The 115,343-nt window shown below is 34.2% G+C and carries 95 protein-coding genes, 1 tRNA gene and 3 pseudogenes (1 of these 99 cut by a window edge); 42 read left to right on the top strand and 57 right to left on the bottom strand.

The window, feature by feature from the left end:
• Positions 1–285: 285 nt before the first annotated feature.
• From WBP_RS02280 to WBP_RS02295, 4 genes are all read right to left on the bottom strand, one after another.
• Positions 286–609 carry a GTA baseplate fiber-binding domain-containing protein gene (locus WBP_RS02280; protein ID WP_246166092.1) on the bottom strand — a complete coding sequence of 108 codons (324 nt, stop codon included), beginning with the start codon at positions 607–609 and terminating at the stop codon, positions 286–288.
• A 226-nt stretch (positions 610–835) separates the two neighbouring features.
• A complete protein-coding gene (gene lipA / locus WBP_RS02285; RefSeq protein WP_011256502.1) occupies positions 836–1,699 on the bottom strand; it encodes a lipoyl synthase in 864 nt (287 codons plus the stop codon).
• Entirely contained in the window at positions 1,692–2,006 is a 315-nt protein-coding gene (rpmB, locus tag WBP_RS02290; RefSeq protein ID WP_011256501.1) for a 50S ribosomal protein L28, read from the bottom strand. The genes lipA and rpmB overlap by 8 nt, the downstream gene beginning before the upstream one ends.
• Positions 2,007–2,043: 37 nt before the next feature.
• Positions 2,044–2,385, bottom strand: a complete 342-nt coding sequence (locus WBP_RS02295; protein WP_167895931.1) for a DUF721 domain-containing protein — start codon at positions 2,383–2,385, stop codon at positions 2,044–2,046.
• A gap of 445 nt (positions 2,386–2,830) precedes the next feature.
• On the opposite strand from WBP_RS02295, the gene WBP_RS05635 reads away from it, so the two are divergent.
• From WBP_RS05635 to argS, 3 genes are all read left to right on the top strand, one after another.
• On the top strand, positions 2,831–3,112 hold the full coding sequence (locus WBP_RS05635) for an FtsW/RodA/SpoVE family cell cycle protein (protein WP_246166093.1): 282 nt from the start codon (positions 2,831–2,833) through the stop codon (positions 3,110–3,112).
• 121 nt (positions 3,113–3,233) lie between these two features.
• Positions 3,234–4,940, top strand: coding sequence for an ABC transporter ATP-binding protein (locus WBP_RS02305; RefSeq protein WP_167895932.1), 1,707 nt, complete (start codon positions 3,234–3,236; stop codon positions 4,938–4,940).
• Positions 4,941–7,010: 2,070 nt separating this feature from the next.
• Positions 7,011–8,708 carry an arginine--tRNA ligase gene (argS, locus tag WBP_RS02310; RefSeq protein WP_167895933.1) on the top strand — a complete coding sequence of 566 codons (1,698 nt, stop codon included), beginning with the start codon at positions 7,011–7,013 and terminating at the stop codon, positions 8,706–8,708.
• Positions 8,709–8,746: 38 nt separating this feature from the next.
• On the opposite strand, the pseudogene WBP_RS06205 reads toward argS, so the two are convergent.
• Positions 8,747–9,931 (bottom strand): annotated as a pseudogene (locus tag WBP_RS06205) (Na+/H+ antiporter NhaC family protein).
• 287 nt (positions 9,932–10,218) lie between these two features.
• On the opposite strand from WBP_RS06205, the gene WBP_RS02320 reads away from it, so the two are divergent.
• Entirely contained in the window at positions 10,219–11,388 is a 1,170-nt protein-coding gene (locus tag WBP_RS02320; protein WP_167895934.1) for an RluA family pseudouridine synthase, read from the top strand.
• A 459-nt stretch (positions 11,389–11,847) separates the two neighbouring features.
• Here WBP_RS02320 and pdhA read toward each other — a convergent pair whose 3' ends face one another.
• Entirely contained in the window at positions 11,848–12,837 is a 990-nt protein-coding gene (gene pdhA / locus WBP_RS02325) for a pyruvate dehydrogenase (acetyl-transferring) E1 component subunit alpha (RefSeq protein ID WP_167895935.1), read from the bottom strand.
• A 66-nt stretch (positions 12,838–12,903) separates the two neighbouring features.
• Here pdhA and hemJ point away from each other — a divergent pair, with 66 nt between their 5' ends.
• A complete protein-coding gene (gene hemJ / locus WBP_RS02330; protein WP_167895936.1) occupies positions 12,904–13,332 on the top strand; it encodes a protoporphyrinogen oxidase HemJ in 429 nt (142 codons plus the stop codon).
• Between the two features lie 47 nt (positions 13,333–13,379).
• Positions 13,380–16,016 carry a pyruvate, phosphate dikinase gene (ppdK, locus tag WBP_RS02335; protein WP_167896309.1) on the top strand — a complete coding sequence of 879 codons (2,637 nt, stop codon included), beginning with the start codon at positions 13,380–13,382 and terminating at the stop codon, positions 16,014–16,016.
• Positions 16,017–17,886: 1,870 nt separating this feature from the next.
• On the opposite strand, the gene WBP_RS02345 is transcribed toward ppdK, so the two are convergent.
• The gene (locus WBP_RS02345; protein ID WP_167895937.1) at positions 17,887–18,198 is read right to left on the bottom strand and encodes a hypothetical protein; all 312 of its coding nucleotides are present in this window, start codon (positions 18,196–18,198) and stop codon (positions 17,887–17,889) included.
• Between the two features lie 1,067 nt (positions 18,199–19,265).
• Entirely contained in the window at positions 19,266–19,400 is a 135-nt protein-coding gene (locus tag WBP_RS06025) for a hypothetical protein (protein ID WP_256366208.1), read from the bottom strand.
• A 540-nt stretch (positions 19,401–19,940) separates the two neighbouring features.
• On the opposite strand from WBP_RS06025, the gene glpX reads away from it, so the two are divergent.
• Positions 19,941–20,870 (top strand): class II fructose-bisphosphatase, encoded by a 930-nt coding sequence (gene glpX / locus WBP_RS02350; protein ID WP_179958985.1) that lies wholly within the window; start codon positions 19,941–19,943, stop codon positions 20,868–20,870.
• A 295-nt stretch (positions 20,871–21,165) separates the two neighbouring features.
• Positions 21,166–21,294 carry a hypothetical protein gene (locus tag WBP_RS06030; RefSeq protein WP_255418248.1) on the top strand — a complete coding sequence of 43 codons (129 nt, stop codon included), beginning with the start codon at positions 21,166–21,168 and terminating at the stop codon, positions 21,292–21,294.
• Between the two features lie 574 nt (positions 21,295–21,868).
• Here WBP_RS06030 and ychF read toward each other — a convergent pair.
• The gene (gene ychF, locus WBP_RS02355; RefSeq protein WP_167896311.1) at positions 21,869–22,963 is read right to left on the bottom strand and encodes a redox-regulated ATPase YchF; all 1,095 of its coding nucleotides are present in this window, start codon (positions 22,961–22,963) and stop codon (positions 21,869–21,871) included.
• Positions 22,964–24,193: 1,230 nt separating this feature from the next.
• Here ychF and WBP_RS02360 point away from each other — a divergent pair.
• Entirely contained in the window at positions 24,194–25,369 is a 1,176-nt protein-coding gene (locus WBP_RS02360) for a CCA tRNA nucleotidyltransferase (RefSeq protein WP_167896312.1), read from the top strand.
• Between the two features lie 22 nt (positions 25,370–25,391).
• On the opposite strand, the gene WBP_RS02365 is transcribed toward WBP_RS02360, so the two are convergent.
• The 6 genes from WBP_RS02365 to WBP_RS05655 all read right to left on the bottom strand — a co-directional run bounded on the left by WBP_RS02365 (position 25,392) and on the right by WBP_RS05655 (position 28,361).
• Entirely contained in the window at positions 25,392–25,610 is a 219-nt protein-coding gene (locus WBP_RS02365; RefSeq protein ID WP_167895938.1) for a hypothetical protein, read from the bottom strand.
• A 187-nt stretch (positions 25,611–25,797) separates the two neighbouring features.
• On the bottom strand, positions 25,798–26,130 hold the full coding sequence (locus tag WBP_RS02370) for a hypothetical protein (protein ID WP_167895939.1): 333 nt from the start codon (positions 26,128–26,130) through the stop codon (positions 25,798–25,800).
• Complete coding sequence (locus WBP_RS02375) at positions 26,120–26,317, bottom strand: hypothetical protein (RefSeq protein WP_167895940.1); 198 nt, start codon at positions 26,315–26,317, stop codon at positions 26,120–26,122. The genes WBP_RS02370 and WBP_RS02375 overlap by 11 nt, the downstream gene beginning before the upstream one ends.
• A 12-nt stretch (positions 26,318–26,329) precedes the next feature.
• The gene (locus WBP_RS02380; RefSeq protein WP_167895941.1) at positions 26,330–26,701 is read right to left on the bottom strand and encodes a hypothetical protein; all 372 of its coding nucleotides are present in this window, start codon (positions 26,699–26,701) and stop codon (positions 26,330–26,332) included.
• A 734-nt stretch (positions 26,702–27,435) separates the two neighbouring features.
• Positions 27,436–27,666 carry a hypothetical protein gene (locus WBP_RS02385; RefSeq protein WP_011256367.1) on the bottom strand — a complete coding sequence of 77 codons (231 nt, stop codon included), beginning with the start codon at positions 27,664–27,666 and terminating at the stop codon, positions 27,436–27,438.
• A gap of 500 nt (positions 27,667–28,166) precedes the next feature.
• Complete coding sequence (locus WBP_RS05655; RefSeq protein ID WP_246166103.1) at positions 28,167–28,361, bottom strand: HK97 family phage prohead protease; 195 nt, start codon at positions 28,359–28,361, stop codon at positions 28,167–28,169.
• 1,260 nt (positions 28,362–29,621) lie between these two features.
• On the opposite strand from WBP_RS05655, the gene WBP_RS02395 reads away from it, so the two are divergent.
• Positions 29,622–30,893: an MFS transporter gene (locus WBP_RS02395; protein WP_011256368.1), complete on the top strand. Its 1,272-nt coding sequence runs from the start codon at positions 29,622–29,624 to the stop codon at positions 30,891–30,893.
• 117 nt (positions 30,894–31,010) lie between these two features.
• Positions 31,011–31,872: pseudogene (locus WBP_RS02400) on the top strand (Rpn family recombination-promoting nuclease/putative transposase).
• A gap of 49 nt (positions 31,873–31,921) precedes the next feature.
• On the opposite strand, the gene WBP_RS02405 reads toward WBP_RS02400, so the two are convergent.
• The 3 genes from WBP_RS02405 to secG are packed head-to-tail and all read right to left on the bottom strand — an operon-like array spanning position 31,922 to position 34,320.
• On the bottom strand, positions 31,922–32,353 hold the full coding sequence (locus tag WBP_RS02405; RefSeq protein ID WP_011256369.1) for a nucleoside deaminase: 432 nt from the start codon (positions 32,351–32,353) through the stop codon (positions 31,922–31,924).
• A 27-nt stretch (positions 32,354–32,380) separates the two neighbouring features.
• Complete coding sequence (locus WBP_RS02410) at positions 32,381–34,000, bottom strand: CTP synthase (protein WP_167895942.1); 1,620 nt, start codon at positions 33,998–34,000, stop codon at positions 32,381–32,383.
• Positions 34,000–34,320: a preprotein translocase subunit SecG gene (secG, locus tag WBP_RS02415; protein WP_167895943.1), complete on the bottom strand. Its 321-nt coding sequence runs from the start codon at positions 34,318–34,320 to the stop codon at positions 34,000–34,002. Before secG ends, WBP_RS02410 begins: the two co-directional genes overlap by 1 nt.
• A gap of 439 nt (positions 34,321–34,759) precedes the next feature.
• Between secG and WBP_RS05660 the strand changes: the two genes are divergently transcribed.
• The gene (locus WBP_RS05660) at positions 34,760–34,957 is read left to right on the top strand and encodes a JAB domain-containing protein (RefSeq protein ID WP_246166112.1); all 198 of its coding nucleotides are present in this window, start codon (positions 34,760–34,762) and stop codon (positions 34,955–34,957) included.
• 1,473 nt (positions 34,958–36,430) lie between these two features.
• Here WBP_RS05660 and WBP_RS02425 read toward each other — a convergent pair.
• Positions 36,431–39,790: a UvrD-helicase domain-containing protein gene (locus WBP_RS02425; protein ID WP_167895944.1), complete on the bottom strand. Its 3,360-nt coding sequence runs from the start codon at positions 39,788–39,790 to the stop codon at positions 36,431–36,433.
• A gap of 80 nt (positions 39,791–39,870) precedes the next feature.
• Between WBP_RS02425 and WBP_RS02430 the strand changes: the two genes are divergently transcribed.
• From WBP_RS02430 to pstB, 8 genes are all read left to right on the top strand, one after another.
• A complete protein-coding gene (locus tag WBP_RS02430; RefSeq protein ID WP_011256374.1) occupies positions 39,871–40,737 on the top strand; it encodes a 4-(cytidine 5'-diphospho)-2-C-methyl-D-erythritol kinase in 867 nt (288 codons plus the stop codon).
• 3 nt (positions 40,738–40,740) lie between these two features.
• Entirely contained in the window at positions 40,741–41,106 is a 366-nt protein-coding gene (locus WBP_RS02435) for an Mth938-like domain-containing protein (protein ID WP_011256375.1), read from the top strand.
• 1 nt (position 41,107) lies between these two features.
• On the top strand, positions 41,108–41,917 hold the full coding sequence (locus WBP_RS02440) for a metal ABC transporter permease (RefSeq protein WP_011256376.1): 810 nt from the start codon (positions 41,108–41,110) through the stop codon (positions 41,915–41,917).
• A 131-nt stretch (positions 41,918–42,048) separates the two neighbouring features.
• Positions 42,049–42,258, top strand: coding sequence for a hypothetical protein (locus WBP_RS02445; RefSeq protein ID WP_167895945.1), 210 nt, complete (start codon positions 42,049–42,051; stop codon positions 42,256–42,258).
• A gap of 5 nt (positions 42,259–42,263) precedes the next feature.
• Positions 42,264–43,274: a DNA polymerase III subunit delta gene (holA, locus tag WBP_RS02450; protein ID WP_167895946.1), complete on the top strand. Its 1,011-nt coding sequence runs from the start codon at positions 42,264–42,266 to the stop codon at positions 43,272–43,274.
• Positions 43,275–43,569: 295 nt separating this feature from the next.
• Positions 43,570–43,791, top strand: coding sequence for a hypothetical protein (locus WBP_RS05665; protein ID WP_225416056.1), 222 nt, complete (start codon positions 43,570–43,572; stop codon positions 43,789–43,791).
• A gap of 863 nt (positions 43,792–44,654) precedes the next feature.
• Positions 44,655–45,449 (top strand): 4-hydroxy-tetrahydrodipicolinate reductase, encoded by a 795-nt coding sequence (gene dapB / locus WBP_RS02460; RefSeq protein WP_167895947.1) that lies wholly within the window; start codon positions 44,655–44,657, stop codon positions 45,447–45,449.
• Complete coding sequence (pstB, locus tag WBP_RS02465; RefSeq protein WP_167895948.1) at positions 45,446–46,204, top strand: phosphate ABC transporter ATP-binding protein PstB; 759 nt, start codon at positions 45,446–45,448, stop codon at positions 46,202–46,204. The genes dapB and pstB overlap by 4 nt, the downstream gene beginning before the upstream one ends.
• Before the next feature lie 530 nt (positions 46,205–46,734).
• On the opposite strand, the gene dxr is transcribed toward pstB, so the two are convergent.
• Complete coding sequence (gene dxr, locus WBP_RS02470; protein ID WP_167895949.1) at positions 46,735–47,904, bottom strand: 1-deoxy-D-xylulose-5-phosphate reductoisomerase; 1,170 nt, start codon at positions 47,902–47,904, stop codon at positions 46,735–46,737.
• Between the two features lie 98 nt (positions 47,905–48,002).
• Positions 48,003–48,500, bottom strand: a complete 498-nt coding sequence (locus WBP_RS02475) for a hypothetical protein (RefSeq protein WP_167895950.1) — start codon at positions 48,498–48,500, stop codon at positions 48,003–48,005.
• A gap of 405 nt (positions 48,501–48,905) precedes the next feature.
• On the opposite strand from WBP_RS02475, the gene clpB reads away from it, so the two are divergent.
• From clpB to WBP_RS02505, 6 genes are all read left to right on the top strand, one after another.
• Positions 48,906–51,467, top strand: a complete 2,562-nt coding sequence (gene clpB / locus WBP_RS02480) for an ATP-dependent chaperone ClpB (protein ID WP_167895951.1) — start codon at positions 48,906–48,908, stop codon at positions 51,465–51,467.
• Positions 51,468–51,493: 26 nt separating this feature from the next.
• Positions 51,494–56,227 (top strand): NAD-glutamate dehydrogenase, encoded by a 4,734-nt coding sequence (locus tag WBP_RS02485; protein WP_167895952.1) that lies wholly within the window; start codon positions 51,494–51,496, stop codon positions 56,225–56,227.
• A gap of 5 nt (positions 56,228–56,232) precedes the next feature.
• Positions 56,233–56,541 (top strand): Sec-independent protein translocase subunit TatB, encoded by a 309-nt coding sequence (gene tatB / locus WBP_RS02490; RefSeq protein WP_167895953.1) that lies wholly within the window; start codon positions 56,233–56,235, stop codon positions 56,539–56,541.
• Complete coding sequence (locus WBP_RS02495) at positions 56,501–57,877, top strand: PleD family two-component system response regulator (RefSeq protein ID WP_167895954.1); 1,377 nt, start codon at positions 56,501–56,503, stop codon at positions 57,875–57,877. Before tatB ends, WBP_RS02495 begins: the two co-directional genes overlap by 41 nt.
• Before the next feature lie 687 nt (positions 57,878–58,564).
• Complete coding sequence (locus WBP_RS02500; RefSeq protein WP_167895955.1) at positions 58,565–59,887, top strand: ankyrin repeat domain-containing protein; 1,323 nt, start codon at positions 58,565–58,567, stop codon at positions 59,885–59,887.
• A 264-nt stretch (positions 59,888–60,151) separates the two neighbouring features.
• Positions 60,152–60,343 carry a hypothetical protein gene (locus WBP_RS02505; RefSeq protein WP_167895956.1) on the top strand — a complete coding sequence of 64 codons (192 nt, stop codon included), beginning with the start codon at positions 60,152–60,154 and terminating at the stop codon, positions 60,341–60,343.
• A gap of 418 nt (positions 60,344–60,761) precedes the next feature.
• Here the strand turns inward: WBP_RS02505 and tatC are convergent, their stop codons facing one another.
• Both tatC and gap read right to left on the bottom strand, forming a co-directional pair.
• Positions 60,762–61,529, bottom strand: a complete 768-nt coding sequence (tatC, locus tag WBP_RS02510; protein ID WP_011256496.1) for a twin-arginine translocase subunit TatC — start codon at positions 61,527–61,529, stop codon at positions 60,762–60,764.
• Entirely contained in the window at positions 61,526–62,512 is a 987-nt protein-coding gene (gene gap, locus WBP_RS02515; protein WP_167895957.1) for a type I glyceraldehyde-3-phosphate dehydrogenase, read from the bottom strand. The genes tatC and gap overlap by 4 nt, the downstream gene beginning before the upstream one ends.
• 373 nt (positions 62,513–62,885) lie before the next feature.
• Here gap and WBP_RS05670 point away from each other — a divergent pair.
• Positions 62,886–63,135 (top strand): annotated as a pseudogene (locus tag WBP_RS05670) (hypothetical protein); the annotation flags it as partial.
• Positions 63,136–63,282: 147 nt separating this feature from the next.
• On the opposite strand, the gene WBP_RS02520 reads toward WBP_RS05670, so the two are convergent.
• Together WBP_RS02520 and WBP_RS02525 are read right to left on the bottom strand one after the other, a co-directional pair.
• The gene (locus WBP_RS02520) at positions 63,283–63,525 is read right to left on the bottom strand and encodes a hypothetical protein (protein ID WP_167895958.1); all 243 of its coding nucleotides are present in this window, start codon (positions 63,523–63,525) and stop codon (positions 63,283–63,285) included.
• Between the two features lie 72 nt (positions 63,526–63,597).
• Complete coding sequence (locus WBP_RS02525; protein ID WP_167895959.1) at positions 63,598–65,049, bottom strand: replicative DNA helicase; 1,452 nt, start codon at positions 65,047–65,049, stop codon at positions 63,598–63,600.
• A gap of 111 nt (positions 65,050–65,160) precedes the next feature.
• Here WBP_RS02525 and WBP_RS02530 point away from each other — a divergent pair.
• Both WBP_RS02530 and WBP_RS02535 read left to right on the top strand, forming a co-directional pair.
• A tRNA-Leu gene (locus tag WBP_RS02530) sits at positions 65,161–65,243 on the top strand.
• A 22-nt stretch (positions 65,244–65,265) separates the two neighbouring features.
• On the top strand, positions 65,266–65,889 hold the full coding sequence (locus WBP_RS02535) for an RDD family protein (RefSeq protein WP_167895960.1): 624 nt from the start codon (positions 65,266–65,268) through the stop codon (positions 65,887–65,889).
• A gap of 1,008 nt (positions 65,890–66,897) precedes the next feature.
• On the opposite strand, the gene WBP_RS05675 is transcribed toward WBP_RS02535, so the two are convergent.
• Entirely contained in the window at positions 66,898–67,005 is a 108-nt protein-coding gene (locus tag WBP_RS05675; protein ID WP_246166106.1) for an FtsW/RodA/SpoVE family cell cycle protein, read from the bottom strand.
• Positions 67,006–67,272: 267 nt separating this feature from the next.
• Positions 67,273–67,971, bottom strand: a complete 699-nt coding sequence (gene ubiE, locus WBP_RS02550) for a bifunctional demethylmenaquinone methyltransferase/2-methoxy-6-polyprenyl-1,4-benzoquinol methylase UbiE (protein WP_167895961.1) — start codon at positions 67,969–67,971, stop codon at positions 67,273–67,275.
• A 675-nt stretch (positions 67,972–68,646) separates the two neighbouring features.
• On the opposite strand from ubiE, the gene WBP_RS02555 reads away from it, so the two are divergent.
• Positions 68,647–69,813, top strand: coding sequence for a Bcr/CflA family efflux MFS transporter (locus WBP_RS02555; RefSeq protein WP_246166108.1), 1,167 nt, complete (start codon positions 68,647–68,649; stop codon positions 69,811–69,813).
• Positions 69,814–70,142: 329 nt separating this feature from the next.
• Here WBP_RS02555 and WBP_RS02560 read toward each other — a convergent pair whose 3' ends face one another.
• From WBP_RS02560 to WBP_RS02580, 7 genes are all read right to left on the bottom strand, one after another.
• Positions 70,143–70,331, bottom strand: a complete 189-nt coding sequence (locus WBP_RS02560; RefSeq protein WP_167895963.1) for a hypothetical protein — start codon at positions 70,329–70,331, stop codon at positions 70,143–70,145.
• Positions 70,332–70,676: 345 nt separating this feature from the next.
• The gene (locus WBP_RS06370; RefSeq protein ID WP_246165898.1) at positions 70,677–70,844 is read right to left on the bottom strand and encodes a hypothetical protein; all 168 of its coding nucleotides are present in this window, start codon (positions 70,842–70,844) and stop codon (positions 70,677–70,679) included.
• A gap of 255 nt (positions 70,845–71,099) precedes the next feature.
• Positions 71,100–71,282, bottom strand: a complete 183-nt coding sequence (locus WBP_RS06375) for a hypothetical protein (RefSeq protein WP_041571399.1) — start codon at positions 71,280–71,282, stop codon at positions 71,100–71,102.
• 1,360 nt (positions 71,283–72,642) lie between these two features.
• The gene (locus WBP_RS02570) at positions 72,643–72,975 is read right to left on the bottom strand and encodes a hypothetical protein (RefSeq protein ID WP_167895964.1); all 333 of its coding nucleotides are present in this window, start codon (positions 72,973–72,975) and stop codon (positions 72,643–72,645) included.
• 405 nt (positions 72,976–73,380) lie between these two features.
• Positions 73,381–73,506, bottom strand: a complete 126-nt coding sequence (locus tag WBP_RS06035; RefSeq protein WP_255324096.1) for a hypothetical protein — start codon at positions 73,504–73,506, stop codon at positions 73,381–73,383.
• A gap of 54 nt (positions 73,507–73,560) precedes the next feature.
• Complete coding sequence (locus tag WBP_RS02575; RefSeq protein WP_167895965.1) at positions 73,561–73,875, bottom strand: hypothetical protein; 315 nt, start codon at positions 73,873–73,875, stop codon at positions 73,561–73,563.
• A gap of 432 nt (positions 73,876–74,307) precedes the next feature.
• Positions 74,308–75,696 (bottom strand): alanine:cation symporter family protein, encoded by a 1,389-nt coding sequence (locus tag WBP_RS02580; RefSeq protein WP_167895966.1) that lies wholly within the window; start codon positions 75,694–75,696, stop codon positions 74,308–74,310.
• A 1,541-nt stretch (positions 75,697–77,237) separates the two neighbouring features.
• On the opposite strand from WBP_RS02580, the gene WBP_RS02585 reads away from it, so the two are divergent.
• Positions 77,238–77,411, top strand: a complete 174-nt coding sequence (locus WBP_RS02585) for a hypothetical protein (RefSeq protein ID WP_167895967.1) — start codon at positions 77,238–77,240, stop codon at positions 77,409–77,411.
• A gap of 33 nt (positions 77,412–77,444) precedes the next feature.
• Here WBP_RS02585 and metG read toward each other — a convergent pair whose 3' ends face one another.
• Positions 77,445–79,067, bottom strand: a complete 1,623-nt coding sequence (metG, locus tag WBP_RS02590; RefSeq protein WP_167895968.1) for a methionine--tRNA ligase — start codon at positions 79,065–79,067, stop codon at positions 77,445–77,447.
• 184 nt (positions 79,068–79,251) lie between these two features.
• Between metG and WBP_RS02595 the strand changes: the two genes are divergently transcribed.
• On the top strand, positions 79,252–79,512 hold the full coding sequence (locus tag WBP_RS02595; protein WP_246166113.1) for a hypothetical protein: 261 nt from the start codon (positions 79,252–79,254) through the stop codon (positions 79,510–79,512).
• A 95-nt stretch (positions 79,513–79,607) separates the two neighbouring features.
• Here WBP_RS02595 and ubiG read toward each other — a convergent pair whose 3' ends face one another.
• Positions 79,608–80,753, bottom strand: coding sequence for a bifunctional 2-polyprenyl-6-hydroxyphenol methylase/3-demethylubiquinol 3-O-methyltransferase UbiG (ubiG, locus tag WBP_RS02600; protein WP_167895969.1), 1,146 nt, complete (start codon positions 80,751–80,753; stop codon positions 79,608–79,610).
• 178 nt (positions 80,754–80,931) lie between these two features.
• On the opposite strand from ubiG, the gene dnaG reads away from it, so the two are divergent.
• Both dnaG and WBP_RS02610 read left to right on the top strand, forming a co-directional pair.
• Entirely contained in the window at positions 80,932–82,692 is a 1,761-nt protein-coding gene (gene dnaG / locus WBP_RS02605) for a DNA primase (RefSeq protein WP_167895970.1), read from the top strand.
• 597 nt (positions 82,693–83,289) lie between these two features.
• Positions 83,290–86,025 carry a Trk family cation transporter gene (locus WBP_RS02610; RefSeq protein WP_167895971.1) on the top strand — a complete coding sequence of 912 codons (2,736 nt, stop codon included), beginning with the start codon at positions 83,290–83,292 and terminating at the stop codon, positions 86,023–86,025.
• Here WBP_RS02610 and WBP_RS02615 read toward each other — a convergent pair.
• The 5 genes from WBP_RS02615 to yidC all read right to left on the bottom strand — a co-directional run bounded on the left by WBP_RS02615 (position 86,017) and on the right by yidC (position 89,593).
• On the bottom strand, positions 86,017–86,613 hold the full coding sequence (locus tag WBP_RS02615; protein WP_011256393.1) for a Maf family nucleotide pyrophosphatase: 597 nt from the start codon (positions 86,611–86,613) through the stop codon (positions 86,017–86,019). The two genes, WBP_RS02610 and WBP_RS02615, sit on opposite strands and share 9 nt — an antisense overlap.
• Positions 86,591–86,854 (bottom strand): translation initiation factor IF-1, encoded by a 264-nt coding sequence (gene infA / locus WBP_RS02620; RefSeq protein ID WP_011256392.1) that lies wholly within the window; start codon positions 86,852–86,854, stop codon positions 86,591–86,593. The genes WBP_RS02615 and infA overlap by 23 nt, the downstream gene beginning before the upstream one ends.
• A 132-nt stretch (positions 86,855–86,986) precedes the next feature.
• Positions 86,987–87,469 carry a transcription antitermination factor NusB gene (nusB, locus tag WBP_RS02625; RefSeq protein ID WP_011256391.1) on the bottom strand — a complete coding sequence of 161 codons (483 nt, stop codon included), beginning with the start codon at positions 87,467–87,469 and terminating at the stop codon, positions 86,987–86,989.
• Entirely contained in the window at positions 87,469–87,897 is a 429-nt protein-coding gene (locus WBP_RS02630) for a 6,7-dimethyl-8-ribityllumazine synthase (protein ID WP_011256390.1), read from the bottom strand. The genes nusB and WBP_RS02630 overlap by 1 nt, the downstream gene beginning before the upstream one ends.
• On the bottom strand, positions 87,875–89,593 hold the full coding sequence (yidC, locus tag WBP_RS02635) for a membrane protein insertase YidC (protein ID WP_167895972.1): 1,719 nt from the start codon (positions 89,591–89,593) through the stop codon (positions 87,875–87,877). Before yidC ends, WBP_RS02630 begins: the two co-directional genes overlap by 23 nt.
• 274 nt (positions 89,594–89,867) lie before the next feature.
• On the opposite strand from yidC, the gene WBP_RS02640 reads away from it, so the two are divergent.
• The gene (locus WBP_RS02640) at positions 89,868–90,380 is read left to right on the top strand and encodes a TIGR02281 family clan AA aspartic protease (protein WP_041571541.1); all 513 of its coding nucleotides are present in this window, start codon (positions 89,868–89,870) and stop codon (positions 90,378–90,380) included.
• On the opposite strand, the gene secF is transcribed toward WBP_RS02640, so the two are convergent.
• The 3 genes from secF to prfB all read right to left on the bottom strand — a co-directional run bounded on the left by secF (position 90,357) and on the right by prfB (position 93,654).
• Complete coding sequence (gene secF / locus WBP_RS02645; RefSeq protein ID WP_167895973.1) at positions 90,357–91,238, bottom strand: protein translocase subunit SecF; 882 nt, start codon at positions 91,236–91,238, stop codon at positions 90,357–90,359. The genes WBP_RS02640 and secF overlap by 24 nt on opposite strands.
• A 106-nt stretch (positions 91,239–91,344) precedes the next feature.
• A complete protein-coding gene (locus WBP_RS02650; RefSeq protein WP_167895974.1) occupies positions 91,345–91,626 on the bottom strand; it encodes a hypothetical protein in 282 nt (93 codons plus the stop codon).
• Positions 91,627–92,549: 923 nt separating this feature from the next.
• A protein-coding gene (gene prfB / locus WBP_RS02655) for a peptide chain release factor 2 (protein ID WP_167895975.1) occupies positions 92,550–93,654 on the bottom strand; the annotation gives its coding sequence in 2 pieces (ribosomal slippage) (positions 92,550–93,578 and positions 93,580–93,654; 1,104 coding nt in all).
• 154 nt (positions 93,655–93,808) lie between these two features.
• On the opposite strand from prfB, the gene mgtE reads away from it, so the two are divergent.
• From mgtE to dcd, 4 genes are all read left to right on the top strand, one after another.
• Positions 93,809–95,179 carry a magnesium transporter gene (mgtE, locus tag WBP_RS02660; RefSeq protein WP_011256493.1) on the top strand — a complete coding sequence of 457 codons (1,371 nt, stop codon included), beginning with the start codon at positions 93,809–93,811 and terminating at the stop codon, positions 95,177–95,179.
• A 174-nt stretch (positions 95,180–95,353) separates the two neighbouring features.
• Positions 95,354–96,370, top strand: coding sequence for a substrate-binding domain-containing protein (locus WBP_RS02665; protein ID WP_011256492.1), 1,017 nt, complete (start codon positions 95,354–95,356; stop codon positions 96,368–96,370).
• Between the two features lie 1,027 nt (positions 96,371–97,397).
• Positions 97,398–97,745, top strand: a complete 348-nt coding sequence (locus WBP_RS05690; protein ID WP_246165842.1) for a potassium transporter TrkG — start codon at positions 97,398–97,400, stop codon at positions 97,743–97,745.
• Between the two features lie 342 nt (positions 97,746–98,087).
• Positions 98,088–98,645 carry a dCTP deaminase gene (gene dcd, locus WBP_RS02675; protein ID WP_167895976.1) on the top strand — a complete coding sequence of 186 codons (558 nt, stop codon included), beginning with the start codon at positions 98,088–98,090 and terminating at the stop codon, positions 98,643–98,645.
• Positions 98,646–98,651: 6 nt separating this feature from the next.
• On the opposite strand, the gene WBP_RS02680 is transcribed toward dcd, so the two are convergent.
• From WBP_RS02680 to WBP_RS02690, 3 genes are all read right to left on the bottom strand, one after another.
• Complete coding sequence (locus WBP_RS02680; protein ID WP_011256490.1) at positions 98,652–99,680, bottom strand: hypothetical protein; 1,029 nt, start codon at positions 99,678–99,680, stop codon at positions 98,652–98,654.
• Positions 99,681–99,909: 229 nt separating this feature from the next.
• Positions 99,910–99,987, bottom strand: a complete 78-nt coding sequence (locus WBP_RS06220) for a hypothetical protein (protein WP_225416160.1) — start codon at positions 99,985–99,987, stop codon at positions 99,910–99,912.
• Positions 99,988–100,343: 356 nt separating this feature from the next.
• Positions 100,344–101,450: a D-alanyl-D-alanine carboxypeptidase family protein gene (locus WBP_RS02690; RefSeq protein WP_167896314.1), complete on the bottom strand. Its 1,107-nt coding sequence runs from the start codon at positions 101,448–101,450 to the stop codon at positions 100,344–100,346.
• A gap of 126 nt (positions 101,451–101,576) precedes the next feature.
• Here WBP_RS02690 and WBP_RS02695 point away from each other — a divergent pair, with 126 nt between their 5' ends.
• Positions 101,577–102,107 (top strand): gamma carbonic anhydrase family protein, encoded by a 531-nt coding sequence (locus tag WBP_RS02695; RefSeq protein WP_167895977.1) that lies wholly within the window; start codon positions 101,577–101,579, stop codon positions 102,105–102,107.
• A gap of 28 nt (positions 102,108–102,135) precedes the next feature.
• Positions 102,136–102,858: a DNA repair protein RecO gene (gene recO, locus WBP_RS02700; protein WP_167895978.1), complete on the top strand. Its 723-nt coding sequence runs from the start codon at positions 102,136–102,138 to the stop codon at positions 102,856–102,858.
• A 558-nt stretch (positions 102,859–103,416) separates the two neighbouring features.
• Here recO and WBP_RS02705 read toward each other — a convergent pair.
• The 3 genes from WBP_RS02705 to WBP_RS02715 all read right to left on the bottom strand — a co-directional run bounded on the left by WBP_RS02705 (position 103,417) and on the right by WBP_RS02715 (position 105,999).
• A complete protein-coding gene (locus WBP_RS02705; protein WP_246165849.1) occupies positions 103,417–103,584 on the bottom strand; it encodes an ankyrin repeat domain-containing protein in 168 nt (55 codons plus the stop codon).
• A gap of 6 nt (positions 103,585–103,590) precedes the next feature.
• On the bottom strand, positions 103,591–103,920 hold the full coding sequence (locus tag WBP_RS02710) for an ankyrin repeat domain-containing protein (RefSeq protein WP_167895980.1): 330 nt from the start codon (positions 103,918–103,920) through the stop codon (positions 103,591–103,593).
• A 93-nt stretch (positions 103,921–104,013) separates the two neighbouring features.
• Positions 104,014–105,999 carry a heme lyase CcmF/NrfE family subunit gene (locus WBP_RS02715; protein WP_167895981.1) on the bottom strand — a complete coding sequence of 662 codons (1,986 nt, stop codon included), beginning with the start codon at positions 105,997–105,999 and terminating at the stop codon, positions 104,014–104,016.
• 1,218 nt (positions 106,000–107,217) lie between these two features.
• On the opposite strand from WBP_RS02715, the gene prmC reads away from it, so the two are divergent.
• Positions 107,218–108,057 carry a peptide chain release factor N(5)-glutamine methyltransferase gene (gene prmC, locus WBP_RS02720; RefSeq protein WP_041571551.1) on the top strand — a complete coding sequence of 280 codons (840 nt, stop codon included), beginning with the start codon at positions 107,218–107,220 and terminating at the stop codon, positions 108,055–108,057.
• Positions 108,058–108,242: 185 nt separating this feature from the next.
• Here the strand turns inward: prmC and WBP_RS02725 are convergent, their stop codons facing one another.
• The 7 genes from WBP_RS02725 to WBP_RS02755 all read right to left on the bottom strand — a co-directional run.
• Positions 108,243–109,085, bottom strand: coding sequence for a P44/Msp2 family outer membrane protein (locus WBP_RS02725; protein WP_167896315.1), 843 nt, complete (start codon positions 109,083–109,085; stop codon positions 108,243–108,245).
• Positions 109,086–109,206: 121 nt separating this feature from the next.
• Positions 109,207–111,237, bottom strand: coding sequence for a type IV secretory system conjugative DNA transfer family protein (locus WBP_RS02730; protein ID WP_167895982.1), 2,031 nt, complete (start codon positions 111,235–111,237; stop codon positions 109,207–109,209).
• Positions 111,238–111,266: 29 nt separating this feature from the next.
• Entirely contained in the window at positions 111,267–112,259 is a 993-nt protein-coding gene (gene virB11, locus WBP_RS02735) for a P-type DNA transfer ATPase VirB11 (protein WP_167895983.1), read from the bottom strand.
• A gap of 1 nt (position 112,260) precedes the next feature.
• Positions 112,261–113,757: a TraB/TrbI/VirB10 family type IV secretion system protein gene (locus WBP_RS02740; protein ID WP_167895984.1), complete on the bottom strand. Its 1,497-nt coding sequence runs from the start codon at positions 113,755–113,757 to the stop codon at positions 112,261–112,263.
• A gap of 16 nt (positions 113,758–113,773) precedes the next feature.
• The gene (gene virB9, locus WBP_RS02745) at positions 113,774–114,580 is read right to left on the bottom strand and encodes a P-type conjugative transfer protein VirB9 (protein WP_011256479.1); all 807 of its coding nucleotides are present in this window, start codon (positions 114,578–114,580) and stop codon (positions 113,774–113,776) included.
• The gene (locus WBP_RS02750; RefSeq protein WP_167895985.1) at positions 114,567–115,250 is read right to left on the bottom strand and encodes a VirB8 family type IV secretion system protein; all 684 of its coding nucleotides are present in this window, start codon (positions 115,248–115,250) and stop codon (positions 114,567–114,569) included. The genes virB9 and WBP_RS02750 overlap by 14 nt, the downstream gene beginning before the upstream one ends.
• A gap of 72 nt (positions 115,251–115,322) precedes the next feature.
• Positions 115,323–115,343, bottom strand: the 3' portion of a protein-coding gene (locus WBP_RS02755; RefSeq protein ID WP_167895986.1) for a GTP cyclohydrolase II. Its footprint extends 1,062 nt past the window's final position; the window shows 21 of its 1,083 coding nt (coding positions 1,063–1,083); the start codon falls outside the window, past its right edge — the gene reads right to left on this strand; the stop codon is at positions 115,323–115,325.

A 115,343-nucleotide genomic window follows, 5' to 3' on the forward strand; every position in this document is an offset into this window, starting at 1 on the left:
TATAGGAGTTAGATTTTCATATTTTGAATATAGATTTTTAATAAAGTTGTTAGTTATTATCTTTCCATTAATAATAGGATTATGAGCAAATTTATATTCGCTGTTAAAATCAATATCTAGGTCCTTATGTGTTTATAACCAAAATTGAGCGTTTCTTCTGTAGGCCTTAGATTAGTATACTAATACTTCCTCACTTTACCTTTTAACTTACTAAATATTTTCTTTAATATGTCATACCTCTATCATTAATACTAATTTAAATATATATTTGTTAAATTTTAATTACTATAGAAATGCCTTTGCCCACGTATTGCACAATGAATCACCATAAGTAACTGCTTTAAGGTAAAATTCTTTTCCCCTTGGTAGCTTCAAAAAAGGTACTATTGAATCATCAAGCAGGGTGAGTTTCTCACCTGCAGTATACTCATATTCTTCGGTACCTTCTTGCCCTCTAATTAGGTTACTCATCTTATATTTATTTTTATCTGCAAGTTCAGCACTTTGGAATCCTACCACCTCTTTTCCAATTAGTGCTAGATTTGAATTTGCAATTAGACTCGTGTCTGGTAGCTTACCAAAACGTAATGTGAGACAAAAGTGGAACATAGTTTAGGTGATAAACCGCTAAAAGTGGTAAGTGAAACAAGTGCATCTTGCGCTCAGGATTCATAAAAAAGTAAAAAAACAACTTTTAAAGACCTATAATCTACTAGCCTTACTAGCTTAAATCTGCCGCTTTAACTTGAAGCTTATCTCTCAATTCTTCAACCTTGCTTAACTTAACTACATATGATTTACACAATCGTGTTTCAGATCTTGAAGAAATCTAGTATTAACGACAAGCCTTGAGCCTATTAAAATCCTCTTCAGCATGGTATGATGATCTAGTTAGTGGACTAGATGCAACCACTAAGAAACCTTTAGAATAAGCAATATATTTATAATGTTCAAATTCTTCTGGGGTAACATACCTATCAATTTTTGCATGCTTTGGAGTTGGTTGAAGATATTGACCGATTGTGATAAAGTCAACTTCAGCACTTCGTAAATCGTCCATAACTTGAAGTACTTCTTCTTTCGTTTCTCCAAGACCAACCATGAGCCCTGACTTTGTGAGGAGTTTAGGATTAATTTGCTTCACCATTTTCAACAAATATAGTGAATGAAAATAACGAGCACGCGGTCTTATTCTTGCATATAATCTTGGCACCATTTCAATATTGTGGTTATAGACATCAGGTGACGCAACAGCGATTGCTTCAAACGCTCCTTTCTTATTTAAAAAATCAGGAGTTAAAATTTCTACTGTTGTTTCTGGAGTTATTTTTCTAATTTCTTCTATACACTTTATAAACTGACTTGCTCCGCCATCTGGTAAATCATCACGGTCGACGGAGGTAATGACAACATATTTTAAGTTTAACTTTTTTATTGCTTTTGCTAAATTTTCTGGTTCGTGAGGATCTAACTTATTAGGGATACCAGTTGCAACGTTGCAAAATGCACAAGCACGAGTACAAACAGAACCAAGAATCATCACAGTAGCATGACGTTTGTTCCAACATTCACCAATATTTGGACATGCAGCCTCTTCGCACACTGTATGTAGACCATGCAGTTTAACAGTATTTAAGGTCTCATTGAATATTTCACCAGTCGGAGCTTTTGCTCTGAGCCATGGAGGCTTGCTATGCATCTGAGATGCCTAATTCTACCTCTTGTTTTGCTAAAACTTTCTTCAACTTTCTTTTTATTTTTTGTGCTTTTTTGCTTAGTTTAACTGTTCTTGTATTGAGCAAAAAAGCGTCAAGATTACCTTTATAATCTATAGTCCTTAAAGTCCTTATTGCTACACGAAACTTAAATTTTTTATTCAATATATTACTTATCAATGTAACATTATGTAAATTTAAAAGAAAGATGCGTTTTGCTTTACGATTTGAATGTGATACCTTATTACCAAAAGATTTCTTTCTATTTGTTAATTCGCAAACTCTACTCACTTTGATATACCAAGTTATTCTATGTATTTAGGTTACCTTATATAGTGAAATAGTCAATACTCTCTTGCTTAATTTTTATACCATATACTGCTTTGTAGCCAAAAAATATCGTGATTTTCTCTATCATAAGAGAGACCATATGCTGAATTTCCAATGCTTTACTACCATTTATTACCACCAGATGCAATACACCTGAATTTATATTTTGTGCATATGAGATCTTTTTCGGTTTTGTACATTCTGCTATTTCTGTTCCAACTATATTCTTCCAGTTTAAAATAAGACGTATTTCATTTCTGCTTATTCTATTCTTTATGCATTTCAATGCATAACTTTCTACTATAGACTTTAATTTTTTCGGGCCATTGCGTTTAAGCATTTTTTCACTATGAACTAGATTTCTCCATGGTTAGTATCTTTGCCAGTAAAATAAAGTTTAAAGTATACATGTCAATTATAATATTCATGCTAGTCTTCACGTTGTACTTTTGCAACCTGGTTTCAGTATGTCTGTGCTTTTAGTGTATTCTTTTATTAGTCAAATATTTATTGCATGTGTACCACTTTTATACTTTTCATGTATAGCAGGAATAGTCACAACTGGAATTACAACATCCTACTTATGTTTTCCACATATAAAGCAAAGGATTCGCAGCTTTCTCCTCATTTGCACAGCACGATAATTTTCAAGTTATAAAGTCATTGGAAGCATTCAAAAAAGGTCAGTTAACTGGTGTTGGTCCTGAGATGAAGGCAACGTAAGGATCTTTCTCCCTGATTGTCACGCAGATTTTGTATTCTCTGTTTTAGCAGAGGAGTTTGATTTGACTATGTATTTAGCCACATTGATGTTATTCGGCATCATTTCTACTCGCTTGCTTTACTTTGCATATAAAGGAAATGAACTATTTAATCTGCTGGTAGTTTTGGATATCTCAATTCAACTTATTACACAATTTATAATAAACATAGGGGTAACGTTGAACATTGTTCTAACCACTAGCATAACTTTGCCGCTACTTAGCTATGGCGGCTCTTCTTTTTTATCTTCGAGCATTGCACTTGGCATAATGCTGTCTTTAGTAGAAACCAGACTATCATATTAAATCTTCGTGAGCGTATTTCTTTTTAAAAGACACGCTACAGACTAGTTCCTTTATACTATACCTTTCCTCTTTCTCCTGAAACCAAAATCCATATACTTAACTTCAGAAACTTCAAAATAAGATGCGATCTAATATCAGGCAATTATTTTATTACATAAAACCTAATCTGCATTATTTCATCATAGCTTTTATTGCAGTTTTATCTTCAGCTTTAACGATTCTCCTTTTTGGCAGAGGCTTGAGTAACATAATTGATTCTGGTGCAGAGCACAACTTTACCACTAAGCTATTAGTTACTATATTTATAGTTTTAGCCATTTCTCTCACTGCATTTATTAGATTGTATTTCATTGGGATTGGCAGCGAGAAAGTTATTGCAAGAATAAGATATGACTTATATGGAAATATTACTGATTTGCAACCAAGTTTCTTTGAGAATACAAGTGTTCAAGATGTCATCTCAGCACTAATTACTGATACCTCTGTGCTGCAATCAATAATGAATAGCAGCTTACTAACCATATTACGAAATTTTATAATTTTGATTGGTAGTGTTGCCATGCTACTATATACAAACCTACATTTAACTACATATGCTGCTGCAATAATACCAATGCTACTTATTATCATGACTTCACTTGGGAAGAAAGTGCGCAATTATGCACGCTTTGCTCAGAATAAGCTAAGTGAGCTTGCATCATTTAGTGAAGAAAATTTCAGGTCTATAGTAACTATAAAATCATTTGTATTGGAAGAAAACGAAAAAATCCGTTTTAAGGAGCATCTAGATTCAGTGTCAAAATCATATGTAAAATTAGTATTCTTGCGCGCTATTTTAGTAACCTTGGTTATCGCGTGTGTGATAGGCTCACTAGTAATTTTGCTGTTTTTCGGTATTAAAGAAGTCTTAAGTAATAATATAACTGTTGGAGAACTATCTTCATTCGTGTTTTACTCAGCACTTGCAGCAGGAACTGTAAACAATTTGAGTGATAACATCAGTGATCTACAGCGAGGCTTTGGAATAGTAGAGCGTTTGTTTGAATTTAAAAATATGAAAAGCTCTATAATGGATGTCGATAATCCTATAAAAATTTGTGGTGTTAAAAAAGGAATTTCCTTTAATGGCGTAACATTTTTTTATGAATCTCAACCTGATAAGCCAGCGCTAGATAATGTATCATTTTCTATAGAGACAGGCCAAGCGGTATCAATCATTGGCCCATCTGGCAGTGGTAAGAGCACCATTTTAAAGCTCCTGCTCCGTTTTCATGATCCAAGCAAAGGCAGTATTACTATCGATGGGTATAACGTTAAATCAATTGCTTTAAGTAACCTTAGATCATTGTTTGGTTTGGTGCCACAAGATCATATTATATTTTCGTGTTCAATAATGGAAAATATACTGTATGGTAAACCAGGTGCTGAATATGAGGAAGTGAGGCAAGCAGCTATTAGTGCTTATGCGATGGAGTTTATTGAAAAGCTACCTGATAAATTTGACACATTTGTAGGAAAAAGAGGATTAAAACTTTCCGAAGGACAAAAGCAACGCATTATAATAGCAAGGGCCATACTAAAAAACCCCCAGATTTTGATACTGGATGAAGCAACTTCTGCTCTTGATTATAAAAGTGAAAACCTTGTACAAAAGGCACTGAGTAAATTAATGCAAAACAGAACAACAATCATGATTACACATAGGTTATCAACCGCACTCAAAACTGACAAGGTTATAGTAGTCAATCATGGGAAAGTAGAAGAAGTAGGAACTCATGACTTTTTAATGAGTAAAGGTGGATTGTATGCGAAACTAACGAAAATATAGTAGGCGTGACCTATTAAAGTACCATACAAATCAAAAAAAATTCAAATCATACTGTTGTCAATTGGATAGATATTCTAAATTTAGAATAAAGTTATTGAACTATTAACTATTTTAACTTATAATAACTTAATATTATTTTTTTAAAGACTATTATAATTTATACCCATGCTTTTTTACTAAGACAATAATGTATGACTTCTTACTTACCATTACCAGTTTTTTCCAATGCATACATCTTGTACGCCTACGTACACACCTTATGCTATTAACTCATGTCATAATTTACATGACATATATCACAATCCTTGTGATGTATTATGACCTCTTTACTAAAAGATTGTTTTAAACAACTTACCACACATATAATGCTGCTTTAGCATATACGTGCCCTAAGCCTTTCTAAGAGCATATGGACATTATTTGAATAATGTTCACTAATCCTATATTTCTCTTAATTTAAAGAAATTTCATAAGCAAGAGCTATCTACATGACAACTTCACCCACAACTCATTTTAGCAGCACAATTAATCTAACCATACTTACAATTTCTCTTTGAAGTCTTATCATTTTTTTGCAACAAAACCTCTGAACTCCAATATCTGCTACTTATGCAACGGCTGGTTTGCCTACAATTGTTAATGCGGCATAAACAAATCTTCTAGCTATGAAGCGACTTTGCTAAGCATATATTGCTTAGCTGCATCACTGTCAATATCGTATTTTAAAACGTATTGCAAATTAATGATCTCAGATATGCTAATTTAGTCTTCATGTTATAAAATTATTAATTATTTTATCCTATAATAATCTAATAGTCATTTTTTAAGGATTTTTATGACTTGTTATTCAGTTTTACAACTATACGATGCTTATTCCCATGGTATAGATAAACCTTATTTCTCAAATTGTAAACCATTATACATATTTGATAGATTTGACAATAGACCTTACTTTGATAGGGATTACATGACCACGAAAAAATTTTCCCTGCAGGCAATTACCGCATCATAATTTACACACATCTTCCAAACATCATCATATTCCATTCTAAGGTGATCATAACCCATATTTCAAACATTATTGTAACCCATATCACAGTAATCATCGTGATATAGCATGGTGTCATGCTCACGACTTTGGTACACAGTAGTGCTAAATATACCAACATATTAAACTCGAGGTGAAAGTAGAAAAATAGGAACTAGGATAATAGAAGTTGCAGAACTGAAGGAGTATCTGATGGTCTAGATGCTGCAGCATTTGGTTCTAGTGCAGATGCACTTTTAGGATAACAAATTGTTGCAGGTAATTGTAAGCGAAGGTAATAAAAGACGTGAAAAGTGCGTAGAGAATTAGAAGTGAGCAATATCATATTATGATTACAAACAGCGTTGACTTAATATGATAAATAGAATATAAGAAAAAGAAGGGATGTGCACTATGTACACCTGTCTATCAACTTATAACCTTTATAGCTCATTTGATTATAGTCTTTCTTGCCTTTCCTACTAGTACTGTTAATTTGAGATAAAGTTTTAATTATATAGAAGATTTTTATGCCAGAAAATGATGAGAATTTAGAGACTACAATAGAAGAAAGCAGCGAAGAGGAAACCTCATAACTTATGCTTTAAGCATTGTCGTGATCCATATTATTATATTATAATACTGCATGTTATCATGCCCATGATTCTGGCAATATAGTGGTAATATCTTATTGTTGGAAAGGTGGCTACCCATAGTAAAAGTTGGAGGATATACAGAATTTTTTAATTTAAATAAACCAGTACTGATGTCTGATCTAGGTTCAACATTTTGATTATTATTAACTGCAAATAAAGAGCTGTTTAATTTTGATAAACTGTGTGAACGAAGATAAAGAGAGGACATTTTGCAAATATATGTGCTTTATACTTTACAAGTTGTCCTGTACCGTTGTCTGAGAAAATACGGCATTATTGGTAGACTTTTTCCTCTTAGCAGTTCTTGTATAAGTTACACAACATAACCCTTTCATTAGTCTTGTTTATTCGCTATATTGTTGGAGGTTTTCATAGTTTTTCCAATCGATGAATATTTTTAAACGGATTTCCTCCTTGATTTTGAGCAAATTAGATAAGTTGAAGCAAGGGGTATCAAGTGTAACAAATTTTATTGTGGAGCCTCCAAGCAATAGAGCACATGGTGATATTTACACAAATATTGCTATGGTGCTCGCAAAGCACGAAAAGAAGAAACCTGTGGAAATTGCAGAGGTTTTAGCCAAAGAATTTGCACTGTTTGATGAGATTGCAAGAGTAGAAATAGCTGGCCCTGGTTTCATTAATATGCACTTAAAAATAGAAGTATGGCATGGGATTTTAGAGCAAATAAACGAGCTAAAGACGGAGTTTGGCACTCTTAACATTGGAAATAACCAGGCTATCAATGTTGAATTTGTATCTGCAAATCCAACTGGCCCACTGCATATTGGTCATGCAAGAGGTGCAGTGTTTGGTGATGTTCTAACAAATTTACTAAAAAAAGTTGGTTATAGGGTCACTAAAGAGTACTACATTAATGATGCCGGAGCACAGATAGATACGCTAGTTCGGTCTGTGTATTTACGATATAAAGAAGCCCTAGGAGAAAAAATTAGCATTGAAAAAGGCTTATACCCTGGTGAATATTTAAAGCCAATAGGAGAGGAGCTAGCCAAAAAATACGGCAGAGAGCTTCTAGAAAAGCAAGATAATCGAGTAATTAGAGAATACACTTTAAGCTCTATCTTAGAACTAATAAAGGAAGGCATGAACTTGCTTGGAGTAAGTCATGATGTCTTTACTTCAGAGTATGAGCTACAAAAAAGTGGTAAGATCGAGAAAAGCATAAAGCTGTTGTCTGATAAGGGCTTAGTATATGAAGGATACCTAGAAAAACCAAAAAGTAAAGAGAGTGAAAACTGGACTTCCAGAAAAGAGATGTTATTTCGTTCTACAGAGTTTGGTGATGATGTTGACCGTGCACTGAAAAAAGAGGACGGCAGTTGGACTTATTTTGCCTCAGATATTGCTTACCATTTCGATAAGATATCACGTGGTTTCAACAATATGATAGTAGCACTCGGTAGTGATCATGGTGGCTACATCAAAAGGTTAAAAGCGGTTATCTCTGCGCTGAGTGATAATCAAGCAAAAATAGAGGTAAAACTTCATAACGTTGTGAATTTTTTTGAGAATGGAAAACCCGTTAGGATGTCTAAAAGATCAGGAGACTTCCTAACAGTAAGGAATGTAGTAGAAGAAGTCGGTAGGGATATTACTCGTTTTATAATGCTAACGCGCAAGAATGACATGGTTCTTGACTTTGATTTTACTAAAGTTAAAGAGCAATCAAAAGACAATCCTATTTTTTATGTGCAATATGCGCACGTTCGTGCTCATTCATTGATGCGCAACGCTCCAAAAGAGCTCCCAAAAGCGAATCCTTCACTCCTAAAGACTAATGGAGAGCTCTTCCTCATAAAAACCTTGGCAAAGTGGCCAGATGTAGTAGAAACTGCAGCAAGGCTTTTTGAGCCGCACAGAATCACTTTCTATTTGCTTGAAGTTGCAGAAGCATTTCACATTTTATGGGGTTATGGCAAGAGTGATTTAAATATGCGATTCATACTGGAGGACAACCCAAACCTCACCGCTGCAAGAATGTTTCTCGTACAAGCCTTAGTACACGTCATCGCTTCTGGACTTTCCATGTTTAACATAGAGCCTTTGGAAGAGATGAAGTAAATAAAAAAATATAAAAAAAACTCTAACCCACTTGTGTATTAAGCTGCAACCGTGTAACGTCTCTCTTTCCTGCTGTTGATGATTATTTTACCTATTGTAACTACTGCTAAAATAAAGCGATATACACCTTGGGTTAATAAAGAAATAGGTGGCACGGAAGCTATACTGCCTGCCAGCAATAGTTGAGAACCATAAGGTAAGATGTCTTTTATAGTAGAGTAAAAATATCCAGTAAGTATACACTCATTACGGTACAATATTATGCTTCTGTGCAAGTCTTTTTGTAATATTATCACTTAGTGAAATATCTATGGTGTTATTAGCAACTAAAATAGTAAACATAGATGCTGTACCTGCTACAAACTATTGTTATTTTGTTTACTTTTTTAAAACTACCTTGTATGTCATTAGAATATTAAATTACAGTATAGTCAGAAAAAGTTGTTCCTAGTACACCAGCAATAATTATGTTTACAGTTGTTGTCGCTAGAGTGCTCTCTTTAAACAAACCCATAATTATTAGAGAAACATAGGGAATAACTTTTGCTATTGATAAATAATCTAAATTAGATGTAAGAACAAATTCTATACTATGTGAGGTAACTGCTGGTAGATAAGTGTTATAATGCTTGAAATAAACGCAACTTTTAAATTTGCTTTAAGTTTTTCTCTTACCAAAGCTCCTTGTGAAGAAATAGATGCAATAGTAGTATCAGATATAATTGAAAGGTTGTCACTAAGTACAGCATCACCTACCACAGCCGCAGTTCCTATTTCAAGATCAAAAGCTCCATTTTTCGCTAAGTTAACAGCTATTGGTACCATTAATGCAATAACTTCCATAGATCTGCTAATTGCAGTTGAAATAAAAGCGTAGGCTAAAAATATTCCAGGCAGTAGTAATTTTGCTAGAAGAAAGTTAAGAATTAAGTTAGCAACAGTATCTGCGCTACTAATTGATTGAGTAATTGCAGAAAGTGCTCTGGAAAACAGAAAAGTTAAACACATAGTAAGAGCGTTTTTATTACCCATGCCCTCGATAACAGTAATTGAAGTTGCGCTGAATCTTATTTATGCTAGGGAGATGGCAGAAAAAAAGTGCTGGTAACAAGTAGATTACTGGTGAAACTTGATGAAGTGGATTGCTAATTCCGATAAAGGAAAAATAAGTACCACTTCAAAGATACAACATAAAAAATAACTAGAGAAAAAAAAGCTGTCATTTTACTGTACTTAAAACTTAGAAAGTGTAACTAGTTAAGTGGGCTTTTAAGCAAGCACTAATATTTGGGTTTCGCTAATCATGCAGGAAACCGACAGCAGAGTTTTGAACTCTATATTCAATCTGTTTGCTAGATGGTACATGTAGTTCTTGACAATAGATCCTACTAAGCTCCAGCTCTGCTTACTGAAATGACATCCTAACAAGTGATTTCGTAGAGTATATTTTGTGCTATACTTTCTTATGTCATGCAAATAACTGACACTGGTGTTTATCCAAATAGAGTAAATGGAGAATATAAAAACCATATCAGTAAAAGATAATAACGTTAGACTAGACAGGTACATCAGAAGAATCTTTCCCAATTTAAAGCAATCCGTAATTGAGAAGTCTTTAAGGAGAGGACTGATCAAAGTTAATGACTGCAAAGCTAAATCTAGTGATAGAGTAAACTCTGGACAAATTATAACGATAAAATACTTAGATTATATTGAAAACGCTAATTCTGACTGTAAACATAATGAAAAGTTGGTAGAGCTGTTAAGAAGCAACATATTATATGAGGACGAATATATATTAGCCATTAACAAACCTGCAGGAGTAATTGTTCAAGGTGGCATAAAAGTAAAGATTAGTATTAGTGATTTGCTTGATCAAGTCAGAGAGGGAGAAACATTTAAAATTGTCCATAGACTAGATAGAGACACAAGTGGAGCAATAATATTTGCACGTAATGCTAATGTTGCCAGATACCTTATGGAGGAATTTAAAGGACGGAGAGTAAAAAAAACTTACTTAGCATTAACCTCTGGCATACCAAGTAAGAATAGAGGAGTAATAGACTACCCATTGGTGAAGAAATATGTTTCAGGCCAAGAGAAAGTGGTCATTGACAAAAATTCACCCCAGGATGCCACTACGCGTTTTTCGATTATAGCAAAATTTAAACTCAATAAACCTCTCGTGCAACGCCCTATTATTCAAGTAGCTGATACACAGCTGTACGAACATTGTAATTTAAGTCTATCAAGAGTGTGTCATCTAAGCAGCCTTTCTTCCTGTTACCCCAGTGCTCTCCTTTGTCATCTCAGTGCCCCGATACTGGTATCCAGCAAAACTGATCATAAACAAGCACACTATACAACATTTTCAATCAAAAAACTGGATTCCAGTATCATGTGCCGGAATGACACCAGATCGGTTGCTTATTTAAAATTACAGCCAATTACCGGCAGAACTCATCAGTTGCGCACACATTTAGCCTATATAAACTGTCCTATTCTTGGTGACGGTAAATATGGTGGTAAAAAAGCTTTTGTTGATGGCATAGCGAGTAAAATCCATCTCCACTCATATTCTTTATCTTTAAAACTACCAAATAATAAAAAAATCACTATTACTGCCCCTCTCCCTGAGCACATCAAAAAGTCCATTGAAGCACTACACACTTCCTTTTGAGTAACAAATGCTAGCTTGCAAAGCAGTGGCTTAAAAAAAGGCAAAAGAAGTCCTGTGGTGGCTAGTTATTTACTATGTACTTTCAATATTAGCGTTTTTTATTCCAAACGCTTAATGATTAGCTGCTTTTTAAATTGCGACTAACCTTTAGCTGTAAATATTTAAGAAATTTACTAAGTAAAAAAAGGCAAAAAAATCCCCGTGGCAGCTGGTTATCCATTATCATTTTATCAGTTGGCGTTTTTTTAATGTTTTTAGCGCTCAGCAAGCATGATTTACAGCACTAGCTAATAATGCAGACAATAATATAAAAGACATGAGGTGCACACAATGCAAAAAATTAAACATGAGACGCCAGATATGTTAAGTTTTTTTCGTTTAATCTGTACAGAGAAGATAAATAACTAACTTCAGTGTTATGGGAGCTGGCGAAGTTTATCAAAGAATTTTATGTTTAATCTACAATGAACGGCTGGCAGACTTGTAAACGTCAGTATATAGCTCATCAATGTTTGGCTCTTCACTATTTTTGGAAAAACTTTCTGACTTTTTCACTAAATCACGTATTTCCTTGTCAATTGCTTTACATTCTTCCTCTGAAGCAATTTTATTATCTATAATGCACTTCTTTAAAGTGCTTATAGGATCATGATTTTGCTTCATATCTTCAACTTCTTCTTTCGAACGATAAGTAGCAGGATCTGACATCGAATGGCCGCGATATCGATATGTCTCCATTTCAAGTAAAATAGGTCCTTTTCCGCTACGCGCATACTCAGCTGCTTCGCTTGTAGCCGCATAAACAGAAAAGAAATCCATTCCATTAACTTGCTTCCCAGGAATACCAAAACTCTCCCCTCTCTTATATAGCTCAGTTACTAAAGTTGACCTTTGCACGGAGGTCCCCATCGCATATTCGTTATTTTCTATGATGTAAACCACAGGTAACTTCCATAAAGATGCCATATTAAATGATTCATACACTTGCCCTTGATTTGCAGCACCATCACCAAAATACGTGAATACCACATTATCTTTTTTCTTATATCTGTTAGCAAATGCTATTCCTGTGCCAATTGGAACTTGTGCACCCACTATTCCATGTCCACCAAAGAATTGCTTTTCAACATCAAATATATGCATTGAGCCACCTTTACCTTTTGAACACCCAGTTTCTTTACCGGTCAGCTCTGCCATCACAACATCTGGATTGGAGTCACATGCAAGCATTAAACCATGGTCCCTATAACTTGTGACAAAAGCATCACCATGTCTTGATGCAGCGTAAGTCCCAACTGCAACTGCTTCTTGTCCTATTGATAGATGACAAAATCCACCTATTAGTCCCATTCCATATAATTGCCCTGCCTTTTCCTCAAATCTGCGTATGAGTAGCATTTTTCTGTAAAATTCAATTACCTGCTCTTTAGTGAAATTTTCTGCTTTCATCTTGATTTCTTTTTCGTTAAACTGAGATAATATCAGAAATTTTTAATATCTTGTAACAATATCTACATGGATTATTACCACTGGCTCGAGGCTTTTCATATTATTTCCGTCATTATGTGGATGGCAGGTATGCTTTATTTGCCTAGGCTGTATGTTTACCACGCAACTGTAAAGCCAGGATCAGAAAATGACAGCTTACTTCAAACAATGGAAAGGAGATTTTTAAGATACATCATAAACCCTGCAATGCTTTTTTCACTCAGTTTTGGGATTGCATTAATGATTATTAGGGAAGCGTACCGCGAAGGGTGGTTTCATGTAAAAGCACTAGCATTGTTTTTTATGTTTGGTATTCATGGGCTACTTGCAATGCACAGGAAGAAGTTTGCAATGGGTTCAAATGAAAAGAATCACGTTTATTTTCGCGTTTTAAATGAGATGGTCACGGTATTGATAATAATCATAGTTATTATGATTGTTGTGAAGCCATTTTAGTGGATACTGTTTATGTGAAATATGTTTGTCAAGAAAAACCAGAAACAATGGAAGAAAAGTTAATATACTACTTTAGTCAGGACAAATGTGAAGGGAATGCAGAAATGAAAAGTCTGCTAGGAGGGAAGGGAGCAAATCTAGCAGAAATGTGTAACATTGGTATTCCCGTTCCACCTGGTTTTACAATTTCCACTTCTGCTTGTAAAAGTTATTACCAAGGTAATGGACTATCTGACGACCTATGTAGCACAATCAAAGAATACATGACAATACTCGAAAATGATATTGGTTGCAAATTTGGAGATTCAAATAATCCCTTATTGGTTTCAATACGTTCCGGTAGTGTTAATTCAATGCCGGGCATGCTCGATACAATTTTAAACGCTGGCTTAAATGATACAACCGTCATTGGTCTTGCAAAAAAAAGCGGAGAACGTTTTGCTTACGATAGCTACTGCCGTTTCATCATGATGTATTCCAATGTTGTATTACAACTCGACCACCAACTATTTCAAAGCATTATTGATAATGAACGACAAAAAAATGGAGCAAAAAGTTTAGCTGATCTTAATGTTGATGTTTTAAAGAGGATTGTTTGCGATTTCAAAAAGATAGTGCATGAAAAAACAGAGAAACATTTTCCGCAGGACATTGAAGAGCAGCTGCTAAGCTCAGTAAATGCAGTGTTCGCTTCTTGGCAAAATGAAAGAGCTGTTTCCTATAGAAAAATACATAATATTCCTGAAAACCTTGGAACTGCAGTTAATGTACAAGCGATGGTTTTTGGTAATCTGAATAATAATTCCGCAACTGGTGTGATATTTACACGCAATCCTTCAACTGGAGAAAAAAAATGTTTTGGTGAATTCTTGGTCAATGCTCAAGGTGAAGATGTGGTTTCTGGTGTCTATACTCCTATACCGATTAATGGGAAGCAAGAAAACACCATGGAAAAGTTAATGTCAAGCGTTTATCAAGAATTATGTGAGGTATGTAAAAAACTTGAGGTGCACTATAAAGACATGCAAGATATCGAATTTACTGTGCAGGGCGGCAAGTTATGGATTCTACAAACTAGATCTGGTAAGCGTACAGCTGAAGCTACTGTTCGTATAACAGTTGATATGGTAAACGAAGGAACAATTACAAAAGAAGAAGGAATACTAAAAATCGATCCAAAAATTTTTGATAATTTATTACATCCAGTTCTCGAAGCTAGAGGCGATCAAAAAGTAATAGGGAAGGGACTGCCAGCTTCTCCAGGTGTTGCTTCAGGATGTGTAGTTTTCAGCGCAAGTGATGCGGAAAAAGCTGCAGAACAGGGCAAAAAAATAATTTTAGTAAGGCTAGAAACGAGCTCTGAAGATATCAACGGAATGAATGCTGCAAGTGGTATAATAACAGCACGAGGAGGAATGACTTCGCATGCTGCCGTTGTAACCCGCGGGATGGGTAAACCATGCATTTGCAGTGTAAATGGACTTCATATCGATAAAAACGGAAATTTCTTTTCTGTAGGAGATACAACAGTAAATAAAGGGGAACCAATAACCATCAATGGAGGAACAGGTGAAGTTATGCTCGGCATCCTTCCCACAATTTTACCTGAGTTATCGCAAGAATTCAAAACGATAATTAACTGGATAGATGAAACTAAAATGATTAAAGTGAGAGCGAATGCTGATACTCCAAAAGATGCAAAAATTGCTAAAGAATTCGGTGCTGAAGGCATAGGTTTATGCCGTACAGAGCATATGTTTTTTGCTAGTAACAGGATTGAGTTCATTCAAAGATTGATAATAGCTGACGACAAAACCGAAAGAGCAAGTGCATTAAGCAAGTTAGAGGAAATGCAAAAGTCCGATTTCAAAGAGATATTTTCCATTATGGGGGGCAGGGAGGTTACTATACGTTTGCTTGATCCACCTCTACATGAGTTTTTACCCGATAATCAATCTACTATAGAAAAGATTGCTAAATCACTGAATAAGTCAGTTGAATCAGTAAAAAACAAAATAGTACAGTTATCAGAAAAAAACCCAATGCTTGGCCACCGAGGCTGCAGGCTTGCCATCTCTCATCCTGAAATATATAGCATGCAAACCAGGGCAATACTCAGTGCCGTGGACGAGTTAAAGAAGGAAAAAAAGGCAGAAGTTAAGCCAGAAATTATGATTCCTTTTATCATGAGCGAAAAAGAGTTTATCTTGATATGCGAGTTATTAAAAAAAGAGGCTAAAAATTTCGATGTGAACTATTCAATTGGAACGATGATAGAGCTACCACGGGCAGCACTGATTGCTGATAAGTTAGCAAAACATGCAGAGTTTTTTAGTTTTGGCACTAATGATTTAACGCAAACAACTATGGGGCTCTCAAGAGATGATTCAGTTAATTTCCTCAATTCTTATAAAGAAAATAATATATTTGAAAACGATCCATTTGAAGTACTAGATGTCGAAGGGGTAGGGGAGTTAATTAAAATAGCTATTGAAAGAGGAAAAAAAACCCGAAAAGAAATTAAACTTGGTGTATGTGGAGAGCACGGAGCAGATCCAAGATCCATAGAGTTTCTTATCAAGTCAGGGGTAAGTTACATCTCATGTTCACCTTATAGAGTACCAATTGCAAAGCTTGTGGCGGCTCAGAAATCTAAGTGTGCTTGGATAAGCGGAAAACAATAGCAAATGGTACGTACCATTCCAGGGCGTACTGCACGAATTGCAATATTTCAGAATAAATGTATACCAAAAATGCAAAAAAAACACTTGACAAATCTTACCAGCCTCTTTATTATAAATAATAAAGTTGTTTTGTAATTCAAAGTCTAGGTGTATATTTAATTTTTATGGTATTTTTCCTATATTCTTTCTAGATTTTTTTTGTAGTAGAGTTGGTTTATTGTACCTAATATTATGTGTTGTACTTATCAAGCGTTTAAGGCAGTATAGAACACCAATTTTCAGGATTAGAAAGTAAATAACTATCTACTATGCGGATTTTTTTACCTTTTTTCTACTTATTAAATTTCTTATAACCGTTCACGGAGATAAGGGATTTACAAAGTGATTGTAAAAGTGTAAAGACATGAGAAGCTAAGTATGGAGTGGGTATGATAACAGGGCTGCAGAAAAGATTGTGGCGTACAAATCAAAAAACGCTAATCTCAAAGAAGAAATAAAGGCTCTGATTATAGAAAATGATGGCTTAAAAGCAAAAATAATTGAGCTAGAAGATAAACTGGGCTGAACTCAAAAAGTTCATCTCTACCACCATCGCAAGATATATATCGCAAAAAAACAAAAAAGAAAAGTGATAAAAAACCAGGAGGTCAGCCAGGGCATAAGGTATATAAGTGAGATTTGATGGTAGCAAATATAGTAGTAGACTATACAATTTTATCAGGTTTGTGTGTGTGGAAATAAGGTTGTTTTAGAAGATGAAATTGTCCATTAAAAGGTAAGAATTACCAGAAATCAAACTAATCGTAACTGAGTACAGGTTGCAAAGAAACTATTACAGAGCTTGTGATAGGAAGGGTTCAGCTAGTTTAACCATGGGGGTTTCAAGATGTCTTCTAGGGTTCAATGCTAAAACAACAATTAGCAGCCTAAGTGGCTTTTTTATTAACTCGAAAAGAAAAGTACAACAAATTTTAAGCAGTATATTTAACCTCAATATAAGTCTTAGTTTAGTATCAAAGACTGAGCACAGAGTATCAAAAGATGCGCATCTGAATATGAGAAAATGAAGGAAGAATTGAAAGAAACCTGCATATAGATGAAACATAGCACAGAAATCAAGGAGAAAGAGGCTGGGTTGGGTAATAACAACAAAGCGCTCTGACACTTCTAAAGATGACCGAGTCTCGTGGCAAGAAGGTGTTGCAAAGTTTACTGCCAGAATACAATGGCATAGTTGTAAGTAACAATACGCTGTGTACAATTATTTTAGTCTTGAAAATAGATAGATATGTTGGACACATTTGACAAGAGATTTTGAAAGATTTGCGTATAGTAAAAATATTGAAGTGAGCAAAATTGGCCAGGCGCTCAAGTCACTCAACAACAGAGTATTTGTGGTACAAAAGCAAAAAAATAAAATTTGGTAGATGATTTAAGATTTTATCAACTAATGTAAAAATTTTGAAAAAGGGTAGAACATCTTTTGTGTAAAATGACTAGGGTTATAAATGGTACTCAAACTTTGAGGATGGCTGCCAAGATGTTAAGATCTGAGGATATGGAAGTTTTTACGAAAACTTGAAGTGATAGATACAACCAATAACCTTGCAGAACGGTAAATGAGGCGCTATGTAATCTATTGTAAGAACAGCTTTTTCACTTGGTCAGAACGTGGAGAAAGATTCATAAAAGATGTTGTCGATATTTTAACTTCGCGTCTAAATGGCCAAAATTCCTTTCAAAAGTTACAGAATCTAGTAACTGTTACTGCTTAATTCTTTATTCATTTCCACAATTTGTAAACGGTTACTGTTCGTACAGCTATATGCTTGACATTGCGATGACAAGAGGAAGAACATTGGATGATATTCTATATTTTTATAGCTTGTGAATTTACGTGCTCAACTTTATTTTCTTCCATCTCTCTATAACTTGATAATGTAGAAATTATTGCATGTAGTATAGTAGTTATCACAACTAAAACAGCTACAATACCGCAAATTACCGCACCAACTACAGATGGAACCATCACAGCAGCAGTGATGAATAATCCTGTAATCACAACTCCAATAGCATCATTCTTTAGTGAGGTATAAAAATACTCCTTATTTTCTTTATATCTAGTTCCTTTTTCATTTGGTAATTGGTCAGCATTTGTTTCTTTTATTGATATAGGAGACACTGGTTTATTATCAGCATTTTCACTGGGTTACGGTTTATTTTCTTCTATATTCAGCGGTATAGTAGCCTGATCAGTTTCTGTTATTACAGGCATCCCACCCCCATTTACTGCTGATTCATGCGATGCAATTACTTTCTTACTTAATCATTCCGTACTAGCACCATTGCCGCTATAGAATTACGTTCCGAAGTAGCAGTACAAAATGCATCATCCCTCAATTGTTGGTATAATACGTACAACTCACTTTTAAGATTTAGTTTTAATTGCTCTGCATTAATATTTTGCAGTAGCGTGCTTAGAATTTCAGTATTACTGTCATTAATATCAGGAACAACAGAGCATAATATAGACTTGTTCTCCTCAATTTACTAACATAATATCTTCCTTCTTGGCCGATTGCATTAATGGTGGTCACCCCATCTTCTAAGAGAAACTTTATAACTTTTGAATGCTTTTGATTGTGTTTAATTGCATGATCCAATAATCCATTTCCTAACACAGCACCTTACTCACACTTACTTTGAAGACTAATTCTTTACTTACTTAATTTCAGTTGTAAGCTTTCAGAGCTAAGGTCCCATGCTATAGAGTTTATAATTATCTAATAAAATCGCCACTCAGCACAATAGTTTTTACACTATCTTTATTACTACTGCTGGATTCTGCCCCATTTTCTTCTGCATCAGATGTGTTTTGCTTCTCCTTTTGTTTATTGCTGATCTAAGCAGTACAATTATTACACAGTTTGAGAGGTATTTAGAGTGTGATCAAGAATTGTCGAAGTCAACTTTAAATTCAGAGTCTATTTTAAGCTCTTTCTTAAGCGAGAATTTACTTTCTGTAATTATTTCTAGAAGATTTTTATATTAGTTCTAATATATTTATCATATACTTTAAAAGTAGCCTAACCTTTGGTAGACTATCATCTATAAAAGTATTACCCAGAGCATTAATCTTTTCTCCCTTATAAATCTTTTGTTATCTAAAAGCACCTTCATAATGTCAATTTTTTCATTGCAAGGAACTATATCGAAGGACTCTAGTATTTTCGCATGATCTATATAATCTTAAAATACCTTAAACTCTTGAACATTTCCCTGAACAGTAGCATCATTCAAAGCATACAATTTTTCCTCTTCATCAAATTTACCACTTTCTAAAAATATCTTTACAACTCCAGGCTGTTCATTTGTTACAGTCATGTCCAACCATAGTTCTACTGCCAGGGCTTCTCTTAACTTGAATGCCTAACTGTACAAATAATTCAATAACTCTTAGAAAGATACCATAATCGCTTAAAATATCTTGCCTTTTTAAACTGATGGAATCTACAAGTGAGTCAAAAATTTTTTCATCTGTTACTTCTCCTTTTTTTTAGTTCTCCATAAAACTTTTAAGCCTCTATTTCAGGGCTTTTGGCTATGAACTTTATCTTATCGTATAGCATGGTAAATTGAGCATCTCTGGAGTCATCAGGATCTGCCAAGTTAGTTTCCGCTTTATTCCCTGCAATATCAGATATGTTTTGCTCCTCTTCCTTGGTTAACGCTGCAGTTATTTGCTCTTGTTGAGAGGAGAGTAAGTCTGTTGTTAAGGAGAAGATTTTTAATACGTGAGTTTATCATTTTCAGTTGCATGTTTTAGTTAGTAGATCTTCTAATGAATGGCCTCCTTACAATTAGTCAAGACATCTTGCAATCTCAAATGGCATGATATATACTGAATACTTAGTTCTCGAGTAAATGATAGAAAATCTAACATATAAATTAATTAAAGTAACTGAAGCTGCAGCACTTGCCGCATATAAGTTGGTGGGCTTAGGTGATGAAAAAAAGGCTGATCAGGTTGCAGTTGATGCAATGCGGACGGTACTAAATTCGATGGAAATAAATGGCACAATTGTAATTGGTGAGGGTGAGAGAGATAAAGCACCGATGCTATATGTTGGAGAGAAGGTTGGCACTGGAAACGGTCCTGAGATCGATATTGCTGTTGACCCACTTGAAGGTACTACAATTTGTGCTCACTATAAACAAGGTGCAATGTCCGTTCTTGCTGCAGCGAAAAAAGGTGACTTTTTACATGCACCAGATATCTATATGGAAAAAATAGCGATAGGAAAAGATCTTCCAATAGGTGTAGTTTCACTAAAAAATAGTGTTGAAAAAAATTTTGACAATCTAGCCCAAGCAAAAAAATGTGAAGTAAATGATCTTACAGTAACTATACTTAAACGTGAGAGGCACAATAATTTAATATTAAAAATCAGGAAGTTAGGAGCAAGAGTTAAATTGATAGATGATGGTGATATTGCTGCTATAGTTTCATTAATTAATGGCAGCCACGATATATATATTGGCATAGGAGGAGCACCAGAAGGAGTGCTTGCAGCTGCAGCGTTAAGTTCAATAGGCGGACAAATGGAGGGAAGATTAATATTTGACACACATCAGTCAAAAGAAAGAGCAAAAATTTTGAATATTGATGACCTAGAAAAAATCTACTCTATAAAAGATATGGTAAAAGGTGAGTCAGTGTTCATTGCAACTGGAGTAACAAGCGGAGAGCTTGTAGATGGGGTTAAATTTGGTCATAACATCTGCTCAACTAGTTCTTTAATAATGTTGCATAATAAGGTGATAAAGTTGCAAACAATACAAAATTTATGCTAATTTCCTTAGTTTTAACACACATAAATTTTAGCATTTACAATGCACTAACATTAAGATATACTAATTTTAGTAAAATCGAAAGAGGTATGATATGGGATTATTTGAATGGTTCAAGGGATTTAAATCTTCTGTGGAAAATACAGATGTCAATATTGCTTTACAAGAGAAACTGATCATACAAGTGGTTTCTTAAGACAAGCGTAAATTTGATAATAATCCTGAGATATAAAGCATACTATCAGGTTTTGACAATTTAGATTTCTCAAGTCGACCATTTAATTATCCTTCGTATGACATGAATTATGATGAAGGTAAAGAGGCAAATCCATTTAACAAAATAGCAAAATACTATGGAAGAAATAAGAATGTTTCCCTTTTTATTGCCACGCTGGTGGTAATGTTCAAGCTAAAGAGAAGTTTATAGAGAAGATGAATATATATTTGGATAGAGTTAATAAAGGAGAGTATGATGCAAAAGAATTTTTAAATAGTGATTTAGCTGCTTTCTTTAATAAATATCACGTAGTATATTCAGGACATAATCGGTAATATTTGTAAAGAGTAAAAATATACAGCAATAGTAAAAGAATACTAATAATTGTGAAGAATGAGAAACAGGAGAAAAACTACTCTTTCGTAGAACTTGCAATATGTAACATTGAAATTAGTTAGGGTGCAAAAGATAAGTCTGGAAAAGGCCTTAACTATTTTGCTGTTTTAAATATAAATCCTGATCAAACTAGTATTAGGAAGTTATCCATCGACGGTAAAAATATTGACTAAAGGACATTTTAGAACTAGCTGAGCAAAACTAGGCTGTGTCTATAAAAGGTAAAGCTTTACGTGAAGTTTTAGAGAATGTCTAGTTTAATAAACACTGTATGAGAAAAAGAAGGACACACAGCCATATGAGAATATCATCATCGGTATATCTAACTCTATCATTGATGAGAAAATAACTGTAGAAAAAGGAGTTTCTTCCCTTCAGCAAGGGGCTGCTACACATTAAACCTAAAGTGCATTATATCACCGTCTTGTACAATATAATCCTTGCCTTCGAAGCGAATCTTGCCTGCGTCTTTGCAAGCCGATTCGCTTCTATATTTTACATAATCTGCAAAACTTATCGTTTCTGCTTTTATAAAACCTTTTTCAAAATCATTGTGAATTACACCAGCTGCTTTATCAGCCGTTGACCCTATTTTTATTGGCCACGCTCGTGCTTCTTTGAGGCCAACAGTAAAAAAGGTTATCATACTTAGCACTTCATACATAATACGCGCTACTCCATCAAGTCCCGACTCTTGCAGGCCAAATTCTGATAAAAAACTCTGTTTTTCCTCCTCACTTTCAAGATTTGCAATATCTGACTCAAGTTTTGCTGAGATGCAATAAAATTTATTTTTGTTCTCTTCTGCTATTTTTTTCACCTTTTGAGATAGTTTATTACCCGTTATAATATTTGTATCTTCAACATTGCAGACGTACATAACAGGCTTTGCCGTCAGCAATTGAAGTGATTTCATTTCATTTCTATCACTACATTCTAAACTTCTTGCAGGTTTACCGAGTTTTAAAGTAGCTAAAACCTCCTGCATCAAATCAAGTTGCCTCTTTAGCTCCTTATTACCCTGCTTTGCTTTCTTTTCTAATTGAGGTAGCCTCTTTTCTATGCTATCAATATCAGCCAAAATTAATTCCATTTCCACTACCTCAGCATCTGATATTGGATCTATTTCATTATGCACATGGTTAACACCGTCGTCCATAAAGCACCTAAGCAGATGAACGATGGCATCAACTTCTCTGATATGACTCAAAAACTTATTACCGAGCCCTTCACCCTTACTCGCACCCTTTACCAGACCTGCAATATCCACGACTTCTAGCTGATTGTAGATTACCTTTTCTGAACCGGCAATTGCTGCGATTTGTCTCAAACGCTGATCTCTTATTGGCACCTTGCCAATATTTGGTTCGATTGTACAAAAGGGGTAATTTGCAGCTTCAGCTGCACTTGATTGTGTAAGTGCGTTAAATAAAGTTGATTTCCCTATGTTCGGTAACCCAACTATGCCGCAGTTAAAGCTCATATTTACCATATAAAACCACAATTGTTACATGATTTAAGAATTTTTGCTATACTTAATTAGTTATTTATTAACAACTTTACTGATATAGTAATATATAATTAAGGTGAGAAACTATGACTACAGCTCAAAAACCGGAAACTACTAAGTGATTTTCAAGACATTGAAAGTGCGAAAAGGTTCAAGAGCTCAGGGCAGGAAATAACTCTTTCAAGTAGTAGCCCCTACACTGATAATTTCCATGTAGGGCAAGCAATTGGTAATGGAAATTGTTTTTTAACCTCATTCAAACAAAGCTTAAGACAGCAGAAGGGAATCAAAAGTTACTGTAGAGCAGTTGTGAAAAGACTATAAAGAATTTGCGCAAAAAAATCTGCAGAATGGTTTCAAAGTGCAATTGCAAGCAGCTACGATAGTAGTGATAATATTCGCATTGAAATTGCAGATAACTATGTAAAAAATATCTTGGATAATAGTAGATGGGATGATCCTGAAGTTGAAGGTAGAATACTTTGTGGAAAGTATGGCATGAAGTTGCACCTTTGAATCAAAAATCGGTTATATTTTAAGTTTTTGCAAAGATGGATATTTCAGGATGAGGATGGGTTTAATGCAAATGTTAAACAAGTAATAATGGGCTCTAAATTCTATGGAACACTTGCTAAAGGGCTTTAAAAAATTAACTCAGATTGAAGCGAGTAAATCGCTAGAAAATATGTGAGGTCTTGGTGACATAGGTCGCACACATAGCCTTATCAGTTCTTCAGGTAGTACGTAAACAGGTAGTCTAAACTATAATAATCAATCTACCATGCACATAATAAACAAAGGTGATGCTCATTTTGAACCATTGCTTGACAGAAGTAAAAGTTTAGCAAAGCAAGAGTAAGAAGATTTTCTATTAGCAAAAAAACTTCAGCTAGATGAGATCTCAGAATATTACAACTTTTCAAGGGGTAGCCGTCAGAGAGCAGGGGTTGAAAGAAGCGTTTGATAAGTCATTAGCAGAAAGTTTAATGGAGAAATTAGTGATGCTATAAAACGGGTAGAGCAGTGCATGAAACGCTCTGAAGAACAAAATCCTTTGGCTTACCAAGATATGGTATGAAAGAAACAAGGATAGAAAAAACATTTCATCAGCAGCAGTCTGTAAAATCTTGTTAACTCTATATGTTTTTATATAGGGCTTTTTTGCAAAATCTCAGTAATATGAGTACAATACACACAACCCAAATGCAAGTTGATCATAAAACTAGTTTAATTATTGATGCCATAGAGAAATTTGGTGGTGAGGTGAGGCTTGTTGGTGGGTGCGTGAGAGATTCAATTCTGCAGCGTAAAGTTCACGACATTGACTTAGCCACCAATTTACTGCCCAGTCAAGTAATTGAAGCACTAAAATTTCATAATATAAAAGCTATTCCAACCGGCTTAAAACATGGAACTATCACTGCAGTTTTAAATCAAAGGCCCTTTGAGATCACAACGCTAAGGCATGATGTTAAGTGTGATGGTAGACATGCAAAAGTAGAATTTACCGATAATTGGCGAGCTGATGCTTCGAGACGCGACTTTACATTCAACGCTCTATACGCAAACAAGTACGGCCATATATATGACTACTTTGGTGGTACTCAGGACTTGAAAGCACGAAGATTAAATTTTATAGGCAACGCTGAAGATAGAATTAAAGAAGACTATCTGCGCATTTTAAGGGCGTTTCGTTTTCATGCAAAAATATGCATTGGAGATATGAGTGATAAAATATTGAATGTATGCAAAAAGCACGCACACAAGATTTATAACCTCTCTGGAGAGAGAATAAGAGATGAAATGTTTAAATTGCTGGAGTATGATGCTCCGGTTCCAACACTTAAGAGTATGCAAAAATCTGATGTTTTACAAAAAATTATTCCAAAAGAGGTAAAATGCGAAATTCTGTCTTCGGCATTTCTTTTTGGCACTGATGCACTAGTAAAATTAGCGTTACTTCTTAGGACTACCGAAAAAAATGACAGGTTGAGCCTTGGAGAATACGTAAGTAAGTTTTTACGCCTTTCAAACAAGCAAAAGAAAAAGCTATTATTTTTACTATCCAATAATATCAAAACAGAGCTTACAGAAAAAGAGCAAAGGAAATATATATCTTTACTTGGCAAGGAATTATATTGCGATTTAGTAAAAGTTTGTGGTGTTGAGTCCGGAGCAAATGTTGATGAGTGCATTTCACTTGCTCAGGCGCTTAACATCCAGAAATTTCCTTTATCTGGCGATGATTTGATAAATATAGGTTACCAGCCAGGAAAAAATCTAGGTAGGAACTTGAAATTACTAAGACAACATTGGGAAGATAGTTCCTACACTTTAACAAAAAAGGAGCTGATGCTTTATGCTAAAAGTTTACTCTAATTTTTGCCTGTCACAATTTTTATTATCCATGTCCTACAACTCTTACATTACTCGGTGATAGCACAAATATACTAGTATGACTCATAGAAGAGCTAGGCACGTTGTTTGGTAGCAAATTTATCTCTCTAACTTTCTCTAAAAAGATTTTCACCCTAGCATTTGCTAACTCTTTTACAACAATCTCTTTAAGCAGGATTGATGGATTTTTACTATTACTTCTTTCGTTATAAAACTTATTCATGCTAGAATCAGCTATTATTGCTATGTCTTTTATATTTAATCTTAATCTCTTTATATATTACTTAACAGAGTGCAGCAATTTGGTTTTTAATTTACTCTTGCACATGATACCATCAAGTAACTCTTTATCTGTGTTTTTGCTAACCTGATAATACTTATTACCCTTGTCAATCACTACTTCTTTAACCTTACCTTCTATAACTTCCCTTATTAAATTTTTTAAATTTTTTAAACAAATTAAGTAATTCATTATCTTGAAGTTTATTGTCTTGTTTATTTGAGAGGAATTTTACAGTTTCTCTCAAGAAGTTGAGAAGAAAATTCTTTTCTCTCAATTCAGGGAAATTCTTTTTTAAATCCATATTTCGATCAGACAAGAAACGTCCAAGACCCTGCAAAGGCTTTTTTAGTAAGTTAAACGGATCAGTAACTGATTTCGTGATAGATACTTTATCCACATCTCCTATACTGGCTTTTGAACTTCTGTTTGTCCTTGTGTATCTTTCCCTTTTACTTCCCATCTCGTTGTGCATCTTTAGTTGGTGAACTTTCAATCTGTTGATCTTTTAATATCAAATTCTCATGAAGTGCCTCTGTATGTGCTGCAATAGATGATACTGCAATATCTCTTGCTTTTTTCTGCTTCCAGGTATTTAAGCAACCTTTCTTGCTCAGCAAGTTTTCCTCTGGCTTCTTGTAATTCCTCATCTGATTTCTTCTTTAATGTTTCAACCTTTCTATTTCCTCAGCTTTTTTCTTTGAATCTGTCTCCCATTCTTTTTTTTGATTAGACGAAGCAGTTTCAAACTTGCTAATATCTTTTTTACTTTTTGCCAGATCTACACCCTTTTGGCTAGACATTTTAGTCAATCTTTTTTGCACATTTTTTTTATCTTCCTTTAAAGTCTGTACTTGTTTTTGCAACTCAGCAGACTCATTTTCTAAGTCCTCTTTCTCTTTTTCAACAGCACTTAATTGACTTTCTAAATTCTCCAATTCGCGTTCTAACTCACGCTGACTTTCCTCACACGTTTTGCATGCTTCTTCCATAGCTTTTAACTGCTTTTCATGCTGAGCTTTTTCTTTTTGCAATTCACTTACTTTACTTTCTAATTCAGCATTCTTGCTTATAGTCTATCGTAACTCTGTCACTTTTGTTGCTCGAAATTACTCTTTTCTTCCTCCAATGTTTTTACTTGATTGATTAATCTGCGTTCATATTACGCTAATCTTTCATTTTCTTTATTCAAGTTAGCTTCTTGGCTAATATCTTTTGATTCTCTTCCTTTACATAGCTTAGTTGATTATTTAAATCTCTATTTCCTTCCTCCAATTACTGTTTAGGTTCTTGAGTACTTTGCAATTGAACAGTCAGTATATTCACATTTGATTGATAGAGCTTCTTTATTATAACCTAAGTTACTAATTTTACCTTCTAACCCACTAACTCCATCTTCAAGTTCCGTTATTTGTATTTGTAGACTTCATTACCCTTCTTAACAGCCTCATTTTCATCAGCAAGTGATTTAATCAAAGCATCTTGCTCTCCGACCCTTTTTCTTGATCATATATAGTTTACTGTTTGTTGTTCATCAACTTTACCCTTTATTGTTTTCTTATCCTGTTCTAATTCTTCATTTAACCTTGTTAAATTACTTTATTTCCTGTCTTTTTCCTCCACTCTACCAAAAGCTTTCTTGTTCTGTTTACAAGTTCTGTGTTGTATTCAATTAGTTCCTCTTCTCGTTTGTCTGCAGCTTCTGTCAATTCCTTATAACCCTTTTTAAACTTTTCAATTATAGACTACAATTCTCTATTTTCCTCTTTTAAGGAAACATTTTGCAAACGTGTTCGAGTTCTAGTTCCTGACTCATATCCCCTAGCTGTTCTTCTAATGCTCCATTTTTCTCTGTACTCACTTCTCCTATATTAGAATAGTCATCATCAATTAGCCCACTACCCTCGGTACTGCAAAAATAGATTCCACCAGTAAATTCGTTACTTTCTTCAGTTTTAACCCCTTCATCTTTACTCATTACTTCACTTTGAAGTATCAAATTAACTTGAACACCTGCATTTACTGTTGTAGGCTTATCAGCTTAAACTCCATTATTTGCAGTAGCTTTATTATAATATAGAATATTTTCTGCTCATTTATTCCATCTCTTTGGCAATATCTGCCCAATCGTTTTTTAGGTATAAATAAGCAAACACGGTAGATCAGCTATATCCTTTTTCCTCCCTTTTAATATTAATTTCATTACTTGTGCCAAGCATAAAATTACCTCACCTTTTTTCAATTCTAAAAACTTTCTTCAAGCTAAATTTTACTAACAATCACCAGAAATAGTAACTAAATTATATATTAGTGTAAAAATTAAATAAGCATTAATGCAGATGTTAAACTTGACCTGAACGTTTTTAATGTTAAGTAGACAAAGTTCTACCCATTTAACAAACCTTAAATAGAAATATGCATATTTGTAAGCACATCATTTGCCTTTTTTTATTGCTCCTACCAACATTTCTTGTCCATTACCCTGACTTTTTACGTCAACTACCTGGCTAAATTTGCAAGAAAGGTGACCAAACTGACTTCCTGTAGTTCCACTTGTTTTAACACCAGAGCTCTGCTCTCATGGTCAATGTTATATCTTATGATATAACCAATCGAAAGTCCATTATTAATTACCCCAGTCTTAAGTATTAAGTAAGCCTCTTCTGATTTTTGAATACCTAGAAGTAAACGCACAGTTATATACAACCCAACATCATTTTTACAAATTTTATAATATTGCCTATGGGCTCACCAAGATTGTGCTGCCAGAGAAGCTTTATCTCATTTTTGTTCAAATTCTCTTTAAATGCTCCAAACAAGATTAGGTCACTTATTTATCGACTACATTAAAGACACTCACATAACCAGAAAATACGCCGTTTTCTCCTATATTTTTTATTAACAATGGGATGAACAGAGAAATTTCTTATCCATAAAGCCTCATTGTAGATTATGCTATTGGGGATTTTATTTGAAGTAACTTGCAATATACTGCGAAACAACCTTATTATATACAGTACTCTAAAAGAGGGAAGCATTTTTAATTACAAAATAGAAACTATGGAAGCAACAAAGCCATCCCAACGTCACACAAACAACTTATGAACATTTGTGATTTGATAAGCTAGATAGCTCACAGAAGTACAAAAAATTACTTGATAAACCTTGCTAATTTCCATAGTACTGAAAGTATTCAGTTATCTTCAATCTATGCAGATTAAATGACAAAGTATCACGTAGTTAGCGTCTTATGTTTAATTTTTTGTACTATATGTACTCTTATGTCTTTACAACATCTCTGGTTTTTATCTATATAAGCTAGAACGTGCTTTATAAAGCATTTAAGACAGTATAGTGCGCCAATTTGTAGGATTAGAGAGTAAACACTATCTGCCAGGGAATGTCTTTTACCTTTTTTCTATTTAATAAATTTCTTGCTACTTGTTAGCGGGGTCTAGAGATACCGCAGATGAATTGCGCCAACGTCTGCGCTGGAATGACATAAGAAGGAGGCTACTTGAACGATAAGAAAGGAGTACTGGAATGACAATAAATTTCTTCGAAAAAAAGTTACTTGAAATGGCAACTGTATAAAACTGTTGCTTCCAGCCTATCTCTATCAGTTTTTTTCTCCTTTTGCTTCTTCCACTTTAGAGTTGTAGTGCTTCATCTGTAACACAATCGTCTTGAATCTAAGAGTTCTTTAACTCCTTTAAACAGCATAAAGGGAATACCTATACATACTAGCTAAAGCACTGGCTACCGCTATTTTTGTTATAGCTATAACTGCTGTTAAATAGCTATATCGATAGTAGTTTCACCACTAAACTTAATAATATCTTGATTATCATATACCATAATAAAAAAGTCAAATCCATACGCTCAGGTTGTAGCTTTACTAAATACTAAAAAACAGTCACAATGAAGTAAGCAAACATTTACAAATTAAATTTAGTGTGCAATCAACAAACAAGGGTGTTGATATCAACAATTCTCTGTAGAATCGCAATATGGTATGATCACATGCTCTTTATTGATCTGGTTAACATAATCAGTAGAGAGTTTTGTTCTGCAAAAGATGTCTACTACAACATACTGCAATTGTTTGGAATTGCAGGGCTGGGTGCTATGGTAAGGCCACTTGGCGCATCTGTATTTGGTCACATTGGCGATAGATATGGAAGGAAGATGGCATTAACAATTGCTATTTTGCTAATATCAATCCCGTCTAGTCTCGTTGCATTTATTCCAGGCTATAGTCGAGTAGGTATAACCTCTACTATATTGCTTTTTGCAATCCATGTAACACAAGGAATTGCACTAGGCGCAGAACAAGGAGGAAGTTCTGTTTATCTCATAGAGCATTTATCCAATAAGAAAAAACTAGGAATGTTTTTTGGGATAATAAGTTTTGGTCGCTCCATTGGTGTCCTGCTTTTTGTAATGATAGTGATCATATGCAAAAAAATCACTGATTTTAACGCATGGGGCTGGAGAATGCCGTTTACTTTTTCAGCCATTTGGGGATTAATGAGTGCATATAGTATATACACATTAGGAGAAACTCCGGCATATGAAAAAAATCGAGAACAAAGAAATTTGCCTAATTTACCAATAATAGAGCTTGTAAAGCGCTATAAGAGAGCTCTGATACTTGCCGTTTTAATATCCGTACCTGTTAATGTTGCTGTTGGATTTACCATATTTCTTCGAACAATTGCAAAAGAAATAGTGCAAGTTGAGATGTATGTAACAACATATGTCAATGAAATTGTGTTGATTATAACCAGTATATTAATACCGATATCTTCAATAGCGCTCGGAATGTTAGCTGATAGAGTAGGGAAAGAGCGCATTGCAATCTTATTTATAATAATTACGATAATACTGTGTTGTCCTATGTTATCTATTGCATATTACTATAAAAGTTACCTTATAATTATGTTGAGTGTAATGGCTCTCTCTATAATAGAAAGGGGTATCAATCCTATAGGAATAGTTGCATCTGAACTTTTCCCCCCCAATGTTAGATTTAGTGGAGTGAGTTTATCACGCAATATTTCTTTTGCCTTGCATGGTGGATTTACCCCCATGATATGCACTTGGCTTACTATAACGTTCCCTCAAATAAATTTTGTCGCTGGGCTTTATATAATCTTCTGCTTATTGATCAGTTTGATAGCAATACTGCAAATAAAATCACAAGATAAAAATTTTGATTGGTAAAAATCCCGGTATAAGCCACACACGTTAAGTTAAGCTTAAAATTGTAAGTTAAAAAATATAGTTGAATATTTGGAAAAAATAGTGTATTACTATTAATACTATTTAAGTTAATTTATTATAGTACTTTCTAAATTCCTTAATAAAGTTGGACCTGACTTTCAAGAAGATCTTTGGCACGGAATAAATAAGAATATTCTTGTCCATTTTTGAGCGATGTTTTAGGGTATACTGAAGTTAATACTATGCAAGAAATAGAATTCATCAGCGTCATTATGAATTCTAAATTTGCTTCTGAGAAACAAAGCATGGTTGGTGTTCTCTGCAAGGATTCTGTTGGTAATAAGTTTGTGGTTGAAATGGAGCTCACTCGTGACAAGGACTTTGAAAAACGTACTCAATATTACGTTGCCAAAGCTTCTCAAGGCAATCTGGTGGATATCATAATTTACAAAAGATTTTCTTTATTACAATATCAAATTGTACTTTATTTCCCGATGAGTCCAATTATATATCTAGCCATACCATAAGAGACGATGAAACTAATGAGCATGATTTACAAGATTTTCAATTCGTATTCATTGAACTATCTAAATTTCCTAAAGGTAAAGTAGACCAATTAACAAGCATAGTAGAACGCTGGTGTTTCTTTATTTAAGTATGCAGAAGAAACAATGGATAAAAATTTAAAGAAGATAGCAGGAGAAGTATTAATAATAAATTAAGCATATGATGAGTTAAACAAGTTTCACTGGGATGAAAAGGACCTAAACAGCGTATGAAGAAAGAATAATGGATCTGTACAAAGAGGAAGCTATCCTTGAACAGAAACTTGGAAGGTATAGAAGAAGGAAAAATTGAAGTGGCAAAGGCAATGCTGGCTGATAATGTTGACACCAACACTATTGTCAAGTTTACTGGTCTTTCCATTAGTGAAATTGAAAGGATTGCAGGATTAGAAGACGCTCATCAATTAACCTAACGCGGGCAGAATGACAGAATGCTATTAGGTGTATGGTTATACAAGAAATCTAATAATAATTGGTAGAGTCCCTCAATTTCTCAAAAAAATCTTTTAACAAAAAAGAGCACTCTGTTTCTAATACCCCACCATAAACTTCAGGTACGTGGCTGCAAAATTGAAATATTTTAGCACCATTTTCAATTCCTCCACCTTTCGAATTATAGGCTCCAAAGTACAATCGTTTAATTCTTGCAAAGGAAATAGCTTGAGCACACATCGGACATGGCTCTAATGTTACGTACATGTCAGCATTACAAAGTACTGACGTTGAAAGCAATTCGCATGCTTGTCTGATCACTAACATCTCTGCATGTGCAGTTGGATCATTGGATATATTATGTGCAAAAGAAATGATATTGTCTCCACTAACTATCACAGCTCCTATGGGAATCTCATCATTTTTTTTGGCAAGCTTAGCTTGCTCTACGGCAAACTCCATATATTGATACTTAAACACTTTCCCTTGTTAACCTTCTGTTTTTTTAACTTTATTAACTACTGCCTTAATGAATGATACAAAGAGAGGATGAGGAGAAAATGGCTTAGATTGGAACTCTGGGTGAAATTGAACACCAATAAACCATGGATGGTTTTCTAACTCCACTGCTTCTATATATGTTCCATCTTCTGACATGCCACTGCATATCAGTCCATTCTTTTCTAAATCATCTTTATAATCTAAATTAATTATGTATCTATGCCTGTGTCTTTCTGAAATAATAGTATCGCTATATGCACCCGCCATTTTAGAATTTGGACTTATATTACATTTGTATGCCCCAAGTCTCATGGTTCCACCAAGATCAACGTTTTTATCACCAGCTAGCTTAATGATTGGGTGTTTACAAGTATAAAACTCTTCAGAATGTACATCTTCAAACTTAATAACGTTGCGAGCAAATTCAATAACCGCAAGCTGCATACCAAGGCATATTCCAAAAAATGGGATATTATTTGTGCGAGCGTAACTTATCGCTAACATTTTACCTTCTATTCCATCGTCACCAAAACCCCCTGGAACAAGAATTGCATGAGAATTCCTTAGTTTATCCCCCATAAACTTTTCATTTATAGGTTTTCCGCTCTTCTCTCTTGAGTTAACCCAATTTATCTTTACTTCGATTCTATTACTAATTGCACTATGACTTAATGCCTCAACTAGTGACTTATACGTATCAGGAAATTCAGTGTATTTCCCTACTATAGATACAGTAACTTCCTGCATTGGGTGCCTCATAGAATGCACTATTTGATTCCACCCAATCAGACTTGGTTTTGGTTTACTTAAATGAAAATGTTCCAAAACTTGTGTACCAAGTCCACATTGATTATATAAGACAGGTAGCTCATATATATGACTTACATCAGGAGCGGATATTACATTAGATAAAGAAACATTACAAAGATTGGCTATTTTCCCTCTCTGATTATCAGAAATTTCTTTTTCACTACGACATAATATAATATCTGGCTGCAGCCCTGCAAAATTTAGCTCTCGAACTGAATGCTGTGTTGGTTTTGTCTTTAATTCTTGCGCTACAGCAAGATATGGCACCAAGGTTAAGTGAATAAGAATAACTCTTTGTTTTCCGAGTTTATAGCTAATTTGGCGTATGGCTTCCAAAAATGGTTGACTTTCGATATCACCTACAGTCCCGCCAATTTCACATATCACAAAATCTAAGCCTTCCGTACCATTAAAAATAAATGACTTGATTAAATCCGTTACATGAGGAATGACTTGTACAGTTTTGCCCAGGTAATCACCACGTCTTTCCTTTTTCAATAACTCATGATACATCTTACCAGTTGTTATATTGTCGTCTTTAGTTGCTTTAATTCCAGTAAAACGCTCATAATGCCCAAGATCCAAATCAGTTTCGGCACCATCTTCGGTAACAAATACCTCTCCATGCTGGGTTGGGCTCATTGTTCCAGGATCAATATTTAGATATGGATCAAGTTTTCTAATGCGAACTTTAAAGCCGTGAGCTTGAAGAAGTGTACCTACACTTGAAGCGACTAAACCTTTGCCAAGTGATGAAACAACCCCACCTGTTACAAAAATAAATTTAGCTTCTTTCATCAATTCTCAAAGGGAACAGAAGTAGATTCATTTTCTTGTTGTTTTTCCAATATAATTTTCTCTGCTATCGATTTTTTATGTACATCTTTTGAACACAATCCTGACAATAGTAATGTATTCATAATAAACAACCCAGCAACTATGGCTGTTATTTTGTTGAGCGGATTCGCAGAAGATTTTACTGGAATTATTGAATTGAATCCTTGCTGCGAATTGCTAAAACCGCTTAGTGAGCTACTTCCTGGTGGCTGCAAGAGTACTAAAATTACTAATATAATAACCAATATTATTTGAAATACACTTAATACCATTATTAACATTATAAATAGGGTTGAAAATAAAAATTCTAGGAACATAAAGCACATAAGTCAAGTTCTTATACGCACCTGTCATTCAAGTAGCCAGCATTGTGCGCTGGAAGAAATTTATTAAATATTTTACTTATAGATCTAATTTCTTATTATAAGAGATACGCAATGAGCGATTTATTAATGGTCAAAGATTATAAAAAGGGGCGCAAAAAGCGCCTGAGAGAGAAAATTGTTTTAGATAATAACAATCACTACTTGACTACTATGAAGTTTTAGAGTACATTTTGTACTCAACATACAGTAGAATTGACGTAAAGCAGGTAGCAAAGAGTTTGATAGAAAATTTTGGCAGTTTAAAAAGGATCTGCCTATAGTCAATAATTAGAAAAAACTGCTTGATTACTTAAGAATAAGTATAGGAAGCCTAAATGAGAAAAACTTTCATGTCATTTACACGAATAAAAAATACCACCTAATAGCGGAAGACCTGCAGAACATTAGTACAATAGATCAAACTCCTCTCTATGTCAAAGATATTATCAAGCGTGTTCTTTTGATTGGTTCAACATCCATAGTAATATCCCATAACCATTCAAGTGGAGATACACAACCTTCAAGTAGCAATATATCCCTCACTGGTAGCTAGCAGAAGCTTGCAAAAGCGTAAGAATAGAACTAATAGACCACATGTGTTGTTACATTCAGTAGCTACTTTAATTTCAAGGAAAATAGGTTATTGTGAAAAACTTTTATAGCTACAGTAGCTTAATTATCGTCATTTCGCTATCAGTAGTGTAAACTCTTCAAATAACATAAAATGAAGTAGATGGCTGTAAAATTACTTGACAAACTTTGCCAGCTCTCTTACAGTGGTAGTGGAGCTATTTTATATGGCTTTCCAATCTTGTGTAGATTAAAATGACAAGAAAGTTTTGTATTTGGTGTATTGTTGTCTAATTTTTCGCACTATATGCACTGTATGTCTTTATAAAATTCTAGGTTTTTAGTTATACAAGCTGAAACGCGCTTATAAAGTGTTTAAGGCATTACCCAACGCCAAATTTTTAAAATAAAGAGTTAGTGATTAGCTACTGCAGGGGTTTCTTGTCTTTTTTTTCTGCTTGGCAAGTTTCTTAAATATTTAAGCCCCAATTAGTTGTTTTGAAAAGCAGCTAAATTGTAGCGTTTAAGACTTAAAAACGCCAATAATGAATAATGACCGGGGTTTCTTTTGCCTTTTTTCTGAATGGCTAAAAATTCAATCTACTTCGTTATGGAACTTCTTGCCTGTCATGAAAGTAGCAGACAGAGCTGTTACGTGTTAGCGAAATTTATGTGAGATACAGCAGCAACTAGCTATTCATCATGAATGACAAACCAATTATATGGTATACTAAATTTTTAATAATTTATTAACACAGGTACTTAAAACCCTCTTCACATACTCAGTAACTTTTATTATTAAAAAATTAAAAAAAATGCTATATACTAACTATAGTAGTAGATTTTGGTAAAATTTATAGCAGATTCAAGTACTAATATAGCTTTCAGCAAAGAAATTTTACAGCACCTTACTGAACTATCTGAACTTACCAAGTAGTCTGCTCAAGAATTAGCAGATAAATTACTCAGAGAAGCAGTTAAGCATGAAGAGGAAGGTATTTTATTATCTGTGGTTGCTGATGAATATGATATTGGAAGTGCAAAAAAGACTAAAAGCAAGGAAGTAGATTGAAATACACTATTATCTTCTTAGACAATATTCTTAAGAAAGATCTTCTAGATCTTCTGAAAACAGTGATTAAGGGTTGTAGATGCAATAAATGAGCGGCCTATAGTTGGTCCTACTAATCTTGGTAAAGCTTTACACTGCAGCCTCAAAGGATGGAGAAGATTAAGAGTTGGTGATTACCGCATATATATTATGTAAACACCTTAGGATATGAAGTAACCATGGTTACATTAGGTGCAGAGATAATATTTATGAGAAGGGCTAGGAAAATACTTCATAGACATTAAATATATAACTAGTAGCTTTAAAAAAGGAAAATTAATAATGCTCGTAGCACATACACCAACTGGCAAGGCTTCAATCACATTCTCTTGCAATCAAGTTCCATCAAAAGTCAGATTGAATGGTTAAATCTTCCACCCAAATAACCATGCACTCTACCTGCTTGTTTGGACATATCTCTTGTACTAAGGTTTTATAGATCAACATCTGTTTTTTTATTTCATTTAATGAGGAAACAGAAACGTTACGGTGTGATTTATAGTCAATTATAATTGCTTTATCCTGCGTTATGCATAGCTTATCCAATCGTACTAATACCGGTTTGCCATTGATTGTTCCACTCAGTGTAATTTCTGACTTACCATCTAAGTCAAACAGATAATCATATTTTTCATTAAAGGCTAATATTTTTCTGTAAATTTCATCCTTATTTTTCCTGATGTTTATATTATCAAGATATTTTCCTATCCAATTTTTTCTCCTGTCTTTCTCTATCTTAGGCATATACTGCAGTATGCTATGAATTATCAAGCCTCTTGTGTAGCCATCTGTCATCAAGGTGTTCCTTTTTTTGTCATCCCAGTGCGTGACACTGGGATCTAGTGGAGAAAAAGAATGGATCCCAGTATCAAAGCACTGGGGTGATAGGAGAGGATACTGGGATGGTGAAGAAGAGTGCTGGAACAAAATTGATAAATTCGGTGGAGGCAAAACAGCAGGAACGTTAAAATAATCACGTTTTTTATAAATGTAAGGATAGTTTGCATTTACACATAATACCTCAACTTTTTCTTTAAATATTTGGTGTAACTCCATGTATTTCTTCTCATACGGCTCTCCATATTTAGTGATTATATCATACCAAGAGCCCTTTTGTACTGGCTCTTTACCTAAAATGTATAACTCATCCTCAGCACGCGTGAGTGCCACGTATAACAAACGCAGATACTCGTTATAATCCTCCAGTTTTTTTTCCCTTTTCACTTGGTCACAATAAGCGTTGTTGTTTTTTCCACACAAAAATGGTGCTCCCATCGCATCAAGAACAATGCTTTCACTGTTTTTTGGTACTGTATTCGTATCAACCAAAAATACTATGGGAGCTTGCAGACCTTTTGATTTATGAATTGTCATTATTCGCACAGCATTGCGTTCTGATTGCATATCATTTTTAATCTCTGGGTTATTTTCCTTTATCCACTGAACAAACGCTTGAAGAGATGGGTTTTCAAATTGTAACACAAGGTTCATAAATTCATCTAGGACCTCAAAGCATTCAAGACCTAGCCTTGCAGCGAATTTCTTCTTACCTGTACGAAGTATATGTGTGAATAACGTAAGAGGTGATTCTATGTGAGATAAGTTAATGAGATCGTTTAACTTACTATAGATATCTTCAGAATAATTCTGGAGTCTTTCCCATAACGACTGTTCTTTACGATCATATGCAATATTAAATAAATCATCTTCAGTGAAATTAAATAGTGGCGATTTTAAAGCATTTGCAAGAGCCAAATCATTTGTTGGAAGAAGTAAAAATTCAGTCAAAGCTATCAAGTCTTGCACAGCTATGTAGTCCATAATTCTAAAATAGTCCCGTCCTACAACTGGTATATTTGCTTTTTTAAGTTCACTTATTACGTAATCAACTAGCATATTTCGCTGTCGTACCAGAATCATAATGTCTCTTGGTTCTATATGGCGATTTTTAGCGACTAAAATTCGTCCCTCATTTAACCAGCTGTGAATTTTGTGAGCTATTGCCTGGGCAAGCAATCGATCTGTTATTATATAATCTTTCCTATGCATCAAATGAATTTGTAAAGCTTGCTGTTTTTCCTCTTTACATCTTGGCAACAACGGCCAGATTTCAACGTATCCCTGATCGTTTTCTCTATATGGAATATGTTTTATTTCACTATCAACAAAAGATATCTCTTCACGGAAGTTGTTAAATAACCTATCTACAAGTGTTAAAGTTTCCGGAGTTGAGCGAAATGACTTTTCAAGCTGACATGATATCCAATCTTTGCCACCAGATTTTGTATGAAAGTATTGTTGCATGCAGTTGAATAGGTGAGGATTTGCCCCCTGAAATCTGTAAATGGATTGTTTTACATCACCAACAACAAACAAGGTTCGTTTTTCATCATTACAGATAAAAAATTCATCGCAGAGATTTGCTATAATTTTCCATTGACTGATGCTATTATCTTGTGCCTCATCAACAAGAATGTGATCTATTTTTTGATCTAAGTTAAACAATACCCAATTTTTATAATCTGGATTGCTGAGAAGATTTGTTGCTAAATCGATTATATCATTATAGTCAAGCAGTGCATTCTTCAACTTTTCACTATTGTATAAATCAATATATACTTTAAATATATCCAGCAAACTACTGGTTCTTTTGAATATTTGATAAGAGTTTATATCTCTTACATGAGTAAATACTGCATTCTGAATATTTTCTATTACTTGCTCTGCACCTGGAAATTTCTCCAAAGTACTCTTCGTTATAATGGATGATATGCTTTTTTTCTCGCACGATTCTGACTTTAAAAACACTTTGACTAAGTTTTCTATACTGATGTCATTCCAGCGTGTGGCGCTGGAATCTAATTTTTGAATCCTAGTATCAGCTACTTGGATGAAAGAGGAAGATGTAAGATCAAGCATCTTGCTATAATTCCGATCTCGTTTACTGCCTTTACTTAATATTTCGGCTAATCTTTCTATTTGCTCAGTCGCTTCACTCTGTAAACCATGAATTTCATCTGGAGCACTCAGTTTACCTTTGACATATTCTAGATTGTTTGCTGACACAGATCTTTTTATGCACAAAGTATAAAGCAAATCGCGTAACTTATTTTCATCAACTTCAGCTGCAATAAATTTTATACTATCTTGCACAGCTTCATTATGAAGTAATTTATCAAATACAATGGAGTGTAATTCCTTACATTCGCTCAGCGTACAATTTGGAACAATGCCAGCTTCTGCAGGAAAGCTAGAAATTAACTTATAACAAAAGGCATGTACAGTCTGTATAGTTAAATCAAGATTTTCCAGTTCAGAGAAAAGCCTCCTCGCTTGGATTAAATAATGATTAAATACTTCACTATTTTTTGTCTGCGGCCATCTAGATCTCAGTGTCAAGCACTGGGATGATAGGAAAGGATGAGATGGCGGATAGTGGTGCTGAAGCAACAGTAAAGAGAGGTCTAGCTGTTCTAAAGATGCGATTAGTTCGTTATCTGAACAAACTGCCCACTTACTGAGTATATTATGAATGCGACTTTCCATCTCATTTGCTGCAGCATTGGTAAATGTTAAGCAGAAAATATTCCTTTTATTTTCTAATAAAAGTCTTAATACTCTATCTATTAAGATTTTCGTTTTGCCTGTACCAGCGGATGCATTCACCCATACAGAAAAATTAGGATTTATGATATCTGGTTTCATCAGAAGTATGAAAACTGTAAAAAGTTGACTAAAATAGCATTATACGTATAATATTATAAGGTGTTAGTGAAGATATATAAATGAAAAGTTTTTGTGTAAAGGCTCCTGCAAAGATTAACCTTTTTTTGCATGTTGTAGAAAAAAAAGAAACAGGGTATCATTTGATCGAAGGCTTATTTGTCTTCGCTAATCTTTCCAACTTCTTGGAAATAAAAGTAGGTGAAAAGGATTTCAGGTATGACAATCCTATAGTCGAATTTGTAAATTCTGAGCTCAAAATAAGTAACAAATACAATACCGTAATGAGAGCAGTTAATCTATTACTTAGGCACGCTCCTGTACGTACTAAAGTCACTGTAAAGGTTGTAAAAAACATACCAACTTCTGCAGGCCTAGGTAGTGGTTCTTCAGATGCTGGAGCTGTGATACGTACGCTAGGAAAATTATGGAAAATTGATAGACCAATCCTAAACGAAATAGCTTTAAGCGTTGGTGCTGATGTTCCTGCAAGTATAGATAGTAAGCCAGTTTTGGTCAGAGGTATTGGTGAAGAATTATGTTATATTAATAAATTCTCCCTGCCTACAAATATAGTACTTGCAAAACCGAAAAAAAAGTTCTTGAGTACACCAGAAGTATTTTCTAAATATGGAGGGAACTTTTCCAAGCCAATTGAATGGAGAGATGACACTGAGAAAGATTTGTTAAAACTCCTTAAAGAGACAGAAAACGATCTTCAAGAAATAGCAATAAGTCTTGTCCCTGAAATTAGAGATGTGATATTAGCATTAGAGTCACAAGAAGGTTCCATACTTTCTCGTATGTCAGGTAGTGGTGTAACATGCTTTGGAATATTTGATAGTGAAGAAAATGCAAAAACCGCTGCAGTTAATATCAGAGAAAAGCAGCCAGAATGGTGGGTATGTGACGCTCAATTAATAGTTTGATTTATGGATATAACTCCTTTAGTTTCTAAGAGTAAAAACTTTATAAATGGCTACAGCGAAGGAAAATTTTTGGTGAATGATCAAGAGTATCATAGCTCAATTATAATTTTTCCTGAAAAGGTGATTAAGTTAAAAGAAAGTGGTATAAATAGCAAGGAACATTTTAAATCTTTTTTAACAGAGGAAATAGAAATTTTGTTAATAGGTACTGGTAAAACACGCAATATACCAAATTCTTCAGTGAAGTCCTACCTTATAGAACAAAAAGGTTTAAATTTTGAATTTATGACAACTGACGCAGCATGCAGGACCCATAATGTTTTGATATCTGAAGACAGGTTTGTTGTTACTTATCTAAAGATAATATAGCATGTTTGAAATATTTACACAGGACTTCTTCATCAATAGCCTAATTGCGATAGTAATAATTAGCTTAGTAACAGGTGCTTTAGGGTCATTTATGATATGGCAAAGATTATCATATCTGGGTGATAGTTTATCTCATTCTTCATTGCTTGGCATTGCATTGGCTTTAATCTTTAAGATTAGCCCATCAATAAGCATAATGCTTATTGCAATTGTATTTGCTATACTACTTTCCCTTAATTTTAATAGGTTATATTCTGTTGATACAATATTGAACATCGTTACTAATGTAGTTTTATCATCAAGTTTAATACTTATGTCCTTTCTTCCATCAAGCAATAGTAGCATTATTAGTTCACTATTTGGCAACATATTAACACTGGAACAGAGTGATATAGTATTAATTTCTTTAACCTCAATAGTAGTCGTCCTGATATTAATATTTAGATGGCGTTACTGGCTAATAATCTCAATTAACCAAGATTTAGCAATAGTTGAAAAAGTTAATGTAAATTTGGTTAGGCTAGAATTTTTAATTACTCTTGCCATATTTATAGCAGTGTCTGCCCAACTAATAGGAATACTACTCATTGCTGCGTTCTTGTTGATACCAGCAGCATCTTCAAGGCTTATCTCAAAAACTCCAATGCAGATGATTATCGTTGCAACAGTTTTTTCTTTGATCTCTGGAATATCAGGACTTATATTATCTGCAAGTTTTGACTTATTGACAGGACCTGCAATTATACTTACTGCAACTACATATTTAATTATTGCTTATTTTATAAGGTTAATGTTAAATAGATTGGCTTAATTTCATTTTCAAGTATTGATGATTTTGTAATGCATTAGTTATATGATACGGCTACTTTAGGATTAAATAGTTTTTGCTATATTATCCTTAGTATGGTAGTGATAAATTTTTAATTTTATGGAGTAAACAATATGGCTGAGGAAGGTTTTTTTTCAAAGTATGTATCTCAACCTATGAAAAAGTTTTACCGCAAGTATATTCTCAGGGAAATAGATGTATCAAATGACACACAGAATACGGAGTGTGACACACATAGTGCTGTACAAGAAGATTCAGAATCTTTAGCTTACATACAGCAAAATGAATTAGTCACTCATACACATGACAATGATATTATATAGAGTACATGAAGGTCACACCGTCTAAGGTCAAAAAATTCCTAGAGAAACCAGATATTTTAAGTGGTGTGTTAATTCATGGGAATGATAATAGCAAAGTTGATTTTTTTACGCAAGAAATAGTTGCCAGTCTGAGTGAGTATTCAGTTCAGATGATGGATTTCGCAATGGTGAATAAGTCACCTGGTCTATTATTTTCTGAGTTGGCAAACATTTCGATGTTTACTAGTAAGAAACTAATTAAGCTAATAAATGTAACTGGGAATATATCCAAAGAGTTAAAAAATGTATTGGATTACAATGCAGGCGGTCATTATGTAATAATGATAGCAACTGATCTTTCATATAATTCCACAATTAAAAGTTACATAGAAAGCTCAAAAACTTTCGGCGTAATTGCTTGTTACAAGAATAGTGGTAGTAACCTTTACGATATTATATCAAGCTACTTGAAACGAAACGATATAAAATATACAAATGAGATAATTTACCACTTACAGTCCTACTTCAATTATAGTAATCTACCTATACATTCAGAACTTGAGAAATTAGTTTTATATCTAGGAGAGAGAAAAGATCTCAAACCAGCTGATATAGAGCTGTGTCTTTCAACTTTTAGCAATGATTATGTTACACCTGATAATTTGTGTTCTGCTATAGCAAACAAAGATATGGCAAATTTCATCAAAATTTCCGATACATTGATATTACAAGAAAATTTCTCACCAATAGGACTAATCCGTATTATATCAAATTATTTCCTACGCCTTGAGAAGGTCTTGCTGTCAATACAAGGTGGAATGAATGAACAGGTTGCGATTGATCAGCTAAATCCTCCGTTATTTTTTAAACAATTGCAAAGCTTTAAGTCCCACCTGAAAATTTTTCAACTTTCAGAACTCAAGAAGATCCTAGAAAGCTTAATAAGCTTAGAAATTACCTGTAAAAAAACTGATTTAGATCATAGAATGATTTTTCAACATGCACTGCAAATGGCTGACATTGGAACCTATAGCTAAAATAAGTAAGGTTTCCCTCGTCATACTGCAATTCATTCGTGGTATCTCATCATAGATTCTACTAACAAATAGCAGAATGATGGTTGTCAGTGAACCCAAGCTAATTTAGTTATAGTTTTTCTTATAATTTCATCAAAACATTATATTTTGACACAAAATAGCTTTTGTACCCATCAACTTCAGTGTGCTCTCTGCGTTTTATGCTATTACTAATAGGATATTTTCGGATACAATCGAATGCAATTAGATAAAAATACGAATAGTTTGACATTTCAAAAGTGTAATAATACCTGAAATGCTGAAACTAATTACTGAAATTGATGAATTTAAAGGAGCATGGCAACTATTTGGTAATTTAGCTCCAGAATGTTTACAAATGTTCAAGAAAATTGCAACGATCGAAAGCATTGGTTCTTCTGCTTGTATTGGAGGGGTAAAGCTATCAGACCATGAGGTTGAGCAACTACTATCCAAACTTGATACACACTCATTCCGTTCTCGAGATGAACGAAAATAGCCGGATATGCGTATGTGTGAGGAAAAGTATTTCAAAATTTTGAAAATATGCCATTTACAGAGAGCATTATAAAAACAGTTTCATATTTGGCTTTTACAATTTTCACATTAAAGATCAGAGGTACATGGGAGAATGTAAGAAATTTTCCAATCATGTTAAAACGTTTAATGAATCTGGAAAGAGCTTAGGCATAATTTTTGAAATAGCTTCTCCATTTAAACAGTGATACAAACGCAAGAACTTACTTATTGGACTAGCCAGCAATTAGAAGAGAAACCATTACAACCTCTATTAATTAGAGAGAGTCATCTTTATAGTTACTTTTTTAGCTATCCATCCTTTTCAAGATGAAAATAGCAGATTGTCATGTACTCTTACAACTTTCTTGTTTCTAAAGTTAGGATATACCTACGTACCTTATAGTTCTCTTGAGAGTATAATTGAAAGTAGTAAGGAGAGTTATTACTTAGCTTTGCGTCGTACTCAACAATCTTTAAAGGCTGGTAGCTATGACTTTAACCCATGGCTTATGTTTTTCTTAAGGTCACTACAAAAGCAAAAATCTCACCTCGAGCAAAAGGTGTCAACATAAAAAAATGTTAAATTTCTGCTTACTGTCACTTTCAGCTTAAATATTGGCTTTACTTAGCAAACATGAACGTCTTACAATGCAGGATTTAGAAAATATTACTAAAGCAAATCGGAAGGACCTTAAAGAAGCATGTATCCAGTCTTGTAAAGAGTAATCACATCACCTCAGCATAGAAAAAAAGAAGGCAGAGCAACTTGGTATTTAGCTCAATAAGAAAATTTTATATCTTATAAAAATGACAAAGCTTTAAAAAAAGCCTAATATAAGCTTTATGAAAATCAAGGTTGGAGTAATAGGCTGCTCAGGTAGGATGGGCAAAAGGATACTCAATGAATTAATTACAAATACCCAAGTCGAAATAGCAGGTGCTGTTGCCCGTTTAGGCAGTAAGTATATAGATTCAGATATTGGGTCAGCTGTATACCACAGTTCCAATTTAGGAATCAAAGTTACAAGTTCTATTAGTGATGTATTTGAGTCATCTGACGTTGTAATAGATTTTACAACCAAGGAATGTATGTTAGCCTGCCTTAAGGCGGCTATGAAATTTAAAACACCTCTGGTTAGTGGTACAACTGGAATAGAAAGTATCAATTTAAAAAAGTATGCCGCTAAAATTCCGATATTATGGTCGGCAAACATGAGTGTTGGAGTTAATGTGCTGCTGAAATTGGTAAAAAAAGCTGCTGAGTTTTTGGATAATGAATATGACGTTGAAATTTGGGAGATGCATCATAACTTAAAAAAAGATTCACCATCTGGAACAGCTATGGAATTTGGCAAAGCAATTGCCAACGCTCTAAAAGTGGATTTTCAACCCTACCAACATTCACATAATAGTTCAAACATAAGAGAAAAGGGGAAGATAGGTTTTGCAGTATCTCGTGGAGGTGGAGTGGTAGGAGACCATAGTGTAATGTTTATCAATTCCGATGAACGAATAGAGTTAAATCACAAAGCAATTGATCGCACAACATTTGCTAGAGGGGCTGTTCGAGCAGCAATATGGCTATACGAAAATAAAAGAGAAACTCCAGGGCTCTATTCAATGCAGGACGTGATATGAATAATACACACGCTTTTGTTAAAAATTTAAGTCTCTGGTATGGCTCTAAGCAAGCTTTATTTGATATAAATTTGGATATTTGCAAGAAAAAAGTTACTGCTTTTATCGGGCCATCCGGGTGCGGTAAATCGACATTTTTGCGTTGTTTTAATCGTATGAATGACTATGTACCGGGGTGCAAAGTTGCCGGTAAACTAGATATTGACGGACTAGGTGATATATATTCACGCAACGTGGATGTTGTGCTACTTAGAGCAAAAGTTGGTATGGTATTTCAAAAGCCAAATCCTTTTCCAAAATCAATATATGACAATGTTGCTTATGGGCCAAAATTACACGGCATGGTAAAAAATAAACAAAAATTAGATGAAATAGTGGAGAACAGTTTAACTAAGGTTGGTTTATGGGAAGAGTTAAAAGACAGATTGCAAGACAGCGCACTAGATTTATCTGGTGGCCAACAACAAAGGCTATGCATTTCCCGTGCTATTGCAGTGAAGCCAACTATTTTGCTAATGGATGAACCATGCTCTGCACTTGATCCAATGGCAACTAATGCAATCGAAAATCTCATACAAGAGCTGAAATTAAGATTCACCATAATTATGGTAACTCATTCAATGAAACAAGCTAAAAAGTTATCTGACAGCATAATTTTCTTTTGTAATGGCAAAATTGTTGAATCCGGAAGTGTTCAAGAGATATTTGAAAATGCTCGATCTCCTTTAACAAAAGAGTATATCCTGGATCATTAAAATCTACCATTTCCATCATCCAAGTAGCTGAACAGGAAAACGCATTGGTATGATACCTTATTTCTGTTATCCCAGTTTCCTTCTCCTGTTGTCCATACCCACTTCTTATCATGCTAGTGTGTGACACTATTTTCGTTTGCTCCTAAATTGCTTCAGCTATAAATTTTAAGAAATTTACTAAGTAAAAAAAGGCAAGAAAGCCCGTTAGTAACTAGTTATTTATATTAACTTTATAAATTGGCATTTTTTACTGTTTCAAATGCTTTAACAAGCGCACTTCAGCTTATATTAGGTAAAAACCTTAAAAATTTATAAAGACATACAGTGCATATAGTGCAAAAATTAAACATGAAACGCTAAGTACATCGAGTTTTTTGTTATTTTATCTGCACAGACTGAAGCTAAATAAATAGCTTTGATGTTACGACAAGGGGACTGGCGTAGTTTGTTAAGTAAATTTTCGCTTCTATCAGCTACCATGACAGTTTAAGAATTCTAACTGCAAACGCATTTTGGCAAGTCCAATTACTTTAGCTATACACAAGAACTTTATTTTTGATAATTTCTTTTGCAATAGCACGGCTTTCAAGATCAATGTTTATTATATCGGATAATGAGTTAATGTCAGTGTAACTATCAAAATTCTCTACTGTTAACTTTACTACTTTTATTATCTCCAAAAAGTCAATTCGTGATTTTAAAAATTTATCAACAGCTACCTCATTTGCAGCATTAAGTACTATGCTATTTGTGTGTGGAGAGGAGGAATTTAACACTTCCATACTAAGCTTTAGCGCAGGAAAGCGCTTATGGTCCGGTTCTTGAAAGGTCAATTTCTGCTTTGTTAAATCTAATTTATAACTTAAAGCTGACCTTTCTGGCCAAGACAGAGCATATGAAATGGGAATTGCCATATCAGCCTCTGCAAGTACAGCAAAATTAAAACCATCCTTATAAATTACAATTCCATGTATTATCGATTCGGGATGCACTATTGCTTCAATTCTGTTTGGGCTAATATTAAATAAATTATGTGCTTCTATTATCTCCAGCGCTTTGTTCATCATAGTTGCACTATCAACTGAGATTTTCTTTCCCATGTTCCAAGTAGGATGACTGAGTGCTTGACCTACTGTAACGTTTCTTAATTGCTCAAGGCTATAATTCAAGAATGACCCACCAGAAGCAGTGAGTATAATCTTTTCTACACATTTATTGCCATTCTGCAAAACTTGAAAAATTGCATTGTGTTCAGAGTCAATAGGAACTATCTGTACGTTTTTTTCTTCGGTTTTCTTAAGTAATAGTTTTCCACCACAAACAATACTTTCTTTGTTTGCTAGTGCAATGACTTTAGTACCACTTTCTATGACGTGCATTACTGGCTCAAGACCTGCAATACCAACTACTGCAACAACTGAGAGATCAACGGGCAGAGAAGCAACATTCATTAGACCCTCAGTACCAACTTCTACTTTGATGCCCGTACCAAGTAGACTTTCTTTTAAATCTTTATAAAACCTTTTATTAGAGATAGCAACATACCTTGCATTTAGCAGTTTTGCTTGGCATGCCAGTAGAGCAAAATTCGAACAGGTACTGAGTGCTTCTACTTGATATTCTTCTTTTCTCTTTAATAGTAAATCTACAGTCTTTTTCCCAATACTTCCTGTCGATCCTAAAACTGAAATCTTTTTCACTAAAACAAACTCGCGTTAATTATAACAAATTAAGGAAAGGAGAAGTGTCCCTTCTCAACTATTTACAGTTATTCAGCAATTTCTAAGATTAAATTCATTTAACCACCAAGTTCATATCCATGGTCGTCACCAACAGATGGTGAAGGACTAGGTGAAAAAGACTGACCATAGTGATTACCTGCATTATGCATGTTGTGTAAGCCATCAGCATCATTAGCAATCTGATCACTAGCATGTGGAAAATCATCTTGATGAGGTCCATCTTCACCATGAGCCATATCCATTCCTTCTGATGGCATATCTTCTTCATCTCCACCTGAAAAATATTCTGCAAGACTCTCAAAAAATTTTATGCCAAACATATTGCCTGACTTTCCAAACAACGTTGCAAGATTACCACTTACCAAACTTTCAAACACGTTGCTGTAAGCAGGAATTGCCCCCTCATGAAAGTTGAACAACCACTTCATTCCATCTACAATTGTTGCAATAGAGTCACTGTGACCAAGACCAAAACCGCTCTTTTCTCCTTGGTGCTCTTGGTGGTGTTGTTGAGCTTGCCACTCTGCAATATTTGTACCTTGAGCTTCAGTCATAAGTTTTTATTCTAAACCTTAGAATATTATTCTACCACAAATATTGCAAAATATCAATAAGGCTCTTGAATAACCATGTTTTAATGTATGTAGAAAACCATGACACTTATTGAGTGCTTGCAGCGTGTATGGCTTCTACGCAGTCAATATCAAGCAAAAAAATAACCAGGCAAATTTCAACATAAAAAATACTTGACGAGTCTTGGTTACAGCATATTAACCTTAAGTTTTTGCAGCTTTTGGGTCTTTATGGTAAAAAATGGTAATTATACATACAGGTATAAAGTATTAGTTGTATTGTCAAGAACAACGATCATAGATTTTTACCTGATAGTGAACAATTTCTAGTTTTAAATTAAGAAAATAATTGCTATATATACCAGGAAATATGCGTTAAACTTTATTATGGACTTAAATAAATTTACCGAAAAAGCAAAAAGCCTAATTCAAAGTGCCCAAATGAAAGCATTGGGAACTGGGCATCAGGTTTTTATGCCTGAGCATTTACTAAAAGTGATGCTTGAGGATGAATCAGGTTTAGTCCAAGATTTAATAGGCGCTTGTGGTGGAAATGCGCAAAGTATTTCTGAAGCTGTGAATAATGCAATAAAAAAGTTTCCAATAGTCAAAGGTCCAGGAAGCAGTAGCCTTCAACTCTCAAGAGAAGTAGCAAAAGTCTTTGAAGATTCAATTGGTATGGCTAGAAGGAACAAAGATTCATTTGTCACCGTTGAGCGTTTACTGCAGGGATTGACTGCACAAAAAAATGATACTGTAGGTAGAATTCTGGCAGAGAACGGCGTCACACCACAAAAATTAAATTCAGTTATTACAGAAATGAGAAAAGGTAGCAGTGCAGATTCGCCTAACAGTGAGGAAAATTTAAACGCAGCGAAGAAATATACAAAAGATGTTACGGAGCTTGCTATGCAAGGCAAGCTTGATCCCGTGATTGGTCGTGATGAAGAGATCAGAAGAACCATGCAAGTATCACTGAGGCGAACAAAGAATAACCCAGTGCTGATAGGTGAACCTGGTGTTGGAAAAACCGCGATAGTTGAAGGGCTTGCAAATAGAATTGTTGCAAATGACGTGCCACTTGGTTTACATGACGCAAAAGTTTTAGCCTTAGATCTTGGTGCATTAATTGCTGGGACAAAATTTAGAGGAGAGTTCGAGGAAAGACTAAAAGCTGTTATCAATGAGCTTGCAAAAGCAGAGGGAAAAATTATCTTGTTCATAGATGAGCTTCATACTTTAGTTGGAGCAGGAGCAACAAGTGGTGCAATGGATGCTTCAAATCTGTTGAAGCCTGCTCTTGCACGCGGAGAAATTCGCTGCATAGGAGCCACAACTTTAGATGAGTATCGTGAACATATAGAAAAAGATCCTGCACTTGCAAGGCGTTTCCAACCTGTGTTTATTTCTCAACCAACTGAAACTGATACCGTCTCTATACTAAGAGGTTTGAAGGAAAGGTATGAAGTACATCATGGTATCAGAATCACAGATGGTGCAATAATCGCTGCCGCAATGTTATCCAATAGGTATATAACAGATAGATTTTTACCTGATAAAGCAATTGACTTGATTGATGAGGCGGCAAGCAGGGTGAGAATTGAAATGGATAGCAAACCTGAGATTATTGATGAACTTGAAAGAAAGATTGTACAGCTAAAAATTGAGTCAGAAGTTCTGAAAAAAGAACGTGATGAAAATTCTAAGCAGCGCCTAAAGAAGATAAATGAAGAAATCGAAAACCTAAACAGTAAATTTACTGACTTAAACAGTAAATGGCAAATGGAAAAGAATAAAATAGCTAGAATACAAGAAACAGCTGAAAAACTGGATAATGCGAGAAAAGAGCTGGAGTTAGCTCAGCGCAGTGGAAAATTAGAAAAAGCAGGAGAACTGATGTATGGTGTAATTCCTCATCTTGAAAATGAATTAATGAATCAGGAGAAAGTTACCGATAGCTTCTTAAAAAAAGAAGTTACTGAAGATGATATTGCAAATATTGTTTCAAAGTGGACAGGAATTCCAGTTGATAATATGATGCACAGTGAAAAGGAAAAACTCCTTAGCATGGAAAATGAAATAGGAAAAAGGGTGATAGGACAAAAGGATGCAATAGAAGCAATAAGTAATGCAGTTAGACGCTCCCGCTCTGGTGTTCAGGATACTAATCGACCTTTTGGTTCATTCTTATTTTTGGGCCCAACCGGAGTTGGAAAAACGGAACTTGCGAAAGCCCTTGCTGAATTTCTGTTTGATGATCAATCAGCACTTCTGCGCTTTGATATGTCAGAGTACATGGAAAAACATTCCGTTTCAAAGTTAATTGGTGCACCCCCAGGATATGTTGGCTATGAGCAAGGTGGAAGATTAACTGAAGCAGTAAGAAGAAGGCCATATCAGGTAATCTTGTTTGATGAAATAGAGAAAGCGAATCCAGATATATTTAATCTATTGCTGCAGATTTTGGATGAAGGTAGGCTCACCGATAGCCATGGCAAATTAATTGATTTCCGTAATACTATACTAATTTTAACTTCCAACCTTGGCGCTGAGATAATGCTTAAAGGAGTTGCTGACTTTGTAAAAAGCGAAGTGATGCAAATAGTTAAATCAGCATTTCGTCCTGAATTTTTAAACAGACTTGACGAAATTATTATATTCCATAGTTTAACCAAGGACGACATTTATAAAATAATAGATGTTCAATTCCTCTATTTACAAAAAATAATTGTTAAGCGTAAGCTAAGTATAAGTTTATCACAGGAAGCCAAAGAACTAATAGCACAAGCTGGCTACGATCCCGAATATGGGGTAAGACCACTAAAAAGGGTAATACAAGAATGCATTCAAAATAATCTAGCTAAGTTAGTTTTATCGGGAGAAGTAGCAGAAGGTGATAAATTAATAGTGTACGCTTTTAATAATGAAATCTTAGTTAAAAAGGTTTAAGTTCACTGTGTATTTACGTTAAAAAAATGTGTGTAGATTATAACGTTAACACTGAGTCTTTATTTAAGCTAGTTAATCAAGAAAACCAGAAAGAAAAGGCAAAAATTAAAGAATTTATCAGATACTTTTATAATTTTGTTTATAATAGTGACTTAAAGATCAATGATAAATTCCTTTTATACGTCGTAGAAGATGCATATAACTTCATTTTCAAAAAAGAAAAAGAAGAAAGCAAATTGATGGTAAGTAATGTAAATGACGTACCAGGAATAGAAGGCGATTTTACTACAATTAAGATAATAAATAACGATATGCCTTTCTTGGTTGACTCTGTTATTGCTACCATCAAGTCGCACGACCTAACCATATGTTACTATAGTAATAGTGTAATTAATATCCAAAGAAAAAGTGGCCTTATCAACGAGATTTGTAATTTGGAAGAGAATAATGGTACCAAGGAGTCAGTGATATATGTAATTATTAAAGGTATAAGTAATAGTTTTGTTGATACACTAAGAAAGTCCCTGCAAAAAACATTAAAGGCAGTCAATTATGTTGTAAAAGACTGGCCATTGATGCTCAAGAGGCTTGATGAGGCAAAAGATCTTCTTTCCATTGCCCAAGCAGTTGACACTGAGATCCAACCAGCACCCTACACTGGAATGACATCAGGTAGAGATTTTCTGGTATGGCTGAAAAATAATAACTTCGTATTTTTAGGTTATCAAGAACGTATTGCCGACAAAGATGGAAAGCTTGTTCCTAATGATGAAGAAAATCTTGGGTTAATGAAAGCAAGCAGAGAGTATCAGAACTCATCGATTGCCTCTAAGGGCTTATATCCTTTATACATATTAAGATCAGATCTAACCTCAATAGTTCATAGGCGTACATACATGAATTGTATAGGTGTAAAAGAGTCTAATAAGCAAGGTGATGTAGTAAAGGAACGGCATTTTTTCGGGTTATTCACTTCTGTGGCAGAGGTTCAAGACATTCGAACTATTCCATTAATAAAGGATAAAGTTAAAACAATAGAAAAGAGAGCAGGGTTTTTACCTGGTGGCCACAACAATAAAGCTTTAATTTCTATTTTACAAGCATTCTCCTGTGGTGAGCTATTCCAATCAAATGAAGATGAGTTATTTAAGGTTTGTATTTCAATTATGTCTCTTGCAATTAGGCCAAGAGTCAAATTATTTTTAAGAAAGGTAGGAGACTTTATTAGTTGCATAGTGCTGATACCGATGCGTTATGCAAGTGCAAGGTTAATGTTCAAGATACGCGATATATTAAAGGATGAAATAAACGCAGCAAGTTCAGATATTTACAACAATCACATTATCAATGAATATGATTTAATGAAGTTGCACGTAGTGCTAAAGGTTAAGGATGCTCGTGTTTTTGACGATGAAGTTTTGTGCATCGAAAACAAATTAAGAAATATTACGGAAAAATGGGAAGACCGTTTTATAGATAATTTATATAACACTCTTAGCACCGTTGAAGATATATTCATCCTTTATTGCAAGGCATTTCCGATAAGTTATCAAGAGAGTTTTGAACCTCACGATGCATATTATGATATGAAAAAATTGGAAATAGTGAGGAAGAAAGGAGCTAGTGAAGTTGATTTAAGGCTTACTCGTGATAATCTCAATTACCAATTAAAAGTTTACACTCCGGGTAATGGAGGCCTTGAATTGTCGAAGATATTAAGAATCACTAAGAATTTGGGAGCAAAGATTCTATCCCATAATGGTTATTATATAGAAATCAATGGTGGAATATGGATACACCATTTTGTGTTGTCAAGAGTCGACAAATTGATAGACAACATTACTCTGAAAGAACAATTTGAAATAACGCTTGCGAAAGTGTTTAGAATGGAAATTAAAAATGATCATTTCAACAGCTTAATCATTATTGCTGGTCTGGAATGGAAAGAAGTGCTTTTAGTGAGAGCGCTAAGTGCTTACCTAAAGCAGATGTCATTTAACTACAACCCAGAATATATTCAAAAAGTAGTCTCAGAATATCCAAAAATAGTAAAGTATTTGATACAGCTATTTCATGTAAGATTTGATCCTAGCATAGACATTGATAGAGCAGAAACTACAGACATTTTCAGAGAAAAAATCGAGGAACTCTTAAAAGAGATCAGTAACGTTTCACATGATTACGTTCTGCGCTCAATATTTAACTTGATAATGGCTATTTTAAGGACCAGTTACTATCAAGACGATAAACCCCGCTTATCTATAAAATTTGATTCAAGTAAAATAAATGGTCTGCCCGATCCGCGTCCATACCGCGAATTGTATGTTTATTCAAACCTCTTTGAGGGAATACATTTAAGAGGAGGGAAATTAGCACGTGGCGGTTTAAGATGGTCAGATAGGACAGAAGATTTTCGTACTGAAGTTTTAGGACTTATGAAGGCTCAGATGACGAAAAATGCAGTCATTGTCCCTGTCGGTGCAAAGGGTGGATTTGTAATAAAGAAAGTGTATAGAGATAAAGATATCTTAAGAGAGAAAGGCGTTGAGTGCTATAGGGATTTTATCAGAGGCATGCTTGCTATTACTGATAACATAGTTGATGGTAAAATAATTCCACCAGAAAACGTAGTTAGATATGACGAAGATGACCCATATTTAGTAGTTGCGGCGGATAAAGGCACTGCCTCATTTTCTGACTATGCTAACCAGATAGCCCATGAGTATAATTTTTGGCTTGGTGATGCATTTGCATCCGGTGGATCAGCAGGTTATGACCACAAAAAGATGGGTATTACGGCTAGGGGAGCGTGGATTGCAGCACAGAGACACTTTTGGAAGATGAATAAGGACATTTATCAGAATGTAGCTGTTGTTGGAATTGGAGACATGGCTGGTGACCTATTTGGAAATGGTATGCTGCTTTCAAAAAATATACGTTTAATCGGTGCATTTAACCATATGCATATTTTTGTTGATCCAAATCCTAGTGCAGAAAAGAGTTTTGCAGAACGTAAACGCCTTTTTGAGTTACCATTTTCAACTTGGATGGACTATAACAAAGATCTGATTTCCCAGGGCGGGGGAGTATTCGAACGCAGCAGCAAGCAAGTAAATGTCTCTCAAGAAATGAAAAAGTGCTTTGATATAATGGAAGATACGTTATCTCCGAGTGATTTGATTCGATATCTGTTGAAAGCAAAAGTGGATTTCATATGGAACGGAGGAATTGGTACTTTTGTTAAAGCAAGGAGTGAAAGCCACGATATGGTCGGTGATAAAGCAAATGATGAATTAAGGGTGAATGGTGAGAACATTAGAGCTTCTATGTTTATAGAAGGTGGTAATCTTGGTTGCACGCAGCTTGGAAGAATAGAATATGCTGAAAGAGGCGGATATATTAATGCAGATTTTGTTGATAATTCAGCAGGAGTAATATGTTCTGACCTTGAAGTTAATATCAAAATCGCATTCGTCTCAGTTATGAAGGGAGGTAGTATTTCTTTGGAAAAAAGGAATGAAATACTGGCTAGCATGGTGGATGAAGTTGCATCTAAGGTACTTGAAAACCATAACAGAATTGAAACAAAAGCATTACTTTTTGAGTGTTTGCAAGCTAAAGAGAGGTTGGAGCAGCACCACAGGTTATTACTCAGTTTGGAAAAATCTGGACTATTAAACCGAAGTGTAGAGTTTCTTCCAACAGATGAGGAAATAGCAAGAATGTTAACTGGAGCGGGGGGCTTTAGCTCTCCCCAGCTTTCCGTTTTAATGTCCTATTCTAGAACAGCAATAAAAAATGAAATTATACATTCTGACTTGCCTGAAAAAGATTTCTTGTGCCACGATTACTTATTAAATTACTTTCCACAAAAGATGGTAACGGAGTTCAAGGATTTCATATTAAAACACCAACTTCGCAGAGAAATCATTTCCACTTGTATTGTAAATGATGTAGTGAATAGAATGGGATGTATATTCATTAATAATCTAGTTGAAAGTACTGGAATTAAAGTGTATGAAGCGGTAAATGTGTATATTGTTGTTAACCACTTATATGGTTTAAATAGCCTATGGCAAGAAATTGATAAACTGGATGGAAAGATTAATATTGACTCATACTTGCAAATAGTGAGAAATGTACAGAAATTTATTGGTAGAGTATCATTTTGGTTAGTAAAAAACCTCGGCAAACTTAGCTTTGTAGAGCTAGATGATGTTACAAAATTTAAAGATGCAATTGAAACTTTAGGCCAGAATTTAACTGACGTTCTAGACGAACATCTATTAAAAACCTATAACCATGGATCTTCTTTTTTAGTAGAGCTCAATATAAATAAAGATCTAGCAAGAAAAGTTGCTGACCTATGCGTTCTTGCTTACGCACTAGATGTTATATCCATTGCTGAGCAAACGTCCTTGTCTATCCTTGACGCCGGTAAAATATACTTTGAGTTAAAATCGCTGCTGAGGTTCGATCTGATTAGGACAATTGCTATTAAGATAAAAAGTTATTCTTCTTATTGGGATCGTAGTTTAATTAACGATTTATTGGATGATTTAAGCAATTACCACTATAAGCTAGCTGTCAAAGTTATAAGGGCAACTGATAATTACGAAAATAAGGTTCAAACCTGGGCTTGTAATGATAAGGATTACATAGAACGTTACAACAGTTTTTTAGATGAAATGATTGCTTCCAAACTTGATTTAAGCAAATTAATATTTATAATTAGAAGAATTAAAGTACTTGCCTTATAGGAAAAATGTTTAGTATAGGTCTTTCAGAAATTTTAGTTGTAGTTTTAGTTAGTATAATTGTTCTTGATAAAAATAAGGTACCTGTATTCATTGACCTTATTAAGAATATATATAGGTATCTTACGATCATAAAATCAAAAGCTAGAAGATTATTGAAAGATGCTGGAATTGAAGAGTTATATAAAGAGTATAACACCGAGAAAGTAAATTACATAATTGGTAAAGATGGTAAATTTTATCCTACTTACAATATAGATAATACACCTAAAGATAATGACAGCGAGGATTCTAGTAGTAGACGACGTGCCATCTAATGTTAAGCTTTTAGAAGCTCGACTAAAAGCAGAGTACTACACGGTTATTGTAGCTCATGATAGTGAAGAAGCTATAGATTTAGTGGCAAAGCAACAGCCTGATATTATATTACTCGATATCATGATGCCAAAAATAAACGGCTTTAAAGTTTGTAAGAACTTAAAGAGCACCCCCCTGACAACCCATATTCCAATAATTATGGTGACTGCGCTGCATGACACTCACGATAGAGTGCAAGGCATTAACGCCGGCGCAGATGATTTTCTAACTAAACCAATAGATGAAACTGCCTTATCTGCAAGAATTAAGTCTCTCACACGCCTAAAGATGGTTATAGATGAACTACGTTTAAGAGGAGAAACTAATGCTGAGATTTGTGGGGTAGCAGGAAGCAGTATTATGGATTATTCTAATCAGATCTTTGACTCTAATATACTTGTTGTAGATGAGGATATCTTTCAAGCAGAGCAGATACATAATGTACTAAAGCAACGTTTTAAGTTAATTAACATACTGAACGATCCAATGGAGGCATTGAAGGTTGGTATTGAGGATAACTATGATCTAATTATCTCTGACATGCAATTTTCAGAAACTGACGGCCTACGCTTATGTTCTGAGTTTCGTAGTAAAGTAGAAACACGCTATACACCAATTCTAATCCTTTCTGAAGATTGTAATAAAAACAACTTAGTAAAAGCACTTGACGTAGGAGCTAATGATTACTTAACAGTGCCCCTGGATGAAAGTGAATTAATAGCAAGAGTCAATTTACAAGTGAAACGCAAGAGATATCAAGATGCTTTGAGAATGAATCTATTCAACAATGCAGAAATGTCTATAAAGGATCCACTTACTAACTGTTACAACAGAAGATATTTTGATACACACTTAAGAAACATTATTAAAGACTCTGTAGAAAAAAATAGAAGATTATCTCTTATGATACTAGATATAGACTATTTTAAGATAGTAAATGACGATTTTGGACATAGTGCCGGAGATGAACTTTTAAAGCAGATACAGAAGAGAATTTCTGAAAATATCAGAGTGACGGACTTGTTAGCTAGGTTTGGCGGTGAGGAATTTGTTGTTGTAATGCCAGATACCAATATATCAGATGCATACATTGTTGCAGAAAGGATACGCGAAATTATTGCTACAGAACCTTTTATACTCTCGGATAAAAACACAACACACAATGTGACTGTAAGCATTGGGGTTGTAGAAATGCAAGAATCTGATCTTGATAATATTGAAAAATTTATAGTACGCGCTGATAGATATTTATATAAAGCAAAAAATAGTGGCAGAAATAGGGTGGTTACTAGCTAACTCAGAGTGCGATGTCATAGAATTATCATTAACGAAATTTACAATAGGCTTCTTGCAAACCATATAATTTTTGCCTGGCCATCATTTAGGTAAGCCGAAAAAACTACCTGACAAACCTCGCTAGCCCCCTTATCCCGATACTGGGGGTGTTAAGTTACCTTCAATCTGTGCAGATTAAAATAATAAAGTGTTATATAGTTAGCATCTTATGTTTAATTTTTTGCACTATATGTACCTTATGTCTTCACAATATTTCTAATTTTTTACCTATATAAGTTGAAACTCGCTTATAAAGCGTTTAGGACAGTATAATATGCTAACTTGCAGGATTAGAGAGTAAATACTATCTACCACAATATATCTTTTGCCTTTTTTTTGCCTAGTAAATTTCTAAAACATTTATGACTAAAGGTTAGTTGCAATAAAAAACAACTAAGTCGCGATTATTAAGTATTTAAAACATAAAAAAACGCTAGTGTTTTTAAATAGATATTAACTAGGGCTTCTTTTGCTTTTTTTATTTAGTTAAAAATTTAACTAATTTTATCATGATGCTTATCTCCCATTCATTCAAGTAGCGTAACAATTCACCAACGAAAGAGTTTCAAGCTTTCCTCTCAAAAAAATGAATTGACTTTTTTTGCCGTAATCTACGATAATTAAAACATTATTTAAAAAGGGGTGACAATGGAATATGAACAGTGGAAAGAAATATTAAGTGCAATCGATAAGGAAACAGATTTAAGTAAAGATAACGTAATTGCAAAAATAAAAGAGAAGTTAAAAGCACTAGATTCAAGTACATATGAAGAGTGGAAGGAAACTAATTTTGATATAAATCACTTATTTGCAGTAAAATATGGATTATTGCATTTAGCTGTTCACAATAATCTAAAAAATGTGGTGAATGCTTTATTTGGGGTAGAAGGAATTGATGTTAATGCAGTGGACAAAGATAAACATACTTCTTTACATTTGGCTGTTGAGAAGGGTCATATTGGTATAGTGAATAGTCTGTTAGAAGTAAAAGCAGATGTCAATGTAGAAGATGAAAATGGAAAGACTCCTTTGTACACAGCTGTTCAATTTGGTTGTAAAGGGGAAATAGGAGTTCTAATCGGAAAAATGATGATAGGAGCTCTGATAAGAGCAGGGGCAAATGTTAATGCAGAAGATAAAGATAAATGCACTCCCTTACACTTTGCTGCTCGATGTGGCCGTAAAGAGATAGTACAAACTCTAATAGAAGCAGGAGCAAATGTTAATGCAGCAAATGAAGATAAACGCACTCCTTCACATATAGCTACTCAGTTCTGTCGTAAAGAGATAGTAAAAGTTCTAGTAGAAGCAGGAGCAGATGTTCGTGCAGCAGATAAATATGGAATAACTCCTTTACATTTTGCTGACGGTGCAGAGACAGTAAAAACTTTAATAGGAGCGGGAGCAAATGTTAATGTAGTAGATAAAGATAAACGCACTCCTTTACATTGGGTCAAGGGTGCAGAGACAGCAGAAACTCTAATAGAAGCAGGAGTAAATGTTAATGCAATAGATAAAGGTAAGCGTAATCCTTTACATATGGCTGTTCGATGTAGCTGCGAAGGGGTAATTAAGACTTTAATAGGAAAAAGAGCAGATCTTTTGTCAAAGAATAATGATAGTAAAATCCCGAGCAATTTTAACAAAAGTCACTATATAATTCGGCGTGTGAAATCACTTTGGTCTGAAGAGAGGATGAAGCGACTTGACCAACAGAGTAAAGTGTCTTTTGTTGTTTTTGGTTTAACAATATTATTTGGTACTGCTACAGCAACAACGCTTTTTGTAACTGAAACAATCGCATTCGGGCCATATCCCATAATAGGAACAGTAGTTATAGTTGCAGCGGCAGCATGGGTAGTGTCTTGTGCTGCGGATAAAATATTAGAACCTAGTACTAAAATAGATGAAATGAAAGCAGTACAAGTAGATGAAAATATGCAGAAAGCACCTCTTAACTTGAGCACATAGTTATAAAGCCTCACTATTACTAAAAGCTTGTCTCTAGAGTTATATTTTATCTTCTTTGTGTGCCGCTGTGTTGCTCTATGGACAATATGCCATCATTGCCAAAGAGCAAAATTTATGCAAGCTCACTTTCTCTCAAAGTTTCATTGCTTGCTCCTTGTTAGCTCCAGTCCATGCATTAAAACCACATTACAAGTCTATACTATCAAACGTTAGTAGGTAATAGAACCTATGACTTTGTTATTTTAATTATTATGTAATTCTATTGTGTCTGTTCAGTGCAAATACCTATTTCTTGCGAGTGTGTGTGCTGTAGCTGCTGCTTTGGTAGTTGGATTTGCTGCTGGTGGTATTACATATGCAATATCAAAACCTAGTGATAAAAACTTGATGGAGTCTCATCACCAGTACCTGCTCCTGCTGCTAATAAACCCTGTAGTTAATTTAAAAAACAAGTAGGAAGAAAAAGGAAAGACAGTATCCATGAATGGATAATTCCATTATACTTAAACATGGAAGCAAAGGGGCTAAAAACCCTTTCCACGATCTTCTATCTATTGTCTTTCACACTGCTTAGCTGAACGGATACGGAAAGAAAATCTTTTTCCTTTAAGATCTTCTTGCTTATTTCTCAACCATTTTCTTGAACTAATACCAAAACATCAACTTTCTTATTTAAGTATATGTTGAGGTATTCACAGTATTCTGAATACCTCAGTTGATAATCCAGTAGAAATACATAGTTTTATGCATTTGAGTACTTTGGAGACTTACATATATAAAGAACAAAAATTGCATTTTCTCTTGCTAAGTAACTGTGTTTATTTTCCATAATATATATTATGTAATTTTTATAGATGCCAATGGATAGAGTTTTTCATCTATTAGAATCCTTTGCTTTCTTCTCAATATATCTACACATTAGGATGGATAGCTCGTATAGAATTAACATTGGTACAGCAAGCCCTACTTGGCTTAACACATCAGGTGGAGTTAAGATCGCAGCAATAATGAAAATTGCTACTATCGCAACTCTGCGCTTATTCGACAAACTTTGCGTAGTAAGTAATCCAACCCTAACCATTAATGTAAGTATGACTGGAATTTGAAATGCAGTGCCAAATGCAAACATGAATTGGAGAACAAGGTCTAGATACTCGCTAACTGACGGCATAAACTCTATCGGTATGCCAAAGGATTTACCACTGTGTTCAAAGGCGATAAAAAACTTCCAGGCTAGAGGGAATATGTAGTAATAAACTACAGCAGCTCCTGTTATAAATAAAATCGGTGTTGCAATTAAATATGGCAACAACACTGCCCTTTCGCTTTTGTATAATCCTGGTGCTAAAAACATATAGAATTGCCATGCAAATACAGGAAAAGAAAACAAAAACGCGCTCATTATTGCAACCCTGAGATACACAAAGAATGCTTCTGTTAGATCTGTATAGATTAGAGAAAAGTCGTTGCTATTTTTTGTAACTTCTATTAAGGGTGTAAGTAAAAAATAATATATATTTTCTTTAAAATAGTAGCAAAGACCAAAGACGATGAGAAAAAATAGAAAGCAAAAAATAACCCTTTTTCTGAGTTCTGTGAGGTGTTCATAAAAGGAAGCATATTTGTTAGGGTTTCTATTCATATTCTATTATAGCACAATAATGCTATGTCCAACATCCTTAGTGAAAAAGCCCATTCATTATCGTACCAAGCTGCAACTCTACAGATATCACCTGTAACATATGTGCCAGCTAAATCCACAATTGCACTATAAGGGTTATGCACGAAATCTATTGAGACTAAAGGTTCCTTACATATGGAAAGCACATCATTTACTGAGTTTTTAAATATTTCGTTTATTTCTTTAGCTGTTACTTTCTTGTCAGTGGTGAATTTAAGGTCAACCATAGAAACGTTAGCAACTGGAACTCTAATGGCAGTGCCGTCTAGCTTTCCCTTTAATTCAGGAATGACAGAACCTATTGTCTTTGCTGCTCCAGTTGTGGTTGGCACCATAGATAACCCACAGGCCCTTGCCCTGCGTAAGTCTCTATGGTTACCATCGAGAACATTTTGGTCATTCGTGTAGGCATGTACAGTGGTCATAAAACCGCTTTTCATATCTAAATTGGAGTGCAGAACCTTTACAACTGGAGCGAGACAATTTGTGGTACAGGAACCTGCTGATATTACTTTATGCTCTTTTTTGAGCATATCATTATTCACACCATAAACTATAGTTATATCAGCATCTGAAACTGGAGCAGAGACAATAACTTTTCCTGTATTATGCTTTGCTGCTTCTGCGCGCTTGTTAAATGCACCAGTGCATTCAAGTACTACATCAACATCCCAAGGAATATTTTCAGGGTTCCGTTCTCTGTATAAAGAAAACTTTTTGCCATTTGTAGAAATCCAATTTTCGGACTCATTAAACCCAATATCACCATTAAATTTGCCGTGAACAGAATCATACCTAATCAAATGTGCATGCTGCTCAGTACTGAGTGATCCATTCACAGCTACAACTTCTATTTGTTCATTATATTTTCCTACTTCATGGATAGCACGCAATACACTTCTTCCTATTCTACCAAGACCGTTAATTCCTACGCGAATCTTCATTTCTTCATCTAAAAAATTTAATTATAGAAAATGTTGTTCAATTTTGCATTCTATTCTTTCGTTTTTTAGTCGGGTAACTAACTAGAGCAAAATAGGTAGGCTTTTTCCTACTCTTTCCTTTGTTAGATCTTTCTTATATTGTCATCCCAGTACATGACGCATAGCTATACAAACATTGTAATTTTAGTCCACCAGAGATGGTGTCATTCCAGCGCGTGACACTAGGCGCGGTTCGTCATCCGCGGATTCGTTCATGGTATCCCTAGATCCCGCTAACAAGCGGCAGAATGACTGTAGTTACAATATTTAGGAAATTTACTAAACAGCACCAAACAGAAGAAATCTGTCAAACCAGGAAGAAATTCCTTAATTTAAGTTTTTAGGAGCCCCAAAGGCAATTATTGCTACTGCAAGAAAATTAGCACGTATCTTTTATCAAATGTTGAAATACGGACAAGAATATGCAAAAAGAAATATAGACTACTATGAAACACATTATTTAAAGAGAAAGTTGTAAAAAATTTGATCAAAAGGGTACGGAAATTTGGTTATTATTGGTTCAACAAGAAGAGTTGATTGAGGAGTTTTTTAGGAGAAAAAAAAGGCAAATGAATCCTGGTTAATATCTATTTAAAAACATTGGCATTTTTTTATGTTTTAAACACTTAATAACTACGACTCGACTGCTTTTAAACCGCAACCAATCTAAACTATAATCGTTAAGAAATTTACTAAGCAGAAAAAAGGACAAAAGAAACCCCGTTAGCTAGTTATTCACTATCTATTTTATAATGTTGAAATTTTTTAATGTTTAAGTGCCCAGCAGGAAGATTTGCAGCACCAGCTGACAATGTAGACAACAATGTAAAAGATATGAGGTGCACATAGTGTAAAAAATAAAACACAGATACATTAAGTTTTTCTGTTATTTTATCTGCACAGACTGAAGATAAACAAATAGCTTCAGTACTATGATAAGGGGACCGACAAAGTTTGTCAAGTAGTTTTTGCATTATGTTTGTGCAGTTCATTGATAAATCAAGAAGTCATAGTAAAGATAGACGTTGGCAAAAGATTACTGAAAGCTACAAACTATGCCTTTTCGTGTAATCTTTAAATGCACCTTGGTTAGAGTCAAAATATAGCTTTACACTGCCAATTGGCCCATTTCTTTGTTTTGCAATAATGAGCTCTGCAACATTTCTAATTTTCTCCATTTTTTCTTGCCACTCTCGATGTTTATTGCTTCCCTCACTTGGCTGCCTTCTCAGTTCGTAATATTCTTCTCTATAGAGGAACATTACTATGTCTGCATCCTGCTCTATGCTTCCTGAATCACGTAAATCAGCAAGTTGTGGTTTTTTGTCGTCTCTTTGCTCAACAGAACGGGAGAGCTGCGACAGTGCAACGACAGGAATATTTAGTTCCTTTGCAATTGCCTTTAAGCCTTGTGTCACTTCCGAAATCTCTTGCACTCTATTTTCATTACTTCTCTTTGTTGTTCCTCTGATTAACTGCAAATAATCAATAAATACTGCTTCTACGTTGTATAATTGATATAACAAACGTATTCTGGTACGAAGAGCGCTGATTGATAGCGCAGGAGTATCGTCTATGATGAAAGGCAACTCAGATAATTCCGCACTAGCATTGATGAATTCATGCAATTCAAAATCACTAATCCTTCCAGTTAATGCTTTATAATAGCTAATTCCTGAGTCTATAGTGATCAATCTTGTAGTTAATTGTTCTGCTGACATTTCAAGTGAAAAAAACGCTACATAGTGTTGCCCATCCGCTCTTTTTTGCAAGACCTTACAAGCATTAAGCGCAATATTTAGTGCCAATGCTGTCTTACCCATAGAAGGCCTTGCAGCCAAAATTAATAGATCAGACTTCTGCAAACCACCAAGGAGCTGATTTAGATCTTGAAGTCCGGTTGTAATGCCTAGAGCCTCTGGATTATTTTTTAGCGTACTAATTTTTTTAACTACATCTTTAACTGAACTTGCAAGCTTTATATATGTTTTCTCACCTAGCCTTTTTACTGCTAAATTGAATAACTTAGTCATCACTTGCTCAATTTGCACCTGTGCAGAATTTTCGATGTCATAGTTGTAACTATCATTAACTATCTCCTGTCCGAGCTTGATTAAGCACCTTCTTAAGTAGGTATCGCGGATTATTCTAGTCAAACTATAGATATCGAGTGCAATACTTGCCTTTGCTGCAAGCTTTGCAAGATATTCAACTCCACCACATTCGATAAACGCTTGGTCGTTTTCAAAAAACATTTTAAGGCTCAGTTCATTGGCAACTATACCGTGTTTTCTGGTTTTAGATATCTGTGTGAAAATACTTTGATGCAGTGGATCATAGAAATTCTCTGCAGTGATTGTGTCTTCAACCGCATCACAGATTCTATTATCACGAATCATTGCGCCAATAAGCATTTGTTCTGCTTCTAAATTATGCGGCAATTTACATATTTCATTATCTACACTTTTTGAATTGATGAGACTAGCTAGTTTATTCATTTTAAGTTTTTAGAGTAACTGTCGATTATTGTAGAATATTTAGTATTCATTTGAAAGATGTAAGAGCAAAAAAATTTGACTAATCCTGTATTGTCTATACCATTTAAAAAGGCCCCCGTGGTGGAATGGTAGACACGGCAGACTCAAAATCTGCTGCTTGCAAAAGCATGCTGGTTCAAGTCCGGCCAGGGGCACTCAAATATTGGAAAGTGCATTATGTTACACAAATTTTTTGGTCGTTTATTTTCTGTTCTCTCTTCTATAAATATTATTCAAAAGGTAAAAAATGATGAAAATGGGGTATGTTATGTTACAGGACTTAGGCGCTATATCTCGGTATTGCTTGATTTTATTATTATCGTTTTATTCTTGTTATTCTTTGGATTTTTTAGCCGAGCCTTAAATCATCTTTTAAACTCAAAAAATGAGACAACATTCAGCCAAATTGCTGCAAAATATCAAATGCAAGTGCCACTGTCTGTAGAAGAAAAAGCGGTGCAGAATAGGTTCATTAAATTATGGATCCTAAGTCAAATAGTCCAATTCATCATGCTCTTTAGCTATGTTGCATATATGTGGATAAAGTTCACTGCTACACCTGGAAAATTATTGCTTGGGCTCAGAGTTGTAGATGCGCAAACTTTTGGAAAAATGACCATAAGACAGGCAACTAAGAGGTTTTTTTCCTTTATATTGTCGGTTGCACCATTATTTTTAGGCTTCATATGGTCAAATTTCAACAAGCGCTGCCAAACTTGGCATGATAAGATCGCAGGCACAGTGGTTGTTACGAGTAAAAGCCTTAGAAGGCAAAGTAAGAAACTACTTGACAAAATTTAACAACTTCTTTACCATAAATAGTAAAGGTATTTCTGACTCACAGCTTGTTTTCGAATGGGTTCAATGGTCAAATTTAGTAAAAAAAAATTAAGGTGTTTTTTTGGTGGTTACACCAAATTATAGTAGTTGTATATCTTTTAAGTTTTTCTGCACTCATCCAAATAGCGCTTAAACTAAGCGTCAGCAAATTATTACAGTATCAATTTAAATTATTATAGGGTCAAAACCAGCACTACGGGATTTCTTTTGCCTTTTTTACTTAGTAAGTTTCTTAAATATTCGTAGCTAAAAGTTAATTGCACAAGATCTAGCCTTAAGGGTCCATTAAGCCAAGTAGCTGAAACTGAAATGCATCTAGTTCAAAAATTCACTTAGGTTAATGATAATTAAATATCCCTAATTAAAAACAAAGAGAGGTCAATTAATTATAAAATGGAGGTGGTGGCACAAAAATTTGGTGAATGGAGCAATTGCGGTTTATCTGACAAGTGCTATTTTGACATGATTTTTTTATAAAAATGCTGCTTTTTGCGGTGTAAGACCGAAGGGTAGAGCTGCTATTCCAGCATGTAACGCTGGAATGCAGAGATTTAATCTATGGTAAGTAACAGAGTAACAAAAAATTGATTTTATAATGCAGGATATCTTGCTAATATATTTGTATGGCTTTTAGATTAAGAAATATCTTATTAATATTACTTGTAACTGGTTTACTTACTGGTTGTTTTACAACACTATTCTCTGATTCTGCATAAGCAATTTGAATGAAGGTAGTAGGTAGTGAAGGCGACTTAATAGAAAAAGTTGAATGCGTTATAAATGACCCACCTGGGGTGAGCCTTTTTATTACAGTTTGTTGATTGTGAAAAGGTAGATTAAAACAACTAAATATGATGATGGGTGAAAGTTTTAATAAAGTTGTTTTATTAAATCTACTATGGTGATCTGGTTTTATTATCGACACAGCTACCGGATCTTATAAATAATATCTATCACACTATGTTGTAACTATAACAACAGAAAAAATGGTCTTACAAACTCAGAAGGTTGAACTGAAATTTTGACGATATGTAACCATCGTTTTGCGCCTTTTGGCTCTATACCAAGTACTAACACGGCTACTATTAAAATAATAAATTAAAGTAAAATTTGCAAATGAGAGATTAAGTATGGTTTTTGTATTGAGAAAAGAAAATGTCACTAAGGTAATCAGCGATAAAACTATATAAACTATGTGGCTCTGTATAAAGTAATCTTGTAGTAAAGAAAGACGCTGTGCAATTACAGGGTCTGCCAAATAGACGAGAATGAAGCTTATAGTTAACAAAAAATTACCGGAAGGATGAGATAATAATCCAGTGTTCTATACCAAAGTTTAATTATTTACTTTGTTCCAGTATGTAATGCCACTATTCCATAGCTCATATTGTGAAATTTAACTTTCTTAAAGCCCACCTCTTCAATTTCCATTTTAAAGTCAGTCTGAACTGGAAACTCTCTAATGCTCCTTACTAAATACCGATAAGGACTTTCATCTTTAGCAACTATGTTGCCGATTTTAGGAATTACTTTGAATGAGTATAAGTCATAAAGTTTGGTAAATATCTCATTTTTATAGTGCATAGGAGCAAATTCCAAGCAGATAAATTGTCCATTGGGTTTTAGTACTCTGTGTATCTCACTTAAAGCTTTTTTACGATCGGAAACGTTCCGAATACCAAAAGCTATTGTGCAACAGTCGAACTCAGAGTCTTCAAATGGCAAACTTTCTGCGTTTGCACACACCCAATTAAAATTAAGCTGATTTGAGTTTATGGCTTTATTACGTCCTCTACTCAGCATGTTTTGATTTATATCACATACTGTAACCTGAACACTCGGCTCTCTTCTTACTATTCTTATTGCTATGTCTCCGGTTCCCCCAGCGACATCTAAAACCTGAGAGTTTTTTGTAAAATGCACGCTATTTACCATCTTATCCTTCCATAGTCTGTGTATTCCTAGGCTTATTATATCATTCATGATGTCATAGCGATACGCCACAGAGTCGAAAACCTTTTTGACCAATTGTGATTTATTCATGCCCTTCTTAACTTTTATTAGATATTATGTAAAGTTGTTGAACCCTTATCATAAAAATACATTCAGTGTTAACCGCTAGAATACCTTCTTAATTTTTAGTCACGTCTTACAATACTATACTTAGTTTTGTACCATTTGTTATAAAATTCAGTACGCCTAAAATTTTTTATTGAAACAGGTAAAAAATTCTTTACAATTAATTCAGATAAATCTTGCTGAACCATTGCACTATAGCTTAAAAAGGGCGTGGAAAGTTAAGAGTTGATGATTATTGTATTATATGTCATGTAAACACTGCAAAATGCGAAGTAATTATTATTACAATAGGATACAGACACATCATTTATAATAAGAAGACTAGAGTATACTTCATAAACATTAGACATATCTTTATATACCCGCTTTTTCTATGTCATTTTTCAACTTAGATGGTTTTGCTAAGCTCAAAAAAAACTTGACCACTATGGCAATTTTATGGAATTCCAAAATGCCACACATGACGCTGGAACCTAGAAAAGAAGAATTAGTTTTGACTATTTGGATGACAAGAGGAACTTTCAAGTCAGGTAGTTAAATTAATGTACTAATAGAAAAAATATATTATAATCAAACTTCTGTAGCTCAGCTAATCATTAAGTGGTAATAGTTCTTTCACAAAAGGTCATCTCTCTTATCATGATATTTTCTGTAGCAATTGTCGATATGGCAACTGACCTGTACTCAGTTGCACTACCAAGCATTGCCAATTATTTTGAAGTAGGAGGCCGTGTAGTACAACTTACAATTAGCTTAAATTTAGTTGGACTTGCGATGTCTGGATTAATTTATGGTCCATTATCGGATCATTATGGTAGACGTCCGGTAATGCTGATTGGTATGACAATTTTTACTTTAGCAAGTATTGCGTGTTATATAGCTGATAATATTGTGCTCTTAATACTCATTCGCTTCATACAAGGGGTAGGAGCTGGGGTTGCAGGCGTTGTTGGATATGCAGCAATAAGGGATATGTACTCGGGTAGTGAATACTCAAGGGTAGTTTCAAAGTTAAATATGATAGTAGCACTTTCACCTGGAATTGCTCCAGTGATAAGTAGTCATATAATTTCACATGGTTATCACTGGAAATTTTTGTTTTTTATTATATCACTTGCAGCAATTATTATGCTTATCTTTATTTACTTTAAGTTACAAGAGACACTCAATATTAATAAAAATAAGACTAACATAACTAAGATAATCATTGATGTCTCTAAGCAATATATATCAACATTTAGGAATTACCGTTTTCTTGGATTTTCAACTATTCATGGATTAACTTTCATGTGGCTTTGGGCATATATCGTTAACTACCCTTTCATATTTGAATCTATGGGTATTGAGGTGCGACACTTTGGTTATTTTATATCAATCATAGTCATATTTTACATAATCGGAACTTTAATTAACAGAAGATGTGTACAGAAGGTGGGAGTTAGCAGGATGTTAATGATAGGTTTAGTATTACCAATAATATCTGACTGTTCGCTGATATATCTTTACTTAATAGATAAATTAAATATATACACCCTCATAATGTGCTGGGTTCCAAACAATATTGGACTTGCATTGATAATAAGCAACAACGTAACCTCTGCATTAGAAACGATCGAAGGTATAGGGCTTGGTAGTGCAGTTCTCTCATTCTGCAATATGATGTTTGGGGCTACCGGAATATATATAGTGGGAAAATTCTTCTCTTATGGTGTTTTGTCAAATTTACTGCTGACAGTTATATGTTCTACAATCGCAATTCTTATATACGGCTTACTCAAATATGCTGAAGAACACCTGAAGGACTGATGGTAATAGACCTCACCATTATGCTGCACAGTGTATAATAAGATAACTTATTTAGAAGATCTCTTAAACTATCAGTCCAATATCACCGGCATTTTAAATATTTTCCTCCATCCTTGCTCTTTTTATTAGTCGCTACGCAATAGAGTTCTCCTTGCACAATTTATCCAAATTTAATCAAGGTGAGGGATAATCTAAAACAAAGCAAAAATTATTGTAGATAAAACATAATAAAAAAATTCTTCTACTTATGTTTTTAATTTTTCTCCTTTGCATTTGATATAAATGCTGAGAACCCGAACATTCTACTATGTAGAATGGTACTCTTATACTCACAGTATAGGTGGATCAATGATAACAGTGATAACAACTGGTGCAACTTTGCTTGCAGTATTCGGCAGAATGTTGTAGCCAGTACTTTTCACATTAGGTGTGTTTACTGCTGTGTTTTTTAGTGTACCTAAGATTGTATCAGTAATAGCACTAAGTATAGAAGACAGCGCTATGCTGCCGTTGTTCACGTATAGGATAAAAACTTAAATAGATGTATAATATGATCCTAAGATATAAAATACAATTTTGCAATAAATGGTATAATGATTTAGTAGAAACTATGCATAATTTATAGGGCTATGATAAAAATGTAAGATAATAATAGGAACTTGAACTTGTGCGGTAGTTTATAGACCTTTGGAGCTATGTTAAAATCATATCAGTGCTTTTACACGCAACTGTACAAACGTTACAATTTACAGGTAATTTATGCAATAAATAGTATTAAGTGTGCTGATTTTACCATGAATATCTCAAATAAAGTTGTGGGAAAAACTCCTGATTCTGAAGGTATTGGTGTTAGTTTTTCTTATTCACTGCAGGTATTGTATGGTGCTGTCCACTTGGTCATCATGACGGATTCCTGGAAACATTAAAATCTCATACTCAAAATCTTCTAGCCATACTGCTTGATGCAGTAGAAAAACCTTGCCAGACTCTATAGTAGGAACTAATTTAATGAAATCAAGTAAGCTTATCATTATGTGGCATTATTTCGACAATGGCTAAATCACTGCTTACCTTCAGATCTTGTACTAATTGTTGACCACTTGTTTCTGCTTCAATCAAAATTGCATGTGGCATCCATCTTTCTGCTAAGGACAAAACTAAGAGTTTTGGATATTCAAATTTTGCACGTTATACATCAAGTAAATAGAATTTATTACCTACTTTGCCCAGGTAGTGCGGACGCTAAAGTTGCTAGCGTCGCCTATTAAAACTGCAGTATTCTAGCTTTAAGCTATAGGCAAAGAGATCATCAGGAAAACTTCTATAGCGCTTCCAGCCCACTCTTGTTTAATTATATCACTTAAAAGCGACAGAGGGTTTTTGTTGATATTGTACAGCAAAAGCGTAATTCCCAAGTCAATTTTTATCGTTTCAATCTCTTCTTTTCCTCCATCTAGAAGATATAGCAACTGATCTTCTTCCCTCGAGGGTAATATTACGATGGCGTTATTTTAGCACTTGATGCTGTAATTCAGCTCTTGTAATTATTTGTAGTTACTCTGATTACAGGAATAAGAGAAGGAGACATTGGCTTTTCAATTGAATAGATAGACTCCTTATTTTTAGCTATTGTTGGCAAACAAATTTAATGCAACATATTTTTCGGTTTGGAGAGAAGGTGTCAGGTTAAATCTTCCTGATGTAGCCTATGCATCACAAGTACAATTATTCCTTTTTTCTATTGTTGAGCCAGTTACTAAAGTCTGATCAAACTAGCTTGTGGCACGCTTTCTAAGCGTTTCGCTCAAAGCTTGAGCGGAACTCAGTGGGTCGTTGACAATAATAAAATCACCTTCTTGCTAGTTAATGTTCCCCCAACAGACGTTGCAATTTTGTATTCTCTCCGCACTGTTTGAAATTTATACTTAGTATTTTGTTCTATGGATAGTTCTACTTCTAGAAATAGCTTTTTATACCAATCAGACTGCATTATGCACCTAGTATCGAGCGAGTGCTTTTCGCTGGGAATAGCTCACAATTATTACTCTTACGCATATGGGCTTCGTCGAGCGTGAAGGCATACTAAATATTATTCGTCTCACTGCACCAGTGCCTGCCGCTTTAAGTTGTTCGCTATGACTTTTATATATTAATAATCATTATACTCACATCCCGTACTACCGTTTTGAAAGCATAACTCAATGAGTTTGAGAAAGTTTATATTTTCTATGTTAGTGAGCGTCCTTGCTGTTTATTCCACTCCCCTCTTTTTGTCATTCCAGTGCTCCGACATTGGGATTCAACACACTGGAATGGCAATTCCTCATCATACTCCACAGTATCTTTAGATCTCGCTAAGGAACGACGGTAGTTACAAATATTTAGGAAATTTATTAAATAGAAAAAAAGGCAAAAAACCCGTTGGTGGCGAGTTATTTATATTAACTTTATAGTTAGCATTTTTTTATTCTAAACGTCCAATCTAGCTCCTTTTAAGTCATAGCTGATCTAAATTTAAACGTTAGAAAAATTACTAAGCAGAAAAAAGGTAAAAAACCCTGTTAGCTAATTATTCACTACCTATCTTTTTAAATTGGCATTTTTTACTGTGTCAAATGCTTTAACAAGTGCATTTCAATTATATTAAGTAAAAGCCTGAAAGGTTATAAAGATATACGGTGCATATAGTGCAAAAAATTAAATATGAGGCATCAAGTACATTGAGTCTTTTGTCGTTTAAATCTGTATAGAGAAGATAAATAATTAGCTTCAATGTTACAATAAGGAAGCTGGTGAAGTTTGTTGAGTAGTTTTTTGCATTTCTGTAAGCTACTTAGGTGGCTGGTAGCTATGCAACAAAGCTAGCCTAACTTCTTGATTTTCCTGATCTATTAGAAGGAATTTGGTTTGGATTTGAGAATTCTGTTCTGATATATTTGTCTTTCTCATCAAATAATTCACGGTTTTTTCATCAGTTTGAACTCCCATTTTTCCAGTCTTTCCTTGCTCTGTTGAGGATGATGCGTTAACTTTGTTAATTCTTTTATAATTACTTGGCCATTTTTCCTTCCACCTTTCTAATGCTTCATGTGTTTTTCGGTAATTTAACTCTTCTCCTTCAGGTTCCTGTCCATTACTATGAGAGGCTATTACCTTGACCATTTTTTTTGGAGACAGCTTTTTTCTAGAGCGTATACAGATTTTGATTTTTCTCTCTACCTTTAATCTTGCCCTTTAACCACTTACGTATAGGGTTATATTGTTTGCCTTCGTTTATATTTGCTAGAATGTTCTCCAAGAATCGTTTTTGCGCTACATCAACTGTGTTAGAACTTATTTCATTTTGTCCATCATCTTGATTTTAGCTCACAGACTTGGTAGAGGTGCTTTCCCCTTGCTCATTGGAAACGTCTTTTTTAGATGGAAGTGAATAGTGCTAAGTAGCAGTAGCAGAGAAGTTCTTCCGTCCTGAGGATTCTCTTCTTGACTGCCGTAACCTGACCAGTCTTCACTATTAGGCCATAATCCAATGTTCTGAGAATTAACCTCTCGATTTATATCAGTAGCTTAAATGCTAATATCTCTATCACCATCACTTTCTGTTGCAACTTCAAATAACAGCTTATTACTGTCCTGATATCGCACTTCATTTTTTATCTCTCTTCCTTTTTTTAATGCATCCTCTAAAGACAAATTCCATAATTTTACGTCTTTGTTGCAGCAACATTTATCTTTTTATTTTTGTAGTCACTCAATAATCTCCGTCAATTTCTCCCCATCAGGATAAATGCGTATCTTAATTACATGTGTTTCCCCGTTTACTGGCCAGTTTAGAGTAATTTCATATGAACCATCGGTTACTACATAATGCCTTACTTTTCTCTTGTCTTTCCCTTCTCCTTCCTCAGCAACAAAACCGTGCATTCCGCTCTTCTCATCTCTGTGCAACGTTGAAAACCCAGAGATTCCATTCTTCTGACAAAAATCACTGTTTAAAAATTCGCTAATTTTAAACTCTTTCTTATTGTCCTCCAGCTTAATACTTGCGTGATTACCGTACATTGAAACTTCTTTAACACCATCTTTAATATATTTCCTCCACTCTTCTTTGCTTTTTCTTAAAGCTCTTATCTATCTCCCTTTATCTTGTTGTATCCTTGAAGAATAACGCCATAAGCTTTATTTTTGTCTTTATCTTCGTCTCAATCCCAGCCGGCATATTTTATTAAAAACTTTACTGTACCTAAACCAGCTCTAACGTTGTAAATTTAGGTCATTTTCTCTTTTTATTTTAATCGAATAAAAATGAAAAATTTTGAATGAATTCATGATAGTTGTATTCCTGCTATGTGCTCTTAACTTTCATATTTTTCCTCACTAACAACCTTTCACTTTTTAGCTTTAGCTAGTATCATTATGAAAACTGATTAAATTTTTAAAAAAGTTGTATTGTTAATATAACGACACGAACTATACAAGTAACAAGTATGAAAATCAACCCCTTAATATGAGAATAGCTAGCCAGTTTCTAGTTTTGTTTTTGTTGAGAATCGGCTGATTCAACTTCAGATACCTGCTGCTCACAGTGAACACTTCTGGATCTCGAGAAGTCAGTTTGAATATAGCTAATATGTTGATAAACAACAAAGCAGCGATAGAAATATCGGCAACATCCCATAGCAACTGAACCTTACTTATTGAACCAAGTGGGATAACCGCAGTGAAGATTATAATCCAGATTTTAGTGTATTTATCATTTTGAGATACATAACGTATTGTCTGCTTCGAGCAAAAAAACCAGGTAAAAATAGTAGTAAAAGCAAAACAAAACATTATGGCCATAATTAAATAGTCAATATAAGGCCAATTCATTGCTTTTCTGAAAGCAAATATGCACATGTTAGTACTCTCTAAACCAGTAACCCAAGAATCTGTAACAAGCAGTACCATTGTTGTAATAAATACTATGAATGCAACTATAAAAGGCGATATTATTGTGATTAGACTCTGTTCGATAATAAATTTATTATTATTTTTCTTAGGAATAATTGAAGAGTGTACAATTCCTTCGAGACCAAGCCCTATATCTGTTGCAAAAATACCTCGTAAAGTTCCTACTTGAATAATAGTTAACATTTCTAAAACTAAACCTAAAGATAAACCAAAGTTAAAGCTACTAGTTGTAAAAAAGCTGCTTGTTATTAGCTTTAGAGAAGGAAGAATATTTTCACTAAATTTAAATAATATAATACCGCAAAGTGTGAGGTAACTTATTGTCATTATCGGTATCATAGCTGATATGAAAATTTTGATTTTTTTTAAGCTAAGAGCCGCAACAACAAAAAATATTATGGTCATAATAATTCCACCAGTGACCACAGGTACATTTATCATATCAAGTGGTATTGACAGGGAATTTACCTGAACAAGGTTACCGACGATTATCGAAACCATTATCATAATAACTAGGAATACAACTGTAGCTTTTCTAGAGTTAAATGCATCAACCATATAGGCCATAGGGCCACCTATAAATCGTCCATTCTTTTTCTTTCTGTTCTTTATACTCAGGTAACAAGTGACATATTTTATTACAGAAGTGATAATAACAATTATCGCCATCCACAAAATAGAACCTGGTCCTCCTGTTTTTAGAGCAACAGCAGTTCCTGAAATATTCCCTACTCCTAAATTTCCTCCTAAGATTGTAAATAGGGCAGCTATAGAGGAAAATTTATTTTCCCCTTTCTTAACTCCAATAAGTGAAAGGGCATGTGGTAACCTAAATATCTGTAACCATTTCAGTCTAACTGATAGATAAACACCAGCAGTTAGTATTAGTAATATTGTTGGTAGTAATAAAACAAACTTTATTATATCCATCTACGTGCTGAAGGTAAGCATTTTGACTTAGTATACAAACAAAAGTTGAAAATACCTAAGCCTATTTTCTGTGAAAGTTTGCATGATTAACGAAGTTCATTTCTATATCATATGGCTGATCATAAGCTAGATTTCAGCACCACGTACACAATTGCACGAGCATTTTGATTTCAGGAATTCAAGCAGCTCACAGAAATGTAAAGCCCATTTTACAGGCCTTAAGAACCCTTATATGGGGATGTTTTAGACCTAAAATTTATCCTTAATCTTTATTTAAGTGACAAAAGCACATTATTAAACTAGGTGTGTTATGTTTAATTTTTCTTATATAGACACTCCATGTCTTTATAAATTTTTATCTACGTTAGCTGAATCTCGCTTATTAGGTAATGTAATAAGCGCCAAGTTTTTGAGAGAACAGTAAACAACTCACATTGCATTGTTCTTTATTTAAGAATTAGTTCAAAAATCAACTAACCTTCTTTTTTTTATAAAGAAATTATTTGAAAAACTTCTGCATTACCCTTATCGTGACGTTATGGATATTTATAATTCCAAGGTTGACTACTTACCAAGCATATAAGACATTAATGTCAAGTTCCTACAAGAGATATCACTAAGGTTTCTTTTGCTTTTTTTCCTGCTTGATGAGTTCCTTAAGCATTTTAGCTAAGGCAATTTAGGTTACACCAACATTGCAATTACAAAAGCGATCTCTACTAGTGAGTGTCGTGCAAATTACCTGCAAATTGCAGTGTTGGTATAGATATGAGCTTAATGGTCTACCAAAAGGGTTATTTAAGCATCAATCCTCAAAAAAAACTGGCGTAGGCTTAGGTAATGTGGTCCTGGACTTATGTACGTGTTGCACAGAAATCTTAAATCGCGTTTCAAGATTTATCTGCTTGTTATGTAAAATTTAATTTGACGGTTGCTTTTGTAATTGTCACAATGATATAAACAATTGCTGGGTAATCATAAATAAGAATAATGTACCTTATTATATAATTGGTACCTCAGCTACTTCAACCTTATTAGTATCAGGAACGTTTGCTATAGCTCCTTATGTTGTTTTTTAGCTTCGGCTGCAGCGTTAAGTGTTGACCTTCTTGCTTATTGTTAGCTGTGCTGTGTTTTTTATTGTAACTATTGCACTTTTATATGCAGCAATTAGTAAAAACAAAGTCATTTCTGAGAAAGATGCTCAACTTGCTGGGAAAGATGTTTTAGTGCAGGCTCGAAAGAAAGGATTTCTGAACAGGAAACTCGTCTTGCTAAAAAGAATACTGAACTTTTTGATAAGCAAGAGCAATCATCTAAAGAAGAGGTCATTTGAACTACCTAAATCATGAAGTTCCTTCTGACAGACAAGGAAAACAAGCTAATGGTTTGGATTTTTTAGGTCTTACGACTTCTAAAAATTTAAATGATTTAGAATATTACTTATATTTTGATGCATAAAGTCAAGATACTGAGGTTTCCAGCATAGAAATCAGCAAACTGAAGAAGGAACTAAAGTTAATGGTTATTTTAATCAAGCAGTGAGCGCAATTAATTGGCTTGCTGGTCAAGCAACAAAAGTTATGCCTTGTTTAGCTATGAGTTATTTACCTTACGTTTTTTATAATTATGCTACTACTCCCGTATCAGCATCATTTGATGATGTTAACGTAACTCAATCATTTGTTGTTAACTCTAGCATAACTAAATCCTAAAGCAAAATAAGTAGAGGGCATATTATGTGACCTCTACTCAATCCTCAAAAAAACCGGCGTAGGTTTATGCAATGTAATGCCTGAACTTACGTACGCGCCGCACAGAGATTTTAAATCTCGTTGTTCTTTCGGGATTTGCAATTGGTCAAGTATCGCCTCTGCTGGCCTCGGGACAATTGGTTGTAATAGAATACCAATTATCCTGATATATTCCAGTAGTTTGTAGATCACTAGATTCATGCGCTCTCTATCAGTTTTGCTTAGTATCCAAGGCGTGCTTTTATCTATATAAGCATTGGCTTCGGAAGAAATGTTGATAATTAGAAGTATAATGTGGTTAAATTCATACTTTGATAAATGATCCATTACTTGATTGAATATAGCTCTGTAATTTGGAAGGCCTTCCTCACCTTTAAGTAGGCTTTTGTCAACTGTTGGTACAACTCCAAAGCATCGTTTATGTAAAAATGAAATTGTTCTTTGCACTAAATTACCTATATTATTTGCAAGTTCTGAATTTATTCGGCTGATCATGTTCTTCTTACTGAAATTACCATCCTGGCCAAAGCTTGCTTCCCGAAGGAGAAAATAGCGCAGCTGATCAACACCAAACTCTTTAGCCAAGCCAATTGGATCTATGACATTACCGAGAGACTTAGATATTTTTTTCCCCTCGTTTAACCACCAACCATGAACTACAATTTGTTTTGGCAGTGGCAAGTCTGCTGCAAGGAGAATTGCCGGCCAGTATACGGCGTGAAAGCGTAATATGTCTTTGCCAATTACATGAATATTGAAGGAGTTATCAGCTAGATTCGATGTCATTCTAGCGCGTGACGCCGGAATCTGTATTTCCTTCTGGATCCAAGTGTCAGCTACTTGGATGACAGACTGTGATTCTGCCCAAAACTTTTTATATTCTTCATTTTCCGTGTTAGGAAAACCTATTGATGTGAGATAACTAGTTAATGCATCTACCCAAACGTAGATTATGTGTTTGTCATTTCCTGGAACTTTTATCCCCCAGTTAAAATTAATGCGAGAAATTGAAAGGTCAGTCAGTCCTGATTTTACAAACGATATCACTTCATTTTTTCTGCTTTCAGGAAAGATAAAATTTGGCTGATTTTTGTATAGTTCTAGTAATTTATTTTGCCAACTTGATAAACGAAAAAAGTAACTCTCTTCTTTTACCCATTCAACCTCAGCACCTGTTGGTGCTTTGCCATCTATTAGCTCCGATTCCTGATAAAATGCCTCATCGCTGACTGAATACCAACCTGAGTAAGAATCCAGATATATCTGTCCCCTCTCTTCAAGCCTATCCCATAAAGCTACAACTGCTTTCTCGTGACGTTCTTCTGTGGTGCGAATAAAATCATCATATTGAAAATCTATGAACTCAGCTAATTTCCTAAATGAAACGCTCACTTTATCTGTAAATTCTTTTGGATGCATTCCCTTTGTTTTAGCTGCTTTTTCGATTTTTTGCCCGTGTTCGTCTGTACCGGTAGTAAATTTAACATTTTTTCCAGCTAGCTTCATAAACCTAGCTGTAACATCACAGATGAGGGAGGTATATGCGTGACCAATGTGCGGTTTGTCGTTTACATAATATATTGGCGTGGTTATATAAAAATTCTCAAATTGCTCCATTATCTAGTACTTAAAGCTCTATCGTACCTATACTAGTGATAAAAATCAATAGACTACCGGATTTCATTGCAAGCTCTAAGGATTTATGACAGTGAAAAGTGGTTAAGTATATTTAATATAATCTTTATGCTCAACTGATAAGGTAATAGATATAATATGTAATGTAGTAAATTACATTCATGGAATAGGTGGACTACTTTTTTACAATGTAACAATTGGTGCAAATTTGCTTACAATATTTGGAAGAATGCCTTGGTCTGCACTTTTCTCGCCTGATATGTTTATTGCTGTGTTTTTTGGTGCATCTAAAATTGTAAGAACGATAACAGGAAAAGAGACTTGCTGCTTTTATGAGAAACAAATGGTGCAGAATGGAAATGTGTTATTGTTCCTGGGTATGAATTCGTGGGTCAGGGTGATCATGAAATTTCTGGAGGTGAAGTAAACTGCATTCCTGGATTGGTGTTCAATAATAAGAAAAGATGTGTTGATTCTTCTTTACTACTTTGGAAATAAAGATGGTACTTTTATGAGTAAAATCTAACTATTCATCACACCACAAAGTATATAGTTAACATCCACACCTTTAGTTAAATTCCATTCGCTCTTTATTATGTTATACTCCATACCTGCCATGTCTTGCAGTGTTACATTGCCTTCCCTTAGGTGATTTGCAATCTCTGATGGCTTGAGAAACTTATTCCAATTGTGCGTACCTTTCGGCAGCCAGTTTAATATGTACTCTGCACCAATTATTGCAAGAAAGAAGGATTTAAAAGTTCTATTTATTGTTGATATAAATATCAGTCCCTCTGGTTTTAGCAATTCTATTGCTTTTTTTATGAAAAGCTCTAAATTATCCACATGCTCAACTACTTCCATCAATAGAACTACATCGTATTTTTGGTTATTGCTTAGCTCTTCAATGCTAGTGTGTGTATATTCTATATTTAACCCTACTTTTTTCGCATGTGACTGTGCCACTTTTATGTTTTCTTCACATACATCTATTCCTAAAACGTTAATGCCGACTCGTGCTATTGATTCTGATAAAATACCACCACCACACCCAACATCAAGCAATGATAATTTCTTTAGATCACACTTCTTTAACTCTTTTATCTTCTCGATAATGTAAGATACTCTCACAGGATTCATCATGTGTAATGGCTTGAATTTGCCATTCTCATCCCACCATTCGCCTACCATTTTAGCAAATTTTGACACCTCATCTTCGTTAGAGGCTATATTACTGAGTTTATCAAGGCGTCTTTTGTGTCTGCTTTCTTTTGAAAATTCTGTTTCGAGGAATTGTTTGACTATATCTTTTGCTAATCCACTGGCAGTAAATCTTGCACCAAGGCACAATACATTTGCATTGCCATGTTCGCGGGCTAATTTCGTGATCTCAACACTATTACATAAAACGGCGTGGATCCCTTTAAAGCGATTTGCTACGATACTCATACCCAGACCTGTGCCACAGATTAATATCCCATAATCTGCTTTTTTGTTTATTATATCTTCTGCAATTTTAACAGCATAGTCTGGATAATCTACGCACTTTTGCTCAGCAGTACAACCACGGTCTAGCACTTTGTAACCCAGAGTTTCCAGGTAAGACTTTATTTCTGATTTTAATTCATAACCAGCATGGTCTGAAGCGATTGATATTATATCTGACATATAAGAAATTGATCTTGCATCACTTAAAGACATCTAATATGAGTAATTCATTTTAAGCTTTCTGTCAAGCCACCCAATGCTTCTAATCTTTTTGAAACTCTGAAGCTCAAAATAAATTTTGAGCTAGATGTGCATAAATTCTGTATAATTTTTGTCCTACCACTACTAATTCAATAAGATGGATTATATAGATATTATAAAATCAAGATTATTATTATCCGATATAGTAGGTAAGAAAGTCAGGCTAACAAAAAGAGGAGATAGTTTTGTTGGATTCTGTCCATTTCATAGCGAAAAAACACCGTCTTTTTTGGTGAGTAATACTAAAGGATCGTATCACTGCTTTGGTTGTTCGGCTCATGGTGATGTGTTCAATTTCATTTCACAAACTGAGGGGCTGAGTTTTAAAGAAGCACTGGAAAGGCTGGCATCAGTTGTAGGCGTTGAGTTACCTAAAACCCTTAATTTAGCTAAAGAAAACGGCGAACTGTTTTCGACGCTGAATTTAGCTGCAAGTTGGTTTGTACAAAAAAATCAAGGTATTATAGCTTATCTAAAGCAGCGCAAGATTTCACCTAAAATCATAGATAAATTTAAGGTAGGTTATGCACCAAGTTCTGGTTTGAAAGAATATTTAAACTCCTTGGGTATTGAGGACAAAATTTTAATTGATGTTGGATTGATAAATAAAAATTCTCGTGATTATTTTTGTAACCGGCTGATATTCCCTATATATAACATCGCAGGAAAAGTTATTGGTTTTGGCGGACGCGCGCTGAGCTTTAAACAACAGCCAAAATATTTAAACAGCCCAGAAAGTCAACTATTCAAGAAAAGGGAAAACTTATACGGGTTAAACTTTGCTTTAAGTGAAATACACAAAAAACAGCATGTATTTGTTGTTGAGGGATATATGGATGTGATAGCACTGCATCAAACGGGAATTAGCAATATAGTTGCTCCACTGGGTACCGCAATTTCTGCAGAACAAATAAAAAGTCTATGGAAATTTGCTAAAGAAATCTCTATCTGTATGGATGGCGATAGTGCTGGACGTAATGCTGCAATTAGAGTTGCAGAACTTGTTCTGCCAATATTAGAGCCTGGATACACGTTAAAGTTTGTGACTTTGCCAACCGATAAAGACCCATACGATGTATGTAATGAGCTGGAACATAAGAAAGAAACCGTACTCTCCGCGCTTGACCATTCAACAAAACTTCATTCTGAATATTTGTGGCATTACATAATTGGTAGCAATTTGCAAAACTATGAGAAACTTGCCCCGGAAAAATATTCAATTCTTGAGTGCAAGTTCATGGAATATGTCAATGCTATCGGTAACAGCAGTATTAGAAGGTATTATAGAGATTACTTTTACGATAAAGCTAGTGAGCTAAGAAATAGCTTCAAAAAGCAGGTTTTTAATAATAAAACAAGAGCAACAAAAAGTGAATATCTTTACAACAAATCTCCAGAGCTAATTGAAGCAGAACAAAATCAGGCCATAATTTTACGCATAACCTTAGAATTTCCTGAAATCTTGAACCATCCTATATACTTTGAGCAATTTTCCCATTTTGAATTTACTAATGTGAAGATAAAAAGATTGCAACAGCATATAATTAATGTAGCAAATAATGGAAGTGAACTCAATAAAGAGGTTTTATTACAAGAGTTAGAACAGTTTAACGTTGATGGAACCATAAAGCTTATATTTGAAAAGACTAGCATACTAAACAGTCAATTAAACAATGGAAAATCTGCGAAAACTGTATGGAATAATATAGTGTTAAGGGGGGAATTAAATGTATTACAAAGAGAAAGAATCGAAGCAAGGCTAGGCGGTGATTTTGGCTTAGAGGAAAGACTAATAGAACAAATAGAGCAAATAGAAAGTAATATACGAGAAATGCAAATGGAGTTTATTCAAAAATAGATTGCTATATTTTTAGATTGTTTGTCGTCTTGTTGCTTTCTGTGCTGAGTCATAAAACAATAGACTTCCTGCACGGCTACCGGTCATTCAAGCAGCTCACAGAAATGCAAAAAACTACTTGATAAATTTCAACAACCTAATTATCTTAGCAGTAAGTATATCTTCGACTCACAGCTTATTTTTGATCTGCGAAGGTTCAATGATAAAATTCAGTAAAAAACTTAAGGTATTTTTTGGCGATTACATCAATTATTGTGGTTGCATGTCTTTTAAGTTTTTCTACATTTAGCTAAATCGTGCTTAAACTAAGCGTCAGCAAATTATTACAGCGCCAATTTAAATTATTATATGGTAAAAACCAACACCACGGGTTTTTTTTGCCTTTTTTTATTTATTAAATTTCTTAAATACTTATAGCTAAACGACAACCGTTATTCTGCTACTTGTTAGTGGGATTTATGAGATCATGTACAGGTTCTAAGATAGTTCATGTCATCACATCGGCAATACAGCCTCTTTTAATAAAAATTAAACTAATTTCCATAATAATTATACTAGCTAAAACTAAAAGGCAGAGGGTTATTAGTGAGGAAGAATATGAACATTGAAAATATACAACAAGAATTTTTTCCTTTATTTGATAAAATAAAAAAGGAAGGTGATCCTATTTATAATGCTAGGGTTGGTTTTAATATAGTAAAGTCTTTAATAGAACGTGGTACTGGTTGGAACAAAGATGAAATATATGAAGTTCTGCAAAAAGAGCTCAACAAGATGGAAAGAGCCCAGCAGGAACTTGAAAAAGAAGCAGAAAGAGTGTTAAGTAGATATATTATTGATGATGATGTTAAGGGTGCTGTTAAAGGAGTTTCAATATACGGTAACCACGCAAGTATTAAGCTGGAGGACAATAAGAAAGAGTTTAAAATTAGCGAATTTTTAAACAGTGATTTTTGTCAGAAGAATGGAATCTCTGGGTTTTCAACGTTGCACAGAGATGAGAAGAGCGGAATGCACGGTTTTGTTGCTGAGGAAGGAGAAGGGAAAGACAAGAGAAAAGTAAGGCATTATGTAGTAACCGATGGTTCATATGAAATGACTTTGAATTGGTATGATAAGGAAGGAAAAAAGTGTACTATCAGGATTAATATTAATGCCAATAGCATAAAACTTATTGGAGGTAATATTACTGAAGAGCAGTTAAAAGATCTGTCAAAAGCGAATTGGGATGTAAAAATAGGTGGTCTATTCTTACATGAGATAGAATTCAGGAAAACAAGAGAGAATGAAATTAATATGTCATTTGAAACCGCAATAAAAATTTTTGGTAGAAGCATTCAAACTACTGATATGAATCGAGAGATTGGATCTCAGAATGCAATGACTAGTACTACAAATTCTCATGCACCTACTAAAGAAAATCCTCCACTGCCACCACATAGAGTCAGTTCACTTAAAAAAGGCGTTGAACAGGGGAAGACCAAATCTTTAGACCATCAAAGTAATGGGCAAAAAGTGGAATTTAACAAATACATACAAAGTAACACTTTAGATTTACATGAGTTAAATAGCATGAACGTACCCAAGCTATTAGAACTTTTAAAAAAAGAACAAAATACTACACAGATTAATTTAGGCTGGAATAGTATTGATAACAAAAATGCAGAAAAATTATTCAGGCAAAGAGGTCTTGTAATAATGGCAAATTGCCGTGAAGAAGAAAATCCGGGGGATCAGGTTTATAACCTTCAATCGCTTTTTGAAGTTCCTATACCTTCACCACTTAGAACTAGCTCACTCAAAAAAAATGTTTCCGATGAACAAGGCGAGAATATTTCTTTCAAGCCTATGAGCCAAGATAATAGGCAAAAGGATGAACGATACGACAATCTTACGTTCGTTATGTTTAGATACACTACATCTGGAAGAAAAAAAACAGTTACTGAGGAGGATCTGCAAGTAAAAAGCGCTGTGCTTGCACTACCAACACAAGATGTAACATTAAAAAAAGTTGAAGGTACATTTAAGTCTGAAGATGCTAAGAAGTCAGACAATATGAGAGATAAGCAAACATCGCAAGATGGTGTAGCTTCAATTCTTGCGAGAAGAGCAGAAATTGAATTCTTATATAGTGAAAGTGAGCGTGGTGATGGGCTTTCTGATCCTGAAGATGATAGGAGCGATAACAAAGATGGGTATCTAACGCTTTTAAACCCTCAATCAGATGATGAAAATGCAAAACGAGGAGAGAAGTATGAAAATTGTGATTGTAATGACAACCTAGAGCATATTTACGAAAATACAGATTGGTTATGTGATGATAAACAAGACAACAGGCAAAGAGATAAACGATATGACAACCATACATTTGCTATGTTTGTATACACTTTACCTGGAAGTAAAAGACCAGATGACTTGCATAGAAATGAGCAAAAACTTGATAATCAACAACGACCTGAAATCCAGCAACAAGATCAGTCACATTCTAGATCACAATCCGATAGCAAAGGTAATTTAGACGTAAAAGGTATACAACCTAGTGCACTTTCTGAAGATGGTGACAGACCTATATCAACCAGCACTGATAAGAGGAATACAAAACAGCTGGAGTACGGAAAAAATAGTAAGGATCATAATAGTGAAACTTGTATGGTGCCAAGTAAACCAGCTGGTAAAGAGTCGAAAAGTATTCAATTTACTAATCCACCCAACCAAATGGTAGGCAAGCTAGAAAAAGTGTTGAAAAAACTAGACAGGGAATCAGAAAAAACAGTGCAACAAGTTGCTGAAGGAAGTGTCTCTATTAACAAGCCTCTATCTTCAGTTAGTACTGATGGAAATATGGATGCTGAACAAAATAGTCACACTCAATCAGAAGAGACTAATCTTAGTACACCAGAAAAAACTAATGTAAACAGCTCAACCTCGTTTAAGGAGCTTGAGCAAAGATTAAGTCAAAAGAACTATGAGTTAAAAAAAATCAGCTCTAAAGTACGCTACATTAGCCCACAAACTAAAGAATACCTAATGGAAGCTGAACTGCTGAAAGACAGTTCAACAGATATAAGAAAAGCGATAGAACGAGAAAATGCTAACACTAGTCCGACTATAGATAAAAATAGCGAGCTATATAAATTGCTAGAAAAAGATAAGACACAACTGAAAGTTAGGGTAATAGAAAAAGTAGTAGAAGGTGCTTCAGCAAAACACACTGATAATTATGATCGAAATAGAATCACATTAGGCAACAAAATAGGCAACAAAAACAGAAAATTACTTTGGACTAAACATGTTAAGCAACAACAAGAAAAAGGTAAAGGTATATCAATATAAATTGAGGTTAAAGTAATTACTTAGCAAACAATAGGTTTCATGTAGTGGTAAACCTATAATAGAAGAATAGGAGCCACGTAGAAATAATACGAACATTCCAGCCAAGCCTTGCATATTACACCCCCCTGCCCTATTTTTCCACTCCTCTGATGCTAAATAGTACTTAATTTCTCGTTCACTTAGGCGTTTAAATTTCACTATTGTAACCACAGTTCTAATATGTTGTTTGGACCGATCGGGAGTTAATAAACACACACTGGTGTATACTCTATGCCTTCGTCCCGATAATAAACGAATATATTTTTCTGCTTGCTCGATGTTTTTAGCTTTGAGCAAGATCCTTCTGCCACAAGCAACGACTGTATCAATACCGAGCACAAAATAATCTGGATTTGAACTTTGTATTTTCTCAGCTTTGCTTTTTGCCATGCGGATTGAGTAATCTTTTGGAAGTTCCTTTCTTAAAGGAATTTCATCTATATCCGCTGGTAAAATTAAACCTGGCTCAATATTTATTTGTTTTAGTAAAGCTATACGCCTTTCTGACGATGAAGCAAGAATAAGGTTATTTAGAAATTGTTCTATCACTTGTACCTTTAAGCCTTCTGATTATCCTACCCTTTTTTGCATTTCTATCATAAATGCTCATCTCTACCAACACTCTATCTCCAATAATGATGCGTATTTTACTTCTTCTTACTTTCCCTGATACATGACAAATGATCTCATGCTCGTTATCCAACTTCACTCTAAATTCTGCTGCGGGTAATAAAGCAGTTACCGCTCCTTCCACTTCAAAAAGTGTTTTCGATTTTTCGTCTTTTACCATTTATTAAATAAAAATTCAATAATCTGCGTCAGTCTATATAGATCTTAAAGAATATAGAAGACCTTTTGTACTATTCTTTATCACTCAAGTTTTTCTCTTTTGGTTACTAGTGACCCAGGCATCGGCACGTTGTCAAGAATTTTTATTTAGCTTAACTGCACTTTTTGCTTTATCCAATAATCCATTGATGAAACCAATTTCGCTTGGTTTATCAAGTAAATCAGATGCAATGTTAGTATATTCATTAATAACAACTGGAGCTGGTGTATCACAATTAGCTAACTCACATACTGCAACACGTAAAATAGATAAGCTTACAAGGTTTAACCGCAAAAGAGACCAGCTTGGATGTAAATAATACTCTATTATTTTATCATATTCTCCACCGCTCCTTATAACTTTATATAACAGTTTTTCTAAGAATTGATAATCAAATTCTTCGCATTCAAAAATATCTGCTAACTTACCTACATAGTTCCTAAGCCCACAGTTTTCCAACTCAAAAGTGCTTTTGTCGTAACCCATAAAAATATTTGAGTAAGCAACTTGCACAGCAAGAAATCTTGCTGCACTTCTTTTTATACGCCACTTTTTCTCTACAGGTTCCTCCTCCATTATCTTAATTTATTATATAAATCTATCATATGCAAAACAGCTGAGGCTGTACGGCCGCCGATGTTCTTTTTATCTTTATCAGCCCTTACTAGAGCTTTGTCTTTGCTATCAGCAGTGATTACACCCATACCAAGAGGTACTGTGTTATGCATAACAACTTCGTTTAAGCCCTTGATTACTCCTTTACAAATGTATTGATAATGATCCGTCTCACCACGAATTACACACCCAAGAGCCAAATAACCATCGTAATTAAAGTGCTTGCTTTTGACTGCAAAAAGAATTGCTGCTGGTATTTCAAATGCACCAGGAACCTCAATTACATTGTAACTAGCATTGCTGCCTTTTAATTTATCGGTTGCACCTTCAAGCAAGAGATTTGCTATTTCGGTATAATAAATTGAATTAACTATTAGTATTTTCGACATTTATTCCTAACTTTCTTGTTAAAAACAACTTTATTAATGATTGCTGAATTAAAGTTATGACATTACTAAATATCCAATATATTACCAAACCTGCAGGAAAAGAAGAGAAAATGAAGATGGAAATGTAAGGAAAAAACTTCATAACATTTGCTTGAATATCATCCTTGTTAGTCTGACCTTTTTCACCGATCCTCTGCTGAATTATCATGGTAATACCTAAAATTATAGGCAAGATACCTATAGAAATAGGGAAATTGTAATTAAATAACCCAAATAATGTAAAAATATTCGTTGGATCAGAGGTTGAAAGATCCTTAATCCATAAACAAAAAGGAGCATGTCTCATTTCTATGGTAACAAATAATACTTTGTATAAAGCAAAAAATACCGGTATTTGTACTAGTATAGGAAGAATGCTTGACATTGGGTTCACATTGTTTTTTTTAAACAATGCAATTGTTTCCTTATGTTGCTTTAAGCTATCATTTTTATATAACTCTTTTATACGAGCTACCTCAGGCTGCAAGCTTTTCATTTTGAACATTGAAACATATGATCTATTGGATAAAGGAAGCATCAAAAGTTTAATTACTAAAGTTAGCAACAATATTGCTAAGCCAAAATTCTTTAAAACGAAGTTAAAATATTCAAGCAGTAAAAACACTGGCTTGGTTATAAAATAAAGAACACCAAAATCTACAGCTTTATCAAATAAAGGTATGTTGAGGGTGCTTTTATAGTAATCTAGTAAATTCAACTTTTTTGCTCCAGCAAAAAAGTAATTTACATTAGAAGCACTAGTACCAGGAAGTATATTCTTGTAAGGTTTGACAAAATCTACTTGAAATTTATCAACATTGTTAGCATTCGTATGCTTAATACTTACATTTGTTTTATCAAATTTTTCAGGTATGATAGCTGTAAGCCAGTATTTATCGGCAAAACCAAACCAGTTTTTTTTACTTGTACTTGCTTTTATTAAATGTTTCTTGGCAACATTTTTATATGTCCACTCCTCTAGTTTGTTATCAAATGCACCTAGTATCCCCTCATGTGATATCCAATAAGACTCGTTAATATTATCACGCTTACGGTTAATTTTACCATAAGGAACCAAAACTACATTATCCTTTGTGTTATTTTCAACAATTTGCTCAACTTTAAACATGTAGCTATCATCAAGGCTAACTTTCATCCTAAATACAATACCATTTTCATTGTTCCAAAATAAATTGACTGCCTTTTGGTTAGTTAGTTCAGTTTTTTCTGCTTGCCAGAATGTCTTGGAATCTGGAACTTTGGTTTTACCACTTGGATCGAGCCACCCAAATTCTGCAAAATATACATCTTTTGATTCTGCAGGTGACAGCAACACTACTTGTGGGGAAGAAGGATCTGGTTCTAAGCAGTAATTAGTTAAAATTAAGTCATCAAACCTCGCACCTTTTAAAGAAATCGACCCTTTAACCATATTATTGGTCAAATTAATCCTTTGTTCTCGAGTAGAATTAATAATTTCGGAACGGCTTTGGTGTATTACAGGAGCAAGATCGTTAAAAGATTCTATGTGTTCAATATTTTCAATTGATGGGTGATCTTGTTCTGCATTGAGAAAGTTATCGTAAATAATGCGCCAAGATACTATAATTAATATAGAAAGAATAGCTGCCAAAATTAGATTTCTTGCTTCTGACATAAAACTTAAGCTGAATGTATCTCCTTAAAGTGTATACTAAATATTGTACCAAAACAATAAAATTTACTTATTTTTAATAATAACTTTTAACGCTAATCTTTAAAATTTATTTTAATGGTTTCAAATTTTAACAGTAGGCTGCTCTCTGTCATCCAGTTAGCTTGATATTAGGATATATGTTCTTTTTTTTTAAATTCCAACGTCATGAGTTGAAATGACTTCAGGAAATGTATTATTAACTTTTTGTTCAAATAGTGGTTATTTAAGGTCTGATATGAACGCGGTGAAAAATCTAGTTATTTGGCTACTAATAATAGTCATTACTGCAATGTTTATTGATTCACAAAAGGACAGACTAAGAAACAGATTTCTCAGCACTTTTCTACCATATAGAGGAAGAATTCAAGATAGCAGAAGTGTTGAATTTACAAAATCATATGATGGACACTTTTATATTCAAGCTCAAGTTAATGGTCATAACATAACGTTTTTGCTAGATACCGGTGCAACCGATATTGTTCTATCGCAAAAAGATGCATTATATGCTGGTATTAAGTTGCAAGATATTCAGGATTTTAAAATATATGAAACTGCAAAAGGTCAAATAAGAGCTGGAGTGGTTCAGATACCTCAAATTAAAATAGGAAATTTTTTGATTAATGATGTACAAGCCAGCGTTAACACCCATTCTATGCCTCATTCACTGCTTGGAATGAGTTTTTTAAAATATTTTCATTTTACTATAAGAGGTAATAAGCTGATATTATACTGCAATTCTACTTATTAAGACTTTACAGGTTAATATAGGAGCAGAGATAAATATTGCAGAACAAGTGCCAATTAAAATACCAAAAAAGATGATCAAGCTAAAGTCCCTGACTGTATCTGTACAAATTAATGTCAAAGGAATAGTAGCAAGAAGGGTTGTACCTGAGGTTAAGACAGTGCGAAACAATGTAACATTAATACTTGCATCTACTATATCACTCATCTGCCTATTTTTACCACTCTTTTGATATTCTCGAATCCGATCGTATATAACTACTGAATTATTGATTGAATAACCAATCACAGTAAGGAGAGCTGCAACCGATGAAATATTAAATTTAATACCAGTCAGGCTGACAAAACCAACAGTTAAAATTACGTCATGAATTAGTGCTATTGTTCCACCAAATCCACATTGCCAATTAAATCTAAACCAAACATAAAAAAATATTCCAACAATTGCAATAAACATGGACAAGATTCCTTCAAGTATCTGTGTTGAACTTATTCGTGGGCCAATATAGTCTATTTTACGGTAGTTTATTGAGCTACCCAGCTTTTCTTCCAGTACACTTTTGATCTTCTTAATTTTACCTTCATTTCCTTCCTCTCTAAAATACATGACTAAATTATTACCAGCCTTTGAACTCTGTATCGTAAAACCATTTTCTTTCAATATATTAAGGACAGCATGGTCTTCGCTTGAAGATTTTATTTCCATCAAAATTCCACCTGTGAAGTCTATGCCTAAATTCACTCCACGTAACACGACAATAAAAAGCGAAAAAATGACAAGAATAATGCTAATTAATGCAGTCAATTTTCTATATTTACTAAATTTAATATTGAGATTGTCTGGAATGAGCCTAACTGCCATATTCTTTACTCAAACTTGAATTTTATATACTTTTCAAAAGATTCACTAGTTTATTCCGTGGTTGGATCATACTCAATTTTGTTTCTTTACAGTTAAACACTTCAAGTCATGCAATTCTATCAGTTGATAAGCCAGTTATTTGGGAGATAATGTTAACAGAAATTCCTGCTTTAAACAGATTCTTGGCTATTTCTATTATCTCTACTTTTCTACTACTTTTTTTACTAAGCTGGGCAGATTTAATTAACAAATAAAATATCTTACGTAATTTTTGATCACTAATCTTTTTATAATTTCTTACTAGATTTAATATTTCTTCTCCTTTGTCTTTAAGCCAATCTTTTGGCACTCTTTGTATAGGGATTAGATCCATAATACTTACTGACAATATCTCTGCTATGTCATATAACCTTTCAATTGGTATTCTGCGCTTTCCTTTCTCATGTTGAATTATTATTCCAGTATTTTACCACGATCTTTTTTGCTAAATCCTTCTGAGTATATCCTCGCTCCAATATTTCACTCTTTGTCCTACTTTGTAGCCTAAAGAATCAGAATGCTTCTTATCATCGCTATCATTAGAGTTGCTCATATTGCTCTCTTATATAAATAAATATATACCTTACCATAAGATTTTATAATAGTCTATTATTTTTCATAACCTTTTTTTACTTATTTATAAGATAGCTATCTATAGTAATAACTATATGAAATTTTTGTTGTAAGCTTTTATAAGATGCCTATCTTTCTCAATGAAATTTAATATAACCAAGAGCTAATACCTACAGCAACTTCTGCTCCTGTTATGGATTTATGTCGTTTGTAACTCTGTACTTCCATAATTTAATCTCCATTATAAATAGGTCTCTTGCATAATTTGAACTAAAGGCTTGACATTACGTTGCGTGCTCTTGAATTGCTTCAGCTACAAATATTTAAGAAATCCACCAAGTAAGAAAAAGACAAAAGAAGCCCTAGTTAATATCTATTTAAAAACACTAGCGTTTTTTTATGTTTTAAATACTTAATAATCGCGACTTAGTTGTTTTTTATTGCAACTAACCTTTAGTCATAAATGTTTTAGAAATTTACTAGGCAAAAAAAAGGCAAAAGATATATTGTGGTAGATAGTATTTACTCTCTAATCCTGCAAGTTAGCATATTATACTGTCCTAAACGCTTTATAAGCGAGTTTCAACTTATATAGGTAAAAAATTAGAAATATTGTGAAGACATAAGGTACATATAGTGCAAAAAATTAAACATAAGATGCTAACTATATAATACTTTGTCATTATCTAGGTGAAATTCCTAATTTTTATTAGTGAGCACATTAACTATGAAACAGTCTATATTGCCATCGAAGATGGAATTTATGTTACCCACTTCATATCCGGTCCTTAAATCCTTTACCATTTGATACGGATGCATAACGTATGACCTGATTTGATTGCCCCAACCTATGCCGCATTTTTTGCCATACTCTTCAGCCATTTTCTGCTCTTTTTTTTCCAGTTCAATTTGGTATAAACGCCCTTTAAGTAATTTCAATGCCTCATTTTTATTCTGATGCTGGGAACGGTTATTTTGGCACTGAACTATAACACCTGTTGGAATGTGTGTAACACGCACCGCACTTTCAGTTTTGTTCACGTGCTGGCCGCCTGCCCCTGAAGCGCGGTAAGTGTCAATCTTTAGAGTTCCCTCATCCACAGCAATATCAATTGAATCCTCTATCACTGGAGTCACTCCTATGCTTACAAAACTGGTATGACGTTTACTGTTTGCGTCAAATGGTGATATTCTAACAAGTCTGTGAATGCCACTTTCGCTTTTTGCCCATCCATATGCCTTCTCTCCAATGATTTTTATTATTGCAGATTTTATACCAATTGAGTCTCCTTCTAACTTTTCTACAACTTCAACTTTAAAATTGTGATAAATCTCTGCCCACCTTATATACATGCGCATCAACATTTCAGCCCAATCATTGCTCTCTGTTCCACCAGCTCCTGAGTGTATTTCTAAGAAGCAATCATTATTATCCGCTTCATCAGTAAATAAGAAATCTGTTTCTTTACGCTTGATTAATTTCTCCAGTTTTACTAATTCATTTTCAACTTCAGAGAAAAACTCTTCATCGTTTTCATCAATAGCGGATTTCATTAAACTGATAGCATCATTATAATCACTTTCTAGCTTTGAAAACGACTCTACATCATTCTTAATTTTAGAATATTCTTTTAAAACTTCTTGTGCCTTTTGGTTGTCTTGCCATAGGTTACCATCCGCAGTCTGAGACTCCAACTTTTCGAGGCGCAATTTTAGTTTTTCTACGTCAAAGACACCTCCTGATAACAGAAATACTTTTATCTAAGTTCTGAAAATACTCAAGGATCTCTAGATAGGTTTTCATTATGCTTTAGATTTTAATATATTTATTATTAACAGCAATAACAGTACACAAAATAGAAATTTAACCATATAATAGTTAATTTAAAACAATCTTATTATACTCTAATGTTTAAAGGAATCAAGCATATACGTTTGTTAGAAAATAAGGTAAAATAATGAGTGTTGAGACAAAATTCCACTATGATTTAGATAAAAAGGCTATTGATAGCTTGGTAGAGTCACTCAATAATCAGAAATTAGAAAACATTCATAATATTATAAAAACAATAGATAGCGTTCAGCTAGCCTATTTTTTATCCACCTCAATCAGTGATCACAGAGAGCAGTTAGTTAGTGTCCTCGATCAATATTCATTAAGTAATGCTCTAGTGCATGTAGTACCAGACTTACAAGTGGAGATCATAGAAACATTGGGAATAGAAAATGCGGCAAAGTTACTGACACTCCTCGATGTGGAAGATATAGTAGCCATAGTGAAAGATTTGGACAGAAAATCCATAGAAAATATACTTAAATACCTGCCCAACGAAACTCAAAAATCAGTAGAGGAATTATTATCGTACCCAGAAGAAAGTGCAGGAAGATTGATACATAAAGACATGGTTATAGCTCCATATTATTGGACGATAAACCAATTAACAGAATTTTTGCGCAGTTATAAAAAAATACCAGAAAAATTTCATCAGATCTTTATTATTGACTCAAAATTAGAGCCTATAGGTAGTGTTAATTTGAACAAGGTAATATCTCACTCAGGAGAAACAATAATAAAAGAGATAATGAGTCAAGACATAAAGATTATTAAAACCGGAGTAGATCAAGAGGAAGTAGCAAGGGTATTTAAAGATTATTCTCTATTGTCAGCTCCAGTAGTAAATAAGCGTGGTAAAATCATTGGTGTGATCTTGATTGAAGATGTAATAAAAGTTGTTCAACAAGAAACAGAAGAAGATGTACTCAAAATAAGTGGTGTGTCGTCTAAAGCCGATATAAATGCTCCTATACATAAAACTATAATTCAAAGGCTACCTTGGTTATTATTTAATCTCTTAGCTGCAACAATATGTTCTGTAGTAGTTGGCTTCTTCGATGATATAATAAAAAGTTTTGTAGTGCTACCAATAGTTATGCCAATAATTACATCAATGAGTGGAAACGCTGGATCCCAAACAGTAACGCTAACCATTAGGGCAATTGCAACAAAATATTTGACTGAACAAAATGCAAACAGAATACTGATAAAAGAATTTTTCATAGGTCTTATAAATGGGATAATTTTATCTACTATTTCATTAATGGTATTGGCAATAAGATTTCATAGTTTCAAAGTGGAGATAATTTTTGTGGCTTCCATGGTTATGATGTCAATCATTGCAACGTTTATCGGAACTTTCATTCCTATAATGCTTCACCGTTTAAAATCTGATCCTGCAGTTTCTTCTTCAATTCTAACATCAGCAACAACTGATATTCTTTCAGCTTTTATATTTCTCGGTTTAGCTACACTCTTTTTATTAAATAGCTAAAAAGATTGCGCTATAAAAATCCTGCTTCAACTTTCGTGTTTCTTTCACACCTAGCCCTTTAAAGGATTACAGTATTTTTTCCAATGAATTATCAACCGTTAAGAGAAAATTAAGGCTTTTCAGTTTGATCTTTTTATTATAATAACTATAGGTTTATGTTCTTGATTAAAAATGATGTTTAGAAGCTTTCTCTTAATTTTTGTATTTACAGTACTTATCCCTCTGTCAAATGCTGATGCGAGGAAATATGTTAGAATTGTTGGGTCTTCAACCGTTTTTCCTTTTATCTCATTTATAGCTGAGGACTTTAATCGTATATTCTCCTTTAAGACTCCGGTTGTAGAATCAATAGGAAGCGGGCCGGGATTTAAAATGTTTTGTTCAGGAATAGGAGAAAATACACCAGATATTGCCACTTCATCTCGTCCTGTAAAAGAGGCAGAAATAGAGCTATGTAAAAGGAACAAAGTTAATGAAGTGGTAGAGGTCATTATTGGCTATGATGGAATTGTCGTTGCAAATTCGAATCAAAGCCATAAATTTGATTTTACAAAAAAGGATTTATTTGAAACTTTATCTGCATATTCTCAAGATAATGGTAAGCTAGTAAAAAATAACAAGAAGTTTTGGTCTGATGTAAATCAAACCTTACCAAAAACGGGAATTGAAATTTATGGTCCACATCAGAATACAGGCACATACGAAACTTTGGTTAATTTTGTTATGACTGATCAATACTCATGCATGAATTCAAGAATTTTTAAAGAAAGTTATAAGGATCCAGAAGAAAGAAAGAAAGCATGCAGTAATATAAGAGATGATGGAAGGTATATAGAAGTTGGAATCAATGAGAACATAGTAATACAAAAATTGAAAAGTAACAAGAATGCCTTAGGAATATTTAGTTTCAGCTTTTTAATGAGGAACCAAGATAAGATACAAGGGAGCACGATTGCAGGAATTGAGCCAACTTATGAAAATATATCATCAGGAAAATATATATTAGCAAGGCCTCTATATCTTTACATAAAGAAAGAACACTTAAATACAGTTGATGGACTAAGAGAATTCATTAGAGAAGTTATAGATTCAATCAGTACTGAAGGTGGGTACCTATCTAGGCTCGGTCTGATTCCACTTTCGAATGAAGATATAAAGAGAGTTTTAGCAAAAGTTCATGATATAGTGTAATACCTTTTGTTCTAGAAAATCAATCAGCACCTGTAAACTTTGTGTTCAATTGCATTTATTGTTAAGATACTCCTATTACTGCTTAGCTTAACAATGGTTATTCCTGCTATTACTAATAAGTATCTGGGTTACTAATGGAAAAACTTCTGGCTAGGTTTATAACTACTTGCCATCTGGCGCAAAATTTTTATTTTATTAGGTGATTTAAGTAGATTGTATGAAATGCTGGTAGTTTTGCGATTACCAACTGTACCTAGACTGCTTTCTCTCTGTTTGGAGCTACTCTATTTTATCTTGATAATCTGAGCAGCTATGCCGGTTCATTGTTTGAAACGATATCTGGTATTACAACTACAGGAGCAACTGTATTTAATAATGTTGATAGGCAATTTCGTCCTAATTACTATAGGAATTGCGTTTTTTCCTATATTTAAAGTTCTGAGCCTAAACAATCTACTCTATTCTGAATACTTAAAAATGCTATAAAGAGAAGGTTATGAACACACGCAAAGTGTAAGTGATTCATGCTATACGGCAATATATTATTGGCTTAATTTTACTATGTCTGCTATGTTAACTGGTAGATTTGCTAATTATAACTATTCCATAGGATACTATAACGATCCCTTACTAGAAGTCATAACAATTATTTTTATAATCTTGGATTATCTATCCCTTTCTAAGCTATTTAAAGATCATAAGGCAGTTAGACATTTGTCATGACGAACAGGTTTCCTATTTTATTGAATAGCTATTGTTTCATCTTTGTTCACTTGCTCTTGGTTATATAAAAATGTTGATTTAGAAGTATCATTATCATTTAGATGCAGCACATTTACCATCACCTCTTTATTACATAAACTGGCTATACAACTTGTAATTATATAGGTTAGGGCTTTATTTTAGTCTTAGTTTTTTTCTAACCTTTGTTGGTAGACGCAGCCTCTCTGCCCCAGTAGCATAAAAATCTTCCGTTTGATCGTTTTTCTAAGGTCTATAGAAAACCAGTTTCGCCTTTTATTAAACCATGACTATAAGCGATATAGTAAAATTTGATGGTAAAACCCTAGAAAGTGATGAGGTTCACTCTTTCTTTACATTTTTTACAATTTATATATTAATATTCACTATTTTATCAGTAGTGATGTCTTACTTAAGTAATACAGACTTTATAACCAGCATTAGCTCAGCCTATACAACACTCACAAACTCTGGCCCAGAATTCAGTAACTTAATAGGATATTCAGGTAATTATTCTTTTTTTAGCGGAGGAGTGAAACTATCTCTGTCGTTTTTAATGCTGCTTGGCAGACTTAAAATACTGCCTATTTACTTTCGTGTAGGCAACTTGCTTTTATTTGACAGAGAAGATTAGCTGACTAGCATCGAGTTTTTTTAAGCCATAGAAGCAAAGCTACAAAAAAAGCTACTTTCTATGCTCAACAAATCAGTTTGCTTATATGAATAAGCAAACTTTCTTGGATTCCAGTGTCTGCACACTGGGATGACAAAAAAGAGGCTACTTAGATGACAAAGAAAGGATACAAGGATGGTAAAAAAGGGGCACTGAGATTGTGACAGGAGGGAATGCTGGAATGGTACCTGACGATTTGAAAATCGTCATACAGTCGAGCCGTAAAAAGCTGTTAGGTCTATAGTTTACATTTAAATTTTATTTTATATTATTGTAAGTATTATACAACTTTAGGGAGCAGTTATGGCAGTGATGTCTGATAAATGGATAAGGGAAAAAGCTGAAAGCTTTGGAATGATAGAGCCCTTTGTGGATCATAAAAGCAGTAAGGGTGTCATGTCTTTTGGACTATCATCTTACGGGTATGATGCAAGAGTAGATAATAAATTTAAGATTTTTACTAATGTTAATTCAGCTGTAGTTGATCCTAAGGACTTTTCTAAGAACAGTTTTATAGATAAGGAAACAGATGTGTGCATAATTCCACCGAATAGCTTCGCACTTGCAAGTACAGTAGAATATTTTCGCATACCAAGGGATGTACTGGCTATTTGTGTTGGTAAATCAACTTATGCGAGGTGCGGGATTATAGTAAACGTTACTCCCTTGGAACCTGGATGGAAAGGTCATGTTACACTTGAATTCTCGAACACTACTCCGCTTCCTGCAAAAATTTATGCCAATGAAGGAGCATGCCAATTTGTGTTTTTAAGTGGTGAAAGTGAGTGTGAAAAATCATACGACGATATAAAAGGAAAGTATATGAACCAACATGGTATTACCTTACCGTTGGTGAAATAATGACTTTTATTGTTTAGAAAAGTTTGATATTACTTCATTGTACTGAAGATTATAAAGATGTGCTCTTACTAATTCATTACATTCTTTATCGCCTAAAACTGCACGTGCAGGGTGATTTTTAAACGACTCTACATAGTCTGAAAAGAACCTTGTAGAAGGAGCACTACTTAAAGCTTTTGCAACTTCTTCTTTCTCTTTATTGGAAAGTTGATTAAATAATTCTTCGCCCTTTGTTTGCAACTCATCTTCAAATTCCTGTTTTATATTGTCCTTATTTACTCTTTGCAAGAAGGAAAACTCTTCAAAGATATATAAGGAAGAGACGATGCTATTGAAAGTCCCAGTGAAGCATGCACTTGAACCATGATCACCATACACCCCGTATTCCGTTTGCGATTCTATTAGATGCTGAACTAGTTGGTATTTTCTCTGGAGCATTCGTGTATCAATATCTATGTTAGAACCAGCACTTTTTTTACCTTTGTCATTACAAGCTTTCCAAACCAAATTTAAAACTTGCTTTAATGTTAACCCACTTCCACTATGTATATCAGGATTATTTTGTATACGTTCCAAGCATTCAAGTGCATGTTTTTTCTCATCTTCTTTAAGTTGATATTTATCTGCAGCTTTTTCTGTGTCATTTGTTATACACTTTAGTTTATTAATAAAATTTTCTATTTCTTTTGTAAATCCGTCTTCAATATCAGGTTCACCATAGTTTTCCTTTAGCTTTTTAATATTAATATTTATTGCATCGTTTATGTCGGTATTATGTGTTGTTTGTGGGACGTGTATTATTTCTTCAAATGCTGCAGCTCTTTGCTCTAGCCATTCTGGCAATTTGCCTCCTGCAAGGCAATATAGTTTACGCAATATTGTAACAATCACAAAAAGTACTAGAAGAGAAATAACAAATACTATAACAGATGCTATGATTAGACCAACAGCTAGCCACCTTACAGGAGCTAGCAAAACTTTTTTTACTTTTGATGGTTCTTGTGTATTGGCTATTGCGTTTACTCTTGCTGGCATACTAGTTAAGTTAATAATCAATATATTTTATATATTGATCTTCTTTCGTCTCGTCAAGCCAAATTTTTACTTTGCACTTTCCCGTTTCTAAAGTCTCTAATCATTAGAGGAACAAAAAAGTTTCGATTTTTTGAGCTGAGCAAAGCCATTTAAGTTATAGAATGAATCAGGAAGAGTGAGTGTATAAAAAATATATAACCCTTTAGTGTTCTTGTAACTTCAATATTGGTTATTTATAAATGCCTTGCCTATGTCCTACTGAAACAACAGTTGCTTTATGTTCTGCAGTGTTTACGCGGTAGACGATGCGATAATTTTTAACTACTACTTTCCTTACGTTTGCTGGAGTAAAGCTGGAATATCTTTTTTGAGGGCACGCTTAGTACATTTAACTCAGTAGGGCTTTTCTCCAGGCTTTTTCATTAATCTCTATTTCCTCCTCACCATCACATTCCTCAATAATTTTAGACAATCCAATATTTTCTATCTCCTCAAGTGCTTGCTAGCCATTTTAGGTAGTAGTAAAAAATATTCTTCGCTTAGCACTTTAAATGTGATATTTTATTCATTAGTTGAAAATTTTAAATTCTTTCAATTAATCTTATCTCTGAATTCTCTTAAGAATATTAAAATTGGTATTTTCAACACAGATGCTATTTAGACTTAAAACAATATTCTAAAAAACTTTTCTACGTAATTTAATTCCTGTACATCATTCACTGCATAAAGTGGTATAGTTTGCTGCTCTATACCTGGTATTTCTATAAAAATTTTACCTACTTCTTGCCCTTTTTTAATAGGTGCAGGTATCATATCTTTATATTCAACACGCACCTTAATTTTATCACGTAGATTGCGGTTATAAGTTATGGTGACATCATTTGCAACTGTGGCAGATACTTTTCTCTCCTTTCCGTATAGAACATTTATTTCCTCAACTACACTATCCTTAGCAAATATTTTCTTAGTATTAAAATGATTGAAGGAATATTGTATCAGTCTTTTTGCTTCTTCTATTCGCTCTTTTTCAGTGTTTAAGCCATTTACAACAGCGAAAATTCTCCTATCGTTTCGTTTTGCAGAAACTACAATGCCGTAACCACCAGCGTTTGTATAACCTGTCTTTAAGCCATCAACTCCAATATCATGAAAAAGTAAAAGATTTTTATTTTTTTGTATGATATCGTTATATGTTAGATATTGTTTAGAAAATAAATCATAATATTCAGGGAAATCAGTAAAAATCCTTTTTGCTAGTACTACCAAATCTTTTGCACTCATGAAATGATCTTTATCCGGCCACCCGCTTGAATTGACAAAGTAACTGTCGCTTAGGTTCAAATTTTGTGCAACTTCGTTCATTTCAACCACGAAATTCTCTTCTGACCCGGCAATGCCCTCAGCTAACGTTATGCAGGCATCGTTACCCGAGACCGTTGTAACTCCTTCAAGCAATTCTTTCACTGTAACAGATTGACCTTCCTTTAAAAACATAGAAGAGCCTTTTCTTTCCCACGCTTTTCTACTTACTCGAAATTTATCCTTCATGTCTATTATTCCAGCTTTTAAATAATCGAAGGCTACATATAAAGTCATTAGCTTGCTCATTGAAGATGGAGACATCTTTTCGTCGGAATTATGCTCAAAAATGAACAAGTCTGAGGCTAAATCTAAAACTACTGCTTGCTTTGCTTTAGTTCTAAATTGGTATGAATATGAAGAAAAAGGAAGCGTAGAAACTAACAGCAGGATTACCAATTTGTCTAATATATTCATAATTTCAAATGTGTAATACACTAATTAATAGTATAATTTTGTATGCGCATTTCAATGAAATTAAGGTAAAACTTTTATATGTACGGTATAATAGATTTTGTATAGCTGCTGCAGATATTAATGTATAGAATTGTAAGCTCAAACATTTTAAAATATAAGAACTGTGAGCCAAAAATAGACGAGAGTGCTTTCATTGCAGGAGATTCGCATATTATAGGCAAGGTTGAAATAGGAAGAAAGGCGAGCATTTGGTTTAATTGTGTGATCAGGGGAGATGTTGGGTCAATCAAAATAGGTGATGGAACGAACATTCAAGATGGCACAGTAATTCATGTAGATAGAAATCCTGGTGGCGATACAATTATTGGCGATATGGTAACAGTGGGACATTTTTGTATGTTACACGCATGCACGGTGCATGATAAAGCACTTATTGGTATGGGTTCTATTGTAATGGATCATGCAATTGTAGAATCTGAAGCTATGGTAGCTGCTGGTTCACTAGTAACACATAGAAAAGTGATAAAAAGTGGGGAAATGTGGGCTGGCAGGCCAGCAAAATTCTTTAAAAAGATTTCAGATGAAGAAGTTAAATATATTACACAATCAGCACAAAATTATATTATGTTAATGAAAAAATATAAGAATTAAAGATTAAAAACATACGCGTCAAGTTAAAATGAGATGGAAAGATGAAGGCATTATTATAGCTGCTAAAAAGTACGGTGATAAAAGCTTAATTCTTTCTCTGTTCATGAAAAACCATGGAAAGTGCAGAGGACTAACTCGGTTGACAAAAGATAGCAGTTATAAATTTCAGGTGAGTAATCTATTACATGCAGAATGGAGTGCTAAGCTACCTGAAAATCTAGGATTTTTTAAGTGTGAATTGATAGAATCTCCATTTCACCACTTCTTTCAGGATAGCTTAAAAAGCATCACTATTGCTTCTTTTTCTTCTATCTTAGAAAAAGTACTTCCAGAGAGCGAGCCTTGTGCCGTGCTATATGATAACTTTCAGTATTTCATCGATGTAATTAAGCATGGTAGTGAGCCTTGGCAAGGCCATTACCTTAACTTAGAGCTTTTGCTTCTTGCACAGTTGGGGTTTAAGTTAGATCTATCTAAATGCGCTGTAACGGGTGTTAAGGAAAATTTACAATTTATTTCTCCAAAAACTGGTAGAGCGGTGTCAAAGAAAGTAGGAGATTATTATGCGGATAAACTATTACCTTTTCCACAAATGCTGCATGACGTGTATAATAATAACCTACAAAACAGCTACTCATATCAAGAATTTCAATTAGGATTAAAAGTTACAGGATATTTTTTAAATAAGTATCTATTTTCGCAGCTAAATATGAGATTTCCAGAATCAAGAAACCTTATACTATCACTTTAACCTTACATCTTCATCAGAATTGAGCCTGAAGGTAGATTATTCGTAGCAGAATCTAGCTGTCTTTCAAAGTTATTGAGTAACTTGCGCTAAAGGAAAAAACTTCTCTTTCTTCTCTTTTAGATACTTGCTTACCCCGTGCTTATACGCTCATAAATCTTAGCTGAAGCCTCTAAGTTGCTTAAAAATGGCTTGTCACTCTGTGATAAAAGCCTAGGGGTAGCCACGAGTAATTGCAGTACACTCACATTAATTTTAATATTCCTTGCTTCAAGAGAAGGTAAATAAAGACTTTATTTTACATCTGCATTAAAAATTCTACGTAAAAACTTTTCTTGCCCTTTTTCTTAGAGTATGTTGATAGTATGGACACAGTTCCAAGTAAGCAATTCCATAACATTTGAATGACCTTTCCTTCCTGGCAGTATCAATTGGCTTTTCACCACAATCGTTTTTAATACTAGCATTAGCACCTCTACCTAGAAGAAACTTTATAACTTTTCTGGATAATCTTCTTGAGCAGCAAAACGTAATAGTGTATTACCTATTTCTCCAATATCATCAATGCTTATCCTTGATTAAGAAAAATTCTACAACGTTTTTGTGCCCACCGGAAGCGGCCCTATGCACTGGCTTACTTCCATAAGCATTTTCAACGTTAATGCTTTTTCCCTTTCTGGCAAGAAATTTCACAACTTCTAAGCATCCTCTTTGAACAGCGTAATGCAATGATATTCAATCATCTTTATCATAGTCACTAATATTCAGTTCTTGGTTGAGGAAAAACTCTACAACATTCTTGTGAACATGCATAGCAGCAAGATTTAAAGCCTTAAACCCATTAGCACGTTCAGCATAAATATTTGTTACAAGAAATTTTACAACCTCCAACTCGCCATAATGGAAAGCGTAGTGTAGCGGTATATGACCACCTGTACTAGCACTATCAACACTTACTCCTCGGTCCGTAATTATGGTAATCCCAGAAACATCAACAGCATTTACATGGCAAAAAATTAAACATAAGATGCTAACTATATAATACTTTATTATTTTAATCTGCACAGATTGAAGATAACTTAATACCTTTAGTATCAGGATAAGTGGGCTAACGAGGTTTGTCAAGTGCTTTTTTTGTGGTAGTATAAAGGAGCCCCGTCAAAATCTTCTCAATAAGGGCAAAGCAACAAGGAGCGAACCAAAAGCGATAAGGAAGGATCCAAACCAGATTATAGGCATTCCAGGTTTGTAGTGTACTTTAGTGGCGATCTTGTTTTTATTTTTATCAATCTCGCCAATTACAATATAAATATCAGAAAATAAATTGTGGTAAATACTGCTTTCAATATTTTTCTGACCCTCCACAAGATAAAATCTATATTCAGGGGTTACTTCACCTAGTATCTTGTTGTTCAACAAATTTCTAATATCCATTGTGCCTCTCACTGCATGGAAATTCTTCTTTTTTATAAATTCAGTATTTCGTAAAGTAACTTTGAATTTGTTGACTGTTATGCTATCTCCTATTTTTAGGTAATTTTCTTTTTTTTCTTGCCAACCGACTGAATAGGCTATACCAAGTACTAGAATTGCTACCCCAGCATGAGCTAACATCATAGCATAGTAAGACTTGGAAACTCTTCTTACTAATGAAATTGATTCACTAAATGCCACTTTAAATAAACGAATTCTTTTGCTATATGCTTCTAAAACAAAGACTAATAGTGCCATGGAGATTGTAATTGATAGCACAATCATTAGCTCCATATGAAAGATAAACGGTAAGATGGCTGCAGCACTACAGAATGAGAGTCTATATTCATGGAATATTGGTAACAAGCTATTCCCCTGCCAACGGCAGTATTGTCCTACCATGGTAAGCACTAGAATAGCCAGTGCAATAGGATTAAATAAGGAATTGTAGTACGGTGCTCCAACTGAAATGAGTTCACCGGTTAAATATTTAAGCATTGTAGGGTATAGAGTGCCAATAAACACGATGAAAAAGGCAGTAATTAATAATAAATTGTTCATCAGTATCATTGTAAAGCGGGACAAAATAGGAAAGTTTTGCTTTGGTGTATTCTTTGGTGTCATGCCAGCATGTGACTGCATACTTTTTCCCTGGATCCCAATATCAGCTAATTGGATGATAGGTGGTAATGTAAGAGATCCGCTCTTTTTCGTAAATGCCACAAATATTGCTAAGCTACTGGCTGTAATTACACCAAGTAAAGCCAGTATATACAGCCCATATCCTGGATCATCTGCAAACGTGTGAACTGAAGAAAGTATTCCAGAGCGGACTAAAAATGTTCCAGTTACACTCAATATGAAAGTTGTGAGCGTAAGCAAAATGGCAAAGTTCCTTAAAATATTGAAATTTCGTACCACGAGTAACAGATGCGTCAGTGCTACTGCAATTAACCATGGCATTAAAGAAACGTTTTCTACTGGATCCCAAAACCAAAATCCACCCCACCCAAGTTCGCGGTATGCCCACCAACTGCCAAGGCTAATACCCAAGGTAAGTAGCGACCAAGAAACAAGTACCCAGGGCCTGACAATTTTAGCCCAAGTGTCTCCTTCGATGTTTATAATTAACCCAGCTATAGAGAGCGAAAAGGGAACGCTAAATCCAAGGTACCCCAAATATAATATTGGTGGATGAATGGCAAGGCCTATGTCCTGCAATATCGGATGAAAACCAAGGCCATCTGTTTCTATGCTTGGCATTTTAGTAAAAGGATCGGACTTAAGTAAAGTAAACAGCGAAAAACAAAAGCAGATTAAGCCTTGAGTGATCAAGGATACTTTCTTCAATTCACTGTTATCACCAATAAAAATATCCATTAGAAATAGGTAAAAAGTAAGCACTAAGGTCCAAAGCAACATAGACCCTTCTTTATTTCCCCAAACGCCACAGATTTTATAGATCAAAGGTTTTGTCGTATGAGAGTGGTAATATACGTTTTCGAGTGAGAAATCGTTTATAATGTGGCAGTAGATCAAAATAGCCATTGATACTGATATACAGAAGAATATGGCAGTGGTAATGAATCGGTAAGAATTGAACGGTAGAAATAGATATGTTAAGGACAACAAGCAGGACAACAGTAGTAATATATTCCCAAGCTCAGGCATAAATCATAGTTACTTGTATAAATAATATTACTAATAATAAGTTAGAAGTTAAAGTTTTAATATAGGAACAAAGTATAAAAAATTTACTTGGCAAACTTCGTCAGCCTCCTTACCATAGTATTGAAGACACTTATTTATCTTCAGTCTATGCAGATAAAATGCAAAAAAACTTAATGTATTTAGCATCTCATGTTTAACTTTTTGCACTATGTGTACTTATGTCTTTTACATTGTTGTCTACATTGTTAGCTAATGCTGTAAATTGCACCTACTGGGGACTTAAACTTAAAAACTCCAACATTATAAAATAGATAGTGAATAACTAGCTAATGAGTTTTTCTTGCCTTTTTTCCCGTTTGGTAAATTTCTTAAGAGTTTATAACTAAAGCAAAAAAGTATCTAGCATTTAGAATTTTTAAAATACCAGTTTGCCCTAGAGAAATTATCTAAAGTAAAAAAAGAAGAGCTCATAAAGGACTTTTTACTAAGTCATGTTAGTTCGTTCAAAAAAAGTACCTAAATCGCATGGTAAAAGAGAAGATGCTATAGCAATACTATCAAATGATGAGTGAAGAAATGTTTATAATAGAGACGTAGAGATAGAAGTATTATATAAATGGTATCGCAGGCAAAAAGTAAATCCAAGTATGCACTTGAAGGAAGAGAACGGAAAGAAAACCTAAGGGAAACAGGTGGGTCAATAGTCAGCATAATTAATGACATAAAAAAATAGAGAGGCAATACTTAAGAGAATTGCTGGATATCAGGAGAAAATTTGTTACAATTTAACCTAAATTAAGAGAGATATTCAAAAGCATGCAGCAAGAAATAAGAAGCTCATGTGGTATAGAAGAATTCGAGGAATTAGCCGTATAATGTGCTGAAGCAAAACAATTTGATAAAATTGTGACTTGGCTTTGATTTGCTTGTCGAACATACAGAACAAATTAGACACTTAGCTGGGAAAAATGGAAAATCCTTTAACAGAGCTGGAAGAAACTTCGCACATTAATGGTAAAACTGAAGTGACTAGATTGTAACCTGTTTGACACTGAGATCTGATGCAGTTACTCTAACCTAGGCTTTATATTTCTCATAGGGTATCATCATATTGTATGCGCTATACTGGTGGTGACAAGAGAAAAAAGCAATGCTTTTCTTCTAGTAGACTCAAACTACAACCTTTGCATACGATTAAAAAGGCAAAATTTTGAAATAATGAAAACAATCGGTACTCTAATTCAAGAGGGATCAAAGCTATTATCATCTCATAAAGTTGAATCACCGTATTTGGACTGCGAAATTATTATGCAGCATGTTCTTGACGTAGAAAGATCGTTCATAATTATGAACTACGCTGATCAAGTATCGATAAAAAAAGAACAGCTATTTTGGAAATTGACGAAAAAAAGAGCAGAAAGGTACCCAATATCGCAAATAATAGGCAACCGTGAATTCTGGAGTAAGAATTTTATAGTCAATCGGCACGTTTTGGACCCAAGAGCAGATAGTGAAATACTAGTCTCAGCAGCGTTAAAATATTATCCAAACAAGAAGCAGGAAATGGAAATTGCAGATTTTGGTACAGGCACAGGTTGTTTATTGATATCCGTACTTAGTGAATATGAACATGCTGTTGGTGTCGGTTTTGAAAAAAGCTTAAAAGCATATAAAGTTGCCTGTCAGAACATGGAAAAACATAATCTACTTGGCAGAGCTAAAATGTTCCCAAGTTCTTGGACAGAGTGCAAAGGCTTATTCGATCTTATAATCAGCAATCCTCCATATATTAGAAGAGACAAATTAAAAGACCTGCAAGCTGAAGTGCAAAAAGAGCCAAAAATTGCTCTTGATGGTGGAATTGACGGCTTAAGCTGTTACTTGAGTATTTTTCCAATATTGAAAAGGTGCCTTAAGAAAAATGGGTTTGCAATACTGGAAATAGGTGAAGATCAAAATGATATTGACAAAATAGTTCCCTCGTATGAGCTAGCTTTTCAGGAATACATGTATGATTTAGCAGGAATGAAAAGGTGCATTGTTATAAAAAGAACATAGCTAATGTTTTCTTGTATTATCTCTGTCACCCTGTACTGTCATCCCTTACTTTGCTGTGCCAGTGTTTGACACTGGCATTCATATTTCCTTTTTTCTAGATTCCAGGTTGGTTATCTGGATAACAAGAAGAGGGCACTAGAATAACACCAAGAAAAGCTATCATCTTCTCTAGAAGAACAACATGTTTAAACCTTGCTAGCAAAATGAAAAGTAAGACCAGCTTCTATACCGTGTGTGGCAAATAATGTACTACCTATATTTATGCTACCTGTCTGATTATCTGATGCTGGGTGATTCTTATTGAATACCTGGCTTACACGGCTACCATCGTTGTTTAATTGGTTCAATACTTGTGTTGTAAGGTCAAAATTACTGCCAATAACACCAAAATGTCTATACCCGATGTGCATATTTACACTTTCATTTATGCTGTAACCTAAGCCAGCTTTCACTTGGTATGCAGGCCTTATTGATGTTGTTTCAAACATCTTCATCCTTGTTGCACCAACCCCAGCTCCAACATAAGGTGAAAAAGAGAGACCATCATTTTTCCAATAGTAATAAGCATTAGCCATTACAGATGCATTCTCAACTTTGTCATTATTGACTTGAATACCGTACCCATAAGTTTTTTTGTTATTGCCTTCACCAATATCTTTTAAGTGTGATATACTTATTCTGTTGCCTTCTAAGCCAATATTATCCACTTTTATAGAAGAATACATTCCTTCTAATTCAGTTCTATAGCTGTTGTTCCCTAATTTTCTTTCATAACCAAATGCCATGTTTGCAGCAAAAAGAGGGTTATAACTTGGCTGGTATTTGCTTAAAAACTGACCTTTTGTTCTCAAATTACCCACATCATTTACAGATATCTTATCACCTTTTGCTTGTAGTTCACTCATGCTATTAAAAAATTGACCATGGTATCCACCACCAAAGTAGAATCCTTCTGTTTCACTTGCAAAAGACTGTTGTGACAACAGTAAAGTAAATGCTGTAACCGCTAATGTTTTTTTATTGCTCATCATACTTCCCTAATTTAAATTAGCTAATTTAATACTAATTAATTAAAAATGGCTTAATGTGAAAAGCTTAACGATTTACATAACCTGTTTTCTGAGCTAAAAGAATAAGACAAAATTGACTTTACTTTCCATTACTTTTTGGTTTATCACCATCATCTTCATCTTCAAATTCGTCATCGAATTCATCATCATATTTTTCTTCTTTAGGTTTATCGTCGCCTTTAAGTTTGCCATAATCTTCCTCATCATCAAACCCGTCAACATCTTCATCATCGATCTCTTCTTCTTTAAGCTCATCATCGATCTCTGATTCATCGTATACTGCATCTTTAGTTTGAGCCTCAACAAGATAATCAGCAGCGTTAGGCCCTTCAGTAGCGTTGTTTCCTTTGTTATCAACCTTACTTTTGTTAGCACCAGAAAAAACTTTGTTTGGGTCATATGGCTCCTGTGTAGGTACATAAGTCTGCTTGAGTAGTTTTCTTGTGAAAGTGTTATCACTGTAGTATAAGATCTTCTTTGATTTAATTGGGTAAGTCGATTCTATCAAAATTATCTGTTCATCACGTGGCAACATAATAATTTCTTGAGGTAACAACAATGCTCTTTGCGTTTCAGAGATATGCAACGATCTTGATGCAGGATTCAAGTCTAAAAACTTAGGTTTGTTCAATGATTCTTGTTGTACAGTTTTGTTTCCTATAAGTTGCGATATTAAGTTAGCTGTCTCAATGTTATTAGCTGCAAAAGTTATTCTATAAGTTGAGTTTGATAAAAAGGAGTTCATTCCTGCTTCTTCGTATATTCCTTTAAGTTGTTCAGTATCTTGAACAATTAAGAATAATCTAACTCTATAGCCACGAAAATATGCAATACCTGTTTGAAATTGCTCCATTTTTCCAAGTGTAGGAAACTCATCCATTAAAAACAACACGCCATAAGGCTCATCATCCGACGGCAATTTTCTACACAAGAACTCAGTTGCTTGCTGGTAAAAAACTTGCATTAAAGGTTTTAACCTGTTTAAGTTGTCTGGAGTTAACCCAACATAAACTGTAACTTTCTTCCTCTTAAAATCTAGAATATTAAAGTCACTTGATGCAGTTGCAGTATCAATCAATGGGTTTGCCCATAGCTCAAGAGATGAGTTCATGGTTGAGACGACACCTGACCTTTCTTTGTCAGCTTTCTGCAAAAAAGCAGCAATGTTCATATATGCCACAGGATGTATTATTTTGCCCATTGTGTCCAAAACAACAGCAAGATTGTAAACTACGTCATCGCTACGCATCGTGCGCACAACTTCACCAAAAGATTTAACTTTTTCTGGTGCAGCAAGTAGGTATAATACTACTCCAACAAATAAGCTTCTTGCTTCATTTTGCCAAAAGTCTTGTTCAGGCATAATCAAGTTGGCTATTTTTTGCACATCATCAACCATTTGTCCAGGTTTTTCGCTAATCCATTCTAATGGATTATAGCAGTGGCTTATTCCATCTGGCTGCGCTGGGTTCCATACGTATACCTTTTGCCCTTGTCGTTCTCGCCAACCACTTGTTATTTCATAATTTTCTAATTTTATGTCGTGTACAATTACTGAGTCAGTCCAAAATAATAAATTAGGAATTACAAAACCAACACCCTTACCAGAACCTGTAGGCGCAAATAGCAACGCGTGTTGATATCCATCAGCAATGAAGTAGCCTCTTTTATCCTTACCAAGCAATAGCCCCTTTTTACTTCTTAATCCTGCCTTTCGTATTTCTTTTTCTGACGCCCATTTTGAGTCTCCGTGGAGTGATTCTTTCTTTCTAAACGGCCGCCACTCGATTATTCTTTCTCTTAAATTCCACAAAATAATCATTAAAACAACAACAGGCAATGCAGAAGATATAATTAATTTGATCTTAAGCTCGAGACTATATAACTCTGGATGATGCCAACAATTTTGTATATGATCAAAAATTGTTGGCCAAAGAGCTTGAGGAAAAGGCGTCAATCCGGGGCGAATTGCCTTAAAGTCTAAACCATCTGGACCATCAACAAATAGATAAAACAGTATACCAGATAAATAGAAACAAAATTCTAGTATACTAAAAGCCACAACACCCCCTATTAAAATATTGCGTAGATGATTCCCGCTATGACTCATAAACTACTTTTTCTTAATTATGTGTAAATTTAAGCATTTTCATTCGAAGATTTAGTAAATAATATCTCAGAAATGCTTCTTTTTCCCCCACTAGTTCTTTTTAGCTGGATAACAATATCAATCACATTTCTAATATATGGTATAATCTGATCTGGAGGAATACCAAGATTTGCTTGCATGACCATCAATTTTATTTGCTCGAGGGCCATTGTTGGACTATCCGCATGAAGGGTCGATATTGACCCAGGGTGGCCAGTATTTATTGCCCTAAGAAAACTAAAAGCTTCCGCTCCACGGAGCTCACCAACTATTATTCTATCTGGCCTTAAACGTAAGCACGCTTCTATTAAGTCCTGAGTGGTCACTTTTGCCCTACCCTGCCCTCCTTTGGAGGCAATGAGGTGCACTCTGTTTGGATGATCATTCAAAACGATTTCCCTTGCATCCTCAACAGTGATAATTCTTTCTTCAGCCGGAATAGCACGTAAAGTAGCATTAGTAAAAGTGGTTTTACCGGTAGAAGTTCCACCACTAATTATGATATTTTTCTTGTTCATTACAGCATATTCTAAAAACTCTTTTATTTTCTTTTGCTTTAACAGCAAATTCAGGTGGCGATTCACTGGACTATCAATTACTTCTATAGCAGTTTCAGAAAAAGCTCCCATTTTTTCATAATCGTCCAATGCTAATTGTAGACCAGAGGGTTTACGAATTGACATGACTACTTTATCAGGCTCACATGCTGGCGGGAATACTATCTGTATACGATAACCATTCGGTAGTGTGGCTGAAAGTAATGGTGCTTCTTCGCTAAGCTTTTGTTCTGTAGCTTGAGCAATTAGTCTACCAAGAGATTTTAGATGGTTAAGATCGAATATTTCTAGTTTTTCACACCTTATTTCACTGCGATTTTCAATCCAGACTTCCTTTGGCTTATTTATTGATATTTCATTTACGCCTTCCTCTTGAAATATGCCTTGTAATGGCTCTAAATATGTGTCAAGTGCAGCATAGTTCATTTCACTGATTTAATATTGTTTGTGGAGGAAATACTATATCTTGGTTAACGAATACTTTTAATGCGGTGCCTTGATCAACGTAAACAGTTGGTTTTTTATCTGTAGATCTGTTGACTATATCTCGCATATCTTTAGAGAAATCATCGATTGATTTTCCAATTGCTTCTTCATAAACAGACTTGTTTTTTCTCTGAATAGGTCTTAACAGTTGGCTTACATCTTCTAGGCCTATGTTCACCTTGTCTTCCCCAATTCCTAGCGACTCTGCTATTTCCTTTTTAAATATCCTCAACAAATCTTGCTCGTTTTGAGCATTACGAACTCTTCCAATAGCCCCAAGGTCCAGTTTCCACTTTTCTCCTAGTGCGTTCTCGACTATACTTTTAGCTGTACTATCGTCCTGTAGACCCTTAATAACAGTACCTTTGAGTGGAAAAGTATCTATTTCAGTTGCAGTGATGGATTGTATTGCATCTATGGCAGTTAACGTATCGATAAGATTAGGGGCCTTTTGTCCTATAACAGCTGAACCAATTGAGACACCTGCAAGCAATATTGAAGAAAATAATGCACTTGTTATTTTGTTATCAACTATTCCAGCTATACCCGCTCTACCAAGCTCATCGGTACCAGGTGATGAAATAGCAATATCTATTCCATGAGGAAGAATGATCCTATTCCAATTTATGTTTATGCGGGCTCTTGTAACATCCGAGTCAAATGAATAACCGCCTATTAATCTTGAACCTTTGGGTATTAAAACTGTATCACCAGTTTCTGCATAAACGTTGCTACTAACTACGGCACGCAGCACTCCTTGTAGATCAGAATCTATTGCAGTTTCAAGAACAGCATCAATAATTTTGCCTTGAGTGATCATAAACACGAGTTTTCCCACTCTGGTAGCTATGCTTGCCTGTGCCGGAGTGTTGGATAAAATGGTATCGGCAGTCTTATCTTCTTTGTTATCACTAGCTGAAATTGCTAACATTTGTGTGCTACGCCTATCTTTAGGGTAACCACCGCTTCCTATCGTAGGAAATGAGGTAGGTAAGTTGCTAGTAGTACTACCATAAGGAAAGTTTTGCTTTGGCAAGACGGGTATATTGGATACAGAGGCTTCTTTTGATTTTTCTTCTTTTTTTACTACTCCTTCTTTTTTAGTCTGCTTTACTTCTGGTATAACTTGTGGCATAGTAAGAGGAGGTAAAGGTGGCAATGAATCAGTAATCGTCCTTTCAGGAACTATTGTATTTTCTGGAACTTGTTCCAACTTTCCTTTCAACTCTTGAATATTTTGCTTTATTTCTTCTTTTTTAATGATTTCTACATTCTCTTCGTTGCGAGAAGGTCTAAAATAGAAATAATATACCCCGACGACCAGAATCACTAAAATAATAACCATTAATGCTCTGTGACCTTGATTAGAGCCAACTGTTACTACCTTGCTTTCTATTTCTGATTCATCTTCTGAATTATTACGCCCTTCTTTATTCATATTATACGTACCACAACTAAAGTGACCTGTTTATGATTTCAACTTCATCATTTTCATAACGCATGAACAACTTCTTATGTACCCCTTTTATTATAACATAACCATCAAACAACAACCTTTTACAAGGCAGTCTAGTTTTACCATCTTTTGCAAAAATCTGAGGTATCTTATTACTATCCCTGAATTTAAAATAGGTTAAATAGCCATCATCAAATAACTCAATCGGTATCATATCCGCATTGCCACCTTCATCGATATATGTATAATTGTATTTCGTATCATTTTCCTGTATTATCTTCTCTGGCCTATCTACAACATATTGCATTTGAGTAGGTGCTGATATTTCATCTAAATCAATATCAAATTCATCTTCTTCTTTAGGGTAATAAAAACGTACTACGTAAGATATATCTTTTTCAGCAGAATAATCATGACTCACTTTCTCAGCATCAGTATCTGGGTATTTATCGTAGTTTGGCCTTGAGATTAAATCAAAAATATAATTCCTTTTTTTAGTTGTCGTAATAATCATATTAGTGCGGCTACTAACTTCAAATGGCATAATAAGCAATTTGTTGTCATAAGGACTAATCCTCCAACTTGATGCGTCGCCAACAGCAATATTTTTAACTTTCTCTCCTTCTGCAAACTCAATATAAGAATAGTAACCTTGACTAAAAATAACCGTGAACACTTCGTTAGGGCTGTACACAAAAGTTTTTATTCTACTGTCTACGGAAATGGGCTTACTGTAGTTGATTAATGCATTTAAATTGCTACTTGTCAGTAAAGCTAAAACTAATAATACTCTATACATATTCATCATCTACCCTATAAGAAGTAACTTGAAACCCTAATGGGTTAACATATCTTTGCTGATCATTCATTTCAAGTGGTGCATACCTGTATGACATGATAACTATCTTGTTTTTCCTTATAGAACTTCCATCTTCTCGTATAAATTCTACAGTAAATCTCACCTGAAAAGTATCGTCATCTAATTTCTGAGTTGAGCGAATCTTAAAATCATTTTTGACGAAGCCTGAATATAAATTCAAAAGGTCATCCATATTTTGTAATCTTATGTAATTCTTAAATTCATTATATACATTAGGCGAGGAAAATAATCTCACTTTTGTATAATAGTTATAATTGTAGTTATATGGATCAAAAACTTCTCTTGCTTTTATGTATTCTGCAATAAAATGATTGTTTAGTACCTCATCCGCAGAATATTGTTTTACTGTGACAGGGTCAACTAATTGCACTATTCCTGATTTTTTTTCAATTTCTATAACGAACGGTTCAATAGTGCTGCTAGTGCTAATCTTAAATATAGCTAATATGCCTATAAAAATAGCCACTAATAATATTAGTGTAAATAGAAGTAAAATATTTCTCTGAGCAATAATTGTGCTGTAGCGACTTGAACTCCAATCTATATCCTTATCTAATGAATCATTACTTTTTTTACGTTTAAAGAATTTTAGCATCTTAATATTCTTAAAAATCTTAACCTATATTAACGAACATAGTAAATTAACAAAGTATTTACAACAAAAAAGCTAAAAAGTTCTTAATCTGTG

Source organism: Wolbachia endosymbiont of Brugia pahangi, assembly GCF_012030695.1.
Lineage (GTDB): Bacteria > Pseudomonadota > Alphaproteobacteria > Rickettsiales > Anaplasmataceae > Wolbachia.

Bases quoted from the DNA above. Each gene is read 5' to 3' on its own strand.
- infA (WP_011256392.1), bottom strand. From the start codon at position 86,854: ATGGTAAAAGACGAAAAATCGAAAACACTTTTTGAAGTGGAAGGAGCG.
- yidC (WP_167895972.1), bottom strand. From the start codon at position 89,593: ATGTCAGAAGCAAGAAATCTAATTTTGGCAGCTATTCTTTCTATATTA.
- secG (WP_167895943.1), bottom strand. From the start codon at position 34,320: ATGTTAATAATGGTATTAAGTGTATTTCAAATAATATTGGTTATTATA.
- prmC (WP_041571551.1), top strand. From the start codon at position 107,218: ATGAAAACAATCGGTACTCTAATTCAAGAGGGATCAAAGCTATTATCA.
- ubiE (WP_167895961.1), bottom strand. From the start codon at position 67,971: ATGAATAAATCACAATTGGTCAAAAAGGTTTTCGACTCTGTGGCGTAT.
- WBP_RS02610 (WP_167895971.1), top strand. From the start codon at position 83,290: ATGAACATTGAAAATATACAACAAGAATTTTTTCCTTTATTTGATAAA.
- ychF (WP_167896311.1), bottom strand. From the start codon at position 22,963: ATGAGCTTTAACTGCGGCATAGTTGGGTTACCGAACATAGGGAAATCA.
- holA (WP_167895946.1), top strand. From the start codon at position 42,264: ATGAAGGTCACACCGTCTAAGGTCAAAAAATTCCTAGAGAAACCAGAT.
- WBP_RS02520 (WP_167895958.1), bottom strand. From the start codon at position 63,525: ATGCAAAAACTACTTGACAAACTTTGTCGGTCCCCTTATCATAGTACT.
- WBP_RS02580 (WP_167895966.1), bottom strand. From the start codon at position 75,696: ATGGATATAATAAAGTTTGTTTTATTACTACCAACAATATTACTAATA.
- WBP_RS02405 (WP_011256369.1), bottom strand. From the start codon at position 32,353: ATGGAGTTTGCCGTAGAGCAAGCTAAGCTTGCCAAAAAAAATGATGAG.
- WBP_RS05665 (WP_225416056.1), top strand. From the start codon at position 43,570: ATGCTGAAACTAATTACTGAAATTGATGAATTTAAAGGAGCATGGCAA.
- WBP_RS02725 (WP_167896315.1), bottom strand. From the start codon at position 109,085: ATGAGCAATAAAAAAACATTAGCGGTTACAGCATTTACTTTACTGTTG.
- clpB (WP_167895951.1), top strand. From the start codon at position 48,906: ATGGACTTAAATAAATTTACCGAAAAAGCAAAAAGCCTAATTCAAAGT.
- WBP_RS02375 (WP_167895940.1), bottom strand. From the start codon at position 26,317: ATGAGGAATTACAAGAAGCCAGAGGAAAACTTGCTGAGCAAGAAAGGT.
- WBP_RS02365 (WP_167895938.1), bottom strand. From the start codon at position 25,610: ATGAATAAGTTTTATAACGAAAGAAGTAATAGTAAAAATCCATCAATC.
- WBP_RS02640 (WP_041571541.1), top strand. From the start codon at position 89,868: ATGAACGCGGTGAAAAATCTAGTTATTTGGCTACTAATAATAGTCATT.
- WBP_RS02575 (WP_167895965.1), bottom strand. From the start codon at position 73,875: ATGTACGGTAATCACGCAAGTATTAAGCTGGAGGACAATAAGAAAGAG.
- WBP_RS02430 (WP_011256374.1), top strand. From the start codon at position 39,871: ATGAAAAGTTTTTGTGTAAAGGCTCCTGCAAAGATTAACCTTTTTTTG.
- WBP_RS02475 (WP_167895950.1), bottom strand. From the start codon at position 48,500: ATGACTGAAGCTCAAGGTACAAATATTGCAGAGTGGCAAGCTCAACAA.
- WBP_RS02630 (WP_011256390.1), bottom strand. From the start codon at position 87,897: ATGTCGAAAATACTAATAGTTAATTCAATTTATTATACCGAAATAGCA.
- pstB (WP_167895948.1), top strand. From the start codon at position 45,446: ATGAATAATACACACGCTTTTGTTAAAAATTTAAGTCTCTGGTATGGC.
- WBP_RS02410 (WP_167895942.1), bottom strand. From the start codon at position 34,000: ATGAAAGAAGCTAAATTTATTTTTGTAACAGGTGGGGTTGTTTCATCA.
- WBP_RS02730 (WP_167895982.1), bottom strand. From the start codon at position 111,237: ATGAGTCATAGCGGGAATCATCTACGCAATATTTTAATAGGGGGTGTT.
- metG (WP_167895968.1), bottom strand. From the start codon at position 79,067: ATGGAGCAATTTGAGAATTTTTATATAACCACGCCAATATATTATGTA.
- WBP_RS05690 (WP_246165842.1), top strand. From the start codon at position 97,398: ATGACTATAAGCGATATAGTAAAATTTGATGGTAAAACCCTAGAAAGT.
- WBP_RS02740 (WP_167895984.1), bottom strand. From the start codon at position 113,757: ATGAATAAAGAAGGGCGTAATAATTCAGAAGATGAATCAGAAATAGAA.
- WBP_RS02750 (WP_167895985.1), bottom strand. From the start codon at position 115,250: ATGCTAAAATTCTTTAAACGTAAAAAAAGTAATGATTCATTAGATAAG.
- WBP_RS02440 (WP_011256376.1), top strand. From the start codon at position 41,108: ATGTTTGAAATATTTACACAGGACTTCTTCATCAATAGCCTAATTGCG.
- WBP_RS02525 (WP_167895959.1), bottom strand. From the start codon at position 65,049: ATGAATAAACTAGCTAGTCTCATCAATTCAAAAAGTGTAGATAATGAA.
- WBP_RS02370 (WP_167895939.1), bottom strand. From the start codon at position 26,130: ATGGGAAGTAAAAGGGAAAGATACACAAGGACAAACAGAAGTTCAAAA.
- WBP_RS02485 (WP_167895952.1), top strand. From the start codon at position 51,494: ATGTGTGTAGATTATAACGTTAACACTGAGTCTTTATTTAAGCTAGTT.
- virB9 (WP_011256479.1), bottom strand. From the start codon at position 114,580: ATGAATATGTATAGAGTATTATTAGTTTTAGCTTTACTGACAAGTAGC.
- WBP_RS02665 (WP_011256492.1), top strand. From the start codon at position 95,354: ATGTTTAGAAGCTTTCTCTTAATTTTTGTATTTACAGTACTTATCCCT.
- ppdK (WP_167896309.1), top strand. From the start codon at position 13,380: ATGGAAGAAAAGTTAATATACTACTTTAGTCAGGACAAATGTGAAGGG.
- dcd (WP_167895976.1), top strand. From the start codon at position 98,088: ATGGCAGTGATGTCTGATAAATGGATAAGGGAAAAAGCTGAAAGCTTT.
- WBP_RS02280 (WP_246166092.1), bottom strand. From the start codon at position 609: ATGTTCCACTTTTGTCTCACATTACGTTTTGGTAAGCTACCAGACACG.
- WBP_RS06025 (WP_256366208.1), bottom strand. From the start codon at position 19,400: ATGACTGTAACAAATGAACAGCCTGGAGTTGTAAAGATATTTTTAGAA.
- WBP_RS02320 (WP_167895934.1), top strand. From the start codon at position 10,219: ATGGAGAATATAAAAACCATATCAGTAAAAGATAATAACGTTAGACTA.
- argS (WP_167895933.1), top strand. From the start codon at position 7,011: ATGAATATTTTTAAACGGATTTCCTCCTTGATTTTGAGCAAATTAGAT.
- WBP_RS02425 (WP_167895944.1), bottom strand. From the start codon at position 39,790: ATGAAACCAGATATCATAAATCCTAATTTTTCTGTATGGGTGAATGCA.
- WBP_RS06030 (WP_255418248.1), top strand. From the start codon at position 21,166: ATGAATTATGATGAAGGTAAAGAGGCAAATCCATTTAACAAAATAGCA.
- WBP_RS02360 (WP_167896312.1), top strand. From the start codon at position 24,194: ATGCAAGTTGATCATAAAACTAGTTTAATTATTGATGCCATAGAGAAA.
- WBP_RS02680 (WP_011256490.1), bottom strand. From the start codon at position 99,680: ATGCCAGCAAGAGTAAACGCAATAGCCAATACACAAGAACCATCAAAA.
- nusB (WP_011256391.1), bottom strand. From the start codon at position 87,469: ATGGAGGAGGAACCTGTAGAGAAAAAGTGGCGTATAAAAAGAAGTGCA.
- lipA (WP_011256502.1), bottom strand. From the start codon at position 1,699: ATGCATAGCAAGCCTCCATGGCTCAGAGCAAAAGCTCCGACTGGTGAA.
- WBP_RS02570 (WP_167895964.1), bottom strand. From the start codon at position 72,975: ATGGTCAAGGTAATAGCCTCTCATAGTAATGGACAGGAACCTGAAGGA.
- WBP_RS02715 (WP_167895981.1), bottom strand. From the start codon at position 105,999: ATGCCTGAGCTTGGGAATATATTACTACTGTTGTCCTGCTTGTTGTCC.
- WBP_RS02435 (WP_011256375.1), top strand. From the start codon at position 40,741: ATGGATATAACTCCTTTAGTTTCTAAGAGTAAAAACTTTATAAATGGC.
- WBP_RS02495 (WP_167895954.1), top strand. From the start codon at position 56,501: ATGACAGCGAGGATTCTAGTAGTAGACGACGTGCCATCTAATGTTAAG.
- virB11 (WP_167895983.1), bottom strand. From the start codon at position 112,259: ATGAACTATGCTGCACTTGACACATATTTAGAGCCATTACAAGGCATA.
- WBP_RS02295 (WP_167895931.1), bottom strand. From the start codon at position 2,385: ATGCTTAAACGCAATGGCCCGAAAAAATTAAAGTCTATAGTAGAAAGT.
- WBP_RS06370 (WP_246165898.1), bottom strand. From the start codon at position 70,844: ATGATAAGCTTACTTGATTTCATTAAATTAGTTCCTACTATAGAGTCT.
- mgtE (WP_011256493.1), top strand. From the start codon at position 93,809: ATGAGTGTTGAGACAAAATTCCACTATGATTTAGATAAAAAGGCTATT.
- dnaG (WP_167895970.1), top strand. From the start codon at position 80,932: ATGGATTATATAGATATTATAAAATCAAGATTATTATTATCCGATATA.
- WBP_RS02555 (WP_246166108.1), top strand. From the start codon at position 68,647: ATGATATTTTCTGTAGCAATTGTCGATATGGCAACTGACCTGTACTCA.
- gap (WP_167895957.1), bottom strand. From the start codon at position 62,512: ATGAAGATTCGCGTAGGAATTAACGGTCTTGGTAGAATAGGAAGAAGT.
- WBP_RS02445 (WP_167895945.1), top strand. From the start codon at position 42,049: ATGGCTGAGGAAGGTTTTTTTTCAAAGTATGTATCTCAACCTATGAAA.
- pdhA (WP_167895935.1), bottom strand. From the start codon at position 12,837: ATGAAAGCAGAAAATTTCACTAAAGAGCAGGTAATTGAATTTTACAGA.
- WBP_RS02695 (WP_167895977.1), top strand. From the start codon at position 101,577: ATGTATAGAATTGTAAGCTCAAACATTTTAAAATATAAGAACTGTGAG.
- ubiG (WP_167895969.1), bottom strand. From the start codon at position 80,753: ATGTCAGATATAATATCAATCGCTTCAGACCATGCTGGTTATGAATTA.
- WBP_RS02500 (WP_167895955.1), top strand. From the start codon at position 58,565: ATGGAATATGAACAGTGGAAAGAAATATTAAGTGCAATCGATAAGGAA.
- WBP_RS02305 (WP_167895932.1), top strand. From the start codon at position 3,234: ATGCGATCTAATATCAGGCAATTATTTTATTACATAAAACCTAATCTG.
- tatB (WP_167895953.1), top strand. From the start codon at position 56,233: ATGTTTAGTATAGGTCTTTCAGAAATTTTAGTTGTAGTTTTAGTTAGT.
- hemJ (WP_167895936.1), top strand. From the start codon at position 12,904: ATGGATTATTACCACTGGCTCGAGGCTTTTCATATTATTTCCGTCATT.
- tatC (WP_011256496.1), bottom strand. From the start codon at position 61,529: ATGAATAGAAACCCTAACAAATATGCTTCCTTTTATGAACACCTCACA.
- WBP_RS02535 (WP_167895960.1), top strand. From the start codon at position 65,266: ATGTTACACAAATTTTTTGGTCGTTTATTTTCTGTTCTCTCTTCTATA.
- glpX (WP_179958985.1), top strand. From the start codon at position 19,941: ATGATAGAAAATCTAACATATAAATTAATTAAAGTAACTGAAGCTGCA.
- recO (WP_167895978.1), top strand. From the start codon at position 102,136: ATGAGATGGAAAGATGAAGGCATTATTATAGCTGCTAAAAAGTACGGT.
- secF (WP_167895973.1), bottom strand. From the start codon at position 91,238: ATGGCAGTTAGGCTCATTCCAGACAATCTCAATATTAAATTTAGTAAA.
- dapB (WP_167895947.1), top strand. From the start codon at position 44,655: ATGAAAATCAAGGTTGGAGTAATAGGCTGCTCAGGTAGGATGGGCAAA.